Source organism: Streptomyces sp. NPDC050147 (genome assembly GCF_040660195.1).
Classification (GTDB): Bacteria; Actinomycetota; Actinomycetes; order Streptomycetales; family Streptomycetaceae; genus Streptomyces.
In genome coordinates, this window is sequence record NZ_JBFALJ010000013.1 from 54,228 (window position 1) to 168,527 (window position 114,300).

General features: G+C 69.1%; 109 protein-coding genes, 1 tRNA gene and 2 pseudogenes (1 of these 112 cut by a window edge). 46 read left to right on the top strand and 66 right to left on the bottom strand.

Going from position 1 to position 114,300, the window contains the following annotated elements:
* Positions 1-116 precede the first annotated feature (116 nt).
* Positions 117-494, top strand: coding sequence for a nuclear transport factor 2 family protein (locus AB0I94_RS20955; RefSeq protein WP_363311072.1), 378 nt, complete (start codon positions 117-119; stop codon positions 492-494).
* 49 nt (positions 495-543) lie between these two features.
* Here AB0I94_RS20955 and AB0I94_RS20960 read toward each other — a convergent pair whose 3' ends face one another.
* The gene (locus AB0I94_RS20960) at positions 544-780 is read right to left on the bottom strand and encodes a hypothetical protein (protein ID WP_363311073.1); all 237 of its coding nucleotides are present in this window, start codon (positions 778-780) and stop codon (positions 544-546) included.
* Between the two features lie 221 nt (positions 781-1,001).
* Complete coding sequence (locus AB0I94_RS20965; protein WP_363311074.1) at positions 1,002-1,472, bottom strand: hypothetical protein; 471 nt, start codon at positions 1,470-1,472, stop codon at positions 1,002-1,004.
* Between the two features lie 242 nt (positions 1,473-1,714).
* On the opposite strand from AB0I94_RS20965, the gene AB0I94_RS20970 reads away from it, so the two are divergent.
* Positions 1,715-2,488: an NUDIX domain-containing protein gene (locus AB0I94_RS20970; RefSeq protein WP_363311075.1), complete on the top strand. Its 774-nt coding sequence runs from the start codon at positions 1,715-1,717 to the stop codon at positions 2,486-2,488.
* 4 nt (positions 2,489-2,492) lie between these two features.
* On the opposite strand, the gene AB0I94_RS20975 is transcribed toward AB0I94_RS20970, so the two are convergent.
* Complete coding sequence (locus AB0I94_RS20975) at positions 2,493-3,500, bottom strand: XRE family transcriptional regulator (protein ID WP_363311076.1); 1,008 nt, start codon at positions 3,498-3,500, stop codon at positions 2,493-2,495.
* A 688-nt stretch (positions 3,501-4,188) separates the two neighbouring features.
* Between AB0I94_RS20975 and AB0I94_RS20980 the strand changes: the two genes are divergently transcribed.
* From AB0I94_RS20980 to AB0I94_RS21045, 14 genes are all read left to right on the top strand, one after another.
* On the top strand, positions 4,189-4,452 hold the full coding sequence (locus tag AB0I94_RS20980; protein ID WP_363311077.1) for a DUF6284 family protein: 264 nt from the start codon (positions 4,189-4,191) through the stop codon (positions 4,450-4,452).
* The gene (locus AB0I94_RS20985) at positions 4,449-4,901 is read left to right on the top strand and encodes a Pycsar system effector family protein (protein WP_363311078.1); all 453 of its coding nucleotides are present in this window, start codon (positions 4,449-4,451) and stop codon (positions 4,899-4,901) included. The genes AB0I94_RS20980 and AB0I94_RS20985 overlap by 4 nt, the downstream gene beginning before the upstream one ends.
* Positions 4,898-5,782, top strand: coding sequence for a DUF2637 domain-containing protein (locus tag AB0I94_RS20990; protein WP_363311079.1), 885 nt, complete (start codon positions 4,898-4,900; stop codon positions 5,780-5,782). Before AB0I94_RS20985 ends, AB0I94_RS20990 begins: the two co-directional genes overlap by 4 nt.
* The gene (locus AB0I94_RS20995; protein WP_363311080.1) at positions 5,782-6,180 is read left to right on the top strand and encodes an RRQRL motif-containing zinc-binding protein; all 399 of its coding nucleotides are present in this window, start codon (positions 5,782-5,784) and stop codon (positions 6,178-6,180) included. The genes AB0I94_RS20990 and AB0I94_RS20995 overlap by 1 nt, the downstream gene beginning before the upstream one ends.
* Positions 6,181-6,190: 10 nt before the next feature.
* Positions 6,191-6,517: a hypothetical protein gene (locus AB0I94_RS21000; protein WP_363311081.1), complete on the top strand. Its 327-nt coding sequence runs from the start codon at positions 6,191-6,193 to the stop codon at positions 6,515-6,517.
* A 2-nt stretch (positions 6,518-6,519) separates the two neighbouring features.
* A complete protein-coding gene (locus AB0I94_RS21005) occupies positions 6,520-6,690 on the top strand; it encodes a pRL2-8 (protein ID WP_363311082.1) in 171 nt (56 codons plus the stop codon).
* The gene (locus AB0I94_RS21010) at positions 6,687-6,992 is read left to right on the top strand and encodes a hypothetical protein (protein WP_363311083.1); all 306 of its coding nucleotides are present in this window, start codon (positions 6,687-6,689) and stop codon (positions 6,990-6,992) included. The genes AB0I94_RS21005 and AB0I94_RS21010 overlap by 4 nt, the downstream gene beginning before the upstream one ends.
* Before the next feature lie 94 nt (positions 6,993-7,086).
* On the top strand, positions 7,087-9,216 hold the full coding sequence (locus AB0I94_RS21015; protein WP_363311084.1) for an FtsK/SpoIIIE domain-containing protein: 2,130 nt from the start codon (positions 7,087-7,089) through the stop codon (positions 9,214-9,216).
* Positions 9,217-9,418: 202 nt separating this feature from the next.
* On the top strand, positions 9,419-9,898 hold the full coding sequence (locus tag AB0I94_RS21020; protein WP_363311085.1) for a hypothetical protein: 480 nt from the start codon (positions 9,419-9,421) through the stop codon (positions 9,896-9,898).
* Position 9,899: 1 nt separating this feature from the next.
* Positions 9,900-10,694, top strand: a complete 795-nt coding sequence (locus tag AB0I94_RS21025; RefSeq protein ID WP_363311086.1) for a hypothetical protein — start codon at positions 9,900-9,902, stop codon at positions 10,692-10,694.
* Positions 10,695-10,782: 88 nt separating this feature from the next.
* Positions 10,783-11,664, top strand: a complete 882-nt coding sequence (locus AB0I94_RS21030; RefSeq protein ID WP_363311087.1) for a bifunctional DNA primase/polymerase — start codon at positions 10,783-10,785, stop codon at positions 11,662-11,664.
* Positions 11,665-11,667: 3 nt separating this feature from the next.
* A complete protein-coding gene (locus AB0I94_RS21035) occupies positions 11,668-13,143 on the top strand; it encodes an ATP-binding protein (protein WP_363311088.1) in 1,476 nt (491 codons plus the stop codon).
* 487 nt (positions 13,144-13,630) lie between these two features.
* Entirely contained in the window at positions 13,631-13,819 is a 189-nt protein-coding gene (locus AB0I94_RS21040) for a helix-turn-helix domain-containing protein (RefSeq protein ID WP_363311089.1), read from the top strand.
* Positions 13,820-13,882: 63 nt separating this feature from the next.
* Positions 13,883-15,244 (top strand): site-specific integrase, encoded by a 1,362-nt coding sequence (locus tag AB0I94_RS21045; protein WP_363311090.1) that lies wholly within the window; start codon positions 13,883-13,885, stop codon positions 15,242-15,244.
* 159 nt (positions 15,245-15,403) lie between these two features.
* On the opposite strand, the gene AB0I94_RS21050 is transcribed toward AB0I94_RS21045, so the two are convergent.
* A tRNA-Tyr gene (locus AB0I94_RS21050) sits at positions 15,404-15,485 on the bottom strand.
* A gap of 202 nt (positions 15,486-15,687) precedes the next feature.
* On the opposite strand from AB0I94_RS21050, the gene AB0I94_RS21055 reads away from it, so the two are divergent.
* Positions 15,688-16,176 (top strand): YajQ family cyclic di-GMP-binding protein, encoded by a 489-nt coding sequence (locus AB0I94_RS21055; protein WP_363311091.1) that lies wholly within the window; start codon positions 15,688-15,690, stop codon positions 16,174-16,176.
* A 158-nt stretch (positions 16,177-16,334) separates the two neighbouring features.
* On the opposite strand, the gene AB0I94_RS21060 is transcribed toward AB0I94_RS21055, so the two are convergent.
* The gene (locus tag AB0I94_RS21060) at positions 16,335-16,601 is read right to left on the bottom strand and encodes a GlsB/YeaQ/YmgE family stress response membrane protein (protein WP_363311092.1); all 267 of its coding nucleotides are present in this window, start codon (positions 16,599-16,601) and stop codon (positions 16,335-16,337) included.
* Between the two features lie 142 nt (positions 16,602-16,743).
* A pseudogene (locus AB0I94_RS21065) lies at positions 16,744-17,034 on the bottom strand (YccF domain-containing protein); the annotation flags it as partial.
* Positions 17,035-17,151: 117 nt separating this feature from the next.
* On the opposite strand from AB0I94_RS21065, the gene AB0I94_RS21070 reads away from it, so the two are divergent.
* Positions 17,152-17,553 (top strand): YccF domain-containing protein, encoded by a 402-nt coding sequence (locus AB0I94_RS21070; RefSeq protein ID WP_363311093.1) that lies wholly within the window; start codon positions 17,152-17,154, stop codon positions 17,551-17,553.
* Positions 17,554-17,642: 89 nt separating this feature from the next.
* Here the strand turns inward: AB0I94_RS21070 and AB0I94_RS21075 are convergent, their stop codons facing one another.
* The gene (locus AB0I94_RS21075) at positions 17,643-18,935 is read right to left on the bottom strand and encodes a tetratricopeptide repeat protein (RefSeq protein ID WP_363311094.1); all 1,293 of its coding nucleotides are present in this window, start codon (positions 18,933-18,935) and stop codon (positions 17,643-17,645) included.
* Between the two features lie 297 nt (positions 18,936-19,232).
* Between AB0I94_RS21075 and AB0I94_RS21080 the strand changes: the two genes are divergently transcribed.
* Positions 19,233-19,730, top strand: coding sequence for an ATP-binding protein (locus tag AB0I94_RS21080; RefSeq protein WP_363311224.1), 498 nt, complete (start codon positions 19,233-19,235; stop codon positions 19,728-19,730).
* A gap of 188 nt (positions 19,731-19,918) precedes the next feature.
* Positions 19,919-20,215, top strand: a complete 297-nt coding sequence (locus AB0I94_RS21085; protein WP_363311095.1) for a hypothetical protein — start codon at positions 19,919-19,921, stop codon at positions 20,213-20,215.
* Between the two features lie 407 nt (positions 20,216-20,622).
* Here AB0I94_RS21085 and AB0I94_RS21090 read toward each other — a convergent pair whose 3' ends face one another.
* On the bottom strand, positions 20,623-21,459 hold the full coding sequence (locus AB0I94_RS21090; protein ID WP_363311096.1) for a GntR family transcriptional regulator: 837 nt from the start codon (positions 21,457-21,459) through the stop codon (positions 20,623-20,625).
* A gap of 163 nt (positions 21,460-21,622) precedes the next feature.
* Here AB0I94_RS21090 and AB0I94_RS21095 point away from each other — a divergent pair, with 163 nt between their 5' ends.
* The 5 genes from AB0I94_RS21095 (at position 21,623) to AB0I94_RS21115 (ending at position 27,304) form a co-directional block, all read left to right on the top strand.
* Positions 21,623-21,979, top strand: a complete 357-nt coding sequence (locus AB0I94_RS21095) for a hypothetical protein (protein WP_363311097.1) — start codon at positions 21,623-21,625, stop codon at positions 21,977-21,979.
* Positions 21,979-23,280, top strand: a complete 1,302-nt coding sequence (locus AB0I94_RS21100; RefSeq protein WP_363311225.1) for an FtsK/SpoIIIE domain-containing protein — start codon at positions 21,979-21,981, stop codon at positions 23,278-23,280. Before AB0I94_RS21095 ends, AB0I94_RS21100 begins: the two co-directional genes overlap by 1 nt.
* A complete protein-coding gene (locus AB0I94_RS21105) occupies positions 23,277-23,474 on the top strand; it encodes a hypothetical protein (protein ID WP_363311098.1) in 198 nt (65 codons plus the stop codon). The genes AB0I94_RS21100 and AB0I94_RS21105 overlap by 4 nt, the downstream gene beginning before the upstream one ends.
* A 295-nt stretch (positions 23,475-23,769) precedes the next feature.
* Positions 23,770-25,131, top strand: coding sequence for a replication initiator (locus tag AB0I94_RS21110; protein WP_363311226.1), 1,362 nt, complete (start codon positions 23,770-23,772; stop codon positions 25,129-25,131).
* A 208-nt stretch (positions 25,132-25,339) separates the two neighbouring features.
* The gene (locus AB0I94_RS21115; RefSeq protein ID WP_363311099.1) at positions 25,340-27,304 is read left to right on the top strand and encodes a recombinase family protein; all 1,965 of its coding nucleotides are present in this window, start codon (positions 25,340-25,342) and stop codon (positions 27,302-27,304) included.
* Here AB0I94_RS21115 and AB0I94_RS21120 read toward each other — a convergent pair.
* From AB0I94_RS21120 to AB0I94_RS21175, 12 genes and pseudogenes are all read right to left on the bottom strand, one after another.
* Positions 27,282-27,398: pseudogene (locus tag AB0I94_RS21120) on the bottom strand (YccF domain-containing protein); the annotation flags it as partial. The gene AB0I94_RS21115 and the pseudogene AB0I94_RS21120 sit on opposite strands and share 23 nt — an antisense overlap.
* Complete coding sequence (gene htpX, locus AB0I94_RS21125) at positions 27,395-28,258, bottom strand: zinc metalloprotease HtpX (protein ID WP_363311100.1); 864 nt, start codon at positions 28,256-28,258, stop codon at positions 27,395-27,397. The gene htpX and the pseudogene AB0I94_RS21120, both read right to left, overlap by 4 nt.
* A gap of 209 nt (positions 28,259-28,467) precedes the next feature.
* Positions 28,468-30,006: an NADH-quinone oxidoreductase subunit N gene (locus tag AB0I94_RS21130; protein ID WP_363311101.1), complete on the bottom strand. Its 1,539-nt coding sequence runs from the start codon at positions 30,004-30,006 to the stop codon at positions 28,468-28,470.
* Positions 30,003-31,601, bottom strand: a complete 1,599-nt coding sequence (locus AB0I94_RS21135) for an NADH-quinone oxidoreductase subunit M (RefSeq protein WP_363311102.1) — start codon at positions 31,599-31,601, stop codon at positions 30,003-30,005. Before AB0I94_RS21135 ends, AB0I94_RS21130 begins: the two co-directional genes overlap by 4 nt.
* Before the next feature lie 6 nt (positions 31,602-31,607).
* Positions 31,608-33,602 carry an NADH-quinone oxidoreductase subunit L gene (locus tag AB0I94_RS21140; RefSeq protein ID WP_363311103.1) on the bottom strand — a complete coding sequence of 665 codons (1,995 nt, stop codon included), beginning with the start codon at positions 33,600-33,602 and terminating at the stop codon, positions 31,608-31,610.
* A complete protein-coding gene (nuoK, locus tag AB0I94_RS21145; RefSeq protein WP_363311104.1) occupies positions 33,599-34,030 on the bottom strand; it encodes an NADH-quinone oxidoreductase subunit NuoK in 432 nt (143 codons plus the stop codon). The genes AB0I94_RS21140 and nuoK (AB0I94_RS21145) overlap by 4 nt, the downstream gene beginning before the upstream one ends.
* The gene (locus tag AB0I94_RS21150) at positions 34,030-34,692 is read right to left on the bottom strand and encodes an NADH-quinone oxidoreductase subunit J (protein WP_363311105.1); all 663 of its coding nucleotides are present in this window, start codon (positions 34,690-34,692) and stop codon (positions 34,030-34,032) included. The genes nuoK (AB0I94_RS21145) and AB0I94_RS21150 overlap by 1 nt, the downstream gene beginning before the upstream one ends.
* Positions 34,689-35,354: an NADH-quinone oxidoreductase subunit I gene (locus AB0I94_RS21155; protein WP_363311106.1), complete on the bottom strand. Its 666-nt coding sequence runs from the start codon at positions 35,352-35,354 to the stop codon at positions 34,689-34,691. The genes AB0I94_RS21150 and AB0I94_RS21155 overlap by 4 nt, the downstream gene beginning before the upstream one ends.
* Positions 35,354-36,322, bottom strand: a complete 969-nt coding sequence (locus AB0I94_RS21160) for a complex I subunit 1 family protein (protein WP_363311107.1) — start codon at positions 36,320-36,322, stop codon at positions 35,354-35,356. Before AB0I94_RS21160 ends, AB0I94_RS21155 begins: the two co-directional genes overlap by 1 nt.
* The gene (locus tag AB0I94_RS21165) at positions 36,319-37,539 is read right to left on the bottom strand and encodes an NADH-quinone oxidoreductase subunit C (RefSeq protein ID WP_363311108.1); all 1,221 of its coding nucleotides are present in this window, start codon (positions 37,537-37,539) and stop codon (positions 36,319-36,321) included. The genes AB0I94_RS21160 and AB0I94_RS21165 overlap by 4 nt, the downstream gene beginning before the upstream one ends.
* A complete protein-coding gene (locus tag AB0I94_RS21170; RefSeq protein WP_363311109.1) occupies positions 37,536-38,222 on the bottom strand; it encodes an NADH-quinone oxidoreductase subunit B family protein in 687 nt (228 codons plus the stop codon). The genes AB0I94_RS21165 and AB0I94_RS21170 overlap by 4 nt, the downstream gene beginning before the upstream one ends.
* On the bottom strand, positions 38,213-38,602 hold the full coding sequence (locus AB0I94_RS21175; RefSeq protein WP_266863289.1) for an NADH-quinone oxidoreductase subunit A: 390 nt from the start codon (positions 38,600-38,602) through the stop codon (positions 38,213-38,215). The genes AB0I94_RS21170 and AB0I94_RS21175 overlap by 10 nt, the downstream gene beginning before the upstream one ends.
* Positions 38,603-38,851: 249 nt before the next feature.
* Between AB0I94_RS21175 and AB0I94_RS21180 the strand changes: the two genes are divergently transcribed.
* The 5 genes from AB0I94_RS21180 to AB0I94_RS21200 all read left to right on the top strand — a co-directional run bounded on the left by AB0I94_RS21180 (position 38,852) and on the right by AB0I94_RS21200 (position 45,761).
* Positions 38,852-40,063 carry a sensor domain-containing protein gene (locus AB0I94_RS21180; protein ID WP_363311110.1) on the top strand — a complete coding sequence of 404 codons (1,212 nt, stop codon included), beginning with the start codon at positions 38,852-38,854 and terminating at the stop codon, positions 40,061-40,063.
* Positions 40,064-40,190: 127 nt separating this feature from the next.
* Positions 40,191-41,549, top strand: coding sequence for a sensor domain-containing protein (locus AB0I94_RS21185; RefSeq protein ID WP_363311111.1), 1,359 nt, complete (start codon positions 40,191-40,193; stop codon positions 41,547-41,549).
* 218 nt (positions 41,550-41,767) lie between these two features.
* Positions 41,768-42,427: a response regulator transcription factor gene (locus tag AB0I94_RS21190; RefSeq protein WP_363311227.1), complete on the top strand. Its 660-nt coding sequence runs from the start codon at positions 41,768-41,770 to the stop codon at positions 42,425-42,427.
* 327 nt (positions 42,428-42,754) lie between these two features.
* Complete coding sequence (locus AB0I94_RS21195) at positions 42,755-44,686, top strand: 2-oxoacid:acceptor oxidoreductase subunit alpha (protein WP_363311112.1); 1,932 nt, start codon at positions 42,755-42,757, stop codon at positions 44,684-44,686.
* The gene (locus tag AB0I94_RS21200; RefSeq protein WP_363311113.1) at positions 44,679-45,761 is read left to right on the top strand and encodes a 2-oxoacid:ferredoxin oxidoreductase subunit beta; all 1,083 of its coding nucleotides are present in this window, start codon (positions 44,679-44,681) and stop codon (positions 45,759-45,761) included. The genes AB0I94_RS21195 and AB0I94_RS21200 overlap by 8 nt, the downstream gene beginning before the upstream one ends.
* A gap of 74 nt (positions 45,762-45,835) precedes the next feature.
* Here AB0I94_RS21200 and AB0I94_RS21205 read toward each other — a convergent pair whose 3' ends face one another.
* Positions 45,836-46,207 (bottom strand): helix-turn-helix domain-containing protein, encoded by a 372-nt coding sequence (locus tag AB0I94_RS21205; protein WP_363311114.1) that lies wholly within the window; start codon positions 46,205-46,207, stop codon positions 45,836-45,838.
* Between the two features lie 91 nt (positions 46,208-46,298).
* Here AB0I94_RS21205 and AB0I94_RS21210 point away from each other — a divergent pair, with 91 nt between their 5' ends.
* The 5 genes from AB0I94_RS21210 (at position 46,299) to AB0I94_RS21230 (ending at position 52,324) form a co-directional block, all read left to right on the top strand.
* Positions 46,299-47,159: an SDR family oxidoreductase gene (locus AB0I94_RS21210; RefSeq protein ID WP_363311115.1), complete on the top strand. Its 861-nt coding sequence runs from the start codon at positions 46,299-46,301 to the stop codon at positions 47,157-47,159.
* A 157-nt stretch (positions 47,160-47,316) separates the two neighbouring features.
* Complete coding sequence (rarD, locus tag AB0I94_RS21215) at positions 47,317-48,342, top strand: EamA family transporter RarD (RefSeq protein ID WP_363311116.1); 1,026 nt, start codon at positions 47,317-47,319, stop codon at positions 48,340-48,342.
* Positions 48,343-48,807: 465 nt separating this feature from the next.
* Entirely contained in the window at positions 48,808-50,460 is a 1,653-nt protein-coding gene (locus AB0I94_RS21220; RefSeq protein ID WP_363311118.1) for a hypothetical protein, read from the top strand.
* A gap of 209 nt (positions 50,461-50,669) precedes the next feature.
* Positions 50,670-51,611: a M28 family metallopeptidase gene (locus tag AB0I94_RS21225; protein WP_363311119.1), complete on the top strand. Its 942-nt coding sequence runs from the start codon at positions 50,670-50,672 to the stop codon at positions 51,609-51,611.
* A gap of 119 nt (positions 51,612-51,730) precedes the next feature.
* A complete protein-coding gene (locus AB0I94_RS21230) occupies positions 51,731-52,324 on the top strand; it encodes an NAD(P)H-dependent oxidoreductase (protein WP_363311120.1) in 594 nt (197 codons plus the stop codon).
* A 6-nt stretch (positions 52,325-52,330) separates the two neighbouring features.
* On the opposite strand, the gene AB0I94_RS21235 is transcribed toward AB0I94_RS21230, so the two are convergent.
* The 5 genes from AB0I94_RS21235 to AB0I94_RS21255 form a co-directional block, all read right to left on the bottom strand.
* On the bottom strand, positions 52,331-53,248 hold the full coding sequence (locus AB0I94_RS21235) for an ABC transporter permease (protein ID WP_363311121.1): 918 nt from the start codon (positions 53,246-53,248) through the stop codon (positions 52,331-52,333).
* Entirely contained in the window at positions 53,235-54,206 is a 972-nt protein-coding gene (locus AB0I94_RS21240; RefSeq protein ID WP_363311122.1) for an ABC transporter ATP-binding protein, read from the bottom strand. Before AB0I94_RS21240 ends, AB0I94_RS21235 begins: the two co-directional genes overlap by 14 nt.
* 89 nt (positions 54,207-54,295) lie before the next feature.
* Complete coding sequence (locus tag AB0I94_RS21245) at positions 54,296-55,570, bottom strand: DUF2092 domain-containing protein (RefSeq protein ID WP_363311124.1); 1,275 nt, start codon at positions 55,568-55,570, stop codon at positions 54,296-54,298.
* 309 nt (positions 55,571-55,879) lie between these two features.
* A complete protein-coding gene (locus AB0I94_RS21250) occupies positions 55,880-56,893 on the bottom strand; it encodes a CHRD domain-containing protein (RefSeq protein ID WP_363311125.1) in 1,014 nt (337 codons plus the stop codon).
* A 144-nt stretch (positions 56,894-57,037) separates the two neighbouring features.
* Positions 57,038-58,048: a polyprenyl synthetase family protein gene (locus AB0I94_RS21255; protein WP_363311126.1), complete on the bottom strand. Its 1,011-nt coding sequence runs from the start codon at positions 58,046-58,048 to the stop codon at positions 57,038-57,040.
* 351 nt (positions 58,049-58,399) lie between these two features.
* Here AB0I94_RS21255 and AB0I94_RS21260 point away from each other — a divergent pair, with 351 nt between their 5' ends.
* Together AB0I94_RS21260 and AB0I94_RS21265 are read left to right on the top strand one after the other, a co-directional pair.
* Positions 58,400-59,914 (top strand): oligopeptide:H+ symporter, encoded by a 1,515-nt coding sequence (locus AB0I94_RS21260; RefSeq protein WP_363311127.1) that lies wholly within the window; start codon positions 58,400-58,402, stop codon positions 59,912-59,914.
* 19 nt (positions 59,915-59,933) lie between these two features.
* Positions 59,934-61,922: a CocE/NonD family hydrolase gene (locus AB0I94_RS21265; RefSeq protein WP_363311128.1), complete on the top strand. Its 1,989-nt coding sequence runs from the start codon at positions 59,934-59,936 to the stop codon at positions 61,920-61,922.
* A gap of 56 nt (positions 61,923-61,978) precedes the next feature.
* On the opposite strand, the gene AB0I94_RS21270 is transcribed toward AB0I94_RS21265, so the two are convergent.
* Positions 61,979-62,794 (bottom strand): HAD family hydrolase, encoded by an 816-nt coding sequence (locus AB0I94_RS21270; protein WP_363311129.1) that lies wholly within the window; start codon positions 62,792-62,794, stop codon positions 61,979-61,981.
* Positions 62,795-62,961: 167 nt separating this feature from the next.
* On the opposite strand from AB0I94_RS21270, the gene AB0I94_RS21275 reads away from it, so the two are divergent.
* A complete protein-coding gene (locus AB0I94_RS21275) occupies positions 62,962-63,300 on the top strand; it encodes a hypothetical protein (protein WP_363311130.1) in 339 nt (112 codons plus the stop codon).
* A gap of 58 nt (positions 63,301-63,358) precedes the next feature.
* The gene (locus AB0I94_RS21280) at positions 63,359-63,841 is read left to right on the top strand and encodes a hypothetical protein (RefSeq protein WP_363311131.1); all 483 of its coding nucleotides are present in this window, start codon (positions 63,359-63,361) and stop codon (positions 63,839-63,841) included.
* Between the two features lie 54 nt (positions 63,842-63,895).
* Here the strand turns inward: AB0I94_RS21280 and AB0I94_RS21285 are convergent, their stop codons facing one another.
* Both AB0I94_RS21285 and AB0I94_RS21290 read right to left on the bottom strand, forming a co-directional pair.
* Complete coding sequence (locus tag AB0I94_RS21285; RefSeq protein WP_363311132.1) at positions 63,896-65,098, bottom strand: FAD-dependent oxidoreductase; 1,203 nt, start codon at positions 65,096-65,098, stop codon at positions 63,896-63,898.
* A 69-nt stretch (positions 65,099-65,167) separates the two neighbouring features.
* Positions 65,168-66,424 (bottom strand): ATP-grasp domain-containing protein, encoded by a 1,257-nt coding sequence (locus tag AB0I94_RS21290; protein ID WP_363311133.1) that lies wholly within the window; start codon positions 66,422-66,424, stop codon positions 65,168-65,170.
* Positions 66,425-66,618: 194 nt separating this feature from the next.
* On the opposite strand from AB0I94_RS21290, the gene fahA reads away from it, so the two are divergent.
* Positions 66,619-67,923, top strand: a complete 1,305-nt coding sequence (fahA, locus tag AB0I94_RS21295; protein ID WP_363311134.1) for a fumarylacetoacetase — start codon at positions 66,619-66,621, stop codon at positions 67,921-67,923.
* Between the two features lie 118 nt (positions 67,924-68,041).
* Here the strand turns inward: fahA and recQ are convergent, their stop codons facing one another.
* The 15 genes from recQ to AB0I94_RS21370 form a co-directional block, all read right to left on the bottom strand.
* The gene (gene recQ, locus AB0I94_RS21300) at positions 68,042-70,000 is read right to left on the bottom strand and encodes a DNA helicase RecQ (protein WP_363311135.1); all 1,959 of its coding nucleotides are present in this window, start codon (positions 69,998-70,000) and stop codon (positions 68,042-68,044) included.
* Between the two features lie 195 nt (positions 70,001-70,195).
* Entirely contained in the window at positions 70,196-71,860 is a 1,665-nt protein-coding gene (gene nuoN / locus AB0I94_RS21305; protein ID WP_363311136.1) for an NADH-quinone oxidoreductase subunit NuoN, read from the bottom strand.
* On the bottom strand, positions 71,857-73,428 hold the full coding sequence (locus AB0I94_RS21310) for an NADH-quinone oxidoreductase subunit M (protein WP_363311137.1): 1,572 nt from the start codon (positions 73,426-73,428) through the stop codon (positions 71,857-71,859). Before AB0I94_RS21310 ends, nuoN begins: the two co-directional genes overlap by 4 nt.
* Before the next feature lie 5 nt (positions 73,429-73,433).
* Positions 73,434-75,329 (bottom strand): NADH-quinone oxidoreductase subunit L, encoded by a 1,896-nt coding sequence (nuoL, locus tag AB0I94_RS21315; protein WP_363311138.1) that lies wholly within the window; start codon positions 75,327-75,329, stop codon positions 73,434-73,436.
* Positions 75,330-75,343: 14 nt separating this feature from the next.
* Positions 75,344-75,643 (bottom strand): NADH-quinone oxidoreductase subunit NuoK, encoded by a 300-nt coding sequence (gene nuoK, locus AB0I94_RS21320; protein ID WP_363311139.1) that lies wholly within the window; start codon positions 75,641-75,643, stop codon positions 75,344-75,346.
* Entirely contained in the window at positions 75,640-76,455 is an 816-nt protein-coding gene (locus AB0I94_RS21325; RefSeq protein WP_363311140.1) for an NADH-quinone oxidoreductase subunit J, read from the bottom strand. Before AB0I94_RS21325 ends, nuoK (AB0I94_RS21320) begins: the two co-directional genes overlap by 4 nt.
* Positions 76,452-77,126, bottom strand: a complete 675-nt coding sequence (gene nuoI / locus AB0I94_RS21330; protein WP_363311141.1) for an NADH-quinone oxidoreductase subunit NuoI — start codon at positions 77,124-77,126, stop codon at positions 76,452-76,454. Before nuoI ends, AB0I94_RS21325 begins: the two co-directional genes overlap by 4 nt.
* Complete coding sequence (gene nuoH, locus AB0I94_RS21335; RefSeq protein WP_363311228.1) at positions 77,119-78,483, bottom strand: NADH-quinone oxidoreductase subunit NuoH; 1,365 nt, start codon at positions 78,481-78,483, stop codon at positions 77,119-77,121. The genes nuoI and nuoH overlap by 8 nt, the downstream gene beginning before the upstream one ends.
* A gap of 8 nt (positions 78,484-78,491) precedes the next feature.
* Positions 78,492-81,029, bottom strand: coding sequence for an NADH-quinone oxidoreductase subunit G (locus tag AB0I94_RS21340; protein ID WP_363311142.1), 2,538 nt, complete (start codon positions 81,027-81,029; stop codon positions 78,492-78,494).
* A complete protein-coding gene (gene nuoF / locus AB0I94_RS21345; protein WP_363311143.1) occupies positions 81,026-82,387 on the bottom strand; it encodes an NADH-quinone oxidoreductase subunit NuoF in 1,362 nt (453 codons plus the stop codon). Before nuoF ends, AB0I94_RS21340 begins: the two co-directional genes overlap by 4 nt.
* Positions 82,387-83,250 carry an NADH-quinone oxidoreductase subunit NuoE gene (gene nuoE / locus AB0I94_RS21350; protein ID WP_363311144.1) on the bottom strand — a complete coding sequence of 288 codons (864 nt, stop codon included), beginning with the start codon at positions 83,248-83,250 and terminating at the stop codon, positions 82,387-82,389. The genes nuoF and nuoE overlap by 1 nt, the downstream gene beginning before the upstream one ends.
* On the bottom strand, positions 83,247-84,569 hold the full coding sequence (locus AB0I94_RS21355) for an NADH-quinone oxidoreductase subunit D (RefSeq protein WP_363311145.1): 1,323 nt from the start codon (positions 84,567-84,569) through the stop codon (positions 83,247-83,249). The genes nuoE and AB0I94_RS21355 overlap by 4 nt, the downstream gene beginning before the upstream one ends.
* Positions 84,569-85,279, bottom strand: coding sequence for an NADH-quinone oxidoreductase subunit C (locus AB0I94_RS21360; RefSeq protein WP_363311229.1), 711 nt, complete (start codon positions 85,277-85,279; stop codon positions 84,569-84,571). The genes AB0I94_RS21355 and AB0I94_RS21360 overlap by 1 nt, the downstream gene beginning before the upstream one ends.
* Before the next feature lie 20 nt (positions 85,280-85,299).
* Entirely contained in the window at positions 85,300-85,854 is a 555-nt protein-coding gene (locus tag AB0I94_RS21365; protein ID WP_363311146.1) for an NADH-quinone oxidoreductase subunit B family protein, read from the bottom strand.
* 21 nt (positions 85,855-85,875) lie between these two features.
* A complete protein-coding gene (locus tag AB0I94_RS21370) occupies positions 85,876-86,235 on the bottom strand; it encodes an NADH-quinone oxidoreductase subunit A (protein WP_003992243.1) in 360 nt (119 codons plus the stop codon).
* Between the two features lie 902 nt (positions 86,236-87,137).
* Here AB0I94_RS21370 and AB0I94_RS21375 point away from each other — a divergent pair.
* Positions 87,138-87,968, top strand: a complete 831-nt coding sequence (locus AB0I94_RS21375) for a C40 family peptidase (RefSeq protein WP_363311147.1) — start codon at positions 87,138-87,140, stop codon at positions 87,966-87,968.
* Positions 87,969-88,090: 122 nt separating this feature from the next.
* On the opposite strand, the gene AB0I94_RS21380 is transcribed toward AB0I94_RS21375, so the two are convergent.
* Entirely contained in the window at positions 88,091-88,417 is a 327-nt protein-coding gene (locus AB0I94_RS21380; protein ID WP_363311148.1) for a putative quinol monooxygenase, read from the bottom strand.
* A 49-nt stretch (positions 88,418-88,466) separates the two neighbouring features.
* Positions 88,467-89,756: a geranylgeranyl reductase family protein gene (locus AB0I94_RS21385; protein WP_363311149.1), complete on the bottom strand. Its 1,290-nt coding sequence runs from the start codon at positions 89,754-89,756 to the stop codon at positions 88,467-88,469.
* Between the two features lie 257 nt (positions 89,757-90,013).
* On the opposite strand from AB0I94_RS21385, the gene AB0I94_RS21390 reads away from it, so the two are divergent.
* Positions 90,014-90,304 carry a PASTA domain-containing protein gene (locus tag AB0I94_RS21390; protein WP_363311230.1) on the top strand — a complete coding sequence of 97 codons (291 nt, stop codon included), beginning with the start codon at positions 90,014-90,016 and terminating at the stop codon, positions 90,302-90,304.
* 62 nt (positions 90,305-90,366) lie between these two features.
* Here AB0I94_RS21390 and AB0I94_RS21395 read toward each other — a convergent pair whose 3' ends face one another.
* From AB0I94_RS21395 to AB0I94_RS21420, 6 genes are all read right to left on the bottom strand, one after another.
* Entirely contained in the window at positions 90,367-93,144 is a 2,778-nt protein-coding gene (locus tag AB0I94_RS21395; protein ID WP_363311150.1) for a zinc-ribbon domain-containing protein, read from the bottom strand.
* Positions 93,145-93,365: 221 nt separating this feature from the next.
* Entirely contained in the window at positions 93,366-94,058 is a 693-nt protein-coding gene (locus tag AB0I94_RS21400; protein ID WP_363311151.1) for a demethylmenaquinone methyltransferase, read from the bottom strand.
* A 69-nt stretch (positions 94,059-94,127) separates the two neighbouring features.
* Entirely contained in the window at positions 94,128-94,727 is a 600-nt protein-coding gene (locus tag AB0I94_RS21405; protein WP_363311152.1) for a hypothetical protein, read from the bottom strand.
* Between the two features lie 7 nt (positions 94,728-94,734).
* Positions 94,735-95,934, bottom strand: coding sequence for a cyclic dehypoxanthinyl futalosine synthase (mqnC, locus tag AB0I94_RS21410; protein WP_363311153.1), 1,200 nt, complete (start codon positions 95,932-95,934; stop codon positions 94,735-94,737).
* 71 nt (positions 95,935-96,005) lie between these two features.
* Complete coding sequence (locus AB0I94_RS21415; RefSeq protein WP_363311154.1) at positions 96,006-96,725, bottom strand: A24 family peptidase; 720 nt, start codon at positions 96,723-96,725, stop codon at positions 96,006-96,008.
* Between the two features lie 16 nt (positions 96,726-96,741).
* Positions 96,742-99,741: a BTAD domain-containing putative transcriptional regulator gene (locus AB0I94_RS21420; RefSeq protein WP_363311155.1), complete on the bottom strand. Its 3,000-nt coding sequence runs from the start codon at positions 99,739-99,741 to the stop codon at positions 96,742-96,744.
* 427 nt (positions 99,742-100,168) lie between these two features.
* Here AB0I94_RS21420 and AB0I94_RS21425 point away from each other — a divergent pair, with 427 nt between their 5' ends.
* The 3 genes from AB0I94_RS21425 (at position 100,169) to AB0I94_RS21435 (ending at position 102,325) form a co-directional block, all read left to right on the top strand.
* Positions 100,169-100,816, top strand: a complete 648-nt coding sequence (locus tag AB0I94_RS21425) for a hypothetical protein (protein ID WP_363311156.1) — start codon at positions 100,169-100,171, stop codon at positions 100,814-100,816.
* A complete protein-coding gene (locus AB0I94_RS21430) occupies positions 100,804-101,901 on the top strand; it encodes a hypothetical protein (protein ID WP_363311157.1) in 1,098 nt (365 codons plus the stop codon). Before AB0I94_RS21425 ends, AB0I94_RS21430 begins: the two co-directional genes overlap by 13 nt.
* A 79-nt stretch (positions 101,902-101,980) precedes the next feature.
* Positions 101,981-102,325, top strand: a complete 345-nt coding sequence (locus AB0I94_RS21435) for a hypothetical protein (protein ID WP_363311158.1) — start codon at positions 101,981-101,983, stop codon at positions 102,323-102,325.
* Positions 102,326-102,391: 66 nt separating this feature from the next.
* Here AB0I94_RS21435 and AB0I94_RS21440 read toward each other — a convergent pair whose 3' ends face one another.
* From AB0I94_RS21440 to AB0I94_RS21485, 10 genes are all read right to left on the bottom strand, one after another.
* Positions 102,392-102,856 carry a pilus assembly protein TadG-related protein gene (locus tag AB0I94_RS21440; RefSeq protein ID WP_363311159.1) on the bottom strand — a complete coding sequence of 155 codons (465 nt, stop codon included), beginning with the start codon at positions 102,854-102,856 and terminating at the stop codon, positions 102,392-102,394.
* On the bottom strand, positions 102,853-103,302 hold the full coding sequence (locus AB0I94_RS21445; protein WP_363311160.1) for a TadE/TadG family type IV pilus assembly protein: 450 nt from the start codon (positions 103,300-103,302) through the stop codon (positions 102,853-102,855). Before AB0I94_RS21445 ends, AB0I94_RS21440 begins: the two co-directional genes overlap by 4 nt.
* Complete coding sequence (locus AB0I94_RS21450; protein ID WP_363311161.1) at positions 103,302-103,754, bottom strand: TadE family protein; 453 nt, start codon at positions 103,752-103,754, stop codon at positions 103,302-103,304. The genes AB0I94_RS21445 and AB0I94_RS21450 overlap by 1 nt, the downstream gene beginning before the upstream one ends.
* A gap of 34 nt (positions 103,755-103,788) precedes the next feature.
* Positions 103,789-104,040 (bottom strand): hypothetical protein, encoded by a 252-nt coding sequence (locus tag AB0I94_RS21455; protein ID WP_363311162.1) that lies wholly within the window; start codon positions 104,038-104,040, stop codon positions 103,789-103,791.
* A 79-nt stretch (positions 104,041-104,119) separates the two neighbouring features.
* Positions 104,120-105,058: a type II secretion system F family protein gene (locus AB0I94_RS21460; RefSeq protein WP_363311163.1), complete on the bottom strand. Its 939-nt coding sequence runs from the start codon at positions 105,056-105,058 to the stop codon at positions 104,120-104,122.
* Complete coding sequence (locus tag AB0I94_RS21465) at positions 105,055-106,131, bottom strand: type II secretion system F family protein (RefSeq protein ID WP_363311164.1); 1,077 nt, start codon at positions 106,129-106,131, stop codon at positions 105,055-105,057. The genes AB0I94_RS21460 and AB0I94_RS21465 overlap by 4 nt, the downstream gene beginning before the upstream one ends.
* A 7-nt stretch (positions 106,132-106,138) precedes the next feature.
* Entirely contained in the window at positions 106,139-107,449 is a 1,311-nt protein-coding gene (locus tag AB0I94_RS21470) for an ATPase, T2SS/T4P/T4SS family (protein ID WP_363311165.1), read from the bottom strand.
* Entirely contained in the window at positions 107,446-108,333 is an 888-nt protein-coding gene (locus AB0I94_RS21475; RefSeq protein WP_363311166.1) for a hypothetical protein, read from the bottom strand. The genes AB0I94_RS21470 and AB0I94_RS21475 overlap by 4 nt, the downstream gene beginning before the upstream one ends.
* Before the next feature lie 17 nt (positions 108,334-108,350).
* On the bottom strand, positions 108,351-109,085 hold the full coding sequence (locus AB0I94_RS21480; RefSeq protein ID WP_363311167.1) for an RcpC/CpaB family pilus assembly protein: 735 nt from the start codon (positions 109,083-109,085) through the stop codon (positions 108,351-108,353).
* A gap of 466 nt (positions 109,086-109,551) precedes the next feature.
* Positions 109,552-110,112 carry a hypothetical protein gene (locus tag AB0I94_RS21485; protein WP_363311168.1) on the bottom strand — a complete coding sequence of 187 codons (561 nt, stop codon included), beginning with the start codon at positions 110,110-110,112 and terminating at the stop codon, positions 109,552-109,554.
* Between the two features lie 200 nt (positions 110,113-110,312).
* Here AB0I94_RS21485 and AB0I94_RS21490 point away from each other — a divergent pair, with 200 nt between their 5' ends.
* On the top strand, positions 110,313-111,218 hold the full coding sequence (locus AB0I94_RS21490; protein ID WP_363311169.1) for a serine protease: 906 nt from the start codon (positions 110,313-110,315) through the stop codon (positions 111,216-111,218).
* A 49-nt stretch (positions 111,219-111,267) separates the two neighbouring features.
* On the opposite strand, the gene AB0I94_RS21495 is transcribed toward AB0I94_RS21490, so the two are convergent.
* The 4 genes from AB0I94_RS21495 to AB0I94_RS21510 form a co-directional block, all read right to left on the bottom strand.
* Complete coding sequence (locus AB0I94_RS21495; protein WP_363311170.1) at positions 111,268-112,002, bottom strand: hypothetical protein; 735 nt, start codon at positions 112,000-112,002, stop codon at positions 111,268-111,270.
* A gap of 99 nt (positions 112,003-112,101) precedes the next feature.
* A complete protein-coding gene (locus tag AB0I94_RS21500) occupies positions 112,102-112,686 on the bottom strand; it encodes a hypothetical protein (protein ID WP_363311171.1) in 585 nt (194 codons plus the stop codon).
* Between the two features lie 34 nt (positions 112,687-112,720).
* Complete coding sequence (locus AB0I94_RS21505) at positions 112,721-113,344, bottom strand: hypothetical protein (protein WP_363311172.1); 624 nt, start codon at positions 113,342-113,344, stop codon at positions 112,721-112,723.
* A 21-nt stretch (positions 113,345-113,365) separates the two neighbouring features.
* Positions 113,366-114,300, bottom strand: partial view of a DUF6531 domain-containing protein gene (locus tag AB0I94_RS21510; protein WP_363311173.1) — the end only. Its footprint extends 3,637 nt past the window's final position; 935 of the gene's 4,572 nt are visible here — the last part of the coding sequence; its start codon lies beyond the right edge, outside the window — the gene reads right to left on this strand; its stop codon occupies positions 113,366-113,368.

Sequence of the window (114,300 nt, forward strand, 5' to 3'; positions counted from 1 at the left end):
CCGCTCCTTTACGGGGAGCTGACGCCCGTACGGCGAAGTCGGTCTTCTGAGGGATGTCCCGCGTGCGGGGCGGTGGTTGGCTTGAACTGCCGCCTACGCCCTACGTGAGGAACGCCATGCCCGCTTCCGATGTGCCCGCCGCGCACGAAGCCCTCTTGCGGCAGATGTACGCCGTCTTCAGTACCGAAGAGCGCGATGCGTTCATCTCCCGCTCCCTGGCCCCCGACGTGGACTGGCCGAACCTCTTGGACAACACCCGGGCCCGCGGCATCGCGGCGGTCCGCGCGTACTGGGCACGGCAGTTCGCGGTGATGCACCCGCTGGTGCACCTGGAGCGGCTACGGCTCGACGACGACGGGCGGCGGGTCGTGGCGACCGTGCGGCCCGGGCTGCGGGACGAGACGGGCGACCACTGGGCCCCGACGACGGTCGAACACGTCTACACGTTCCGGGACGACGGTCTGGTGAGCCGGATGGACGTCCGGCAGCCGTGACACCGACCACAGCCCTGCGTCAGACGCCCTGTAGGGCCGTGAGAGCGCCTCAGAAGAGGGGGAGCTGGCCGGGGAAGTCCGGGACCGCGTAGCCGTCCAGAGCGGGCTGTGCGGCGCCCAGCAGCGCCTGCCTGCGCGAGCCGGGGCAGGAGACGAGATCGCCGCTGCCGTGCCGGCCCGGCGGATCATGGCGCGCGAACCGCCCTCCGACGACCGCGATCTCACGGCGGCACTCGGGGCAGTTCCTGCGGCGCGACGGGGAGGGCGCGGGTGGCATCGACGACATGTCCTCAGCGTACGAAAAGACCCCCTCCGGCTTGCGTTTCCGCAAGACCGGAGAGGGTCTCCTTCGTGTGGCGGCGCCAGGATTCGAACCTGGGAAGGCTGAGCCGGCAGATTTACAGTCCCCTCGGCTTGAGCCGCCTGACCTGCGGCTTGCCGCTGCTGCTGAGCCTGTGCCCCACAGGGGCCCCACTGGGCCGAATTTCAGTCGTCCCGGACGCCCCGTCAGACGCTGCGCTCCAGGACGGGACGTGGGCGTCGACCGGGCGGGGGTGGCCGGTAGCCGGGTGGCGAGGCGAGATGCTCGCAGACCCCGGCGTACTCGGGAAACGCGACGCCTAGTTCCATCTCCATGGCAGGGAAGAACTGCTTGGCCTCTGGCGACTGGCCCGTTGTCTGCCATCTGTAGCCGGGGCCGTCAGCGAGCGCCCGGCGGATCAAGCGCCGACCAAGACCCTGCCGGTGGTGGTCGATGTCGATGGAGATCTTGTTAATGCTGCCGATGCGGCACTCATCGCACACCACCCACACCAGCCGACCTATGTCGTACCCATCGCGGTCGAACATCCGAAGGTCCCGGTGTCCAGTCGGGCGTTGCGGCGCCCAGTACAGGAACCGCACTTCCTTGTGCTGCGTGGTCAGCAGGATCCATCGCCACCGGAGTGACGAGAGGTACTCGGGTACGGGCGGTGTCACCGGCTTCTCCTCGGATCTGGACTCGAGAGCAACGGAACTGCGTTGACGCAGAGACAGTGCTCCCATCCGAGCCATGGCACACATGGTGCCCACGTCATCGACAGCGGGTAGGCGAAAACCGACCACGCCTCACCCCGACCTTGAGAACCTCAGGAGGTTCGCTCATAGACGCAACCGGAAGCAGCGCGGCCCTTGCCCGTTACGCTGGTACGCACCACCTGAGAACGGAGAGTGCTCCACGGATGGGACCGAAGTCGACCAAGGCGTACAACTTGATTCGTGCTCGGATCGCCTCTGGCGAGTACGCCGCCGGTAAAAAGATCCCTTCGGAGCGAACACTCGAAGAGGACAAGGAACTCGACATCCGCCGTACGGCGCTGCGCCAAGTGCTGGCCCGGCTCGTATTCGAGGGTGTCCTAGAGGTCCACGGCCGGAGTTCGTACCGGGTCCCCGGGGGCGTGAGTGTCGAGACTCCCGAAGGGCTGGAGCCCTGGATCATCCACGGCGAGCGGGACCTCTACGACAACCGCTGGGTCAAGCTCCAACTCTGGGACGTGGAACCGCCCGGCATGAAGCGCTTTGAGCATCACGTGGTGAAGCTCCACCACGTAGCTGTCACTGCGGTTCTGGACGACCAAGACCGAGTGCTGATGATGTGGCGATACCGCTTCGTCCCGCAGCAGTGGGGATGGGAGCTCCCGGGCGGCATCGTGGACGAGGGTGAGGATCCTGCAGCCACGGCACTCCGAGAAGTCGAGGAAGAGACCGGGTGGCGCCCGAAGTCTGTGGACCACGTCGTCACCTATCAGCCCATGGTCGGCATGGTCGACTCGCCACACGAGATCTTCGTTGGCCACGGTGCAGAGCAGATTGGCGCTCCGACTGACCTCGAAGAGGCGGGCCACATCGAGTGGGTACCACTGGCCGACATTCCGGGGCTCATGGCCCGCGGTGAACTCATGGGCTCTGGAACCCTCGTGGCCTTGCTCCACATCCTCGCGAGTCGGCGGAAGTAGGGGGTCACAGCCGCTCGCTGAGCCGGTCGACACGGCGGCGCTGCCGCACCGAACCGGTGCGGCTCGCCAGTAGTCGCGCCTTCCTCAGATTGGTCCTCGCGTCGTCGTACTCGGCTCGTGCCAAGTGAGCTTGAGCGAGGTCCGTGTGGAGTCCGGCCTGTGCACGGACAAAGGTCGGATCCACCACCTCTAAAGCTCCGTACAGGCTGGTCACCGCGTCGGCATCACCCATCAGGCCAAGGACGTTTCCTCGCCATCGGGCGAGGTGACCGCCGTTCAAAAAGATGCTCAGCATGTCCGGGTCTCTGTCCTCAGAGCCCGACGGGATACTCGCCGCCGCCGCATCGAGCGCGCGTCGGCAGTCGTCAGGCATACCGGCATGGGCGCACAACTCTGCTTCAGCGGCGTACAGCCACGCCCACAGTCGGGGCGATCCGCCCTGACCAAGCACGCGTTGGGCGTCACGGACCAGCTCCAGACCGAGCGACGGCCGTCCCGCCTCGCAGAGTACGTACGCCTGCTCACCCATCGCATGCGCGAGATACATCGGAGCCTCAGCGTCACGTGCTGCCCGCTTGGCGAGTTCGTAGTGCTTCCAAGCCCGTTCGACTGCCCCTGAGTCGATCGCCTGCCATGCGGCCAACGTCGACGCCCCGGCGAGGGCCAGCGCCACCGGTCGGCGCGCACTCGGGAGCACCGCGAAGTTCAGCGCGTCCTCAAGAGCTGCGAGATGCCCCGTCATCTGGTCCACGAGACCAGCGGCGCCCATCTGACGATCCATGGTGCGCAGAAGCTCGGTCTGATCATTGAAGGTCTTCACCATGGATTCCCCGACCCCGTGGGCAGAGTCGATCCGGCTCAGCAAGTCGTCGTACCCATCGGCCATCGACGGAGCGATAGCAGGCGGGCCGCCCCTCAACTCCGTGTCTGTGATCCCGAGAAGTTGCCGCAGGATCGCCGCGTAACGGTCTGAGATGGTGCGCTTGCCGTTCTCCCACTCGGACACGTACACACGCAGACTCGCGGTCGAGGCGACGTCGGTGAGGTGACGTCGCGCGTATCCCTCGATCTCGCGAATCAGTTGCTCCTGAGACCAGCGTCGCGCCGTTCGTGCGCTCCGAAGTCCTGCACTCACAGGCCACCGCCCGGCGATAGGTCCACTCACTGACCTTCCCAGCATGCCTCACATCGCCGCAGGTCAACAGGGGTTAACAGCACAGGAGTTAAGTCCTGTTGGCTACCGGAACCCCTTCCCGAACCGGTCTTCTGTAGATGCACCGCAGGGGGCAATCGCCACTCGAACCGGCGAAGCCCCTTGACTCTGGTGCGCACCAGTTGCATGCTTCTGGTGCGCACCAGATGACGGACCTCGCGTCCGTCGGTGGTGCACAACCAGGAGCCCCGCATTGGACGGGGGGAGGCGACCCGGCGCCTTGTCATTAACCGGAGGGCTTAGACCGAAAGGTCACGTCTCCATACGCCTACAACGGGAGCTCACGCTCCCAAAGGAGACATGCACTTCCGCCCCGGGATCCAGCCGCGAGGGCGCGAGATCGAATCTCGCCCGGGGCACTGCGGTCGCACTCGCTGACCGCATCGCCGCTCTCTGAGCGGCTTCCTCCTAACGGCGCGCACCCCCGGAGCTGTCACTCCGGGGGTGCTGTTTGGGCCGTTGCTACCTGCTAGGGAGAACACGACCCATGGATCACATCGTCACTGTTCAGGACGCTGTTACCGCCTTCGAGCCGTGGATGGAGCCCACGGCCGCTGAGCTGGACGCCATCGAACTGGAGATGCCCGTCATTCTGGCGGACGTCGACCTGTTGGACGCGCAGATCATCACGTTGGACCGCACGCCGAACGAGCTGGACGCACGGCGCCTGCGCCGCGCCCGCCGCAAGGCCCTCGCCGCCCGCGTCACGCTCGCCAACACCGCCACGGTGCTGCCGGGGGTGGGCGCGTGAGTGCCATCGAGTCGAAGCTGACGGCCGCGCACGCTGAAGTAAAGGCCGAGATCGCCCGGACCGACACCAAGACCAGTCTGCTGCTCGCCTTCGTCGGCGCGCTGCTCGCCGGAACCTGGACCGTCGCCAAGGACGCGCCCCTGACCGCCCCCGCCTACGCGGTGGGCGGACTCGGTACGGCGCTGCTGCTCGCCGCGGCGGGCCTGCTGCTGGCATCAGTCCGCCCGAACCTGGGTGGCCGTCACGGATTCCCGCTGTGGGCGACGCTGAGCGCCGAGGAGATCACCACCCATTTGGCCGAGGACCGGCGTGCACGGGACATCGCCGGACTGTCCCGTATCGCGGTGGCCAAGTTCACCACGCTGAAGCGGGCGGTCGACCTGACCCGCGCGGGCGGGGCCCTGCTCATCCTGGCGGCCCTGATCGCGGTCGGGGGTGGGCTGGCATGAACCGCACCGGAAAGATCCTCCTGATCACCGCGCTGGTCGCAGTGGTCGGCATGGCGTTTCGCGTCTCGTGGAACGCGCTGCGGGACATCGCGAACGCGGTCGGCGCGGACGCCACGGCCGCGACGCTCTACCCGTTCGTGGTCGACGGCCTGATGGCGCTCGCCCTGGTCGCCACGCTCGTCCTCGCCGGGCAGGATCGGACGTTCGCGCTGCGCGTGCTTGGCACCTACACGCTCGCCTCGCTGGTCCTCAACTACGTGCACGGCCTCGTTCCCGAGTTGCACGGCCGCACGGTCGACTGGGGTCGGCTCGCCGACTGGGACCCCGCCAACTGGGCGCTCGTGCTGCTGGCGACGTCGCTGCCGGTCGGGTCGATCTACTTCGGATCGGATCTGGTCGCCAAGGTTCTCCACCACCGCCCGGCTCCGATCGTCCCTCCGAGTATGAATGCGGAGGAATCGACTGAGATCGTGAGTAATCGGTCTACCGCTGACCTCGCCGAATCCACTCGGGAGCCGGTGGCGGTGAACCGGGTCGCGATGCCGACCCCGGTACCTGTCGGGTTCCTCAAGTCGGCCATGCCGCTCAAGCCCGTCCGGACGATCGAGCCGACGCCGGTGGCATCGGTCGAGCCGCGTGCGGTGGCCGCTGAGTCGACCCGACCGCGTCGGGCAACCGGCCGCGTTCCCGACGTCGCCCGATCGCCCCGCCCCAAGCGCACCCCCGACGAGCTGCTCGATGAGGCGCGCACCGCGACGGCCGATTGGCCGGACACGAAGCTGACGGCCGAAGGTATCCGGCTGGCGGTGCACACGTCACCGAAGAACGCCCGGACGTTGCGCGAGGCCCTGCGGGCGGAGCGCGCTGAGGCGGTGGCCTGATGGGCGCCCGCTCGCTGGCCCGGTACTTCGACCCCGACGGCGAGAAGTACGGCATCCCCACCTACCCGATCAAGTGCGCGCCCGAAGGGCTGGCGACCCGCTCCCAGCTCCGTGCGCGAGGGCTGCGGCCCGGCGGGCAGGACGTCGCGGCCCAAATGCTGTGGCGCTACCCGCGCGGCGTCGGCGTCGCCTACCTCTACCGCCTCGACCAGGCCAAGCCTGTACGCCCGATGACCCCCGCCCGGTGGCGTGCGCATGAGGCGATGATGCGGCCCCGCCGCATCTGCCCGCGCTGCGGCATCGACGCCGGATACGTCATCCGCACCTCCCATGGCGCCTGCGAAGCCTGCATCTACCTGGAAGAACACTCCGCCGCGCTCTCCATCTACCAGTCCTAGGAGTTTGGACATGGGCAAGCCCGATACCCGCCGCATCGACCGTGAGATCCGGCAGACGACTCGCAAGCTCGAAGCCGCGCAGGGGCGCCAGATGTGGCCGCTGACGGGCCGCGAGCGGCGTGCCATCCTCGCCGCCGCCACGAGTGGCTCGTACGAGGTTGCGCGCCACCGCAGCGGAGCCCGCAGCGAGGAGAAGGCCGACACCGCCTGGAACGCGGCCACGACCCGCCTTCAGGCGGAGATCGCCGCCTTGCAGGTCGAGCGGCAGCGCATCGTGAACGAGGCCGCCACCGCCAAGGCCGCCAAGACCTCGAAGAAGTCGTCGGGGTGGTGGTGAGCATGGCCGCCAAACCGGCGCCTCCCGGTGAGTGCCCGCAGTGCTGGCAGCACGCCCACGACAAGAGCATCCACCGCCGCTTGGGGCCGCGTGAGGACTGCCCGCAGTGCATCGCCCACCTGGTCGGCGGCTGCCCCTCTCTCGTGCCTAAGAAGAAGTCGAGTTGGCGGTGAGCAGGGACCAGCGTTGCCCCGCCGCGCATCCGGAAGACCCCACGCTCTGCGTCGGCCCGGTCGTGGTGACGGTCCTGGACGCGGTCAACGCAGGGGCCGACGGGTGTGAGCACCACGGCGCCCGGTTGCTGGCCTCCCTCGATGGTGGACGCGTCTACGCCCTGCCCGACGCCCCGTCCGGCGCCGCGATTCGCGTCTTCACGGCCGCTGCCGGGACCCGCCCGTTCTGCTGGGTTGAGGGTCCGCGCACCGAGCCGTCGCAGCTCAGCGACATCGAGAACCGGGCCCGTCGGGCCCGCTGACCTGTGCCGGGGTGGCCGCCCCTGCCACGGACCCGGCCACCCCGGCACTCCCTCAACTCCCGCCCCGATCGGGGCAGTCAGGAGAACCCTCAGCATGTCCGAGAACGTCGTTCACCTGCACAAGACCCCCGAACCGCCCACAGCCGACGCCACCCCCAACCTCACCCTGGTTCCCGAGCCCACCGCCGCGCCGGTCGTGCCGCTGTGGGTGCGCTCCGGGCGGGCCATACGGCAGGTGTCCACTCACGAACGGACCAAGGGCGCGGGCCGGTTGGCGGTCCGCCACACCATGTACGTGGCAGGCGGCACGCGGATCGTGTCCCGCCGTGCCTGGGATGGCCGCACGGCCTCCCGCTACGAGCGCATGCTCCGGGCGGCCGAAGCTGCCGGGAACTACGAGGTGGCGGCCGAGTGGGAGGAGCGCGGGCGTCAGTTCCGCGCTGCCCGCCACCAGCGGCGTATGGACCTGCTGCGCTCGCCGGTGGATGCGGCCAAGGGCGTCGCGGTCGGCACCGGCATGGGCATCGGCGGTCTGGTCGCGCTCGGGGTGGCGCTGGCGATCGCCAACGAGGACGTGACCGACGTCGTCACGCCGCTCATGGCCGTGATCGGGCTTATCAAGCTGCTGATCACGATCGTCACCGTTGTGTGGGGGCCGCTGGTCACGCTCGGCCCGTTCGTGGCGCTGCTCGCGCTGTGGGGCGTGGGACGGCATCAGCAGGCCGCCCCGAACTGGGCGCTGCCCGAGCGGGTCCGCAACGGCGACGGGGAGCCCATCACTCCGTCGATCGTGGTCAAGGCCCTGCGGGATCTGGGCGTGCCCGCGCTGCGCAACGCCATCAAGGAGATGGGCGATGCCGGCGCCTCCATGCTCGGCCCGATCACGATCGCCGGATGCGGGGTGGAAGTCGACGTCACGCTTCCCTCCGGGGTCTCCACGAACGAGGTTCAGCAAAAGCGCCGCAAGCTGGCGGAGAACCTGACCCGGCACAAGCACGAGGTCTTCATCACCATCCCGGAAGCGGCCCGCACGGTCCGTCTGTGGATCGCCGACTCCGGGGCGCTGGATGAGCCGATCGGCCCGTCTCCTCTGGTCACCGACGACACGGCGACCTCGAACTACAAGACCGGCAAGGCGCCGTGGGGGCAGGATCTGCGCGGGGATGCGGGCCTGCTGAGCTTGTATCAGCGCCATGTGCTGGTCACGGGTCGATCGAACCAGGGCAAGACCGCCGCCCTGCGGGCCCTCGCCCTGTGGCTGGCGCTGGACAAGTCGGTGCAGTTCTGGCTTGCCGACCTCAAGGGCATCGGCGACTGGAAGTGGCTGGACGGCATCGCCGGGGTCATGATCGAGGGGCCGACCGACGACCACGTCATCCAGGCCACCGAGATGGTCGAGGACGCGGTGGACGAGATGAACCGCCGTGTCGAGGCCCGCCGCACCGATCCCGACGTGGTCTTTCCGCCGCTCATCGTGATCGTGGACGAGGCGCAGGTAGCGTTCATGTGCCCCGCCATCGGCGAGGACAAGCGCCCCTACGGCGGCTCCAAGGCCACCTCCCGCTACTTCATGGCCGTCCGCAAGATTCACAACCAGGGCCGTGCCGTTGACGTCCTGATGTGGCAGGGCACCCAGGACCCCACCGACCAGAACCTGCCCAAGCTGGTCCGCGAGGGCGCCCACACGCGCGCCTCGCTCGTGCTGGGCACCGAGTCGCAATCCCGCATGGCGCTGGGAGACAAGGCCGTGGACGACGGAGCTGCCCCGCACGAGCTGCGCCAGGGCCTGGACAAAGGGACGTTGGTCGTCGCCTCCGACGGCATCGACATCCCCCAGGGCCAGTCGTCCATCACGGTGCGCACGCACTACATCGACGACCAGGCCGCCGACGCCATCGGCGCCCGCGCCAAGATGCTCCGTGACGGAGTCACCACCCTGCACGTCGTCGAACGCGGCGAGAAGCGCGACCCGCTCACCGACATCGCCGACGTGCTCGGCACCGCCCCGCGGCTGCTCACCCAAGACGTCCTCAAGCGCCTCGCCGCGCTCGACGAAGACGCCTACGGCGCCTGGTCGTTCAGCGACCTCACGCGCGTGCTGGACGGCACCGGCGCCGAGCCCTACAAGTCCGACGGCCGCATGGCCATCGCCGCCGACCGCCTCACCCGCGCCCTCGCCAACCGCGACGGAGACGGTTCCGCTTCCGCTTCCGCCGCGAAGTAGAGGGAGGCGGACCCCGTCGGGGCAGGGAGGCAGGGAGAACTCCCTAACCGCCTCCCTGACTCGCCTCCCTGGCCCTGACCTGCACAAATGATCGTTCAGGGAGGCAGGGAGGCCCGCAGGTCAGGCCCCTGAAACCCCCTCCACACGCCGCAGGGCAGGGGGTGCCTCCGCCTCCCTGCCCCCACCCCGGAAGGGATTCCGCATGCACTCCGACACCACCCCTGAAACGGTCCCCGTGGGCCCCGGTCTGAGTGAGGTTCAGGCCGAGACCGAAGCGCGACGGATCATCGCCGACGCCTACCGGCCCACCGCCTACCGCGACACCACCCCCGTGCCCGCCCACGGCGACGCACCGGCCGTCGCCCAGCCCGGACGGCCCCCGATGAGCCAGGGCGCCACCGACGCCAGCGTGCTCATGCTCGCCGGAGGCACCACCACCGCCATGGTCGGCGGCACAGCCGCCGTACTCATGTACGTGTCCCAGTTCGCCGACCCGATCGTCTGCGGCCTCGTGTTCGGCGCACCGACCGCGCTCGTGCTCGCCCTCGCCCGGCTCGCCAAGCGCGCCAAGCCCGCCCCGGACATCCACCACCACTACCAGGGCCCCGTCTACCAGGACCGGCGCAACGTCCACAGCCGCACCAACGGCGTGTGGGCCAAGACCAACAACCGGGAGATCTAGCGTGCGGTTCTACCTGACCACTCACAAACGCCACTGGGTCCGCCTCACCGGGGTGCCGCTGTTCTTGAAGTCCGCGCACTTTGTGGAGGCGGTGAAGCTGCCGCAGGCTCTTGGCCGGTACGCGGTCGACTCCGGCGGCTTCTCGGAGCTCCAGCAGCACGGCCGCTGGACCCGCACCCCGCGCCAGTACATCAACGACCTCTACCGCATCTGGGAGGGCGTTGGCCCCTTCGACTGGGCTGCACCTCAGGACTGGATGTGTGAGCCGCTCATCATCCGCGGCGGACAGGCAGGCCCCCTCGTGTTCGCCGGTACTCACCTGAGCGTGGCTGAGCACCAGCGCCGAACTGTCGCCAACTACCTGGGATTGCGCTCCATGGCCCCCGAACTGCCGATCATCCCGGTGCTTCAGGGCTGGGAGATGGCCGACTACGAGCGCTGCGTGGCGCTCTACGAGCGCGCCGGTATCGACCTCACGCGGGAACCGACGGTCGGACTCGGCTCCGTCTGCCGACGCCAGTCCACCCGCGAGGGCGCCGCCATAGTCACCGCCCTGGCCGCTCACGGCCTGCGGCTGCACGGCTTCGGCTTCAAGACGCTGGGCCTTGCGCGAGTGGGCCACCTGATGGCCTCCGCGGATTCCCTCGCCTGGAGCTCCCACGCGCGCCGCCGCCCGGCCATGGACGGCCACACCCACAAGAACTGCGCCAACTGCATCGACTACGCGCTGGGGTGGCGCACCCGCGTCCTTGCGGCCCTGCCGTCCTGGCAACAGCCCCTTCTCGACGCAGCCTAGCTACGCCAAGGGCGGCCCCCGCATCTCGCCAAAGAACGGGGCCGCCCTTGCCAACCAGCATCCACCGACGGAACTGGAGACCTCCAGCATGACGCAACCCATCGACGTCCGGCGAGCCCCCGCCCGCGCGGACGGCGTGAACGAGCACCTGCGCACCGCCCTGAGCCTCGCGGTATCCGGCCTCCCCGTGCTGCCGCTACGGGTCGGCAAGGTGCCCTTTGGCAACTGCCGCACCTGCGCGCGCAACGCGTGCGGCGGGCGGCCGAACATGAAGACGCCCGGCCCCTGCACCTGCCCGGCGCCCTGCCACGGCTGGGCCGCCGCCACCACCGACCCCCGGGCCATCAACTCGCCTGCCTGGGTGCGGGCGTGGCGGGAAGCGGCAGCGGTGGCCTATCACCCCGGCGGCGCTGGCCTCACCGTCGTCGACCTCGACAGCGCGGAAGCCATCGCGTGGGCGCGTGCGAGCCTGCCCGCCACGCGCACGGTGCCGACGACCCGTGGCGAGCACTGGCTCTACCAGGGCGCCATGCAGTCCGCCAACGCCGTGCGGCCCGGCGTCGACATCAAGTCGTCCATGCAGTACGCCCGGTGGCTCGGTCCGGGCACCGGCACCATCACGGCACTCCCGGACGTCGTGCGCGCGCTGACCGTGAAGGAACCTGCCACAGTCCGACCGGTGGCCGTCACGGTGCCCGCACGGGGTGGGAACGGGCAGTGCCCTCACCGCACGCCGACCTATCTGGAGCGTGGCCTCGCCATGGCCGAGCAGCGCATCACCCAGGCCCGCAGCGCGGTGCACGCCACCGTCTACCGCACGTTCCTCGCGGTGCTGTCCGTCCATGGCCGGTGCGGCTGCCTCACCGACGCCCACGCCGCGCGGCTGTTCACCGCCGCGCAGGCCAAGGGCGAATCCGTCCGGCACTGCACCGACGCGTGGACCAACGCCCGCACCGCACTGGGGATGTGAGCCATGGCCGAGGACGAGAAGAATCCCGCCCGCGAGGTCATCACGGACTACGCACAAGCCCACTTCCGGTACTTCCGCACCGCTGACGGCACCGTGTACGCGCAGAAGAACGGCCACCCCGTGGCTCGCCCGATCCGCTCCCAGGGCACCACCGGCAGCCACCGCCAGGAACTCATGGTCGGCCTGTTCAAGGACGGACGCGGCGTGTTCAACGGGACCGCGCTGAAGGAGGCGTTGGACTTGATCGAAGCGCTCGCGCTGGACGAGGACGTGCAGCCCGTGCACATCCGCGTCGCGCCCGGATTCGACGGGGCGACGTGGCTGGACCTGGGCCGCAATGACGGACAGTCCATCCGCATCCATCCCACCGGCTGGGACATCCTCACCCCCGACCCGCAGGAAGTCTGCTGGCGGCGTACCCAGCTCACCGGGGAACTGCCCCTGCCCGTCAAGGACACCGACGGCAAGGGCATCGATCTCCTGCTGCGGCTGTGCAACTTCGCCACCGCGGAGACCGAGTGCCTGGCCATCGCCTGGCTCATCGGCTGCCTGGGACCGTCGGTGCCTGTCCCTGCCCCGTTCCTCACCGGCCCTCAAGGGGCGGGCAAGTCCACCGCCGGGCGGATGTTCGTGCGGATCATCGAGGGCATGAGCGGCGACCTTCGGCGCGCGCCGAAGGATGAGGAGAACCTGATCGCGGCGGTCGCGGCTGGGTGGGTCACTGCCCTGGACAACCTCTCCCACATGACGCCGGACCTGTCCGACGCCATGTGCTGCATCGTCACCGGAGCCGAGAGCGTCAAGCGCGCCCTGTTCACCGATGGGGACGTGGTGCGTGCCCGCTACCGCCGCCCGCTGCTGCTGACCGGAATCGACGTGGGCGTCATCCGGCCCGACCTCGCCGAACGGCTCCTGCCACTACGCCTGGAACGCCCCCGCGTGAGGCGTACCGAGGCGGAACTGTGGGCGGAATACGCGGAGGTCCTGCCGGTCGTTCTCGGCTCGCTCCTGGACCTCGCGGTCAAGGTCCGCGCGGCCGACGCGGAGACCCCTACCGATCTGCGGATGGCCGACTTCGCGCACCTGTGCGCGCAGTTCGACGCCGCGACCGGCCTTGGGGCGCTCCCCGCGTACCGGGCCAGCCTGGACGACCTCAACGACGACGTCATCGAGGGCGATCTGCTCGCACAGACCGTCCTCAGGCACGCCGACACCCTCGCTCCGGGCGCAGAGCAGCGCATGACGTCCACCGAGTGGCTGCACCTCCTCAGCGGCCTCTACAGCAGCGACGAAGTACGGCCCCTGCCCAAGGGGTGGCCGACCACCGGCAAGGTCCTCTCCGACCGCCTCAAGCGCCTCCAGCCCACCCTCGCCGCCCGTGGTGTCCTCATCGACTCGGGACGCACCAGCACGGGCCGCTACCTCGAAATGACCCGCCTGCCCGCCCCTCCCCCGCCCGAGCAGAAGCGGGTGTTCTGACCCGCACCCCCGCGCTCGGACAAGCAAGAGGAGCACCCGCGGCACGGGGTGCTCCTCTTGCTGTTCGGCGGACGCCGCCCAAAGGTCGCGCCGCGAAGCGGCTCCTTCTTCACGCTTGAAGCGGCACCGCACCACAACAGACACCCTCTTCTTTTGTCCTAAGAGGGAAGACGCTGCGTCATCTGCGTCACGCGGACGGAAAAACGCCCCCTGACCTGCGGCACAAGCCATGACGCAGACACCGGGCGCTCCGTCATCCTGCGTCATCTACGTCATGGGCTGCGTCACGGATGACGCGGCCCATGCCGCACAGATGACGCACCCCCTGACTGTGGCGTCAAGCAAAACCGCAGGTCAGAAGCTCGAATGTCGCTGATGACGCAATGACGCAGAAATCCGCACCTCGGACACACACCGGCTCTCGACAACGCCTGCGACCAACCTTCGCAGGCCCCACCACCCCGCTCTCACATAGAGGAGTCGCACCGTGGCCCGCCCCCAGATGCTCAAACTCCCCGAAGTCCTCAACGAGATCGACATGAGCCGCGCCGCCTTCTACCGCATGCGCGCACGCGGCAACGCCCCTCGCCTCCAGAAGCTCCCCAACGGGCACCTACGCGTCAGCCGTGCCGACCTCGACGCCTGGTGGCAGACCTGCGAGCAACGCGCAGCCTGACGCCGCTTCGCCTTCTGGCCCGCCCCGGGCCTCCGGGGCGGGCCCCATTCATCTTGGAGAAACATGCTCACGTACGACGTTCGGATCTGGGCCGTGCGGCAGCGCAAGGACCGTAAGCAAGCCTCAGCAGAGCTTCGTTGGAAGACGGGCGACACTCCGCACTCTCAGACGTTCCAGACCAAGACGCTGGCCGACGGCCGCCGCGCCGAACTTCTCCGCGCGGTGCACGCGGGCGAGCCGTTCGACGAGGAGACAGGCGCACCGGCCAAGGAACTCCGGGACCGCAACGACGTGAGCTGGTATCAGCACGCCCTCGACTACATGACGATGAAGTGGCCCCACTCCCCCGGCTCGACTCGCCGCACGCTCGCCGAAGCCATGGCCACTGTCGCCCCCGCTCTGGTGAAGGACACCAAGGGCATGGCCGATGCCAGGACGGTCCGCGCAGCGCTGTACGGCTGGGCGTTCAACATGAACCGCCGAGACGAGGAGCCCCCCGCCGACGTGGCGAAGGTGCTCGAATGGTTCGAGCGGAAGTCGCTCCCCACGTCGGCGTTGTCCGACCGGATGCGCGTACGGGCGGCACTGGATGCACTCACCAAGAAGCTGGACGGTACGACGGCCGCCGCGAGCACCATTCGCCGGAAGCGGGCCATCTTCCACAACGCTCTCGGCTACGCGGTCGACGCCGAGCGCCTCCCAGCCAACCCGCTACCCCAGGTGCAGTGGAAGGCACCCGAGCAGGTGGCAGATGAGGTAGACCCTGCCTGTGTGCCGGGACCGCGCCAGGCTGCGGCCCTGCTCGGTGCCGTGCGGGCGCAGGGTCCCCGCGGGCGCCGCATGGTCGCGTTCTTCGGATGCATGTACTTCGCGGCGGCACGACCGGCTGAGGTGATCGGACTCCGCTCGGGTGACTGCGACCTCCCACACCGCGGGTGGGGCACGCTGCGGCTTCGCGAGACGCGCCCTCGCTCGGGGTCCGCCTGGACCGACACGGGCGAGTCGCACGACAGGCGGGGCCTGAAGCACAGGCCACGCAAGGCGGTCCGGGTAGTCCCCATCCCGCCCGACCTGGTCGCGCTACTCCGGTGGCACGTCACGGCGTATGGGGTGGCACCCGACGGTCGCGTGTTCCGAACCCTGCGGGGCGGCATCGTCCAAGACACCGGCTATGGCGAGGTGTGGGCCGAGGCCCGTCGGCGCGCTCTGTCTCCGGTGCAGTACGCGTCGCCGCTCGCCAAGCGCCCCTATGACCTTCGTCACGCCGCTGTGTCGACATGGCTGAGTTCTGGCGTCGAGCCACAGGCGGTCGCGCAGAGAGCGGGACACAGCGTGGCCGTCCTGTTTCGCGTCTACGCGAAGTGCCTGGACGGTGCGGCGGCCACGGCCAACGCTCGGATCGAGGCCGCGTTGAAGGGCCATTAGCCGTGGGGCGCCCCACGGCTGCCCCACACACACTGGTCAGCACGCGAAACAGGGTGAGACACACTGGGGCATTACGCCTAAAGCGGCTCTGTCGACCGATGAAACGACGAGAGGGCCCGTTCCCAGCGTATTCGCTGGTCACGGACCCTCTCGGTCGTGTGGCGGCGCCAGGATTCGAACCTGGGAAGGCTGAGCCGGCAGATTTACAGTCTGCTCCCTTTGGCCGCTCGGGCACACCGCCTGGGATGTTGTTTGGGATCGTCCGCTTTGCGGCGGCGCTCCGTGGCAACGACGTAAACGATACCTGATGGACAGGGGTGCTTCGCCACCCGATTGATCAGCGCCCGGCACGGAGGCGGTGGCTAGGCTTTGCGGATGCGGCCAGGGACCGAAGGCCGTGCACCAGCTGAGTACGCAGACCCCGATACAAGGAGCCACAGGACATGGCCGACTCCAGTTTCGACATCGTCTCGAAGGTCGAGCGGCAGGAGGTCGACAACGCCCTCAACCAGGCCGCCAAGGAGATCTCGCAGCGCTACGACTTCAAGGGCACGGGCGCCTCGATCGCCTGGTCCGGCGAGAAGATCCTGATGGAGGCGAACGGCGAGGAGCGGGTCAAGGCGATCCTCGACATCTTCCAGTCCAAGCTGATCAAGCGCGGCATCTCGCTGAAGTCGCTGGACGCGGGCGAGCCGCAGCTGTCCGGCAAGGAGTACAAGATCTTCGCCTCGATCGAGGAGGGCATCTCCCAGGAGAACGCGAAGAAGGTCGCCAAGATCATCCGTGATGAGGGCCCCAAGGGCGTCAAGGCGCAGGTCCAGGGCGACGAGCTGCGGGTGAGCTCGAAGAGCCGTGACGACCTGCAGACCGTACAGGCGCTGCTCAAGGGGCAGGACTTCGACTTCGCGGTGCAGTTCGTCAACTACCGGTGACTGTCGGCAAGTACGTCGGTAAGTACTGCTGATCGGTAAGTACTGCTGACCGCTCGTCGCTCCTCGCACGAAGCCGTAGGGCGGGCACCCTGTTCGGGTGCCCGCCCTTGCTGCTGGCCGCAGATCGGGGGATCGACGCCTCAGGAGGCGTGGATGGCTCAGCGGCGTGAGTGGCCGAAGAGGATGCGGTAGGCGATGAGCAGGACGAGAGAACCGCCGATGGCCGCCGCCCAGGTCGCGCCGTCGTAGACGTCGGTGGCTATGGGGCGGTCGAGATAGCGGGCGGAGATCCAGCCGCCGATGAAGGCGCCCGCGATGCCGATGACGGTCGTGCCGATGAAGCCACCCGGGTCGCGGCCGGGCAGCAGGACTTTGGCGACGACACCGGCGATCAGCCCAAGAACGATCCAGCTGATGATGCCCATGCGGTGTACCTGCCCCTCTTTGTGCTGTTGCCCTGAAGGACGTCACGGGAGCGGGGCGCGGTTGCGGTCGTAGTGATCAGACTGATGCGGCGTATGCCACACAGGGGCCGCGCCGCGGGCGCGGCACGGCCCGGCAGGTGCGCTAGCGCGTCGCGAACGGCTGGTCCGTACGCACGATGTCGCGGCCGAGCGGCATCAACGACACCGGGATCAGCTTGAAGTTGGCGATGCCCAGCGGGATGCCGATGATCGTGACGCACAGGAGGAAGCCCGTCACGATGTGACCGAGCGCGAGCCACCAGCCCGCCAGGATCAGCCACAGGACGTTCACGATGCAGGACGGCGCGCCCGCGTCGCGACGCTCAACTGTCGTGTATCCGAAGGGCCACAGGGCATAGCGGCCTATACGGAAGCTGGCGACTCCAAAGGGGACTGTCCCTCCACTCTCCGGATACGCACACACGGCCACTGCGTTTCCGTTTCGACGCCTGACCTCCCGATACTGGGTAAGGAGGACCGTGGCGGCCAAGCAACTGGAAAGGCACCGATCATGAAGCTGTTCAGCTTTCTACTCAACCTACTGTGGTTGATCTTCTGCGGGATCTGGATGGCGATCGCGTACACGATTGCCGCGCTGATCTGCTTCGTTTTGATCGTCACCATCCCGTTCGGCATCGCGTCGCTGCGCATCGCGGGCTACGTCCTGTGGCCCTTCGGCCGAACCACGGTGGAGCGACCGGGCGCTGGCGCGCCTTCGTTCATCGGCAACGTGATCTGGGTGATCTTCGCGGGCTGGTGGCTGGCCCTGGGGCACCTGATCACCAGCATCCCTCTGTTCGTGTCCATCGTCGGCATCCCATTCGGCTGGGCGAACCTGAAGCTGATCCCGATCTCGCTCATGCCGCTGGGTCGTGAGGTTGTTCCGACTGATCAGCAGTTCGGCCGCGCCTGAACACGACCGCACCTGGTCTATGGGCCCCTCCTTCTGAGGGGCCCATAGTCGTCATGGTCTGCTGTCGCATGCGCTTGAGAGTCATCGGTTCAGAACGGAAGCTCCGGCGTAGCGGTGCCTCGCGTGATGCTCAAGATCCGTTCGTGGAAGTCGCGCGTGGCTGCCTCGCGGGGGTAGCGGGAGCGGAGTTCCTTGTCTAGCTCGTTGGCCACCAGGAGCAGAGACGGGAGCGACTTCCGATCGGCCTGGAGTGCTGCGGTGCCCATACCTACGGCCTCTTCTATGTCTCCCGTCCGGGCTGCCGAGACTCCCAGGGTGAGGCGCGCTTCCGCCGCTCGCATCGGTGAGATCTCGGTCCCGCTGGGCCCTGTGCTGATGCGGATCACTGACCGGGCGTGGGTGGCGGCGCGCTCGTCATCGCCCAGTAGGCGATAGGCGTCCATCTCGTAGAAGTCCCACTTATCGGGGTCGATGATGAAGTGGTGCTCAGGGTGGTCCGGACGCGGTAGGCGGTCGAGCCTCGCGCGTCCGGCGTCCAGAGAGTCGCGGACCAAGCGGGCGTTGCCCATGCGCGCGGCGGCACGTGCCTTGTGCGCGTAAAGCTGCACGCCGACGGAATGTGTCTGATCTGCGGCATGCCCGGCTTCAACCGCGCTGACCATGTCTTCCCAGCGGCTCTGTGTGAGCGCGAACCACGCTTCGATCTCCCATGCCCACGCCTTGATCTCTCCGTGCCCGGCCTCGTCGCCGATCCGGAGGGCGGCGGCCTTGCTGAGGTTGGCGGCCTCCCGCTGGCCCCGGTCGTATTGGACGCAGGCATTCAGCAGGAAGAGCCATCCGGCGTCAACGAGCAGTTCACGGTGCTGGCGCAGGGTCATCCGGCTTTCGAGCTGCTGGGTGACGTACTGCAAGCCGTTCCGGGTGCGCTGGTGCAGGTAGTCGGCATCGGCGTACGGGTAGGCGCGGGCCAGTTGGTCGATGCCTTGCTCGATCGACTCCAGGGCTGCGCTGTTGATGCTGGACATCTCCGTTCGCCGGAGAAGCTCGGCGACGTCCCACAGGCCTGCGCCGCCTTGCTCCAGCAGCGTGCTCGGGTCCTCGGAGGGGGAGGCGTCAGCCCTCTGTTCCAGCTCCCATGGGCGCGCGGCAAGCCCTGCCAGATGCCCTGGGATGCGCAGTCCGTCCACCACTTCGAGGATCTTGAAGTGCTGCGTGATCCGGGGGCGCACTCCTCTGCCCTCGGTCTCGGGTCTGGCCATCTTGCCGATGTGCTCGCGCTTGTAACCGACGGCCTCTGCGATCTTGGCGTAGCTGATGTTCCCGTGCAGCCTGGCGAGTCTGAAGACCTCACCGAAATCGTGGTTGCCGATCGCTGAGCGCACGTCGGCACGTTCCAGAACATGCGGCGGCAATGCCGCTGGTGTCGGAGCTACTCCGGCCATCTCACTTCCCCATCGTGATTGACCTGACGTTTCTTCGTGTGCCCGTTTCGCGAGTGTACCCACGAGGGGGGTCCCCGAGAGGGGGGAGCGACAGTCGGTACAGGGGGCGCATCCTCGGTCACCCTGCCGAGACCGACTCGGCGGATCTGACCGGGGACGGTGGGCTGCGCGATGAATGCGAGAAGCGTCCAGCGGCGCGAGCAGTTGGCGGAAGGACTCGACGAGATCACTCCGCAGATGGAGGCGGCGCCCGCGAGCGCCGGTCATTTCCGTGCGTTGACGCTCTTCGCCGAGTCCACAGACACGGTGCGCGTCGCACGCGACATGGTGCGGTCCTGTCTTCAGGACTGGGGACTCGGCCACGTGGTTGAGGACGTTCGGCTCGTCGTCTCGGAGCTGGTCGGCAACGTCGTGCATCACGCGGTGCCGGACAGCTGCCTTGCGCGGCCCGGCGGTGATCGACGCGTGGACGTACTCGTGAAGATGTGGCCCAACTGGTTGTTCATCGGCGTCGTTGATGAGGACTCGTCACCGCCGGATCTCCCAGCGGGTGAGTTCCTCTCGCCGGAGCTGGCGGGTGACTTCGCTGAGGCGTTATTGCCGGACCGTGGACGCGGGCTGCTGATCGCTCAGCGGCTGGCTGACGCGGTGTGGTGGTCGCCTGAGGAACTGGGCGGCAAGACGGTGTGGTGTCGCTTCGACCTCGACCGCGTGGCAGACGAGCGGCCGGTGTAGAGCCTCCGCACTCTAAAACTCAAGACCGAGACCGGACCACCCCTGCGCCTGGAAGCTACCGGGGTGGTCCGGCTGAGGGACACGGCGGTCCCCAGTGCCTGATGGTACTGGGGCCGCCGTGCTGCATTTCTGCCCTGTGCCAAGGAAGTTGACGATCCGTTACCTAGGACAGGGCAGAGGTGGGCAAGGTGGCTGGCACGGGTGAGGACGGGCTGAGCGACGGTCTGGACGCCGCGGGCGCAGACAGCGGTCTGTGGGTGTCAGGCGTCGACTACGTGGCGGGCTGGCGCGATTCTCGGGAGGCGGCCGACCGACTCAACCGGGCACTTCTCGGTGCGGGCTTTGAGCTGTCGGAGGCCCGCGCTGTGGCCTCGACGAATGAGGAAGGGAACGGGGTCGTCCGAGTTGCGGTTTGGCCGGACGCTGCAAATCGGCTTGCCGCCCTCTTTGAGGCAGTCGCGGACGGCGACGGAGGTGCGGCATGAGTCGCGTCCTGCCTGGTGAGCGGCGCGTGTGGGCACGTCGCCGGCCGCAGAGACTTTGGGCGGTAGCTGCCATGGGGCGAGTGAACAGGGGGCCTTACGCTCGCCTGGCGAATCGGGCAGGTACTGGACCTGCCCGCTGGTGTGCCCGATGGGCCCCCTGTTCTTCGAGGCTCGCCCCATGGGAGCTGCCTAAAGTTTCGGAGGCCGTCGACCCCCAGCCCCGCGGGCCCCGAACTTGGCCGACCGGTCGACGTCGCTCGACCTCTGACGCGCTGCGGTTCAGGGCGCCGGGCGACCGGCCGGGATCGGCGGCCACGCCGCACGCCCGGCCGGGGCGGCCGGGCTGCCCGGCGCGCCGCAGGCGCGCCCTTGAGGAAGTGAAGAAGGGTTCGACCGATCTGCGGCTCTCAGGCTCGGGTGCGCCGCGCGGGCCCCTTGTCGGCGGTGATCCGGTAGGCGAGTTCGGCACGGTCCGCACCGGTGCGGAGTTCTTCGAGGATCAAGGGGCGGTCGTCGGTGCCGTGCGTGACGCGGGCGATATCCAGGATCGGGGTCGCATCCGGGAGGCGCAGGGTGGTCCGCTCGTCGGGGTGCGGCATGCGGGCGCGGACCGTCTCGGACCACCACAACTTGTGTCCGGCTTGCGCAAGGATCGAGTACGTCTCGGCCGGAGACACCTCGGAAGCTTCAGTCAGAGGCGGCACAGTGTCGGCAACCTCGAACGGGATCAGTGTCCGGTGCATGGCGTGAGCGCCGCTGGTGGGGTCGAACAGCACCCGGTCCCAGCAGACGAGGGCTTCCTCTTCGGCCAGGCCGAGCAGCAGGCCCGTGACCTTCGTGGTGCGAGAGCGAAATTTCTTGACCTCTACGCCCCAGACCACCCCGTCAGACGTCGTGACTACGGCATCGATGCCCCTGTCAGCGCCAGCGGGTGCCGTGACCGCGGCATCGGGCGTCGTGAATTGCCCGTCACGGGCGCGGCTCACCGAGCGTTCGAAGGTGATCACAGGCTGACCCTCGGAGCGCACGAAACTGCCCTTGCCATGCCGAACGGTAACGAGTCCCTCTGCCCTCAAGGCGGCGATGGCATTGCGGACGGTCGGGCGCGAGACCTGATAGCGCTCGATGAGCTGGGCCTCGGAAGGGAGCGGAGCACCGGGCTCGAACTCGCCGGACAGGATCGCCTCTCGAACCGCTGCGGCGACCTGCTGGTAGAGCGCTCCGGGGCGTTGGATCTCCGTCATCTCAGCACCTTCGCGTTGAGGTCGTAGGCACGTCGCACGCGCGACATCACTCGTCAGCATAAGTACTTGACCCCTCGTCGTACAGCGCTCCATAGTCATAACTCGTCAGGACAAGTGACGTCAGGGTGAGACCGACGTCTAGATGGCCAAGGAGGCCGAAGCAATGCAGTCCATTCCTGTGGACACGGCGCGACTGGGCGTACTGCGGTGCGCCATCCCGCCCGAAGCGAAGATCAGCAACCCCGAGACCAAGGAGGTCAAGAGAGACCGCGACGGCAACACGATCTACACCGTGGCCGTCACGGTGCGGCAGGACCGGCGGCGTATCTCCGTGATCGAGATCGCTGTAACCGGCGAGCCGAAGGGCATTGAGGAAGGTCAGATCGTCAAGGTCACCGGCCTGATGGCGTTCGCTTGGGCGATGGGCGACCGGCACGGAATCAGCTTCCGGGCCGACGCGGTCACCCCCGTGCACGGTCCTCCGGCATCGGGCCCGGCCAAGGTTGGGGGCGGTGCGTGATGGGTGCGATCCTGCTCGCCTTCGCGCTGGCCGTGCTGGCGTGGGTGTTCGTCGTCGGTGATCTGCTGCGGCGTAACCGCCCGGCCTGGCACTGGTACGTCACTGGATACCCGGTCACCACGTTCCGGGTGCTGGCGACCTGGCGCAAGGTCGCGATGCTCAACGACCTTGCGATCTCCCGCCGTCCCCCGCGCGGGCTCGTCGGAGACCTGGTGGTCAAGGGTGATCCGCTGCGGCCGGTGGCTCCGCGTATCTCATTTCCGCGTGCTACCCGCATGGGCCTGACCGTGGCTGTGCGGCTGCATGCGGGGCAGACCCCGGCGACGTACATGAAGGCGGCCGACGCGCTCACCCACGCGTGGAAGGTCCACGCGGTGCGGGTCACCTCGCCCGAACGCGGTCTCGTGCTGCTGACCGCTACGGCGAGCGATCCGCTGGCCCGGCCGGGTCTGGCCTCGGCTCCTGCTGCGCTGCTGTCTGCGCTCATCGGCGCACTGGAGAGCGGCGGGGCCTGGGTGATGGACCTGCGGATGGTGCCGCACTGGCTCATTGCCGGGGCCACCCGTTCGGGCAAGTCCACGCTGCTGGCCCGGCTGATCACTCAGCTCGCGCCGCAACCCGTTGCCCTGGTCGGCATCGACTGCAAGGGCGGCATGGAACTGGGCCTGTTCGGCAAGCGGTTGAGCGCGCTCACCACATGCAGGCGGGAGGCGGTCGCCGTGCTGGCGGCGCTCGTCGTCGACATGCAGCAGCGCATGGCCGCTTGCCGGTCGGCTGGGGTCCGCTCGATCTGGGAGCTCCCCGACCTGCTGCGGCCCGTACCAGTCGTGGTGATCGTCGACGAGCTGGCAGAGCTGTACCTCTCCGACGGCACCCGTGAGGGCAAGGCGGAAGCGGACCAGTGCTCGACCCTGCTCCTGCGCCTGGCTCAACTCGGTGCCGCGCTCGGCATGCACCTAGTGGTCGCTGGCCAGCGCGTCGGCTCCGATCTCGGCCCCGGAGTCACCGCACTGCGTGCCCAGCTTGGCGGCCGTATCTGCCACCGGGTCAACGACCCCGGCACGGCAGAGATGACGCTCGGCGATCTCAACAAGGAGGCCGTGGCCGTCGCCCAGTCGATCACTGCGCAGGAACAGGGTGTCGCGGTCTGCACCGGACCGGACGGCGGATGGGGCCGCGCTCGCTCTCATCTCACGCCGACCGAAGAGGCGGTCACGACGGCCATGAAGTACGCGGCCATGACGCCCGAACTGCCCGCCATAGACCGCGCGCTCGCGGCGCTGGAAGGAGACGGCAAGTGATCAGCGAAGGTACAGCGTTCACGTTCTCGGTGATCTTCGGGATCATCACCGTTCTCCTCGTCCGCTCCCGCGACGTACGCGCCTGGGAAGCGGTCTGCGTCGGCCTCTTCGGGATCTACCTCGGGCAGACACCGGTGATCTTCACCATCCACGGCCTCGTCACCTGGCTCATCAACGGCTTCTCCCACCCCTGAGCAGAAAGGACCGAGACATGCCCATGAGCCGCGTGAGGTGCCCGAACTGCAAGGGCGAAGGCGCCCGTAGGACCTGGACCGGAATGCGCCACCGCTGCCGCCTCTGCCGGGGCGCCGGAACCATCCGCTGAGCACGATCCACACCACCTGACCGAGCAAGGAGCGAACCCATGGACGACAGCGCGCCACCACCCATCAACCGTGCCGCTGCGGCGGCCCACCCCGGAAGGTCCCCACCATCACCCCGGAATTCACCCCGGCTGACAGGCGCGCCGCCCTCGACCGCGCGGCGCGCCTGCGTCAGCTCTCCGAAGCAGACCGCGACGCGATACGCATCGCTCAAGATTCCAAGTTCGCCCGCTGGTTAGACCAGATCACCGCCACGGGCGGCTGTGCCCACCCGATCCACCTCTCCGGCTCGACCACCACCCTGGACGCGTCCACTGGCGAGATCCTGCACCACTACGACACCCGAGACGAACCCGGCGAACGGCTCTCCGTACGCTGCCGCAACCGACGCGCAACCGTCTGCGCACCGTGCTCCCGCCTCCATGCCGGAGACACCTTCCACCTCGTGCGCGCGGGCCTCCTCGGCGGGAAGAACGTCCCGGCCACGGTTCGCGACCGCCCCCGGCTCTTCATCACCCTCACCGCCCCGTCCTTCGGGCCTGTGCACCGGACCGGGGAACGCTGCCGCCCTCGCCGCGCCGGAGGAGAGTGCGAGCACGGACGCCCCCTCGGCTGTGGCGCTGCCCATGACGCGGACGACCGATTCGTTGGCCAACCCCTGTGCGCCAACTGCTACGACTACCCGGCACACGCTCTCTGGCACGCACACGCGGGCAAGCTCTGGGACCGGTTCGTCATCGGTGTACGCCGACACCTCGCCTCCGCGGCGGGCCTTGTGCAGTCATGCTTCCCGGATCACGCGCGGCTGTCCTTCGCCCGTGTTGCCGAGTATCAGAAGCGTGCCGCAGTCCACGTCCATGCGGTCGTGCGCCTCGACGGCCCGGCCGGCCCCGACGACGAACCCCCGGTCTGGGGCACGGCCGATCGTCTGGCCGACGCTGTGCGCGCCTCCGCGAGTCGGGTCCTGGTCCGCACCCCCTACAGCCCCGCCATCGGTGAACTCGCCCTGCACTGGGGCATCCAGGTCGACACCCGCCCGCTGCACTCCGACGGCACCGGACCGGATGACGACGCTGTAGCCGCCTACGTCGCGAAGTACGTAACCAAGGGAGCCAGTGAGACGGGAGCTGGTACCGATCACCGCATCTCAGCGTGGGACGACATAGGCATGGTCCCGGTGACAAACCACGTCCGGACTCTCATGCTGACCTGCTGGCGCCTCGGCGGTCTCTCCGAGTACGAGTCTCTACGCCTGCGAGCCTGGGCCCACACCCTGGGCTACCGGGGCCACATCCTTACCAAGTCCCGTGCCTACTCGACCACTTACGCGGCACTGCGCGCCGACCGGGCCGAACACGTGGGCAACAAAACAATGCCGGGCGTGGTCGCCGACGCCCGCTGGCGTTACGTCGGCTCCGGCCACACTCCAGGAGCCGCGCTCATCGCGGCAGGAATCGCAGAGGATCTAAAGACAATCTGTGAGAGCGCGCGCGAGGCATTGGCAGATCGAGGTGGACGTGATGGCTGAGACCAAAGTCATCTGGACCCCCGACAAGAGGCTGTCACCCGCAGAGCGCACGAGACTTCTGAGAATCCTGTTCGGATCACACTCACATCGCAAATCTCACGGAAGAACCGACGCAGGGTCAAATAGCGACGATACAATCAGAATTGACAAAAACGCCCCGGCAGCGGCTGCAACCGCCCCGGGGCTGGCCGACTGACTAGGAGTCGACATGTCCAAGGGAAGCACATCCCTGCCGTCAGTTAGTACCCCGACCGGCAACAAGACGGCCTTACGCACGCTGCGTGCGGTGTCCTACCTGCGCGTTTCCACAGAGGAACAGAAGCGGGGGTACGGCGTAGCCAGGCAGGCCACCAAGACCAACCGTCACATCGCATGCAAGGAATGGGAGCACGTCGACACCTACAAGGACGAAGGAGTATCCGGGTCCTTGGAGGCGGGCGAGCGAGGCGACCTGAAGAGGTTGATGGCCGACGCGCTGAAGGAACCTCGCCCCTTCGACATCGTCGTCGTGACGGACGGTCGCGCGATCGGGCGCAAGGGGCGCGCCTTCTGGCGCTGGGTCTGGGCGTTGGAAGACATCGGGGTCTTCGTCGCGGTGGTGGCCGATGACTACGACAACACCACTGCGGAGGGGCGCAAGAAGATGCGCCGCGATGCCGACTATGCCGAGACTGAGTGGGAAACCATCAGAGACCGCACTCAGGGCGGCTTGCAGGAGAAGGCAGAACTGATCGAGTCTGCGCACATCGGCGGTCCTCCCCCGTTCGGCTATTACGTCGAAGGCAAAGGAACTCCTGAGTCTCACCTCGCGGTCAACGAGGTCGAAGCGAAGGTCATTCGCCATGTGTATAGCCTGGTGGTCGGCGAAGGCCTGAACCTTCGAAAGGCGGCAATCCGCCTGAACTCTGAAGGGACCAAGACACGCAAGGGGCGTGCATGGAATATCGCCAACCTGCGTGACCGAGTCCTTTCGACCGCTGTCCTGGATAGCGAGACGGTATTTCGGGGTGCTCATGCACAGACCGACGAAAACGGTGACCCCGTGTGGGGCGAGACGGTGAGGATCAAGCTCCCTCGCATTCTGACACCCGAAGAGAGCACCGAACTACGGCGCAAGGCTGCGGAGAGAGGCCGTCACAGCGGCGCTAGGCGAGAGTTCTATCCGCTGAGTGCACGAATCACCGGCCTCTGCCAGAAGCCGTATACGGGAATCAGCTATGCGTCACAGCAAGGTGCGCGGTACTACCGATGCAGCGGCAAGGCGCCCCGAAACCTTGGCGACGATCTGTGCGAGTGCTCAGCCATCGACGCTGACGCGATCGAAGCCCACGTCTGGGAAGAGGTCACGAAGATGGCCAGTGACAGCGAGAAGCTCGAACAGCTCGCTGCCGAATGGATCGGTCTCAAGGAGGCAGACACCGTTGCCCTGATGGACCGGATCGAGGGCCTCGACCGACAGATCGATGAGGTGAACGCGTCGATCACGGCTGTGACGTTGGCAGCCGCGAAACGGACCAAGTCTGCCGATGCCATCACGGCCGCTACAGCAACCCTGGACACGGAACTCGAACAACTCCAGGAACTACGCGAAGAGGCCTCTCTGTGGCTCGCAGAGATCGAAGAGTCGAACCAGCGCGCACGTGCGCTTCGCGCTCTCGCCAAGAACGCTCAGGAAACCTTCCCCGGCATGGGGCCAGTGGAGCAAGCAGACGTCCTGTCGATGCTTGAGCTGAAGGTAACGATCACGGGGCCGGTGCCTGAGCGCCGTCACTGCGGCGTGCCCTGCCCTGTCCGCGCTTGGTACAAGGGTGCCGAACTCGGCGTGCCTGCTCGCCCTCTCTCCGATGGCGAGTGGGCCAGGGTCGCAGCGCTGCTGCCGAAGGGACGTAGTGGCGCCACCAGGCGGTCTGTGAACGCCATCATCCAAAAGGCGCGTACGGGCAAGTCGTGGGTCATGGTCCGTGAGGAAACCGGCGCGTCGGCCATGGCATCGCGCCACTTCGGGACATGGGTGGCCGATGGCACGTGGGCGCGAGTGGAAGCGGCTCTGAGGGACGTGGATCGCCTTCCTCTACCCGAGCCCAATCTCTTGCCCTCGATGACTATCGAAGGGCGGATCGACCCGAGTGCAATGCGGAGCGCAGAAGAACTATCCCGAAGGGGATTCCGATGACCGTGATGCACAAGAGCACCCCGGCCAGGAGATAGCCGAGGAACATCCAGAAGCCGCACAGGACGAGCCAAATGACGTTCAGGATTGTCTTCACTGTTGGCGACCTGCCATCTGCTCGAGCCGGGCAATGCGCTCCGCCATCGGCGGATGCGTGGAGAACATCTTGGACATGCCCTGCCCCGGACGGAAAGGGTTCGCAATCATCATGTGACTCGCCGTCTCAAGGCGTGGCTCGGGCGGCAGCGGAAGCTGCTTCGTCCCCGCGTCGAGCTTGCGCAGGGCGCTCGCGAGGGCCAGTGGGTCACCGGTGAGCTGCGCGCCGGACGCGTCCGCCTCGTACTCCCTGGAGCGGCTGATCGCGAGCTGGATGACGGAGGCGGCCAGCGGGCCCAGGAGCATGATCAGGAGCATGCCGAAGATGCCGGGGCCTTCGTTGTCGTTCGACCTGCCGATCGGGATCAGCCAGGCGAAGTTGACGAGGAACATGATCACCGAGGCGAGCGCGCCGGCGACCGAGGAGATCAAGATGTCGCGGTTGTAGACGTGGCTGAGTTCGTGGCCGATGACGCCCCGCAGCTCGCGCTGGTCCAGGAGGCGCAGGATGCCGTCGGTGCAGCACACCGCCGCGTTGCGCGGGTTGCGGCCGGTCGCGAAGGCGTTCGGGGCCTCGGTGGGCGAGATGTAGAGCCGGGGCATGGGCTGGCGGGCCTGGGTGGAGAGCTCGCGGACCATGCGGTACAGCTCGGGGGCCTCGAACTCGCTCACCGGGCGCGCGCGCATGGCGCGCAGGGCGAGCTTGTCGCTGTTCCAGTAGGCGTACGCGTTGGTGCCGAGCGCCACGAAGAGCGCGACGATCAAGCCCGTACGTCCGAAGAAACTGCCGATGACGAGGATGAGAGCGGACAGTCCCCCGAGGAGTACGGCGGTCTTCAGCCCGTTGTGCCGGCGGTGCACGGTACGCCCTCCTGTGGTGCGTGGGGGAACCCTCTGTCTGCTGGTGCTTCCACTCTTCAGTGGACCCTCCCGTACTGGTCAACGCCAGGCGGGGAGCACTAGTTCCCTTGTGCGCGCCGGAGCGGCGCAGGAGCGGCGTGGGCCGCTCGGGTGATGGCCGAGCGGCCCACGGAGATGGGGGCGTGTCAGAAAAGGGAGAAGGACGCCTGTCAGAAGAGGCCGGTGTCGGAGAACCTCAGGACGAGTTGCGGCGCTCCGGAGAGCGCGATGCCGAGGATCGCGGTGAGGGCGATGGCCGCCGTCAGGGGGGCCGGGACGCGGTGCTTGACCGGCTCGCCCTCGGGGGCGCGGAACAGCAGCGCGGTCCACTGGAGGTAGTAGAAGAGCGCGATCACCACGTTCACGGCCATCACCACGGCGAGCCAGCCGAGGCCCGCGTCGACCGCCGCCGAGAAGACGGTGACCTTCGCGAAGAGGCCGATGATGCCCGGCGGCAGGCCCGCGAGGCAGAGCAGGAAGAAGCCGAGCACCAGGGCCGCGAGGGGACTCCTGGCGTACAGGCCCCGGTAGTCGCTGACGCGGTTCAGGCGCTGCGTGCGGCCTACGAGCGCGGCGACGGCGAAGGCCCCGAGGTTCACGGCCGCGTACATCAGGGCGTACGCGATGGTGGAGCCGACGGCCTTCTCGGCCTCGGCGGGGTTGTCGGCGTATCCGGCGGCGGCGATCGGCACCAGGAGGTATCCCGCCTGGCCGACCGAGGACCAGGCGAGCAGGCGTACCGCGCTGTACGCGCGCGTGGCCTGCTGCCGCAGCGCGGCCACGTTGCCCGCGGTCATGGTGAGGGCGGCGAGCACGGCCAGGGCCGGGCCCCACACGTCCGCGTACGAGGGGAAGGCGACGACGGTGACGAGGATCAGGCCGGTGAAGCCGACCGCCTTGCCGACGACGGAGAGGTACGCGGCGACCGGCAGCGGCGCGCCCACGTAGGTGTCGGGCACCCAGAAGTGGAAGGGCACGGCGGCCACCTTGAAGGCGAAGCCGACGAGGGTGAGGGCGACGCCGGTCTGGGCGAGTGTGTCCAGCTGCCCGTCGACGTGCTGGAGCTCTTCGGCGATCTCCGTGAGGTGCAGGGTGCCGGTCGCGGCGTACACGAAGCTGACGCCCATCAGCGTCACGGCGGTCGCGGTGACGGAGGAGAGGAAGAACTTCAGGGCCGCTTCGGAGGACCGTCTGTCGCCGTGCCTGAGGCCGACGAGCGCGAAGGCGGGAAGGGAGGCCACTTCCAGGGCGACGATGAGCGTGGCGAGGTCGCGCGAGGCGGGCAGCAGCGCGGCCCCCGCGGCGGAGGAGAGCAGCAGGAACCAGAACTCCCCTTCGGGGAGTTCCTTGTCGGTGCCGTTCGCGTCCTTGAGCGCGCTCATCGAGAGCAGAGCGGCCAGCAAGGCGCCGCCGATGACGAGCAGTTGGATGACGAGCGTGAAGCGGTCGGCGGTGTAGCTGCAGGCCTCGGCGCCGCCGGTCAGGCAGAAGGTCGACCGGTCGTCGTTCAGGATCGGCAGGAGGGAGAGCCCGGCGACGGCGAGTCCCGCCACGGAGATCCAGCCGAGCAGCGCCTTCTTCTTGTCGCCCACGAAGAGGTCGGCGACGAGCACGAGGAGACCGACGACCGCCGCGATGGTGGGCGGAGCGATCGCGAGCCAGTCGACGGACTGGACGACGCCGGCGGCGCTTTCGGCGGCCACGGTCACGACTTGCCTCCTGAGAGGAGCTGCTGCACGGCCGGGTCGGTGAGGCCGAGCAGAGCGGCGGGCCAGAGTCCGGCGAGGACGGTGAGGACGACGAGCGGGGTCCAGGCGGCGAACTCATAGCCCTGGACGTCGGCGAACACCGGGGATTCGGTCTTGTCGGCGCCCTGGGGCCCCTGAGCCACCGGGCCCATGCAGACGCGGCGTACGACGATGAGCATGTACGCGGCGGTGAGCAGGGTGCCGAACGCGGCGATCGCCATGAAGGTGAGGAAGGCCGGGCGGCTGAGGCCGTCGGCGGGCTTGAACGCGCCGAACAGGGCGAGCATTTCGCCCCAGAATCCGGCGAGGCCCGGAAGTCCGAGCGAGGCGACGGCGCCGAAGGCGAGGAGACCGCCGAGGCGGGGCGCCTTGCCGTAGAGCGCGGCGCCCGACTCCTGGGCGAGTGTGTCGAGGTCGCTGGTGCCGGTGCGGTCCTTCAGCGCGCCGACGAGGAAGAACAGCAGGCCGGTGATGAGGCCGTGCGCGATGTTGGCGAACAGCGCGCCGTTCACGCCGGTCGGGCTCATCGTCGAGATGCCGAGGAGCACGAAGCCCATGTGGCCCACGGACGAGTACGCGATGAGGCGCTTGAGGTCGCCCTTCGCGCCCTGCTTGGCGAGGGCGAGGCAGGCCAGCGATCCGTAGATGATCCCGACGACGGCGAAGGCCGCGAGGTACGGCGCGAAGGTCTGCATTCCGTCGGGCGTGATCGGCAGCAGGATCCGGACGAATCCGTACGTGCCCATCTTCAGCAGCACGCCGGCCAGCAGGACCGAGCCGACGGTGGGCGCGGCGGTGTGCGCGTCCGGCAGCCAGCTGTGCAGCGGCCACATCGGCGTCTTGACCGCGAGCCCGATCCCGATCGCCAGAACGGCGATGACCTGCACGGATGTGCTCAGCGCCGGGTCGTTGTCAGTGGCGAGTGCCACCATGTCGAATGTGCCGGACTTGAGGCCGATGAGGAGGAGGCCGAGCAGCATCACGACGGAGCCGAGCAGCGTGTAGAGGATGAACTTCCAGGCCGCTTGCGTACGCCCGGCGCCGCCCCAGCGGGCGATGAGGAAGTACATCGGGATGAGGACCATCTCGAACGCGAGGAAGAACAGCAGCAGATCGAGGACGGCGAAGGTCGCGAGGGTGCCGGACTCGAGCACGAGGATCAGTGCGACGAATGCCTTGGGAGACGGGCCCGTCGGCATTTTGAAGTAGGAGTACAGCGCGCAGAGGAAGGTCAGCAGCGCGGTCAGGACCAGGAGGGGGAGCGAGATGCCGTCGATGCCGAGGTGGATGCGCACGTCGAGTGCGGGGATCCAGCTGATATCGGTCGTGGCCTGCATCTTTGACGGGTGGTCATGGTCGAAGGCGAGCGCGAGGACGATCGCTGCGATGAGGACCGCGCCGGTCACGACCATGCCGTGGCGGAGCACCGCCTGGTCGGGCGACTTCCCTTTCAGTCCGGGCGGGGCCGGGAGCAGGGCTGCCACGGCGCCGATGAGCGGGCCGACCACGATCAACGCGAGAAGAAGCTGCATCACGGATTCACTGATATCGATCACGGCTGCTCACGCTCCGGCGGTGGCGACGAGGACGGCGGCGACAGCCAGGACGACGGTGCCTGCGAGCAGCGCGCTCAGGTAGGTCTGCACGTTGCCGGTCTGCGCGCGGCGGACGGCCGCGCCGAGCCAGCGGGGCGCCGTGCCCGCGCCGCGTACGTACGTGTCGACGACCTCGCGGTCGAGGAACCGGACGAGGCGTGCGGCGGCTTGGACGGGGCGCACGAACAGGGCGGCGTAGACGGCGTCGAGGTGGAAGCCGACGGCGGCGTGCCGGTGCAGCGGGCCGAGCAGGAGGCGGCCGGGGTCGGCCGGATCGTGGGCGGCGGCCACGTCTCCGTAGGCGGGGGCGTGCGAGGCGATGGCCTCGGCTTCGACCAGGCCTCCGTCCGCCCCCGTGTCCGCGGCGACCGCGCCCATCGGGTGCCGGGCAGCGAGCACCGTGGTGTGGCGCCATGCCCCGTACGTGACGAGTCCGCCGACGAGGGCGAGTCCCGTGCCGAGGACGGAGGTGGTGAGGGTCGGGGTGAGCGAGTGGCCGTCGAACCAGTCCGGCAGGACGCCGACGGTGAGGCCGAAGGCGAGTGAGGGCACGGCGAGCACCCAGAGCACGGCGGTCATCGTGATGGGCTGGCTTCCGTGATCCGGGGCTTCGGGGCCCTTGCCGTTGAAGGCGAGCAGCCACAGACGCGTCGCGTAGGCGGCGGTGAGGAGGGCGGTCAGCAGACCGGCGACGAGGACGATCCAGCCCGCCGCGGTGGGTGCGGTCTCGGAGTGGCCAGTGGCCGCGTGCTCGGCGGCGCCCAGGACGGCTTCCTTGGAGAAGAAGCCGCTGAAGGGCGGGATCGCGGCGAGCGCGAGGAGCGCCACGGTCATCGTCCAGAAGGCGTCGGGGACCCGGTCGCGCAGGCCCTTCATGCGGGACATCGCGGCGAGCGAGTTGGTGCCCGCGGCGTGGATGATCACGCCGGCGCCGAGGAAGAGGAGCGCCTTGAAGGCGCCGTGCGAGAGGAGGTGGAAGACGGCGGCACCGCGGTCGCCGACGGCGAGGGCGCCGGTGAGATAGCCGAGCTGGCCGATCGTCGAGTACGCGAGGACGCGCTTGATGTCGTCCTGGGCGAGCGCGGCGATGGCCGAGCCGGCCATCGTGACGGCGGCCATGACGGCGAGGGCGACCAAGGCAGCCGACGAGGCAGCGAAGACCGGGAGGAGCCGGGCGACGAAGTAGACACCGGCGGCGACCATCGTCGCGGCGTGGATGAGCGCGGAGACGGGGGTGGGCCCCGCCATCGCGTCGGGCAGCCAGGTGTGCAGGGGGAACTGCGCGGACTTGCCCGCCACACCGGCGACGAGCAGCAGGGCGATCAGCGTCGGGTGGTCGAGGCCGCCGCCCGCGGCCGTCGCGACGACGGTCGTGATGCGGAAGGACCCGGCGTCGACGGCGAGCGCGAACAGGCCGATGAGGAAGGGGACGTCGCCGAGCTTGGTGACCAGGAAGGCCTTGAGGGAGGCGGCGCGGGCTTCGGGCGTCTCCCAGTAGTGGCCGACGAGGAAGTACGAGCAGATGCCCATGATCTCCCAGCCGACCAGGAGCACCATCAGGTCGCCGGAGTAGACGACGAGCAGCATCGCGGAGGTGAAGAGGGAGACGAGAGCGGCGTACGAGGGGTAGCGCGGGTCGTCGCGCAGGTAGCCCGTCGAGTAGATCTGCACGCAGGAGGCGACGACGCCGACCAGGACGGCGACGAGGGCGGCGAAGCCGTCGATGTGCAGGGCGAGTTCGATGGGGACCGAGCCGGTCGGGGTGAGCTCGGTGGCGGAGTCGATGTCGGCGCCGCCGCCGTGGCGGGCGGCGACCAGGACGGCGATGACCAGCGCCGCCAGGGTGGGCAGCACCGCCAGGGGGCGCACCAGACCCGGGACGGTGCGGCCGAGCAGCAGACCGGCGATCGCGCCGAGGAACGGCAGGAGGGGGATGAGTACGGCGAGGGTGGTCGTGGTCACGCGGTGGCCTCAGCCTTCTGCGACTTCTGCGACTTCTGTGCCGAGGCGGGCTCTTCGTTGCCGGGCTCTTCGGTGGCCGCGCCCCCGGTGTCGTCGCCGTCGTCGTCATCGGGGTCGTCGGGGCCCTCGGCGGTGTCGCGGAGGTCGTCGACGGCGGAGGAACCGCGGTTGCGGTAGACCGCCAGGACGATCGCGAGGCCGATGCCGATCTCCGCGGCGGCGATGGCGATGGTGAAGAGGGTGAGGGCCTGGCCGGAGTGGAGGGCGTCGCGGAGCCAGACGTCGAAGGCGACCAGGTTGAGGTTGACGGCGTTGAGCATGAGCTCGACGGACATCAGGACCAGGATCGCGTTGCGGCGGGCGAGCACCCCGTACAGGCCCACGCAGAAGAGGAGGACGGCCAGGACGGCGGGATAGGCGAGGTGCATCAGCGCTGCTCCTTGTCGCTGGGGGCACCGGTCGTGCGGGTGTCGCCGGGGGCATCGTTCAGGCGGGTCATGCGGGCGTTCCGGCGGGAGAGGACGATCGCGCCGACCAGGGCGGCGAGGAGCAGGACCGAGAGGGCCTCGAAAGGCAACACCCAGTGCTGGAAGAGGAACTTTCCGGTCACGGCGGTGGAGCCCTGGGTCTCGTCGGCGGCGCGGTCGAGTTCGATCCAGGTCGTCCGGAAGGCGTCGACGACGACCCAGACCAGGGCCGCCGCGGCGAGGACGGCCACCGCCAGCGCGACCGGGCGGTTGCCCGAATCGGCGTCCGGGGAGCGGCCGATGGGGGCCCTGGTGAGCATCAGTCCGAACAGGAGGAGTACGACGACGGAGCCGACATAGATCAGGACCTGTACCCAGGCGATGAACTCGGCGGTGAGCAGGAGGTACTCGACGGCCAGGCCGCCGAGCGTCGCCACGAGCCACAGGGCGGCGTGCACCAGCTGCTTCGTGGTGACGGTGACGATCGCCGAGCCGAGGGTCACGAGGCCGACCAGGAGGAAGGCGATCTCCACGCCCGTCGGGGAGAGGAAGCCCTGGGGGGCGTCGGCCGCCAGAGGCAGAGGGGCGTGGGCTGCTGTCGCCGCAGCGGCTGCGAGGATCACGCGTCTTCCTCCGGTCCGGACGGCGCTTCCCGTGAAGCCTCAGCGGCCTCGGGCGCCCGGGTTGCCCCAGTGGCCTGGGCTGCCTCGGCCGCTCGGGCTGCCTCTGCCGCTCGGGCTGCTTCGGCTGCTTCCGCTTCCTGGGCCGCGGCCAGCTTCTCCGCCGTCTTACGGGCGGTGGCGACTTCCTTGGGCTCCTCTGCCGCGGAGTCCAGGGCGGGCGGGGCCGGGACCGTCCACATCCAGTCGCGCAGCTTGTCGCGCTCGTGGGTGAGTTCGTGGATGTCGGTCTCGGCGTACTCGAACTCCGGGGACCAGAACAGTGCGTCGAAGGGGCAGACCTCGATGCAGATGCCGCAGTACATGCAGAGGGAGAAGTCGATGGCGAAGCGGTCGAGGACGTTGCGGCTGCGCTCGCGGCCGCCCTCGACGGCCGGCGGGACCGTCTCCTTGTGGGAGTCGATGTAGATGCACCAGTCCGGGCACTCGCGGGCGCAGAGCATGCAGACCGTGCAGTTCTCCTCGAAGAGCCCGATGACACCCCGGCTGCGGGGCGGGAGTTCGGGCTGGTGCTCGGGGTACTGCTCGGTGACGGTCTTCTTCGTCATCGTGCGGAGGGTGACGGCGAGGCCCTTGGCCAGGCCGGACCCGGGGATCGGAGCCATCAGTTGATCGCCACCTTCACGATTCCGGTGAGCGCGATCTGCGCGAGAGCGAGCGGGACGAGGAAGGTCCAGGAAAGCTTCTGGAGCTGGTCCTCACGGAGACGGGGGTAACTGACGCGCAGCCAGATCACGACGAAGGCGAGCAGCCCGGTCTTCAGGAGGGTCCACACCCAGCCGAGGCCGTCGGCGCCCCACGGCCCGTGCCAGCCGCCGAGGAAGAGGACGGTGGTGAGGCCGCAGAGGACGACGATCCCGGCGTACTCGGCGAGGAGGAAGAGGGCGAAACGCAGGCCCGTGTACTCGGTGTACGCGCCGAAGATGATCTCGGAGTCGGCGACCGGCATGTCGAAGGGCGGGCGCTGGAGTTCGGCGAGGCCCGCGACGAAGAAGACGAGGGCGCCGACGATCTGCCAGGGCAGCCACCACCACTCGAAGGCGTTGAGGATGCCGGGGAGCGAGACCGTCCCGGCCGCCATCGCGACCGAGGCCGCGGCGAGCAGCATCGGGAGTTCGTACGCCAGGAGCTGGGCGGCGGTGCGCAGGCCGCCGAGGAGGGAGAACTTGTTGGCGCTGGCCCAGCCCGCCATGAGCGAGCCGAGTACGCCGACGCCCATGACCGCGAGCACGAAGAAGATGCCCGCGTCGACGAGTTGACCGACGGCGCCTTCGCTCGGGCCGATGGGGATGGCGATCAGGACGAGGAGGTACGGCAGCAGGGCGACGGCGGGGGCGAGCTGGAAGATACGGCGGTCGGCCGCGGCCGGTACGACGTCTTCCTTCTGCGCGAACTTGACTCCGTCGGCGACGAGCTGGGCCCAGCCGTGGAAGCCACCCGCGTACATGGGGCCGAGGCGGCCCTGCATGTGGGCCATCACCTTGTGCTCGGTCTGGCCGATGACCAGGGGCAGGACGAGGAAGACGGCGAAGACGATGAGGAGACGCAGGGCGACGTCGAGCACGTCGGTCACTCCGAGCCTCCTGGGCGGTCGTCGCCGGTCTCGGCAGTTCCGTTGTCGGTGTTCGCGGATGTCTCGGGCGTCTCGGGCGTCCCGGGGGGCTCCGGTGTCTCGACGGTCTCGGGCGTCTCAGCCACCCCGGGCGTCTCGGGGGCGCCCGAAGCCGGTTCCTCCGCAGGTTCGAACGCCGGGCGCGCCTGGTGCCATGGGGCGTCGGAACCTGCCGCGGGCGCCTCGGGCTTCGCCTTGGGCGCGGGGGCCTCCGGCTTCGACTCCGGGGTCACCTCCGGCTTCGACTCCGGGGTCACCTCCGGCTTCGGCTCCGAGGACGCCTCCGGCTTCGCCACCGGCGGTGTGTCCGGCTTCGGCTCCGGCGGTGTGTCCCCCGCCGTTCGCTGTGACGCCGAGCCCTGGCTCACGCTCCGCGCCCGGCGCGGGGTCGGCGCCGGAGCCTCCGGCTGAGCACCCGCGGCCTGGTCGGCAGCGGCCTGATCGGCAGCGGCCGGACCGCCCGCCGCCTGGCTCGCCGAGCCCTCCCCCACCGTGCGTGTCCGGCGGGCGGGGCGGTCGCCTGCCGCGCGGGCGGCGCCGCGGGCCGGGCGGGCCGGGGCGGCGGGGAGTTGGCCCTTGAGGGGGCCCCATTCGTTCGGGTCGGGTACGCCGGGGGGCAGCATCTGGCGGCGCTTGGGCCCGCCGTGCTCCGACTCCCCCGGCTCCTTCGCGCCGGGCCACGCCTTCGCGACCCGGGCGGCCAGGACGAAGTCCTTGCGCAGGGGGTGTCCTTCGAAGGTGTCCGGGAGGAGCAGCGGAACCAGGTGCGGATGGCCCTCGAAAACGACGCCGAACATCTCGTGCGTCTCGCGCTCGTGCCATGCGGCGCCCGCGTAGACGTCGATCGCGGTCGGCAGGACCGGGGCGTCATGCGGAACGGTCGTACGGACGAGGAGGCGGCGTACGGGAGAAAGGGCGACGACGTGGGCCGAGACGTGGAAACCCTTGCCCGGCCCCGAGCCCGGCCCCGAGCCCGGTGCCGCGCCCGGTCCTGTGCCCGGTTCGTCGACGGCGCTCAGCCAGTCGAAATAGGTGCAGCTCAGGGTCGTGCGCGCGGTTTCGAGCGCCGCGATCCACGAGGTCGGCGGGACGTCGACCGTCAAGAGGTCGTACGACTCCTCCGCCGTGGCCTCCGCGCCGAAGAGATCCTCGACGGGGCTCGGCAGCCAGCCGGTCATGCCTTCCCCTCCCCGGTCTCGGAGGTCGGCATCGACTCGGAATCCGGCGCAGGCGGCTTCACCAGGCCGCTCCGGAGAGCCGCCGTCGAAGGACGGTTGCCGTTGCCCTTCCCATGGCCGTATCGCTCGCCGAGCGACTCCGCCGCGATCTTCTCCTGGAGCTTGAGGATGCCCTGGAGCAGCGCCTCGGGCCGGGGCGGGCAACCGGGTACGTACACGTCGACCGGGATGATCTGGTCGACGCCCTTGGTCACGGCGTACGAATCCCAGTAGGGGCCGCCGCAGTTGGAGCAGGCGCCGAAGGAGATGACGTACTTGGGCTCGGGCATCTGCTCGTACAGGCGCTTCACGGCCGGGGCCATCTTGTCCGTGACCGTGCCGGACACGACCATCAGGTCGGCCTGGCGCGGACCGGGCGCGAACGGGATCACGCCGAGCCGGATGAAGTCGTGCCGGGCCATGGAGGCGGCGATGAACTCGATGGCGCAGCAGGCGAGGCCGAAGTTGAAGACCCACAACGAATACCGGCGGCCCCAGTTGAGGACCACCTTCATGGGCTCGGGTGCCAGGCGCGAGAGCACACCGAGCTTCTGCGGTTCGGGCGTGGGGAGCAGTGTCGGCTCGGGCAGGAGCACGGGCTCCGGGGTGACGTCCGTGCGAGGACGCTCCGGGGTCACGTCCATGTGAGGACGCCCTTCTTGTATGCGTACAGAAGGCCCACGGTCAGGAAGCCGAGGAAGATGAACATCTCCACCAGCGTCGTCGCACCGTAGCCGGGCGCGGCGAAGACCGTCGCCCATGGGAAGAGGAAGATCGAGTCGACGGCGAAGATGACGTAGAGGAAGGCGTAGACGTAGTAGCGGACCTGGGTGTGGGCCCAGCCTTCGCCGACCGGGTCGACGCCGCACTCGTACGTCAGGAGTTTCTCGGGTGTCGGTACGACGGGCCTGAGCAGTCGTCCCGCGCCGAAGGCGACAGCGACGAACAGCACGCCGACGACGGCGAGCAGTCCGACGACGGAGTACGACTGGTAGTAGCTCGCCGCGACGTTTGTCACGTGCACGTCAGCCCCTCACTCCCTGACCGCCTCTGACACTCATCACTGTTCGACGATCTGTACGCACGGGAGTCTAGGGCCTGCTAAAGGTGAGGTAAGCAGAGCGTCACGCATCGGCAAGGACTGATCGCCCGGGATGAGGCCGGGATGAGGACTGATCGCCCGGGATGAGGCGCGGCGGGTGGGGTTATCCCCCGGGAGTCCTGGCGGCCCTCCTCATGGCATCGCGGCGCCGAGCCGTGCACTCTGACGCTTATGACCGCACGCGCCATGTCCTCGACCACGTCCCCGGCGTACCCGCCGTCCTCGCCACCGCCGCCCGCGCGCTTCGCGGCGTACGACCCGCAGACCTGGAAGGAGATCGCGCACCTTCTCGCCAACCTGCCGATCGGCGTGGCCGGATTCGTCTACGTGGTCGTGACGCTCGCGGCCGGCGGGGGCCTCGCCGTGACGGTCGTCGGCCTGCCGCTGCTCGCGGGCGCGCTGCTCGGCGCGCGGCTCATCGGCAGGGCGGAACGGGCGCGGACGCGGAAACTGCTCGGGCTGCGGATCGACGAGCCGAGCCCGATGCCGAGGCACCGGGGGCACGGCTTCTTCAGCTGGCTGTGGTCGAGCCTGAAGGATCCGGTCGGCTGGCGCACGATGCTGTACGCGTTCATGCGGCTGCCCTGGGGCGTGGTGACCTTCGCCGTCACGCTGGTCGGGCTCTTCGTGCTCTGGCCGGTGCTCCCCTACATCGTGCGCGGCCTGACCAACGCGGACCGGGCGATGGTGCGCGGGTTGCTCTCGCCCTCCGACGAACTGGAGCGGCGCATCTCCGAGTTGGAGTCGGACCGCGGTGTCGTCGTCGACACGGCCGCGGCCGACCTGCGCCGCATCGAGCGCGACCTGCACGACGGGGCGCAGGCCCGCCTGGTGGCACTCGCCATGGGGCTCGGTCTGGCCAAGGAGAAGCTCCTGGAGGGCCAGGCCGACGACACTGTGGCGGCGATGGTCGACGAGGCGCACGGCGAGGTGAAGCTCGCCCTCCAGGAGCTGCGCGACCTGGCCCGAGGCATCCACCCGGCGGTCCTGACCGACCGGGGCCTGGACGCCGCGCTGTCCTCGGTGGCCTCGCGGTGCACGGTCCCGGTGAAGGTGACCGCCGATCTGCCGGCGCGCCCGGCTGCCGCGATCGAGGGCATCGCGTACTTCACGGTCTCGGAGTTGCTGCAGAACGTCAGCAAGCACAGCGGTGCGCGTACGGCGTCCGTGGAGGTGTGGCGTGCCGACCAGCGGCTGCTCATCCAGGTGTGGGACGACGGCAGGGGCGGCGCGCGTCTGGACGGGGGTTCGGGCATGGCGGGCCTCGCGGACCGGCTCGGCGCGGTCGACGGCCTGTTCGTCATCGATTCCCCGGAGGGCGGCCCCACGACGATCACGGCGGAGCTGCCGTGGCGGGACAGGGACCTCGACGCGCGAGGGTGATGACGAGGGTGGGGAAAACCCCCGGTCGAAGACACCTACGCACCACATGGTCCCGATCAGCCGCGGCCAGCACTCTTGAGATACGACGCCCGACCAGAGCACGACCGAGCAGAAACGGACGACACCGATGGCCACGGAGTACGGACAGGAGTACGGGCGCATGAATCGTTCGGAGTTCCGGGGATCCGACCTCGATGAGCGACGGCGTCGTATTCCCGCCGGGCTGCGGGCGCCGATCGAGGCACGCGCCTGGAAGGAGTTCGGCTATGTGCTGCTGAGCCTGCCGATCAGCATCATCACGTTCACGTTCGCGGTCACGATGCTGTCGGTCGGCGCCGGCCTGCTGATCACGTTCATCGGCATCCCGGTGCTCGCCGCGGGGCTCGCCGCCTGCCGCGGCATCGGCACCCTCGAGCGGGTGCGGGCTCGGGCGCTTCTGGGCGTCGAGGTGGCCAACCCGCAGCCGCTGCGGCCCAAGAACGGCGGCGGGCTCATGGCGTGGATGGGCGCCGTGCTCAAGAGCGGCGCCTCCTGGCGGCACGTCCTCTACGCCATCCTCCACATGCCCTGGGCCGTCTTCTCCTTCGCCGTGTCGGTGGTCTTCTGGTCGTACGGCTGGGCGATGCTCACGTACCCGCTGTGGCAGTGGCTCTTCCCGCTCTACGGCGGCCAGGGCGGCATCCAGCTCTACGGCGACGACAACCACCGCGTCTATCTGGACAACCCCTTCGAGATCGGCGTCACCGCCCTCACCGGGCTGCTGATCACGCTCGCCACGCCCTGGATCATCCGCGCCCTGACCACCGTCGACCGTGTGATGGTGGCCGGTCTGCTCGGCCCGTCGAGCCTGGCCACGCGCGTCGTCGAGCTGGAGTCGGACCGCGGTGTCGTCGTCGACACGGCCGCGGCCGACCTGCGCCGCATCGAGCGCGACCTGCACGACGGCGCACAGGCCCGCCTGGTGGCGCTCGCCATGGATCTGGGCCTGGCCAAGGAGAAGCTGACCGAGGACCCGGAGGCCGCGGCGCGCATGGTGGGCGAGGCGCACGGTGAGGTGAAGGTGGCCCTCCAGGAGCTGCGCGACCTGGCCCGCGGCATCCACCCGGCGGTCCTGACCGACCGCGGCCTGGACGCGGCGCTGTCCTCGCTCGCCGCGCGGTGCACGGTTCCGGTCCAGGTCGAGGTGGACCTGCCCGCGCGCCCGGCTGCCGCGATCGAGGGCATCGCGTACTTCACGGTCTCCGAGCTCCTGCAGAACATCAGCAAGCACGCGCGGGCGTCCCGTGGCTCGGTCGACGTGTGGCAGGTCGAGGACCGGCTGATGCTTCAGGTCTCCGACGACGGCTCCGGCGGCGCTGACGTGACCGGCGGCTCCGGCCTCGCCGGGCTCGCCGAGCGGCTCGACGCGGTGGACGGCATCCTGGTCGTGGATTCGCCGGTGGGCGGACCCACGACGGTGACCGCCGAGTTGCCCTGGCGGGCGTAGCGCGGACATCTCTCCGCTCACCCACCCGATCGCCCCGCAGCACGGGGAGGCCGGGTGGGTATTGCCGTGCCCCCCCGTGCCCGCCGTGAGCGAATACGAGCAAGCGGTCGTCCGCGAACGCAGTAACGCCCCTTGTACGCGTTCGTAGGCGCGATACTGAGGTGCCGGGGGACAACCAGAATCGAAAGTGCCGGGGGGCCTTGAACGTGGAGGACAAAGTGCGGGTCGTCATCGCCGAGGATTCGGTGCTGCTCAGAGAGGGCCTGACCCGGTTGCTGACCGACCGCGGGCACGACGTCGTCGCGGGGGTGGGCGACGCGGAAGCACTGATCAAGACGATCAACGAACTCTCCTCGGAGGGCGCGCTGCCCGACGTGGTGGTCGCCGACGTGCGGATGCCGCCGACGCACACCGACGAGGGAGTGCGGGCCGCGGTGCACCTGCGCCAGCAGTTCCCGGGGCTCGGGGTGCTCGTCCTCTCCCAGTACGTCGAGGAGCGGTACGCGACGGAGCTGCTCGCCGGGTCCAGCCGGGGAGTGGGCTATCTGCTCAAGGACCGTGTCGCCGAGGTGCGCGAGTTCGTGGACGCGGTGGTGCGGGTGGCGCAGGGCGGCACGGCGCTCGACCCGGAGGTCGTGGCGCAGCTGCTCGGCCGCAGCCGCAAGCAGGACGTCCTGGCGGGGCTTACTCCGCGCGAGCGCGAGGTACTCGGTCTGATGGCCGAGGGGCGGACGAACTCGGCGGTGGCACGGCAGTTGGTGGTGAGTGACGGCGCGGTGGAGAAGCACGTCAGCAACATCTTCCTGAAGCTGGGGCTCTCCCAGAGCGACGGGGACCACCGGCGCGTGCTGGCGGTTCTCACCTACCTCAACTCCTAGCGATCTGACGCCCTGTCAGCTATCTGATATCCGCGGAAACAATTGCACACCGGCAGAGCACCGGCACGAGCACGAGTTCCGGCATCAGTACGAGTTCCAGCATCAGTACGGAGAACAGTCCTAGAACCAAAGGATGAGTGGGGGCGTCTTCCATGACGGGCCGGGGGGCCAGGCAGACCACGACAAAACGGGGCATTAAAGCGTCTCAAAAGTGTGTCCGTCATGCGATCAACCCCAGGAAGGCGACCCTTACAGACGTAGGGTGGGCCTTGGGAAGGCCGGTCGCCCAGCCTTTCCCGCTCAGCCGCCCGAGGGAGGTTCAGTTCAGTGACCAGCCAGGTCAGTAGCCCAGCCGAGCAGGCCGATGGGGCAGTCGTCGGAGAACAGCGCAAGCACGCTGGTGAGAAGGATGTACGCCGTCTGGACAGGGTGATCATCCGCTTCGCGGGTGACTCCGGTGACGGTATGCAGCTCACCGGTGACCGGTTCACCTCAGAGACGGCGTCCTTCGGGAACGACTTGTCGACACTGCCGAACTTTCCCGCCGAGATCCGTGCTCCTGCCGGGACGCTGCCGGGTGTCTCCTCCTTTCAGCTGCACTTCGCCGACCACGACATCCTCACGCCCGGTGACGCGCCCAACGTCCTGGTCGCGATGAACCCGGCCGCGCTGAAGGCGAACATCGCCGATGTGCCGCGCGGCGCGGAGATCATCGTCAACACGGACGAGTTCACGAAGCGGGCGATGGCGAAGGTCGGCTACGAGGCCTCACCGCTGGAAGACGGTTCGCTGGACGGCTACAGCGTCCACCCGGTGCCGCTGACGACGCTGACGGTGGAGGCGCTCAAGGAGTTCGACCTCTCGCGCAAGGACGCGGGCCGCAGCAAGAACATGTTCGCGCTCGGGTTGCTGTCGTGGATGTATCACCGGCCGACCGAGGGCACGGAGAAGTTCCTGCGGGCGAAGTTCGCCAAGAAGCCGGACATCGCCGAGGCCAACATCGCGGCCTTCCACGCCGGTTGGAACTTCGGCGAGACGACCGAGGACTTCGCGGTCTCCTACGAGGTGGCTCCGGCCGCCCATGCCTTCCCGGCCGGCACCTACCGCAACATCTCGGGGAATCTGGCCCTCTCGTACGGGCTGATCGCCGCGGGGCGGCAGGCGGATCTGCCGCTGTATCTGGGTTCGTACCCGATCACTCCGGCCTCGGACATCCTGCACGAGCTGTCCAAGCACAAGAACTTCGGCGTGCGTACCTTCCAGGCCGAGGACGAGATCGCGGGCATCGGGGCGGCGCTGGGGGCCGCCTTCGGCGGTTCGCTGGCGGTGACGACGACCTCGGGGCCCGGCGTGGCGCTGAAGTCGGAGACCATCGGGCTCGCGGTGTCGCTGGAGCTGCCGCTGCTGGTGGTGGACATTCAGCGGGGTGGGCCTTCCACCGGTCTGCCGACCAAGACGGAGCAGGCGGATCTGCTGCAGGCAATGTTCGGGCGCAATGGTGAGGCGCCGGTGCCGATCGTGGCGCCCCGGACGCCGGCGGACTGTTTCGACGCGGCGATCGAGGCGGCGCGGATCGCGGTCACCTACCGCACCCCGGTCTTCCTGCTGAGCGACGGCTACCTGGCCAACGGCTCCGAGCCCTGGCGCATCCCGGACACCGACGAACTCCCCGACCTGCGCGTGCAGTTCGCCTCGGGCACCAATCACACCGAGGACGACGGCACCGAAGTCTTCTGGCCCTACAAGCGCGACCCGCAGACCCTCGCCCGTCCGTGGGCGATCCCGGGCACGCCCGGCCTCGAACACCGCATCGGCGGGATCGAGAAGCAGGACGGCACCGGCAACATCTCCTACGACCCCGCCAACCACGACTTCATGGTCCGCACCCGCCAGGCCAAGATCGACGGCATCGAGGTGCCCGACATCGAAGTCGACGACGAGAATGGCGACGCCACGCTGCTCGTTCTCGGCTGGGGTTCGACGTACGGGCCCATCACCGCGGCGGTACGGCGCCTGCGGGCGGCCGGCGAAAGCGTGGCCCAGGCCCATCTGCGCCACCTCAACCCCTTCCCGCGGAATCTGGGCGAGGTCCTCAAGCGTTACGACAAGGTGGTGATCCCCGAGATGAACCTCGGCCAGCTCGCCACACTGCTGCGCGCCAAGTACCTCGTGGACGCGGTCTCGTACAACCAGGTCAACGGCATGCCGTTCAAGGCCGAGCAGCTCGCCACGGCTCTCAAGGAGGCCAGCAATGGCTGATACGAAGACCGAAGGCACCGGGAGCACGATCGAAGCGCTTTCGCTGGTGCCCAAGGCCGAGGCCAAGCAATCCATGAAGGACTTCAAGTCCGATCAGGAGGTGCGCTGGTGCCCCGGCTGCGGGGACTACGCCGTCCTGGCCGCCGTGCAGGGCTTCATGCCCGAGCTCGGTCTGGCCAAGGAGAACATCGTCTTCGTCTCCGGTATCGGCTGTTCCTCGCGCTTCCCGTACTACATGAACACCTACGGGATGCACTCCATCCACGGCCGCGCCCCCGCCATCGCCACCGGACTCGCCTCCTCGCGACGGGACTTGAGCGTGTGGGTGGTCACCGGAGACGGCGACGCGCTGTCCATCGGCGGCAACCACCTCATCCACGCCCTGCGCCGCAACGTCAACCTCAAGATCCTGCTCTTCAACAACCGGATCTACGGCCTGACCAAGGGCCAGTACTCCCCGACCTCCGAGGTCGGCAAGATCACCAAGTCGACGCCGATGGGGTCGCTGGACGCCCCCTTCAACCCGGTGTCCCTGGCGATCGGGGCGGAGGCGTCGTTCGTGGCGCGGACGGTGGACTCCGACCGCAAGCACCTCACCTCCGTGCTGCGCCAGGCCGCCGAACATCCCGGCACCGCACTGGTGGAGATCTACCAGAACTGCAACATTTTCAACGACGGCGCCTTCGAGGTGCTCAAGGACAAGCAGCAGGCCGAGGAGGCGGTGATCCGTCTGGAGCATGGCCAGCCGATCCGCTTCGGGGCCGAAGGCGCCAAGGGCGTCGTACGCGACCCGGCCACCGGCGACCTCAAAGTCGTCCCGGTCACCCCTGAGACCGAGTCTCAGATTCTGGTCCACGACGCGCACTCCACCTCACCCACCCAGGCCTTCGCGCTGTCCCGCCTCGCGGACCCCGACACCCTGCACCACACCCCCATCGGCGTCTTCCGCAACACCGAGCGACCGGTCTACGACACCCTCATGTCCGACCAGCTCGACACCGCCATAGAGCAGAACGGCAAGGGCGACCTGGCCGCGCTGCTCGCGGGCGGCGACACCTGGACCGTCGTCGGATAGTCGGGGAGTCGGATAGCTCGGCCCTTGGCCCAACTCGCTTGTGCCGAAGCCCGGTTCTGGAGTCGCACCGACTCTCAGGACCGGGCTTCGTCGTACGCCTGACGTGCTTCCTGTACGGCCCCCAGACGTCGCTCGGTCCACTCGGCGAGCTCCCGGACCTGCGCGCCGACCTCGCGCCCCAGGTCGGTGAGCGAGTAGTCGACGCGCGGCGGAATGACCGGCTTGGCGTCGCGACGCACGAGACCGTCGCGCTCCAGGGTCTGCAAAGTCTGCGCCAGCATCTTCTCGCTGACCCGGCCGAGTGCTCGGCGCAGCTCGCTGAAGCGGTACGAGCGTTCCTCCAGGGCGATCAGGACGAGCACCCCCCAGCGGCTCGTGACGTGTTCCAGGACGAGGCGCTGCGGGCACATTCCCTCGTCCCCGAGGTTCCAGTTACTTACTGCCATGCCAGTACCTTACTTCAAAGTGGGTACTTTCCAATAGTTAGCGCCCGACGTAGGCTCATCGTCAGAACCGCACCAAAGGGAGATTCCAGACATGAGCATCGTCGTCACCGGAGCCACCGGACACCTCGGCCGTCTCGTCATCGACGGACTGCTCGACGCGCGGGTGCCCGCCGGGCAGATAGCCGCCGTCGTGCGCGACAAGGAGAAGGCCGCCGACATCGCCGCACGCGGCGTCGAGCTGCGCGTCGCGGACTACAGCGCGCCCGAGACCCTCTCCGGCGCCTTCGCCGCGGGCGACAGGGTCCTGCTGATCTCCGGCAGCGAGGTCGGGCAGCGCGTGCCGCAGCACACGGCGGTGATCGACGCGGCCCGTGCGGCGGGCGTCGAACTGCTCGCGTACACCGGCGTCCTCGGCGGACCCGACGCCGACTTCGACCTCGCGGCCGAGCACAAGGAGACTGAGCGGCTCATCCTGGAATCCGGCCTTCCGCACACGTTCCTGCGCAACGGCTGGTACCACGAGAACTACACGGCGAACCTCGCCCCCGTCCTGGAGCACGGCGCCGTCGTCGCCTCCGCGGGCGAGGGCAGGGTCGCCTCCGCCTCGCGCGCCGACTACGCGGCGGCCGCCGTCGCCGTGCTGACCGGCGAGGGCCACGAGGGCAAGGCGTACGAGCTCAGCGGCGATGTCGCGTGGAGCTTCGCCGAGTACGCCGCCGAGGTCGCCCGGCAGAGCGGCAAGGACATCTCGTACGCGAACGTTCCCGCCGAGCAGAACCTCGCGATCCTGACCGGCGCCGGTCTTCCCGAGCCGCTCGCCGCGATCCTCGTCGACGTGGACTCGGCGATCGAGCGAGGGCTGCTCGCCGGTACGAGCGGCGATCTGGCCCGGCTCATCGGGCGTCCCACGACGCCTGTCGCCGACGCGATCTCGGCCGCGCTCAAGGGTTGAGGGCGGGCTCAGGCCGAGCGGGGTGTGGGGCAAAAGCCCGGCAGGACCGGCGAGACGGACGTCATGACCGTTTTCGTGAGACGGGCATGACACGGGGGTGTCCGGGCCGCTACCTTTTTCGGGGCAGCGTGGGGCTGCCTCGCACCAAGGAGGGGCCGTGGACGCCGCCGCAGCTGAGAAGTCGAAGAGCGAGCAGCGCATAGGACTGCTGAACGGCTTCGCGGCCTACGGGATGTGGGGCCTCGTGCCCCTCTTCTGGCCCCTCCTCAAGCCGGCCGGGGCGGGCGAGATCCTCGCGCACCGGATGGCGTGGTCGCTCGTCGTGGTCGGCATCGCCCTGCTGCTCGTGCGGCGCTGGGCGTGGGCGGGCGAGCTCATCCGGCAGCCTCGCAAGCTGGGTCTCGTGACGATCGCCGCGGCGGTCATCACGATCAACTGGGGTGTCTACATCTGGGCCGTGAACTCCGGCCACGTCGTGGAGGCGTCCCTCGGCTACTTCATCAACCCCTTGGTCACCATCGCGATGGGCGTCCTGCTCCTCGGTGAACGGCTGCGTACCGTGCAGTGGGTGGCCGTCGCCGTCGGCCTCGCGGCGGTCCTCGTGCTCGCCTTCGGGTACGGGCAGCCGCCGTGGATCTCGCTCTGCCTCGCCTTCTCCTTCGCCACGTACGGCCTGGTGAAGAAGAAGGTCGGCCTCAGCGGGCTCGAGTCGCTGACCGCCGAGACCGCGATCCAGTTCCTGCCCGCGGTCGGGTTCCTGGTGTGGCTCGGGGCGCGGGGCGACGCCACGTTCGGCGCGGAGGGCTTCGGGCACGCGGCGCTCCTTGCGGCGACCGGTCTTGTCACCGCCATACCCCTGGTCTGCTTCGGGGCCGCCGCGATCCGGGTGCCGCTGGCGACGCTGGGGATGCTGCAGTACCTCGCGCCCGTCTTCCAGTTCCTGCTCGGCATCCTGTACTTCCACGAGGCGATGCCGCCTGAGCGGTGGGCCGGGTTCGGTCTTGTGTGGCTGGCGCTGACTCTGCTGACCTGGGACGCGTTGCGCACCGCGCGGCGTAATGCGGTTCGGTTGGCTGCCGCGCGGCAAAATTCCGCCGTGCCTGTGCCTGTGCCTGTGCCCGTCGCCGGGCGGGGGACAGAGCCGATGACTCCCGCCGCGGGGCGGGAGGAGTCCGCGGTCTGAGCCGCCCGCCCTGTCGGCTGCCGTTCGCTTCTCTGCGGCTGCCGTTCGCTCTTCTGCGGGTTCGTCTTGCTCCCGCGGTTTCGTCGTACTTCTGCGGGCGCGTCGTGGCTGGTCGCGCAGTTCCCCGCGCCCCTTTCGGGCGCCTCGCCGTTGCCTTCCGCGGGTGCGTTCTGGCTGAGCGCGCCGTTCCTCGCGCCCCTTCGGGGCCCCCGCCGCCCCACTTCCGCGGGAGCGTCGTGGCCGAATCGCGCCGTTCCCCGGCTTCGGCTTCAGCGATGCCTTCAAACGGATCCGCGGCATCGCCCCCCAGCACCTACCGCGCCTCCCTGACGCCCGACCGGGCGAAATACGTCGGCCCCACCTCCTGCGATTTGGGCAGCATCGTCGCTACCTTCACCCATAAGGGATCAGAAGTGATCGAAAGCGACATGACCTGACCGAAAACGGCGGGAGGTCGAGACCCTCGTGCCCAAGATCGCGCCCGAGCCCGTGCCCGAGGCCTCGGGCGAGCCGCCGGCCGGAGCCCCGCGTTCGACCTGCCGCCGCCCCGCTCCCCGGCTCTCCCGCCGCGGCGACTTCCCCCTTCTCGTCGCCTGCGTCGCCTTCGCCGCCCTCTCCCTCGCTCTCGTCCCGCTCACCCTGTCCCTCGGCTGGGACGAGATCGTCTACGCGAGCCGATTCCCCCCGTACGCCCCCGCCACCCCGTTCAGCGCTCCCCGCACCCGTGGCGTCCCGCTGCTCATCTCCCCCGTCGCGGCCTGGAGCGACTCGACCGTCCTGCTCAGGATCTGGCTGACGCTGCTCTCGACCGTCGCCCTCTACCTGGGCTTCAGCCCCTGGCTGCGCGTCATCGCACGGCGTCCCGCCGTGGTCGGCGTCGCTGCCGGGCTCTACGGAAGCCTCTGGTTCACGCTGTTCTACGCGAACGCCGCGATGCCGAACCACTACACCGCCATGGGCGTCACGGCCGCGGTCGGACTGTTCCTCGCGGCCCGCCCCGGGCGCCTCGCCCACGCGGGGATCGCGGCGGGGCTCGCTCTGGCCGCCTTGATGCGGCCGAACGACGGTGCCGCCGTCGCCGTGCCGCTGCTCGCCGCCGCCCTGCTCGTGCCCGCCTGGCGGACGAAGGGGCGTGTCGTCGCCGTGGCGGGCGGCGTCCTGGCCGGTCTGCTGCCGTGGGCCGTCGAGGCGTACGTGCGCTTCGGCGGCGTACGCGAACGGCTCAACGCCGCGAGCGAGGTGCAGGGCGGCCTGCGCCCCCTGGCCGCCATCGAGGCCCAGTTCACCGCCCTGGACGGCCCTCTGCTCTGCCGCCCGTGCACCGCCGACCAGCTCAGGATCGTGGCCGCGGGGTGGTGGCTCCTCCTTCCCCTGCTCGTGGCCGCGGGGCTGTGGGCCACGGGGAGGTCGCGAGGCCGGAGGGAGAAAGCCGGCGACGCACCGCAAGACGCCCGGAACGGCGCCCCGGGCCGCCCCACGGACGGCACCGCGGAAAAGACCGTCGGCGCCCCGCAAGGCGCCGCCCCTCACGCCACCCCCCGCGCCACCGCCCCGCAAGCAATCCGCCCCGCCCTCCAACTGGCCGTCGTCGTCGCCGTATCCGTCGCTCTGCCCTACCTCCTCCTCGTCCCCTACGGCGCCCCCCGCTTCCTCCTCCCCGCCCACGCCCTCCTCGCCGTCCCCGCGGCCCTCGGCCTCCTCGCCCTCGTCGACCGGGGGCAACGCGCCGTCACCGTCGCTGTCGCCGTCGCCCTCGTCGCCCACCTCGGGGTCCAGCTCCCGCTCGCCCTCGGCAACGCCCGTATCCAGGCCGGTGCCCGCGGCGACTGGGTTCGCGTCACCGGTGTCCTGTACGAGCAGGGGGTCCGCGCCCCGTGTCTCCTGAAGGGCAGCACTTCGGTGATCCCCATCGCGTACGTCTCCGGATGCTCGGCCGCCCGGCAGGACGACCCGCGACAGCCCGCCGCCCTGGTCCTGCGGGAGAAACAGCCCCCGCGCTGGGCCCGCGACTGGCGGCGGCACCCCGTGCCGGACACCTACGCCCCCGGCTGGACCGTGCTCGTGCCGCCGACGACGACGGCCGCCGCACGGAACGCCTCGCCCGATATGCGCTCTTGACGCCCGGTCAACCTCGCCCGCACCATCAGGCACGCCAATTACGTGGCCACCGAACGGAATTGGCGCGCCCCGCGTACTCCTACGTATGCCCCGTCCCGCCGACCCCCGTACCTCCCGACCCTCGCACCCCCCGCACCCCCCGCACCCCCCGCACCCCCCGCACCCCCCATACCCCCACGCAACGACCCAACAGAAGACGGAGCCCCCACATGAAGCTCTCCGTTCCCAGGCGCGCCACAGCAGCCGCCGTCATAGCCGTCACCGGACTCCTCACCACCAACGCGATGTCCTCCGCCGCCCCCGCCCCCACGGCGGCCGCCCCCGACATCTCCGTGGCCAACGTGCAGGCCCACCTCTCGCAGCTGCAGAACATCGCCGCGTCCAACGGCGGAAACCGCGCCCATGGCAGCGCGGGCCACAAAGCGTCCGTCGACTACGTGAAGGGCAAGCTGGACGAGGCCGGATTCACCACCTCGCTCCAGGAGTTCACCTCCAACGGCAAGACCGGCTACAACCTGATCGCCGACTGGCCCGGCGGCGACGCCGACCAGGTCGTCATGGCGGGCTCGCACCTCGACAGCGTCGGTTCCGGTCCCGGCATCAACGACAACGGCTCCGGTTCGGCCGCGATCCTGGAGACGGCTCTCACCGTGGCGCGCGAGCAGTACAAGCCCACCAAGCACCTGCGGTTCGCGTGGTGGGGCGCCGAGGAGCTGGGGCTCGTCGGCTCCTCGCACTACGTCGACAAGCTGCCCGCCGGCGAGCGCTCGAAGATCAAGGGCTACCTGAACTTCGACATGATCGGCTCCCCGAACCCGGGCTACTTCGTCTACGACGACGACCCCACCATCGAGAAGACCTTCAAGGACTTCTACGGCGGCCTCGACCTCACCACGGAGCCCGACGAGGAGGGCGACGGCCGCTCGGACCACGCGCCGTTCAAGGACGCGGGCGTCCCGGTCGGCGGGCTGTTCAGCGGCGCCGACTACGAGAAGACCGCCGAGCAGGCCCAGAACTGGGGCGGCACGGCCGGTGAGCCGTTCGACAAGTGCTACCACTCCGCGTGCGACACGGAGGCGAACATCGACGGGACCGCCCTCGACCACAACAGCGACGCCGTGGCGTACGCGGTGTGGGGGCTGTCCTCGTAGGGCCCACATCGGAAACCCCCTGGACGCAATTACCTGCGCGTGCATATAGTGCAAGCGCAGGTAATTGCACGGCTCTCCGCGGTCGTGCACCGCCACGCCACACATCCAGGGGGCCCACCATGACCCGCAAGTTCCTCTTCGTTCTCGGCAGCGCCCGGCCCGAGGGCAACACGGAGACGCTGGCCCGCAAGGCCGCCGAACAGCTTCCGGCAGACGTGGAGCAGCGCTGGCTGAACCTCGCCGACCACCCGCTGCCCGACTTCGAGGACCGGCGCCACGACAGCAGCGGCCCTCGCGCCCGCCCCCGCCCCACCGGCGACAACGAGGCACTGCTCCTGGACGCCACGCTCGACGCCACGGACATCGTCATCGTGTCGCCGCTGTACTGGTACTCGCTGTCGGCCACCACCAAGCGCTACCTCGACTACTGGGACGCGTGGCTGGAGATCCCGGAGATCGACTTCAAGACCACCCTGAAGGACCGCGCCCTGTGGGGCGTGACGGTGCTCGCGCACCGCGAGGAGGAGGTCGCGGATCCACTGATCAGCACCCTGAGCCACACCGCCGCCTTCTTCCCCATGCGCTTCGGCGGCGTCCTGCTCGGCAACGGCTCAAGGCCGGGCAACGTACTCGACGACACCGAGGCCCTGACCCGCGCCAAGACGTTCTTCGCTCAGGAGCCGCCGCTCGCCCGCTACCCGTACGAGAGCTGACGGCGGCTACGCGGAGATGTCCTTCGCGCCGAACCTCGCCCACGCCGCCGAGCCGAACAGGACCGCGTACAGGCCCTGGAGGCCGAGGTTCTTGACCAGCTCGTCCCAGTAGACGGGCTCGCGCATCAGGTCCGCGAAGGACAGCCAGTAGTGCGAGAAGAAGTACGGCTGGATGGCGTGCAGTTGGGGGATCTGGTCGAGGATCTGGATGGTGATCAGCAGACCGACCGTCGTCGCCATCGCCGCGATGCCGCTGCTGGTCAGCGTCGACACGAAGAGACCGAGCGCGGCCATCCCGATCAGTGACGCGGCCACCACGAGGGCGATGAGCAGGGCACGCAGCAGCCCTTCGCCGAAGCCGATCCGGGTGCCGGAGATCGTGGTGACCTCGCCGACCGGGAAGAGGAGCGCCCCGACGGCGAGCGCGGAGACAGCCACGACGAGGGTGGCGACCAGGCAGAACGTCATCACCGTCGCGTACTTGACGAGCAGCAGGCGCGTCCGCCCCGCCGGGGCGACCAGGAGGTAGCGCAGCGTCCCCGCGCTGGACTCGCCCGCGATGGAGTCGCCCGCGACGACTCCGACCGCCATGGGCAGGAAGAAGGGAAGCGTCGCGGCGAGCGCGGTGAAGACGAGGAACAGACCGTTGTTGGTCACCTGCGCGATGAACGCCGGGCCTCCCGCCTCACCGCCGCCCCCGCCGAGCGTCGAGCCGTCACTTGTCTCGATCCTGACGGCGACACCCACGAGAATCGGCACGGCGGCGAGCACGCCGAGCAGGGCGAGGGTGCGCCATCGGCGGAAGGCGATGCCCAGCTCACTGCGGAAGAGCCCGAGGGTCCAGATCCGCCGCACCTCGCGTACGTCGCCGCTCTCTCGTACGTCGCTGACTTCCGTTACGTCGACGCCCTCAGCCCGCGACATCGAAGCCCTCCCCCGTCAGCGCCACGAACGCGTCCTCCAGCGAGGCCCGTTCGACGCCGAAGCCCCGTACCCGTACGCCCGCTCCGACCAGCGCCGCGTTCAGATCCGCGAGGTCGGTGCCCGCCTGTGCGCCCGGTGGTTCGCCCGTCACGCGGTCCTCCGTCACGACGAGATCCGTCACGCCGAGCTCCTTCAGGACGCGCACCGCGTCACTCGTGTCCGGCGTCGTCACGACGAGACGCCCCCGCGCACCGGCGGCGAGTTCGGCGACCGGGCCCTGGGTGATCAGGCGGCCCTGGGCCATCACCGCGGCATGCGTGCAGACCTGCTCGATCTCGTCCAGGAGGTGCGAGGAGAGAAAGACGGTCGTACCCTCCGACGCCAGCTCCCTGACCAGCGCCCGGATCTCGCGCATGCCCTGCGGATCGAGGCCGTTGGTCGGCTCGTCGAGCACGAGGAGCCTGCGCGGCTGGAGCAGTGCGGCAGCCAGCCCGAGGCGCTGCTTCATGCCGAGCGAGTACGCCTTCGCCTTCTTGCCCGCGGCGGCCGTCAACCCCACCCGGTCAAGCGCCGATTCGGCGCGGGCACGGCGGGTGCGCGGGTCGGCGGTCGGATCGGCGGCGTCGTACCGCAGGAGGTTGTCGCGGCCGGAGAGGAAGCCGTAGAGAGCGGGGCCCTCGATGAGCGCGCCCACCTGCGGGAGCACCCTGCGCGTCTGACGCGGCATGGGGTGGCCGAGGACCCTGGCCCGGCCGGAGGTCGGCTCGATCAGGCCCATCAGCATCCGGATGGTGGTCGTCTTGCCGGAGCCGTTGGGCCCGAGGAACCCGAAGACGCTGCCCGCGGGCACGGTGAGACTCAGGCCGTCCACGGCCAGTTGCCTGCCGTACCGCTTGGTGAGCGCGGAGGTCTCGATGACACTTTCCGCCGCCCCGCCGCCGGTGCTGGTGTCCGGCACCGTGTCCTCCCCGCTCGAAGTCGTGACGGCGGGCCCGACGTGCCTGTCCGGCACCTCGGACCCGCCGATCAATCAGCCGGCCGCGACGGTCACTTCGCCGCGTCGGCCGCCTTCACGAGGGCGTCCTTGGTGACCGCGCCCGCGTAGACCTTGCCGTCCTCGGTGATGAGGGCGTTGATCAGACGCGTCTTGAAGACCGTGCCCGAGCCGAACTCGCCCGACACCTTGTCGCCGAGCGAGTCGAGGAGCCGCTGCGCGTCCGGCGGGACATCTCCGGAGCCGCCCGTGGGGATGCCCTGGCCGCCGGGCAGTTCGAGCTCGGCGATGGACGTCCAGCCCTCACCGATGACGTTCAGGTCGTTCAGACCCTCCATGTCCTTGTCGCCCTTGAACTCCTTGCCGCCGTCCTTGAAGCCGTGCTCCTCGGCCTTGGCGTCGTCCCCTTCCGTGACCTTCGCGCCCTTGGGCGGCGTGAAGTCGAAGGTCGACGCGGCCGGCTTGCCGAAGTCGACCTTGGTGAAGCCCGCGTCGACGACCGCGCTGCCCCCGCCGGACGGGGTGAGCGTGAACTTCAGCGGCGTACCGGTCTCGGAGTCGACCGCGACCGTGATCTGGCCGACCGTCGAGCCGGACTGCTTGGGCTTGATGACCAGGCGGTAGGCGTCGCGGCCCGCGACCTGCGCGGTGCCGTCCACCTTCACCGACGTCGTGTCGTCGACCGCCTTCAGCGCTTCGTCGGCCAGCTCCTTGGGCGTCGACGGGACGCCCTTGGGGAGGTCCTTCTCGCCGGACCCCTTGCCGGACCCCTTGCCGGAGTCCCCGGCCTTGCCCGCCGACTTGGAGTGATACGCCTCGTTCGACTTGCTGTCGTACGCCCACACGTCGTCGCCGTTGTGGATCAGGCTGTACTCGGCGGCGTCGTCAAGGACGGACAGCTTCTGCTTGTCGGGGCCGTCGGCGGCGACGCGCAGCGTGTGCGTGCCGGTCGCCAGCTCCATCAGCTTGGACCGCGGGTCCGCGGCCGAGCCCTCGCCGCCCTCGCCGTCCTCGCCGCCCGAGCCGCCGCCCGGAGCGAAGCCGCCGGCCATGTCACCGCCGAAGGACGGGAGGCCGAGGTCGGTGCTGATCTTCACGGTGCCCGAGAGCCGCTCCGTGTCCGACGCGGCGATCTTCTCGATGAGTTCCTGTGCGGTGACGTCGGGCAGCTTGGGGTCGCCCGACGTGGCGAGCGCCGGGACGAGCCCGATGGTCGCCGCCGCCACCCCCGCCACCGCGACGGGGACCACGTAACGCGCCGCCTTGCGGCGGCCCGCGCGCAGCTCCCCGGTCTCGCTGGTGTTCTGCTCCGGTTCGTACGGTGCCATTGTGTGCCCTACCTCCGTGGTCGGCGGCGGCCTTCCCAGTACGTGCGTGCGTCCACCCCGCGCCGCCATTCTCACCCGAATAGGTCAGGAGTGGTTGTTCTTGCTGGACCTTGCTTGTCTCCATACGACCAAATCGGCCAACGAGAAGCGTCAGACCCCGGGATCAACTCCACGTACTGCTGTGGGATGACACGGAGCGGCGGCGCCTCCCCCGTCCCGTAGGGGAGACACCGCCCGACCAGGTCCGGAGTCAGATCCGGAGGCAGATCCGCAGGAAGGTCCGCAGGAAGGTCAGGCGGTGGCCCCGGGTCAGCGCCGTACGAACACGTAGTCCGCCTTGTACGGCACTTCCGCGATGGCGCCCCGCTCGCAGTCGCCCGCCGGTGCGACCCCGCCCACCGTGTTCAGGCGCAGGATCTCCGCGGTTCCGGCGAGCAGCCCGCGCGGCTTGCCCGTCTGCGTGGCGGCCAGGTCGAGTTCGGGGATGTTCTTCTCGCCGTTCGGAGTCCTGGAGATCAGCTTGCCGGTGACCTGGCTGCGGTCGGGGGCGGTCCAGCGCGGGGTGCCCGAGCCGGGGGCGACGAAGTCGTGCGCGATGCCGCCGCCGAGCCTCGCGCGCACGTCACGCTGCGCGAAGGCGAACTTGCCCGAGCCGTCCTCCGCCTTCTCGCACTCGTAGATCTGCTTGCCCCGGATCACGGAGGCCTGGAAGTGGGCCGCCGCGTCACGGAAGTCGAAGTCCGTGGTCACCTTGTGGAGCTGGCCGCGGACCGCGCCGCCGGGGAACTCGGCGGTGTGCAGGTTGGCGTAGAAGCTGCCCGGGTCGGCCTTCAACTGCCCCAGCAGCGCCGCGTCGTCGACCTTGACCGTGCCGGTGAGGAGACGGCTCTTGCCCTTGCCCTTGCCCTTGCCCTTGCTCTCGCTCTCGCTCTCGCTCTTGCCGAGCAGCTCGGTGAAGTCGACCTTGACGCCGCCGTTGGTTCCCTTGGCGCCCTGGTGGATGTGGAGGGCGGTCGGCTTGCCGGTGCCGCGCCACTTGACGCTGACGGACACCTTGTCGCCCTCGACCTTGATGAATTCGAGCGCCCGGCCGTCCTTGTCGCCCACCGCGGGGCCGCCCGGCGCCGGCACCTCGTTCGCGCCGTTCATGCTCACCGCGAAGAGAGACCCTCCACTGCCGGTGCCGCCTCCGCCGTGTGCGGTCGCGGGCGGTGTCGCGACCGCCACGCCCCCCGCGGCCGCGACGGCCACACCGGCGGCGAGCAGAGCCCGGCGGCGGCGTACGAAGGCCCCAGATGTACCAGGTATGCCAAAAGTACCCATGGTCAGAAAATCTCCCCGTACCTGAGCCGACGCCCCACTGCGTCAGCTTCCGGGCATAGGTACGGATTGGATCCGATCCCGGACTCAACCCAGGACCGGACGGGAGTGTGACCTACGTCACGTCCACCGCGTGGGCCGGAGACCTCAGCCCGCCCGGTGCACCACCAGGTCGCAGAGCTCGACGAGCGACGTCTTCGCGTCGCAGTCCCGCAGCGGCGCGAGGGTGTCCCGCGCCTCCTCCGCGTACCGCACGGTGTCCTTGCGCGCCTGCTCCAGGGCCGGGTGGACCCGCAGCCGGGCCAGCGCCTCGGCATGCCGCGCGTCGTCCGTGAGGTCGGAGTCCAGGAGCTCGGACAGGGCGATGTCCTCGGGAAGACCCAGCTTCTCCACCCGCTCGCGCAGGCGCAGCACCGGCAGCGTCGGGATGCCCTCGCGCAGGTCGGTGCCCGGCGTCTTGCCGGACTCGTGCGAGTCGGACGCGATGTCCAGTACGTCGTCGGCGAGCTGGAAGGCGACGCCGAGCCGCTCGCCGTACTGGGTCAGGACGTCCACGACGGTCTCGTCGGCGCCCGACATCATCGCGCCGAAACGGCACGCCACGGCCACCAGCGAGCCGGTCTTGCCGCCGAGCACGTCGAGGTAGTGGTCGATCGGGTCGCGGCCCTCGGTGGGCCCCGCCGTCTCCAGGATCTGCCCGGTGACCAGGCGTTCGAAGGCCTCCGCCTGGATGCGGACGGCGTCCGGGCCGAGGTCGGCCAGGATGTACGAGGCGCGGGCGAAGAGAAAGTCACCCGTGAGGACGGCGACGGAGTTGCCCCAGCGCTGGTTGGCGCTCTCGACGCCGCGGCGCACGTCCGCCTCGTCCATCACGTCGTCGTGGTAGAGCGTCGCGAGGTGCGTGAGCTCGACGACGACGGCGGAGGGCACGACACCCGGCGCGTACGGATCGCCGAACTGCGCGGAGAGCATCACGAGGAGCGGCCTGAACCGCTTGCCGCCCGCGCGCACCAGATGCTGAGCGGCCTCCGTGATGAAGGGGACCCCGCTCTTGGTGGCGTCGAGCAGGCCTTCCTCGACGGCCGCCAATCCGGCCTGGACATCGGCTTCGAGAGCCTGGTCCCGCACGCTGAGGCCGAAGGGCCCGACGACGGTCACGAGGGGTTCTCCTGTCTGCTGACGATCACAAGTCGGTACTCGGTCGATCATCACTCGGTCGATCTTTGCGTGATGGCGGGGTCGATGACACGGTTTGTCGATGTGTCGCTGCCATCACACAAGTCAGCGTATCCGGTCGCCTTTCGATCACAGTGGGCACCCGCCTGTGCAATGCCGCCCAGGCGACGTGCGATCACCACCGGTATGTTCTTGATCAGCCGATACGACCCACAAGACCCGATCACCCCGTAATCCCCGTAATCCCAGAAGGCCCCGTAAGCCCCGTAAGCCCTGTAAGCCCTGTAAGCCCTGTAAGCCCCATGATCGACGGAACTACCCGGAGCAGAACCTTTGTCCCGCACTGAGGCCGACACCGAACCGCCCGCGGAGCCGCCGTCGGAGCCGCCGCCCGGCGACGACCACGCCTTCTTCGGGCAGCCCCGTGGTCTGCTCACCCTGTCCGGCCTGGAGGTATGGGAGCGTTTCTCGTTCCTCGGCATGCAGGCCATCCTCGTCCTGTACTTCGCGGACTCCGTCGCGAACGACGGCATGGGCATGGATTCCGGAACCGCCGCCTCGGTGTCGGCGGCCTACGGAACACTCGTCTATCTCGTCTCGGTGGCGGGCGGCTGGCTCGCCGACCGCATCCTCGGTTCGTACCGCGCGGTCCTGTGGGGCGGCATCCTCATCGCCTGCGGCCACTACTCGATGGCCGTACCGACGGCGACGATGACCTGGGCCGGGCTCGGCCTGATCAGCGCGGGCACCGGCCTGCTCAAGCCGAACGTCGCCTCGATGGTCGGCAAGCTCTACCGCACCGACGACGACCGGCGTGACGCGGGCTTCGCGCTGTACTACATGGGCATCAACATCGGAGCCTTCGCGGGCCCGCTGATCACCGGCTGGCTCGGCGACCACAAGGGCTGGCACTGGGGCTTCTCGGCGGCCGCGATCGGCATGACCTTCGGCCTGGTCCAGTACGTCCTGGGCCGCCGCCACCTCGCCGGACGCAAGGCAGCGGCCGAATTCGCGCTGCCCAAGGACGCGATGCGCCGCGCGGTCGTCCTGATCGTCGCGGGCGGCCTGGTGTTCGCCGCCCTCGCGGGTGTACTCGCCGGCGTCGGCTGGCTGACGATGGACCGCTTCGTCGACCTGCTCACCCTGATCTCGGTGATCGCGCCGATCGTCTACTTCGCGGTCATGTTCCGCAGCCCGCGGGTGACGTCCGAGGAGCGCGGCCGGCTCAGGCCGTACGTGGTCCTCTTCCTCGCCTCGGTCGTCTTCAACTTCATCCTCTTCCAGGCCTACTCGACGATGATCCTGCTCGCGTCGACGAACGCCGAGACATCGATCCTCGGCTTCACCTTCCCCGCCAGTTGGTACGCCTCCGCGCTCGGCGCCTTCGAGGTCGCGCTCGCCCCCGTCGTCGCCGCGCTCTGGGCCCGGATGGGCCACCGCCAGCCGCACGCGTCCAACAAGATCGCGTTCGGTGTGATCCTGGGCGGCCTCTCGTTCCTCCTGATGGTCCTGCCGACCTCCGGGCACGGCGACGACACGTACAAGATGGCGGTCTGGTGGATCGTCGGTTCGTACCTGCTGCTCGGCCTCGGCGACATCCTCGTGGAGACGTCCGGCATGTCGGCCACGACGAAGCTCGCCCCGAAGGCCTTCGCCAGCCAGACCATGGCCCTCTGGTTCCTCTCGCTCGCCCTCGCCAACGGCATCCAGGCGCAGGTCGTGAAGTTGTACGGAGAGGTCTCCACCCCGGCCTACTTCGGCGTCAACGGCGTGATCGCGGTGGCCGCCGGTGTAGCCGTCATCCTGCTCGCCCCGTGGCTCCGCCGCACCATGCACCCCGTCCACTGAGGACACTGAGGTTCCCGCCATGCAGATTCGCCAGTCCTTCCCGTACGAGACCACCCACGAGGACGTCCAAGTACCCCTCCCGGACGGGACCAAGCTGTACGCGCGCATCTGGCGCCCGGTGACGGACGAACCCGTCCCAGCCCTCCTGGAGTACCTCCCCTACCGGCTGAGCGACTGGACGGCGCCGCGCGACTGGCAGCGCCACCCCTGGTACGCGGGCCACGGCTACGCCTCCGTGCGCGTGGATGTGCGGGGGCACGGCAACTCGGAGGGCATGCCGGGCGACGAGTACGACGCCGTCGAGCTGGCCGACGGGGTGGAGGTCGTCAACTGGCTCGCCGCGCAGCCCTGGTGCTCGGGCAAGGTCGGCATGTTCGGCATCTCCTGGGGCGGCTTCAACTCCCTCCAGATCGCGGCTCTCGCGCCCGAGCCGCTCAAGGCGATCATCACGGTCTGCTCCGCGGACGACCGCTATGACAACGACGTGCACTACATGGGTGGTTCCGTCCTGGCCGTGGACATGCACGCGTGGGCGGCCACGATGCTGGCCTTCGTGTCGCGCCCGCCGGACCCGCTGTTCGTCGGCGACCGCTGGCGCCAGATGTGGGTGGACCGCCTCGAAGCCGTCGACCCCTTCATCCACACCTGGCTGGACCACCAGACCCGGGACGCCTACTGGCAGCACGGCAGCGTCTGCGAGGACTACTCGGCGATCGGCGCCGCGGTCCTCGCGGTGGGCGGCTTCCACGACCCCTACCGGGACACGGTCCTGCGCCTGGTCGAACATCTGCCGGGCGACGTACGCGGGTTGATCGGCCCGTGGTCGCACCAGTACCCGGACCGTGGCCTTCCGCCCGGCCCCGCGATCGGCTTCCTCCAGGAGACCCTGCGCTGGTGGGACCACCATCTCAAGGGCATCGACACCGGCATCATGGCGGAGCCGAAGCTCCGCTCCTGGATCAGCGACTCCCACCCGCCGGCGACGGTGTACGCCGAACTGCCGGGCGGCTGGGTCGGCGACCCCTCCTGGCCGTCGCCGAACGTCACCCCGACCCCGTACGCCCTCCAGGGCGCCCCGGTGATCGTCGACTCCCCCCACCACACGGGCCTGGACGCGGGCCGCTACTTCCCGTTCGGCAACGACGCGGACCTGCCGCCGGACCAGCGGGACGAGGACGCGAAGTCGGCGTGCTTCGAGTTCGAGGTCCCCTCTGCCGTACGCGTCCTGGGCCGCCCCAGGGTGACGCTGCGCCTGACGGTGAACTCCCCCTCCGGCCAGGCGATCGCGCGGGTGTGTGACGTCGCCCCGGACGGTTCGTCGACCCTGGTCACGCGGGGCGTACTGAACCTCTCATCACGTAACGGCCGGGACCGCGTGGATCCGTGGCCGGTCGGCGGGACGGAGGACGTGACCTTCGACCTCAACGCGATCGGCCACACCTTCCCGCCCGGCCACAAGATCCGGCTCGCGGTGTCGTCGGCGTACTGGCCGTGGATCTGGCCGCAGGCGCAATCGGCGGGCTTCGTCCTGGACCCGGCGGGCAGTGCGCTGGAACTCCCGGTGCGTTCGGGCGACTTGGATCCCTCCATCGTCTTCGCCGCTCCCGAGCAGTCGGAGCCGCTGGAGGTCGTCCATCCGGCCACGCTCGACGAGCCGCGCCCCGAACGCCTGGTCGTACGCGATGTGGCGAAGGGCGAGTGGCGTCTGGAGGTGGACCCGCGCTACGGCGGCACGCGGGTCTACCCGGACGGCCTCGAATTCACCGAGGACGCGGTGGAGACGTACACGATCAACGAGTCCGACCCGCTCTCCGCCCGCACCCGCTCCGACTGGCTGATCCGCCTGCACCGCCCCGAGCTCGGCTGGGACGCGACGATCGAGTCGCGCTCAGAAATCACCTGTGACGCGGCGGACTTCATCACGTCGAACGAGGTGGTGTGCAAGGACAGCGGTGAGGTGGTGTTCCACAGGACGTGGGAGAAGCGCATTCCCCGTACTGCGGGATAGGCCGCTCCCCCCGTACGGCGGGAAAGGCCGCCATCCCCGCACGGCGGGATAGGCCGCTACTCCCGTGCCCTCAGCAGCCGTTCGAGGACCACGGCCACCCCGTCGTCCTCGTTCGACGCGGTCACCTCGTCGGCGGCCGACTTGAGGTCGGGGTGGGCGTTGGCCATGGCGACACCACGGGCCGCCCAGACGAACATCGGCACGTCATTGGGCATGTCCCCGAAGGCAATGGTGTCTTCCGCCGCCATCCCGAGCCGCTCGGCGGCGAGGGCGAGCCCGGTCGCCTTGGTCACGCCGCGCGGCTGGAGCTCGACGGTGCCGGGCCCCGACATGGTGACGGAGGCGAGGGAGCCGACGGCATCGCGGGCGACGGCGGCCAGCTCGTCGTCGGTCAATTCGGGATGGCGCAGGAGCACCTTGGTGATGGGCTCGGCCCAGAGCGCCGCACGCCCCTGCACGCGCACGGCGGGCAGGGTGGGGTGCGGCATCAAATACCCGGGCTCGATGAGAGTGAGCCCGTCCACGCCGTCCTGGTCCACGGCGGCGTAGACCTGCCCCACCTCCGCCTCGATCTTCCCGAGCGCGGCCTCGGCGAGCTCACGGTCGAGCGTCACGGACCAGATCATGCGGTCGGCTCCCGAGTCGTACAACTGCGCCCCCTGCCCACAGACGGCGAGGCCGCCGCCGCCCAGATCACCCAGGAGCGGCTTCACGCGCGGCGCGGGGCGCCCGGTCACCACCAGGTGGTGCGCCCCCGCCGCGGACGTCGCCGTCAGCGCGGCCAACGACCGGTCGGAGACGGTGTCGTCGCCGCGCAGCAGCGTTCCGTCCAGGTCAGTGGCGATGAGCGAATATGCGATGGGGGCAGCCATGATCCAGAGAATACGGATCCCAGGCGATGCCGAAAGCAACGTCACAGGAGCTGTGACGAGCGCAGTGCGCTGGTCGCACAACCGGCGCTCGCGGGATTCACTGGGACGGGTTGCGGCGAACCGGCCTTACGGTAGTGCTCGCTCCGAGAACCTCACCGGAAGACCCCATGACGCACGAGTTCCTCGTACCCCTGAGCGACACCATGCTGGAGTACTACCGCAAGATGGCGGACGTCATGGTGGAGCTGTTCGCGATGGACCGGGCGGAGGCCGTCGCGAGGATCAATGAGCGGTACGCGAGAGCGGACACGGAGGCGTCGGAACACGAGATTACGGGCCACGAGTTCCCCGAGTTCTGGGCTTATGGCCTCTACTACAAGCACGACGTCAATCTCCGCCTCCCCACGGGAGACGAGGAAGCCGACGCGGCCATCGACATCCCCTCCCTGGAACGCTGGCCGGCTCCACCGGAGGACTCCCCGGCCTGGACGCTGGGCCGGGCATGACCCACCTCGGGCTGGAAGGCCTGATCGGCACCGAAGCGGGCCGCGAGGCAAGGAACTCATGGAAATCACAGGCCACTCAAGCGACTTCATCGTCGACGCCGGCTTCCCCGCGGCGATGAAGAAGTTCGTCATGCGCCAGCACCGACACTGGCCCGGTCTCTTCCTATACGGAGAGCCGGTCCTTGCGGAAACCCTGGCCGACTGGGATCTCCCGCAAGCCGACGACGACGCATACTCCGGCATCGTCACCTGCTCGGCGGGCCAGGAGATGGAGGACTTCTGGGAGGAGTACGGCTACGCCCTCGACGGCGACGGCGAAGGCCCCTTCTCGGTGTTCTACGGGCTCCATACACAGGCGCTGCGCGCCGCCCAGGTGACAGGGGTCCGTGGTGCGGACCCCGCGGTTGTGGCCGCCGTCGAAGGAACGGGACTGCTCCTGAGTGAATACTTCGTCGTAAGTCTCGTCACGCCGGAGGACCCGGCGACCGATCCCTTCTCGGCGCGCGTCCTTCGTGACTTCCTGGAGTCATTCGGAGCCTGACCCGAGCAGGGGCTTCCGCCAGCAAAAACCCCTGCTCCCTTCCCTCCCTGTCCCTCACCCGTGCCCCCGCGCCAAATGCCCCACCAACCGAGGCGAAGCGAACTCCGTCCCGCACACGAACCGCATCACCGGTCCGTACGACGCCGCCGCCGGGAGCCCCGTGAAGTACAGGCCCGGGACCGACGAGACATACCCCGCGCCCAGCTTCGGTGTGCCCCGGTCGACCGCCAGGCGGGCGCGGAGAGCGGGACTCAGGAAGTCCATCGCCGCGAGGTCGACCCGATAGCCCGTCGCCGCGATGACGTGGTCGGCGGAGAGTTCCCGGACGCGGCCGCCCAGGGTCTCCACCCGCACGACGGGGCTGCCGTCCCGGACGTCCGACGACATGACACGGCGGACCTCGCGCGTCTCGACCTTGCCCTCGAAGCGGTCACGCAGCCACCACGCGCCCAGCGGCCCGAGGATGCGGCGGACCAGGTAATGGCGGGCCTGCGGAGGGAGGTAGCGGTAAGGGTGGGGGTAGTAACTGATCGCGTAGAGCGACCAGGCGCGGCCGAACGGCGACTCGGGGCGCAGCTTCGGCTGCTCCCACGGCGGCGACCCGAAGGCCACCGATCCCTTGCCGCGCGCCACCACCTTCACGTTCGCGCCGGCTTCGGCGGCGAGCGCGGCCGTCTCCAGGGCCGACTGCCCCGCGCCCACCACGATCAGCTCACGCCCCGCGAACCGTGACAGGTCACTGTGCTGCGAGCTGTGCGAGACGGGCCCTGTGGGGGTCGGCCCGTCCGGTACCGCCGCGGCGAGCGCGGGCGGCAGTTGCGCGAGACCCGAGAGGCCGGTGGCGACCACGACCGCGCGGGCCGTGAACTGCTCGCCGGAGTCCAGCTTCAGGTCGAACCCTGCCGTGCCCCTGCGGTCCACCGACACCACCCGCACCTGCTCCAGGTCGGGCACCAGCTTCTCCTTGAACCACTCCCCGTAGGCGACGAAGGTCTCGATCGGGATGATGTCCTCGTCGGTGACCAGCCGCCGTATGCCCGCCGCGTCGCAGTAGTCGACGAGGTTGTGGCCTCGCTGCGGCGCGTCGATGTTCGAGGCCACGGGGGTCGATTTCAGGAGCATGCCCGCGGGCATGCTCGCGCGCCAACTCACCATCGGGTCGCCGAAGACCCGCACCGGAATGCCCCGAGCTCTCAGATGGGCCGCCGTCGAGAGGCCGTACGGGCCGGCCCCGATCACTGCTACCGGATGAATCACGAAGTCCCTCCCCAGGACGTCACTTACCGCGTGTGCCTACTTCGTGTGGTGGCGGGCCGTCCCGACGGTTCAACTCGTCGTGCTGCCCCGTTTGTTGGTCCGCCAGAGCTGATACAGGTGCTTGACCCCCGGTCGTACGAACCGCGCGAGCATCATGAAGAACGGCTTCATGTCGTCCGCCGCGAGCCACGCCAGTTCCGTGCCGCTCGCGTGCGGGGGCGCGTGCGGGGTCGTATAGCCGCTGCGGCGGTAGGCGAGGAGCGCGGGCAGGTCGATGTTCTCCACGACGTACCGGTGCCCGGCGCGCTGTTCCCCCTTGGGAACCGGGCGCCCCGTCAGGTGCAGATGCATCGCGCGGACCACATCGATCCCGGACTCGCTCTCGAAGAGCCGGAATTGCGCACCCATGCGGGGGTTGAAGTCGAGCAGTTTGTACTGACCGTCGCGCCGGTCGAAGCGCAGGTCGAGGTCGATGACGCCGGTGAAGCCGATCTGTTTGATGAAACGTGCGGCGAGGTCGGCGAGTTCCGGGTTGTCGACGACATACGCGTTCGCCGTCATCCCCGCGTGCGGCGGCCAGGAGCGCACCTTGACGCCCGTGAACATCGCCCGCGGTGCCGAGTCCGCGTCGAAGTACGCGTGCACGATCCAGTCCTCGGCCTGCTCCCTCGGCAGATACTCCTGAAGTATCACCCCGGGCCGCTCGCCCCAGCCACGGGCGAGGCGGAGCAGGCCCTGCGGGGTCTCTATGCGCGTCGTCCCGTTGACCGCGGGACGCAGGCGACGCGTGAACGCCTCGCGGTTCTTGGCGACCACCGGGAAGACGGCCGCGGCGGCGAACTCCTCTATGTCCCCGTAGCTTTCGGGAAAGGACGCGGCGGGCGAGGCGATGCCGTGCTCCACGCACAGCTCGTGCAGACCCTGCTTGCTGGCGAGGCGGCGGGGCAACCACGGCTCCACGCGCGGGAAGAGGAACCCCGCCGCGCACAGCTGCTCCTGGTGCTCGGCGATGAGGACGGCCGCTTCCTCATCGGTGGGGATCAGGACCGTGGGTCTGCCGATCCGGCGGGCGATGCGCAGCATTCCGTCGATGAGCCGCCGCGGCTCCTCCACCCCGGTGGTCGGCCAGGGGAAGGCGCCGGTCAGATGGCGGGAGGCCGCCGCCGGTGTGTAACGGTCCTCCGTGATCGCATACATGGGCACGCCGAGCCGCCCGAGGCTGCGGATCGCGCCCACCCCGCCGTGGTGCAACGGATAGTTTCCGAACTTCACGATCAGGCCGGGCACCTCACGGTCCACCGCGAAGGGCACGCTGTCGTTGCTCATGGCCACGGGTCCCCCCACGTGTCCCTCCGTATGACCCGGACCCACCCCGTCCGCGTCCCCCGCAAGGACGCTAAGCCGGAACTGACCACTCCAGCAAGATTTATTCGGACATTGCGAACTCTTTAGACACTGCCCCAGCCGGGGGTTCCCACGTAACGTGTGGCACACCCATATGGAAAGCGAGGCAGGTACGCATGTCCGAGCACACCCCGCTCGATCCGACCGGGAGCGACCCTTCCGTCCGCTCCAAAGGCGACCCCTTCGCTCTCGCGGAGGGTGACCCCTTCGGGCCGCACAATCTCCCGTACGGCGTGTTCTCCCTGACCACAGGCGACGAGGACTCGTCCGGAGGCGGAGAGCGCCGCGTCGGCGTACGGCTCGGTGATCACGTCCTCGACGCGGGCGCCGCGGCCGCCGCACTCGGCTCGCCCTATGTCTCGCTGCTCGCCAGGCCCACGCTCAACCCGCTGCTCGCCGCGGGCCGCACGGCTTGGTCCGATGTGCGACGAGCGCTCACGGCATGGGTGACGATCCCGGCGCACCGCGAGGTCGTGCGCCCCCTGCTGTACCCCCTGTCCGAGGTCAGGCTGCACCTCCCCTTCGAGGTCGCCGACTACGTGGACTTCTACGCCTCCGAACACCACGCGACGCACCTGGGCCAGATCTTCCGTCCGGACGCACCGGCCCCGCTGACCCCCAACTGGAAGCACCTCCCCATCGGTTACCACGGCCGGTCCGGCACCGTTGTGGTCTCCGGCACCGAGGTGGTACGTCCGACGGGACAGCGCAAGGCTCCGGCGGAGACGGCCCCGGTCTTCGGGCCCTCGGCCCGCCTCGACATCGAGGCCGAGGTCGGCTTCGTCGTGGGTACGCCGTCGGACCTCGGCACTCCGGTGCCGCTCGCCGACTTCCGGGAGCACGTCTTCGGCCTGACCCTCCTCAACGACTGGTCGGCGCGTGACATCCAGGCCTGGGAGTACGTTCCGCTCGGGCCGTTCCTCGGCAAGTCCTTCTGCACCTCGGTCTCGCCGTGGATCACCCCCCTCGAGGCCCTGGACGCGGCGCGGGTCGCCCCTCCGGAGCGCACGCACGAACTCCTGCCCTACCTGGACGACTCGGCGGAGTCCGTCGCCGACGAGCCCGGCGGCTACGACCTGCGCATCACCGTGACCCTGAACGGCCACGTCATCTCCGAGCCGCCCTTCTCCACCGTCTACTGGACGGCTGCCCAGCAGTTGGCCCACATGACGGCGAACGGCGCGTCCCTGCGCACGGGCGACCTGTACGGCTCGGGCACCGTGAGCGGCCCCTCCGAGGGGCAGTACGGCTCCCTGATCGAGATCACCTGGAACGGCCGCGACCCGCTTGTTCTTCCGGACGGGAAGCGGACTTTCCTCGAGGATGGTGATGAGGTGACCCTCTCGGCGTGGGCCCCTGGCCCGGACGGGACCCGGGTCGGCCTCGGCGAAGTGTCTGGCAGGGTCGCCTCGGCGCGGTGAGGTTTCTGGCCGGGGGTGGGGCCACCCCCGGCTCCCTGCGCTCCGGATTCGTCTGCGGCATCGTCGTGGCTGGTCGCGCAGTTCCCCGCACCCCTAAGGGGCGCTCCCAGCTCGCTGCTCAAAAGTCCTCCGGCGGCTCGGGCCACTCCTCCTCCGGCGGCTCCGCGGCTTGCGGGGGCACCGGAGCCGCCGCCGGTGCCGGAGCAGCCGTTCCTCCCAGCCCCGCCAGCACCTCCAGCACGCCCTCACCGTACGTCGCCAGCTTCTTCTCGCCCAGGCCACTGATGCCGCCCAGCTCCGACAGGGTCGAGGGGCGCAGCGTGGCGATCTCCCGCAACGTGGCGTCGTGGAAGATCACGTACGCCGGCAGGCCCAACTCCTTGGCCTGTGCGCCGCGCCACGCCCGCAGCGCCTCGAACACCGGCACCGCTTCCTGCGGCAGCTCGGCGACGGCCGCCGCTGCCTTCGCCTTCCGCTCCCCCTTCGCGGCCTTCGCCGCGGCCGGCCGCTTCGGCTCCTTGCGCAACCGCACCTCCCGCTCCCGGCCGAGAACGGAACCGCTCTCCTCGGTCAGGACCAGCGTGCCGTACTCCCCCTCGACCGCAAGGAGGCCCTGCGCCAGCAACTGCCGGACCACGCCCCGCCATTCGGCTTCCGCGAGCTCCTCGCCGATGCCGAAGACCGAGAGCTGGTCGTGGTCGAACTGGATGACCTTGGCGGTCTTCTTGCCGAGCAGGATGTCGATGATCTGGCCCGCGCCGAACTTCTGCTTCCGCTCGCGCTGGAGACGCACGATCGTGGAGAGAACCTTCTGGGCCGCGACCGTGCCGTCCCAGGTCTCCGGCGGGACGAGGCACGTGTCGCAGTTGCCGCAGGACGGGGCGTCCGCGTCCTGGCCGAAGTACGTGAGGAGCTGGGCCCTGCGGCATTGGGCCGTCTCGCACAGCGCCAGCATCGAGTCCAGGTGCGAGGCCGCCCGGCGGCGGAACGCCTCGTCCCCCTCGCTGCCCTGGATCATCTTCCGCTGCTGGACGACGTCCTGCAGGCCGTACGCCATCCAGGCCGTGGAGGGGAGTCCGTCCCGCCCTGCGCGGCCCGTCTCCTGGTAGTACCCCTCGACCGACTTCGGCAGGTCGAGGTGGGCGACGAACCGGACGTCCGGCTTGTCGATGCCCATGCCGAAGGCGATCGTGGCGCAGACGACCAGGCCCTCCTCGCGCAGGAAGCGGGACTGGTGGGTGGCGCGCGTCCTGCTGTCCAGACCCGCGTGGTACGGAACGGCCTCGATGCCGTTCTTGCACAGGAACTCGGCGGTCTTCTCGACCGAATTGCGCGAGAGGCAGTAGACGATGCCCGCGTCGCCCGCGTGCTCCTCCTTGAGGAAGGACAGGAGCTGCTTCTTCGGCTCGGCCTTCGGCACGATGCGGTACTGGATGTTGGGCCGGTCGAAGCTCGCCACGAAGTGCTTGGCGTCCGGCATGCCGAGCCGCTCGGTGATCTCCCGGTGCGTGGCGTGCGTCGCCGTCGCCGTCAGCGCGATCCGCGGCACGTCCGGCCAGCGCTCCCCGAGGAGGGAGAGCGCCAGATAGTCCGGGCGGAAGTCGTGGCCCCACTGCGCGACGCAGTGCGCCTCGTCGATCGCGAAGACGGAGATCTTCGCGCGGGAGAGCAGATCGAGCGTCCCCTCCAGACGCAGCCGCTCCGGCGCCAGATACAGCACGTCGAGCTCCCCCGCGAGGAACTCGGCCTCCATCACGCGCCGCTCGTCGAAGTCCTGCGTGGAGTTGATGAAACCGGCCCGCACGCCGAGTGCCCGCAGCGCGTCCACCTGGTCCTGCATGAGCGCGATGAGCGGGGAGATGACCACGCCGGTGCCCGGCCGCACCAGGGCCGGGATCTGATAGCAGAGCGACTTGCCGCCACCGGTGGGCATCAGCACGACGGAGTCCCCGCCCGCGACCACGTGGTCGATGATCGCTTCCTGCTCACCACGGAACGCGTCATACCCGAAGACGCGGTGCAGCGTCCGCAGGGCGTCACTCTCCGCCACCGCGCTCGGTACGGTCACCTCACTCATGCCATCGTTCCCATCCATCGCCCTGCCCCCGTACGTCGCGCTTCGACCACAGACTCCACGATAGGGCTCCGCACCGACACCTCAGGAAGTTATCCACAGGCCGCCGCCCGGCACCCCTGTCGGACGGGGTGCCGGGCGGCGGCGAGTAGAACAGGTGGGCTACCGAAAGGGTGGCTTACCGGACGTGCTCCCGGCTTACCGGACGAAGACCCCCGCCTGGTTCGCCAGATCCAGGAAGTACTGCGGAGCCACACCCAGGACCAGCGTCACCGCGACGCCCACACCGATCGCCGTCATCGTCAGCGGCGAGGGCACGGCGACCGTCGGGCCGTCCGCCTTCGGCTCGCTGAAGAACATGAGGACGATCACGCGGATGTAGAAGAACGCCGCGATCGCGGACGAGATCACACCGACCACGACCAGAGCACCGGCGCCGCCCTCCGCCGCCGCCTTGAACACCGCGAACTTCCCGGAGAACCCGGAGGTCAGCGGAATGCCGGCGAAGGCGAGCAGGAACACCGCGAAGACGGCGGCGACCAGCGGCGAGCGCCGGCCGAGCCCCGCCCACTTCGACAGGTGCGTGGCCTCGCCACCCGCGTCCCGCACCAGCGTGACCACCGCGAACGCGCCGATCGTCACGAAGGAGTAGGCCCCCAGGTAGAAGAGGACCGACGAGATGCCGTCCGGCGTCATGGCGATGACACCGGCGAGGATGAAGCCCGCGTGGGCGATCGAGGAGTAGGCGAGCAGGCGCTTGATGTCGGTCTGTGTGATCGCGACGATCGCGCCGGCCAGCATCGTGAGGATCACCACGCCCCACATCACAGGACGCCAGTCCCAGCGCAGCCCCGGCAGGACCACGTACAGGAGCCGGAGCAGCGCGCCGAAGGCGGCCACCTTCGTCGCCGCGGCCATGAAGCCGGTGACCGGGGTGGGTGCGCCCTCGTACACGTCCGGGGTCCACATGTGGAACGGCACCGCGCCGACCTTGAAGAGCAGACCCATGACGATCATCGCGGCGCCGATCAGGAGCAGCGCGTCGTTGCCCATGGTGTCCGCGAGCGCCGGGTTGACCTCCTGGACGCTGCCGTCGATGACCTTGGCGATCGTGCCGTACGACACCGATCCCGCGTACCCGTAGAGCAGGGCGATCCCGAAGAGCAGGAACGCCGAGGAGAACGAGCCGAGCAGGAAGTACTTGACGGCGGCTTCCTGCGACATCAGGCGCTTGCGGCGGGCGAGCGCACAGAGGAGGTAGAGCGGCAGCGAGAAGACCTCAAGGGCGATGAAGAGCGTCAGAAGGTCGTTCGCCGACGGGAAGACGAGCATCCCGCCGATCGCGAAGAGCGCGAGCGGGAACACCTCGGTGGTGGTGAACCCGGCCTTCGTGGCGGCCTTCTCGCCCTCGCTGCCCGGCACCGCACCGGCCTGCGCGACGAACGAGTCCACGCGGTTGCCGTGCGTCAAAGGGTCGAGCCGCCGCTCCGCGAAGGTGAAGATCGCGACGAGCCCCGCGAGGAGGATCGTGCCCTGGAGGAAGAGCGCGGGTCCGTCGACGGCGATCGCGCCCATCGCCGCGATGTGCGCCTTCGTCGTGCCGTACCCGGTGGCGGCGAGCCCGACGACCGCGGCGAAGGCCGCGGTGAGGGCGACGACCGCCAGGAACACTTGCACGTAATAACGGGATTTGCGCGGAACGAAGGCCTCGATGAGGATCCCGAGAACCGCCGCACCGATCACGATCAAGGTCGGCGACAGCTGCGCGTACTCGATCGTGGGAGTGTCGATCTTGTCGATCTGATCCTGGGGCGCCGCGGCCGACGCCATTGTCCACAGGCTGTGGACGGCTGATGCGCTCACTTGGCCGCCTCCACGTCGGGCTTCGGGTCCTTCTGCTGTACGTCGGACATGGTGTGCTTGACCGCCGGGTTGACCAGGTCGGTGAGCGGCTTCGGGTAGACGCCGAGACCGATCAGGAGCGCGATCAGCGGTGTGACGACCAGGAGTTCACGCACCCGCAGGTCCGGCATGGCCGCGACTTCCGGCTTCACCGGGCCCGTCATCGTCCGCTGGTAGAGGACGAGGGTGTAGAGCGCGGCGAGCACGATGCCGACGGTGGCGATGATCCCGACCACCGGATAGCGCGCGAACGCGCCGACCAGGACGAGGAATTCACTCACGAACGGCGCGAGACCGGGCAGCGAGAGTGTCGCGAGACCGCCGATCAGGAAGGTGCCCGCGAGTACGGGCGCGACCTTCTGCACCCCTCCGTAGTCCGCGATGAGCCGCGAACCGCGCCGCGAGATCAGGAAGCCGGCCACCAGCATCAGGGCGGCGGTCGAGATCCCGTGGTTGACCATGTAGAGCGTGGCGCCGGACTGGCCCTGCGAGGTCATCGCGAAGATGCCGAGAATGATGAACCCGAAGTGCGAGATCGACGCGTACGCCACCAGGCGCTTGATGTCACGCTGGCCGACCGCGAGCAGCGCGCCGTAGATGATGCTGATCAGCGCGAGCACGAGGATGACCGGCGTCGCCCACTTGCTCGCCTCGGGGAAGAGCCCGAGGCAGAAACGCAGCATCGCGAAGGTGCCGACCTTGTCGACGACTGCCGTGATCAGTACGGCGACCGGGGCCGTGGACTCGCCCATCGCGTTCGGCAGCCAGGTGTGCAGCGGCCACAGCGGCGCCTTCACCGCGAAGGCGAAGAAGAACCCGAGGAACAGCCACCGCTCGGTGCTCGTCGCCATCTCCAGCGTGCCGTTGGCCCGCGCCTCGGTGATCTCCTGGAGCGAGAAGTTCCCCGCGACCACATAGAGCCCGATCACGGCGGCCAGCATGATCAGGCCGCCGGCCAGGTTGTAGAGGAGGAACTTCACGGCGGCGTACGAGCGTTGCGCCGACGCCTTCTCGTCGCTGCCCGCGTGGGCACGGTCCCCGAAGCCGCCGATGAGGAAGTACATCGGGATGAGCATGGCTTCGAAGAAGATGTAGAAGAGGAAGACGTCGGTGGCGGCGAAGGAGATGATCACCATCGCCTCGACGGCGAGGATCAGGGCGAAGAAGCCCTGGGTCGGCCGCCAGCGTGAGGATTTCGTCTCCAGAGGATCGGCGTCGTGCCAGCCCGCCAGGATGATGAAGGGCATCAGCAGGGCCGTGAGCGCGATGAGCGCCACGCCGATGCCGTCGACCCCCAGTTCGTACCGCACCCCGAACTCGGCGATCCAGGAACGCGACTCGGTCAGTTGATAGCGGGCCCCGTCGGGGTCGAACCGCACGAGCACGGTCACGGCGAGCGCGAGCGTGGCGAGCGACACGAACAGCGCTAGCCACTTGGCGGCCGTCCGCCGGGCGGCCGGGACGGCTGCCGTGGCGATCGCACCGACCGCGGGGAGCACCGCCGTCGCTGTCAGCAGAGGAAAAGACATCGGTATCAGACCGCCCTCATCAGCAGGGTCGCGGCGATGAGTACCGCAACGCCGCCGAACATCGAGACCGCGTAGGAGCGGGCATAGCCGTTCTGCATCTTGCGCAGCCGTCCGGAGAGCCCGCCGACCGAGGCCGCCGTGCCGTTGACGACCCCGTCGACCAGGGTGTGGTCGACGTAGACCAGGGAGCGGGTGAGGTGCTCTCCGCCGCGGACCAGGACGACGTGGTTGAAGTCGTCCTGGAGCAGGTCGCGCCGGGCCGCCCTGGTGAGCACCGAACCGCGCGGGGCGGTGACCGGGACGGGACGGCGGCCGTACTGGAGGTAGGCGAGGGCCACACCGATGAGCAGGACCACCATGGTGGCGCCTGTGACCGTGGCGGCGCTCAGCGGGGAGTGACCGTGGTCGTGGCGGGTGACCGGCTCCAGCCAGTGCACGAAGCGGTCACCGATGCTGAAGAACCCGCCCGCGAAGACCGACCCGAAGGCCAGCACGATCATCGGGATCGTCATGGACCTGGGTGACTCGTGCGGGTGCGGCTCGTGGCCGTCCGCGTCCGGCTGCCAACGCTTCACACCGAAGAACGTCATGATCATCACGCGCGTCATGTAGAACGCGGTGATCGCGGCCCCGAGCAGCGCGACCGAGCCGAGGATCCAGCCCTCCGTGCCGCCCTTGGCGAACGCCGCCTCGATGATCTTGTCCTTGGAGAAGAAGCCGGACAGACCGGGGAAGCCGATGATCGCCAGATAGCCGAGCCCGAAGGTCACGAAGGTGACCGGCATGTACTTCCTGAGGCCGCCGTACTTCCTCATGTCGACCTCGTCGTTCATGCCGTGCATAACCGAACCGGCCCCGAGGAAGAGCCCGGCCTTGAAGAAGCCGTGCGTCACCAGGTGCATGATCGCGAAGACGTAGCCGATGGGGCCGAGGCCCGCGGCCAGGATCATGTACCCGATCTGGGACATCGTCGACCCCGCGAGGGCCTTCTTGATGTCGTCCTTCGCGCAACCGACGATCGCACCGAACAGGAGCGTGACCGCGCCCACCACGGTGACCACCAGTTGCGCGTCCGGTGCGCCGTTGAAGATCGCTCCGGAGCGGACGATCAAGTACACGCCCGCGGTCACCATCGTCGCCGCGTGGATGAGGGCGGAGACCGGGGTCGGGCCCTCCATCGCGTCGCCGAGCCAGGACTGCAGCGGCACCTGGGCCGACTTGCCGCACGCCGCGAGCAGCAGCATCAGGCCGATGGCCGTCAGCTTGCCCTCCGACGTCTCACCCGCCGCGTCCAGGACCGGCCCGAAGGCGAACGTCCCGAAGGTGGTGAACATCAGCATGATGGCGATCGAGAGGCCCATGTCGCCGACGCGGTTGACCAGGAAGGCTTTCTTCGCGGCGGTCGCCGCGCTGGGCTTGTGCTGCCAGAAGCCGATCAGGAGGTACGAGGCGAGGCCGACGCCCTCCCAGCCGACGTACAGGAGCAGGTAGTTGTCGGCGAGTACGAGGATGAGCATCGCCGCGAGGAACAGGTTCAGATAGCCGAAGAAGCGGCGTCGCCGCTCGTCGTGCTCCATGTACCCGATGGAGTAGATGTGGATCAGGGTGCCCACACCGGTGATCAGCAGGACGAACGTCATCGACAGCTGGTCGAGCTGGAAGGCGACGTCCGCCTGGAAACCCTCCACGGGGATCCAGCTGAACACGTGCTGCGACAGGGAGCGCTCATCGGCGCCCTTGCCCAGCATGTCGGCGAAGAGCACCACACCGACGACGAAGGAGACGGCCGCGAGCAGCGTGCCGAGCCAGTGGCCCACACGGTCCAACCGCCGCCCGCCGCACAGCAGTACGGCCGCTCCGAGCAGAGGCGCCGCTACGAGCAGCGCGATCAGGTTCTCCACTTTTCAGCGACCCCTTACAGCTTCATCAGGCTGGCGTCGTCGACCGAGGCCGAGTGACGGGAGCGGAACAGCGACACGATGATCGCGAGGCCGACCACGACTTCCGCCGCGGCGACGACCATCGTGAAGAAGGCGATGATCTGGCCGTCGAGATTGCCGTGCAGCCGGGAGAAGGCGACGAAGGCGAGGTTGCACGCGTTGAGCATGAGCTCGATACACATGAAGACCACGATCGCGTTCCGCCTGATCAGCACGCCGGTGGCGCCGATCGAGAACAACAGCGCCGCGAGATACAGGTAGTTGACGGGACTCACGTCGACGCCTCCTCGGACTTGGGCGACCGCTCGAGACGCTCCTGGGAGCGCTGTTCGAGGGCCCGCAGGTCGTCAAGCGCCTCGTCCGACACATCGCGGATCTGGCCGCGCTCACGCAGCGTCTTGTTGACCGTGAGCTCCGACGGGGTGCCGTCGGGGAGCAGTCCCGCGACGTCCACGGCGTTGTGCCGGGCGTAGACACCGGGGGCGGGCAGCGGCGGCAGGTGCTTGCCGCGCACACGCTCCTCGGACATCTCGCGCTGCGTCTTGGCGCGCTCCGTGCGCTCGCGGTGGGTGAGCACCATCGCGCCGACGGTGGCGGTGATGAGCAGCGCGCCGGTGATCTCGAAGGCGAAGACGTACTTCGTGAAGATGGCCTCGGCGAGGCCCTCCACGTTGCCGCCCGCGTTCGCCTTGCCGAGTCCGGTGAAGTCGTTGACCGAAGCGTTCCCGATCCCCGCGAAGAGCAGGATCGCGAAGCCGAAGCCACAGAGACCGGCCAGCCAGCGCTGCCCCTTGATGGTCTCCTTCAGGGAGTCGGCGGCGGTGACACCGACGAGCATGACCACGAAGAGGAAGAGCATCATGATCGCGCCCGTATAGACGACGACCTGGACGATGCCCAGGAAGTACGCCCCGTTGGCGAGGTAGAAGACCGCCAGGATGATCATGGTTCCGGCGAGGCAGAGCGCGCTGTGCACGGCCTTCTTCATGAGGATCGTGCACAGGGCGCCGATCACGGCGACCGTGCCGAGCACCCAGAACTGGACGGCCTCACCGGTGGACGTGGTGTAGGCGGCGAGCTGCGTCATCGGTTGATCACCTCCCCCGACGCGGGCTCGGAGTCCCCGAAGGTGGAAGCGGCCTCCTGGGGCGTCTCCCCCTTGGAGAGGGCCACTTGGGGCACCGTGCCCGGTGCGGCCTCGGTGACCAGACCGCGGTAGTAGTCCTGCTCGTCCGTGCCGGGGAAGATCGAGTGCGGTGACTCGACCATGCCTTCCTCCAGGCCGGCGAGCAGCTGCTCCTTGGTGAAGATGAGCTTCTCGCGGCTGCTGTCGGCCAGCTCGAACTCGTTCGTCATCGTCAACGCGCGCGTGGGGCACGCCTCGATGCACAGGCCGCACAGGATGCAGCGGGCGTAATTGATCTGGTAGACGCGGCCGTACCGCTCGCCGGGGGAGTAGCGCTCCTCCTCGGTGTTGTCCGCGCCCTCCACGTAGATCGCGTCCGCGGGGCAGGCCCAGGCGCAGAGCTCACAGCCGATGCACTTCTCCAGGCCGTCCGGATGGCGATTGAGCTGGTGCCTGCCGTGGAAGCGGGGAGCGGTGGTCTTCTCCTGCTCCGGATACTGCTCGGTCAGCCGCTTCTTGAACATGGCCTTGAAGGTCACGCCGAAGCCCGCGACGGGGTTCTGGAACCCCTGCTTCGATTGGTTCGACTCGTGGTGGGGCTCGTGCTGGGGCTCTTTCTTCGACTCAGCCATCGGACGCCTCCTTTCCGTCACTTCGGGTTCCGTCACTTTGAGTATCCGGCCCACCACTGACAATCAACTCGCGCTCATCGCGCGGGCGTCGTCGCGGTACGGGCGGCAGGCTCTGTCCCGGCAGCGGCGGGACGGGGAATCCGCCCGCCATCGGGTCGAAGGCGACCGGCTCCTCCTCGACCGCCGCTTCCTTCTCGCGCTTGTCGCGGAAGATGTCGACGACCACGGAGAGCAGCAGGAGCGCGATGACTCCGCCGCCCCCATAGAGCGCGATCGAGGTGAAGTCGTACTCCTCGTTCCGCATCGCCCTGACCGTCGCCACGAGCATCAGCCAGACGACCGAGACCGGGATCAGGACCTTCCAGCCGAGCTTCATCAGCTGGTCGTAGCGGACGCGTGGCAGGGTGCCGCGCAGCCAGATGAAGAAGAACAGCAGTAGCTGAACCTTGATCACGAACCAGAGCATCGGCCACCAGCCGTGGTTCGCGCCCTCCCAGAAGGTGCTGATGGGATACGGGGCCCGCCAGCCGCCCAGGAAGAGGGTGACCGAGACCGCCGAGACGGTGACCATGTTGACGTACTCGGCGAGCATGAACAGCGCGAACTTGATCGACGAGTACTCGGTGTTGAAGCCACCGACGAGGTCGCCCTCGGACTCCGGCATGTCGAACGGGGCGCGGTTGGTCTCACCGATCATCGTCACGATGTAGATCAGGAACGAGACGGGAAGCAGCAGGATGTACCAGCGGTCCGCCTGCGCCTCCACGATCGCCGAGGTCGACATCGACCCGGAGTAGAGGAACACCGAGGCGAACGCGGCGCCCATCGCAATCTCGTACGAGATCATCTGCGCGCAGGAGCGCAAGCCACCGAGGAGCGGATAGGTGGACCCGGAACTCCAGCCCGCGAGCACGATGCCGTAGATGCCGACCGAGGCGACCGCGAGGATGTAGAGCATCGCGATCGGCAGGTCCGTGAGCTGCATCGTCGTGCGCTGGCCGAAGATGGAGACTTCGTTGCCCGCGGGGCCGAAGGGGATCACCGCGATCGCCATGAAGGCCGGGATCGCCGCGATGATCGGCGCGAGGACGTACACCACCTTGTCCGCGCGCTTGACGATCACGTCCTCCTTGAGCATCAGCTTGATGCCGTCCGCGAGGGACTGCAGCATGCCCCAGGGGCCGTGCCGGTTGGGCCCGATGCGCAGCTGCATCCAGGCGACGACCTTGCGCTCCCACACGATGGAGAAGAGCACCGTCACCATCAGGAACGCGAAGCAGAACACCGCCTTGACGGCGACGAGCCACCACGGGTCACGGCCGAACATGGACAGGTCTTCCGCCGCAAGCGGCACCATGTGGTGCATCACGACGTCACCTCCGGGGCCTCAGAGGGCTCCGGCAGGAGCGCCGGGCCGATACGGACGAGGTCGCCGGGGCGCGCGCCGGTGTCGGAAGTGACGCCTCCCCCGGTCGAGTTCAGCGGCAGCCACACCACGCGGTCGGGCATCTCGGTGACCACGAGCGGCAGTTCGGTCGCTCCCGCGGAGCCCGAGACGGCCAGGATGTCGCCGTCCTTGACGCCAACCTCGGCCGCGGTGGCCGCCGAGAGCCGGGCGACCGCGGCGTGCCGCGTGCCGGCGAGCGCCTCGTCGCCCTCCTGGAGGCGCCCTTGGTCGAGCAGCAGCCGGTGGCCCGCGAGAACGGCCTCTCCGGAGGCGGGCCTCGGCGGCTGAGCAGCGCTCTCCAGCGGCTCCGTGGCATGCGGGCCGTCCCACCCGCCGAGCCGGTCCAGCTCGCGCCGGGCGGTCTCCAGGTCGGGAAGTCCCAGGTGTACGTCCCCGGCGTCGGCCAGCATGTGCAGCACACGCGCGTCCGTCGGGGCCAGCGTGCGCGTCATGTGGTCCGGCTTGAGCGCGGCGCCGAACATGCGCGCTCTGCCCTCCCAGTTGAGGAAGGTGCCGGGCTTCTCCGCGACCGCGGCCACGGGGAGGACGACGTCCGCGCGCTCGGTGACCTCACTGGGCCGCAGCTCAAGCGAGACCAGGAACCCGACCTCGGAGAGTGCTTCACGCGCGCGTGCAGGATCGGGAAGGTCGGCGACCTCCACGCCCGCCACCAGGAGCGCGCCCAGTTCGCCGGTCGCCGCCGCTTCGATGATCTGGCCGGTGTCACGGCCGTAGCGGTGCGGGAGTTCCGCGACGCGCCAGGCGTCCGCGACCTCGTCCCGCGCGCGCGGGTCGGTGGACGGGCGCCCGCCGGGGAGCAGCGAGGGCAGCGCACCCGCCTCGATGGCGCCGCGCTCCCCCGCCCGGCGCGGAACCCACACCAGCTTGGCGCCGGTCGCGGAAGCGGCCCGTACGGCGGCGGTGAGCCCGCCCGGCACGGCGGCGAGGCGCTCGCCGACCACGATCACCGCGCCGGAAGCGCGCAGCGCCTCGGCCGCCCTGGCGCCGTCGCCCTCGAGGCCGACCTCCCCGCAGAGAGCGTCGAGCCACTCCGTCTCGGTACCGGGAGCGGCGGGCAGCAGCGTGCCGCCCGCCTTCTTCAGGCCCGGGGTCTGATGCGTGGCCAGGGAGAACGTCCGCTGTCCGTGCTTGCGCCAGGCCTTGCGAAGGCGCAGGAAGATCCCGGGCGCCTCCTCCTCGGCCTCGAAACCGACGAGCAGGACCGCAGGCGCCTTCTCCACGTCGGCGTACGTGACTCCGGCGCCGTCGAGGTCCCGGCCCCGGCCCGCGACACGGGCGGCGAGGAAGTCGGCCTCCTCACTGCTGTGCACGCGCGCGCGGAAGTCGATGTCGTTCGTGTCGAGCGCCACGCGCGCGTACTTGCTGTACGCGTAGGCGTCCTCCACCGTGAGGCGCCCGCCGGTCAGTACACCGGCCCGGCCGCGCGCGGCGGCGAGCCCGGTGGCGGCGGCTTCGAGGGCCTCGGGCCAACTGGCGGCCTCCAGCTCACCCGTCTGAGGGTTGCGCACCAGCGGTGTGGTCAGCCGGTCCGGCCTCTGCGCGTAACGGAAGCCGAAGCGCCCCTTGTCGCACATCCACTCCTCGTTGACCTCGGGGTCGTCCGCGGCGAGCCGACGCATGACCTTGCCGCGCCGGTGGTCGGTGCGGGTCGCGCAGCCGCCCGCGCAGTGCTCGCAGATCGACGGCGACGACACCAGGTCGAAGGGCCGTGAGCGGAAGCGATACGCCGCCGAGGTCAGCGCGCCGACCGGGCAGATCTGGATGGTGTTCCCGGAGAAGTACGACTCGAAGGGGTCGCCCTCGCCCGTGCCGACCTGCTGGAGGGCGCCGCGCTCGAGGAGTTCGATCATCGGGTCACCGGCGATTTGATTGCTGAACCGGGTGCAGCGCGCGCACAGCACGCACCGCTCGCGGTCGAGAAGCACCTGCGTGGAGATCGGCACGGGCTTCTCGAACGTCCGCTTCTTGCCATCGAAGCGGCTGTCCGGGTCGCCGACCTGCATCGCCTGGTTCTGCAGCGGGCATTCGCCGCCCTTGTCGCAGACCGGGCAGTCCAGCGGGTGGTTGATGAGGAGCAGCTCCATCACGCCGCGCTGAGCCTTCTCCGCGACCGGCGATGACAGCTGCGACTTCACGACCATGCCGTCGGTGCAGGTGATGGTGCAGGAGGCCATCGGCTTGCGCTGGCCCTCCACCTCGACGATGCACTGGCGGCAGGCGCCCGCCGGATCGAGCAGCGGGTGGTCGCAGAACCTCGGGATCTCGATGCCGAGGAGCTCGGCGGCCCGGATGACCAGCGTTCCCTTCGGGACGCTGATCTCGACGCCGTCGATCGTCAGCGACACGAGGTCTTCCGGCGGAACCGCTACCTCGCCTCCTCCGGAGGAAGCGCTCTGGCCCGCGGCGGAGCCGCTGCTTGAATTCAGTACTGTCATGCGTTCACCTCCGAAGGTGCGGCGGGCCGGTCGGCCCAGAGAGTCGACTTCGCCGGGTCGAAGGGGCAGCCCTTGCCGGTGATGTGCTGCTCGTACTCCTCGCGGAAGTACTTGAGCGAGGAGAAGATCGGCGACGCGGCACCGTCACCCAGCGCGCAGAACGACTTGCCGTTGATGTTGTCGGCGATGTCGTTGAGCTTGTCGAGGTCGGACATGACGCCTTTGCCGGCCTCGATGTCGCGGAGCAACTGCACCAGCCAGTACGTCCCCTCGCGGCAGGGCGTGCACTTGCCGCAGGACTCGTGGGCGTAGAACTCGGTCCAGCGGGTGACCGCCCGCACCACGCACGTCGTCTCGTCGAAGCACTGCAGGGCCTTGGTGCCGAGCATCGAGCCGGCGGCGCCCACTCCCTCGTAGTCCAGCGGGACGTCGAGGTGCTCGTCGGTGAACATCGGCGTCGAAGAGCCGCCAGGCGTCCAGAACTTGAGCCGGTGGCCCGCGCGCATCCCGCCGCTCATGTCGAGGAGCTGGCGCAGAGTGATGCCGAGCGGGGCCTCGTACTGGCCGGGGCTCGTGACGTGGCCGCTCAGCGAATAGAGCGTGAAGCCGGGGGACTTCTCGCTCCCCATCGACTTGAACCAGTCTTTTCCGCGATTCAGGATCGCGGGAACCGACGCGATGGACTCGACGTTATTGACAACAGTGGGGCATGCGTAGAGGCCCGCGACGGCCGGGAAAGGGGGACGCAGTCGCGGCTGGCCACGGCGGCCTTCGAGCGAGTCGAGCAGCGCGGTCTCCTCACCACAGATGTACGCGCCCGCGCCCGCGTGCACGGTGAGTTCGAGATCGAGACCGCTGCCCAGGATGTTCTCGCCCAGGAATCCCGCCTCTTTCGCCTCACGCACGGCCTCGTGCAACCGCCTGAGCACGGGGACGACTTCACCGCGCAGGTAGATGAAGGCATGCGAAGAACGGATCGCGTAACACGCGATCACGATCCCCTCGATGAGGGAATGCGGGTTCGCGAAGAGGAGCGGGATGTCCTTGCAGGTCCCCGGCTCCGATTCGTCGGCGTTGACAACTAGATAGTGCGGTTTCCCGTCTCCCTGCGGAATGAACTGCCATTTCATTCCGGTGGGGAACCCCGCGCCGCCCCGGCCGCGCAGACCGGAGTCCTTCACGTACGCGATGAGGTCGTCCGGCGCCATGGCCAGGGCCTTGCGCAGGCCCTCGTACCCCTCGTGCCGCCGGTAGGTGTCCAGCGTCCAGGACTTCTCCTCGTCCCAGAACGCCGAAAGCACCGGCGCGAGCAGCTTCTCGGGGCTGGTCTCGTTGTCGATCTCGGCTGCCAAGGTCATCACTCCCCCTCCTCGGCGGTCGGTCCGGCCGGGTGGGCCGGGTCGGATGCCGAGGTCTCCTGCGGTGCGTCGTGCGAGCTGAGGTGCTCGGCGGGCGCCTCGTCCTGCGGACCGCCCGCGCGTGGTTGGACCACGCGCGGCTGCGGCAACTCGCCCTTGGCCAGGCGAAGACCGATCAGCGAGGCGGGTCCTGCGCCGCCGCTCGCCTCGACGGCGCCGGCGCGCTCGTCCGGGAAGCCCGCCAGGATCCGGGCCGTCTCCTTGTACGTGCACAAGGGGGCGCCGCGGGTCGGCTCGACCTGCACGCCCGCGCGCAGGTCATCGACGAGCCGCTTGGCGGTCTCGGGAGTCTGGTTGTCGAAGAACTCCCAGTTGACCATCACGACGGGAGCGAAGTCGCAGGCCGCGTTGCACTCGATGTGCTCCAGCGTGACCTTGCCGTCCTCTGTGGTCCCTTCGTTGCCGACACCCAGGTGCTCCTGCAGCGACTCGAAGATCGCGTCGCCGCCCATGACGGCGCACAACGTGTTGGTGCAGACGCCGACCTGGTAGTCACCCGAGGGCTTGCGGCGGTACATCGTGTAGAAGGTCGCGACCGCGGTGACCTCGGCGGTGGTCAGGCCGAGCACCTCCGCGCAGAAGGCCATACCCGTACGCGTGACGTGGCCCTCCTCCGACTGCACCAGATGCAGCAACGGAAGGAGCGCGGACCGGGAGTCCGGGTAGCGGGAGATGATCTCCTTGGCGTCCGCGTCGAGCCTGGCCCGTACGTCGGCCGGGTAGTCGGGGGCGGGGAGTTGGGGCATGCCCAGGCTGACGCCCGTGCCCTGCCCCGCACCCTGCTGGGAAGAAGTGGTGGTCACCGGTCGACGCCTCCCATCACGGGGTCGATGGACGCGACGGCGACGATGACGTCGGCGACCTGGCCGCCCTCGCACATCGCCGCCATGGCCTGCAGGTTGGTGAAGGACGGGTCGCGGAAGTGGACCCGGTAGGGGCGGGTGCCGCCGTCGGAGACGACATGCACCCCGAGCTCGCCCTTGGGCGATTCGACCGCGGTGTACGCCTGCCCGGCCGGGACTCGGAAGCCCTCGGTCACCAGCTTGAAGTGGTGGATCAGGGCCTCCATGGAGGTGCCCATGATCTTCTTGATGTGGTCGAGCGAGTTGCCGAGGCCGTCCGGGCCGAGCGCCAACTGAGCCGGCCAGGCGATCTTCTTGTCGGCGACCATGACCGGACCCGGCGCGAGTCGGTCGAGGCACTGCTCGACGATGCGCAGCGACTGACGCATCTCCTCCAGGCGGATCAGGAAGCGTCCGTAGGAGTCGCAGGTGTCGGCGGTCGGCACGTCGAACTCGTAGTTCTCGTAGCCGCAGTAGGGGTCCGACTTGCGCAGGTCGTGCGGCAGGCCCGCCGAGCGGAGGACCGGTCCGGTGGCGCCGAGCGCCATGCAGCCCGCGAGGTCGAGATAGCCGACGTCCTGCATACGTGCCTTGAAGATGGGGTTACCGGTGGCGAGCTTGTCGTACTCGCCGAGGTTCTTCCGCATCTTCTTCACGAACTCACGGATCTGGTCCACCGCGCCCGGGGGCAGGTCCTGGGCGAGCCCGCCGGGCCGGATGTACGCGTGGTTCATGCGCAGGCCGGTGATCAGCTCGAAGATGTCGAGAACGAGTTCACGATCTCGGAAGCCGTAGATCATGATCGTCGTCGCGCCCAGCTCCATGCCGCCGGTGGCGACGCACACCAGGTGCGAGGAGAGGCGGTTGAGCTCCATCAGGAGCACGCGGATGACGGTGGCGCGGTCCGGGATCTGGTCCTCGATGCCGAGGAGCTTCTCGACCCCCAGGCAGTACGCCGCCTCGTTGAAGAACGGCGTCAGGTAGTCCATGCGCGTGACGAACGTCGTGCCCTGCGTCCACGTGCGGTACTCGAGGTTCTTCTCGATACCCGTGTGCAGATAGCCGATGCCGCAGCGGGCCTCGGAGACGGTCTCGCCCTCGATCTCCAGGATGAGCCGGAGCACGCCATGGGTGGAGGGGTGCTGCGGACCCATGTTGACGATGATGCGCTCGTCGTCGGACCGGGCCGCGGACTGGACTACCTCGTCCCAGTCACCGCCGGTGACTGTATAGACAGTCCCCTCGGTCGTTTCCCGAGCAGAAGCATGAGAAGTGGACATCAGCTGTACGACCTCCGCTGGTCCGGAGCCGGGATCTGGGCGCCCTTGTACTCGACGGGGATGCCGCCGAGGGGATAGTCCTTGCGCTGCGGGAAGCCCTGCCAGTCGTCCGGCATCATGATCCGCGTCAACGCCGGGTGACCGTCGAAGATCAGGCCGAAGAAGTCGTACGTCTCGCGCTCGTGCCAGTCGTTCGTCGGATAGACGGAGACCAGCGAGGGGACGTGCGGATCGGCGTCAGGGGCGCTGACTTCGAGCCGGATCAGGCGGTTGTGGGTGATCGAGCGCAGGTGGTAGACGGCGTGCAGCTCGCGGCCCTTGTCCTCCAGGAAGTGCACCCCGGAGACGCCCGTGCAGAGCTCGAAGCGCAGGGCCGGGTCGTCACGGAGGGTCTGAGCGACCCGGACGAGGTGTTCGCGCGCGATGTGGAAGGTGAGCTCGTCGCGGTCGACGACCGTCTTCTCGATCGCGCTCGTAGGAAGCAGCCCCTGTTCTTCCAGGGCCCCCTCCAGCTCGTCCGCGACTTCGTCGAACCAGCCACCGTACGGGCGCGCGGAGGCGCCCGGCATGGTGATGGTCCGCACGAGTCCGCCGTAACCGGTCGTGTCGCCGCCGTTGTTGGCGCCGAACATGCCCTTGCGGACGCCGATGACCTTGCCGGCCTCGTCGCGGGGGGCGGGAACTCCGTTCCCGTTCGCATCCCCGTTCAGGTGTTCGTCGTGCGCGTCGCTCACCGCAGCAGCCCCTTCATCTCGATGGTGGGGAGCGCCTTGAGGGCCGCCTCCTCCGCCTCGCGGGCCGCTTCCTCCGCGTTGACCCCGAGCTTGCCGCCCTGGATCTTCTGGTGGAGCTTGAGGATCGCGTCGATCAACATCTCGGGCCGCGGCGGACAGCCGGGCAAATAGATGTCAACAGGGACAATGTGGTCCACGCCCTGCACAATCGCGTAATTGTTGAACATCCCGCCCGACGAAGCGCAAACCCCCATGGAAATGACCCACTTGGGGTTGGGCATCTGGTCATAGACCTGCCGCAGAACCGGCGCCATCTTCTGACTCACACGCCCGGCCACGATCATCAGATCGGCCTGGCGCGGTGAACCGCGGAAGACCTCCATGCCGAAGCGAGCCAGGTCGTAGCGCCCGGCTCCCGTCGTCATCATCTCGATGGCGCAGCACGCGAGGCCGAAGGTCGCGGGGAAGACGGATGACTTGCGCACCCAGCCCGCGGCTTGTTCGACGGTGGTCAGCAGAAAACCGCTCGGCAGTTTCTCTTCGAGTCCCATGCTCTTTGGCCCCTCAGACCTTTAGTCCCATTCCAGGCCGCCACGCCGCCATACGTACGCGTACGCGACGAAGACGGTGAGCACGAAGAGCAGCATCTCCACGAGCCCGAAAATCCCCAGCGCGTCGAAGGTGACGGCCCAGGGGTAAAGGAAGACGATCTCGATGTCGAAGACGATGAAGAGCATCGCCGTCAGGTAGTACTTGATGGGAAATCGCCCGCCGCCGGCCGGAGTCGGCGTCGGCTCGATACCGCACTCATACGCCTCGAGCTTGGCGCGGTTGTACCGCTTTGGACCGATAAGCGTGGCCATGACCACGGAGAAGATCGCAAAGCCTGCCCCGAGGGCTCCCAGCACGAGGATGGGCGCATAGGCGTTCACGCTCCTCGCTCCTCTCAGTCGGCACTGACTGTTGGCGGTTGCATCGGACCGCAGCCCGCCCCACGAAGATCGCGTTCATGTGAAGCAGGTCACAAGCCCAACTGCCTCGCATCTTATGCCCGCCGGTCTGTGATCTGCGACACGGGGTGCGACAACGGCTTTGTGATCTCCACCACCTGACGAAGGATCATGAAGTCGGATGAGCGGTGATCTTCATACGCGAAGCGCCTGAGTGATCACCAGAGGTGACATCTCAGTGAGTTACCCCTGGTCGGGAGGGGGGAGCCCTATCAAGCGATGGCCGCCGCAGGCAAATTGGTGCTGGACGCGGCGGCTTGATAGTGGCGGCTCATTCACACTTTGGCGGGAGGGGTGCGGACGGAGGTGGACAGCAGCGGCCGCGTGCACAGATTCACGAGCCATCGAAGCGGCGTCTTCATGACGATCAGAACAGCGTCCGCGCGTGGGCGGTTCGGCAGCCGCCGACACTCACCCGTCGTCGGGGTCCGGCACCCCGCCGACACTCACCCACCGTCGATCCATCGTCGATCCGTCACCGATCCCCCATACGGGCAACACCCCTGATTTCTTCGGGAGATCTCAGAAAGGTCTCGGCAGGATCTCAGGGAGATCCCCTAGGGCTACTCCTGTGACCTGCGCCACATGAGCACCCACGGCAGAACAACCGGGCTTGGCCAACCGGCTCAACCGGTGGTAGTCCGCGGGCAATTCGGGCGTATCGCAGAAAACCCATGATCACAGGCGTGATCACCACTGTCCGCATTGCCCGTTACGGCGTCAATAAGAAGTGACACGCCCGGGATTCAGGGCCGTCGGGAGCAACTGTGGCGCAGACCACGTTTCTTGATGGGAACCCTGACTCCCTGATAGCGGTTGTTCTCATGTCCCACACCGCTCACATACCCAGCCACCGGAAGCCCCGTCGCAGCGCCTCGAAGATGGCCCTGCGCGCCGGAGTTGCCGGTGGCGTCCTCAGCACCCTGGCAGTGGCCGCGGCCGCTGGCACGGCGAACGCCGCCGAGCCGGTGACCGAGACCATCGAAATGCCCACGCTCACCGCAGATCTCTCCACGCAGATCGCGCAGTCCGCTGAAGCCACCCAGCAGACCGCCGACAGCTACGAGCTCCGTGCCGAGCAGGAAGCGGCCGCCGTGAAGGCGGCCAAGCAGGCCAAGGCAGACCAGGCCGCCGCCGAGAAGAAGGCGGAGGCCAAGGCGAAGGCCGAGGCCGCCGCCAAGAAGAAGGCGGAAGAGGAGCGCGCCTCGCGTGCCGCGGAGCGCACGACGCTCAGCGCCTCCGCGGACTCGGGCTCCGGCTCCGGCTCCAGCGCTTCCGCCGATGTGGCCGCCCCGGCCAGCGGCAGCGTCGGCACGGTCATCAGCTTCCTCAAGGCCCAGCTCGGCGACGCGTACGTCATGGGTGCCTCCGGACCCAACGCCTGGGACTGCTCCAGCCTCGTCCAGGCCGCGTTCAAGCAGGCGGGCGTGGACCTTCCGCGCGTCTCGCAGGACCAGTCGGTCTCCGGTACGCCGGTCTCGCTCTCCAACGTCCAGGTGGGCGACATCCTTTACTGGGGTGGCGCGGGCTCCGCGTACCACGTGGGTGTGTACATCGGTAACGGCCAGTACCTCGACGCCGCCAACCCCAGCAAGGGCGTTGTCATCCAGGACCTGTCGGGCTACCCCGCTGACGGCGCCGTGCGCGTCCTCTGAGGGCCCTCACAGCCACGCAGAAGGGCCGGGAACCCCGCTGGGGGTTCCCGGCCCTTCCGTGCGCCTCAGGTGAAGAGGCGGGCTTCAGGTGACGAGGAGCGCTTCAGGTGAAGAGGTGCGCCTCAGCCCTTCGGCGAGAGCTCGCCCATCTCCGACCAGCTGCTGCCCGGAATCTCCGTGTGGATGATTTCCGGGGTCGAGGCGATCAACCCGGACATCGTCTCCATGGCGGCCTTGAAGTGGTCGGAGTCCACGTGCGCCGCCCCCGCCTCCTGGGAGGCGAAGCCCTCCAGGAGGACGTACTGGTTGGGGTCGTCGACGCTGCGGGACCAGTCGTAGAAGAGGTTGCCCTCCTCCGCGCGCGTGGCCCGCGTGAACTCGGCGGTCCGCTCCAGCCAGCTGTCGGCGTACTCGGGGCGGACGGTGAACTTGACGGCGATGAAAATCATGCGACCACCCTCGTACTACCCACGGGGTGAGGGCAAATCGGACAGACCCTCACGCCTTCGGCGCCACCTTGCTCAGGCCGTTGATGATGCGGTCCATCGCGTCGCCGCCCGTGGGGTCGGTGAGGTTCGCCAGCATCTTCAGCGTGAAGCGCATCAGCATCGGGTGCGTCAGACCGCGCTGCGTGGCGATCTTCATGACCTTCGGGTTCCCGATGAGCTTCACGAAGGCGCGGCCCAGCGTGTAGTAGCCGCCGTACGTGTCCTTGAGGACCTTCGGGTAGCGCTGCAGCGCCAACTCCCGCTGGGCGGGGGTCTGACGGGCGTGCGCCTGGACGATGACGTCCGCCGCGATCTGCCCGGACTCCATGGCGTACGCGATGCCCTCGCCGTTGAAGGGGTTCACCATGCCGCCCGCGTCACCCACCAGGAGCAGCCCCTTGGTGTAGTGCGGCTGGCGGTTGAACGCCATCGGCAGGGCGGCGCCGCGGATCGGCATCGTCATGTTGTCCGGGGTGTAGCCCCACTCTTCGGGCATCGAGGCGCACCAGGCCTTCAACACCTCGCGCCAGTCCAGCTCCTTGTAGGCGGAGGAGGAGTCGAGGATGCCGAGCCCGACGTTCGACGTGCCGTCGCCCATGCCGAAGACCCAGCCGTAGCCGGGCAGGAGCCGGTCCTCGGCGCCGCGGCGGTCCCACAGCTCGAGCCAGGACTCCAGGTAGTCGTCGTCGTGGCGCGGTGACGTGAAGTACGTACGGACCGCGACACCCATCGGGCGGTCGTCGCGGCGGTGCAGGCCCATCGCGAGGGAGAGCCGGGTCGAGTTGCCGTCCGCGGCGACCACCAGCGGCGCGTGGAAGGTGACCGGCGTCTTCTCCTCACCGAGCTTGGCGTGCACGCCGGTGATGCGGCCCGTGCGGTCGTCGACGATCGGGGCGCCGACGTTGCAGCGCTGGTGCAGGCGCGCGCCCGCCTTCTGGGCCTGGTTGGCGAGCTGCTCGTCGAAGTCGTCGCGCTTACGGACCAGGCCGTAGTTCGGATAGGCGGCGAGTTCCGGCCAGTCGAGCTGGAGCCGTACGCCGCCCCCGATGATGCGCAGGCCCTTGTTGCGCAGCCAGCCCGCCTCCTCGGAGATGTCGATCCCCATGGACACGAGCTGTTTGGTGGCGCGCGGCGTCAGGCCGTCGCCACAGACCTTCTCCCTGGGGAACGCGGTCTTCTCCAGGAGCAGTACGTCGAGTCCGGCCTTCGCCAGGTAGTAGGCGGTCGTGGAACCGGCTGGCCCGGCCCCGACGACGATCACATCAGCGGTGTGTTCGGTGAGGGGCTGGGGCTCGGTCACGGCGGGTTCTCCCCAAGGCTCGAAATCTGTGTGCCGACGGGCACGGGTTATGGGCAGTCTATGCAGCGGTACCGATCAGCCGGCCGAAGGGCCACCCATGACAAAGCAGGCACGGCCGACGAACCGCGGCACACCGCTTCCGGCCCGCGCTGTAGCGGAACTACCCTGCCGGTACCGCCCGGGGGGTGACATCCGTGCCGAAGGCGCCCAGGACAGACGAGACGGACGAAGTGCTCGTGCCGCGGCTGATCGGTCTCATGGCCGTGGACGCGCGCGAAGCGGCGGCGAAACACGGCGTGGAGCTCGCGGCGCCGGACCGCTCCGGCTTCCACCTGGTCGTCCTCGATCATGTGGTCCGGCAGTACCCTCCGCCCGGCACGTGGGTTCCGCGCGACGCCGTCGTCACCGTCTGGTTCGACTTCGGCTCCGGCGAGGGCGAGGGCGAGGGCGGCGCGGGCGTACGCGAACCCCGCCACCCGGGGCCTCCGCGCGGCGGGCTCCGGCGGGAACTGGACGAGCCGGGGAACGAGGTCGGCGCCGTGCTGTAGCGCCGATCCCTGTGGACCGGCCGGCCTCTGTGGCGCCGGCCTCCGTGGCGCCGACCGCCGCCTCAGCCGTTGAGCCGCCAGTGTTCGAGGGCGATCCGGTGGTTCTTCTCGCCCTCGCCCGCGGGCCAGAAGTCCGCGCGCCAGGAGAGCAGGATGGCGTACTCGGTGCCGTTGTCCGCGACGTAACTCTGGTTCAGCGCATGGATCTCGCGGCCCGCCGTGTCGGTGTAGGTGTACTCCCAGATCGCGCCGCCGCGCCCCTGGAAGGTGTTCGGCTCCAGCCGCAGCCGCTGGTAGTCCGACTTCTTCGGGTCCTTCTTGGCGTCCTTCTCGATGTTCGTGAAGTTCTCGTACGAGGTGTAGGGGGCGTTCGGAACGACGCCGACGATGAACTGCTCAGGGCCGGTCGACCCGGCGTACACGATCTGGCCGGGACGCTCCTCGCCCTGCCGGGACCAGCCTTCGGGCACGGCGAACTCGAAGCCGCTCACGTCGGACACCAGGTCGGAGCCCGCGGGCAGTTCGGGGGCGGCGTCCACGGTGTCCGGGCTCGCGCTCGGCTCGTCCGTCGGGGTCTCGTCCGTGGGGCTCCCGTCCGTGGGCGCGTCCGAGGGGGACGGCGGGGGCGGCGTCGGGTCCTGGCTCCCGCTGACGGCCGGCTTGTCGTCCTTGCCTCCCGCCTTGTCGGCAGAGCCGTCGTTGTTGTCCTGCCAGAGCAGGACGCCGGCCGCGATGCCGCTGCCGATGAGGAAGGCGGCGGCGAGGGTGCCGACCCAGACCGCGGTGCGGCGGGAGTCGGGCGAGGTGGGGGGCTGCTGGTGCGGCTGGAAGGTGTGCGGGTCGTAGGCGGCGGGGGCGTAGGCGATGTTCGCGGCCGGGTCGTACGCGGGCTGCGACGCGGGGGGTGTGGGGGCGAGCCCCGGCGTGGGTACGCCCGTCGAGGCCGGTCCCACGATGCCGACCGCACCCTCGGTGGGCGCGTCGGCCAAGGAACCGGGAGCCAAGGAACCGGGAGCCGCAGTACCGGGAGCCGCGAAACCGGAAGCCGCGGACGCGTCGGGTGCACCCGCGGGGCCGCCCGGCATCGGCGGAACCTGCGGCATCGGCGCCGCGCCGGCCCCCGGCCGCTGCCCCGCCAGTTGCAGCAGGAACGGCGCGACGAGTGCGGCGACGAACACCCAGAGCAGCCCGAACAGCAGCGCGTCCGGCACGCTCACGCCCGTCTCGAAGCTGCCGTTGCCCGAGCCGCTCCCGCCTACGCCGCCGCCGAACTGCGACGAGGCGCTGCCGGTCGCGTCGACGCTGAGTCCGCCGACCCCGGCGAGGAGCAGGAAGAGACCGAAGAAGATCCCGGCGGCGAGGAGTTGCTCGCCCCGGTGCGCGGAGCGGCGTGCGGCGAGCAGGCCGAGGACGAGCGCGCACACCAGGCCGAGCGCCAACGCCCCCACGACCGCCCAGTCGTTGGTGACGTCCCCGAGCTCGGAGAGCCCGAAGGATTCGCTCTCGTAACCGCCGCCGTACGACGAACTGCTTCCCTCCACCGATGCGCCCAGTGGTGCTCCCCAGCCGAGGCCGAGGGCGGCGACACCGAGGTTCGGCAGCAGGAGCAGGGCGATGAGCAGGGGGGACACGTCCGTGTCGTCGAGGTCGGTGAGACCTTCGAGGTCGTCGATCTGCGCGAGGCTGATGAACGCGACGAGCGAGCACAGGACGAGCACGACGGCGAGCGCGCGCAGCGCGGTGCCGGTGGCGCGGAACGCCGCCTGCCAGCCGGGCCGTCGGGCAAGCCACTGGCCCAGGTCATGGCGGTGCAGCACACCGCAGGAGACGGCAAGGCCGAGTACGAGCGCGCCGAGCGCGGCAAGCACCGGCGACGAGGAGAGCTCGACACCCTCGATCTCGGGCTGGGCGAAGAGGCTGAGCACGAGCGTGCCCACGGTCACCAACAGCGTGACCCGCACGGCCGCTTCGAGCCCTGCCGTGCCGCCGCCGAAGCCTCCGGCGCGCAGGAGGACACGGGTACGCAGGACGCGTACGCCGATGAAGAGGGCCCCGATCCACAGGGCGGTGGCGGTGAGGGGAATGAGGTGCAGCGTGGCGCTGCCGTCGAAGGCGACGTCGACGCTTGTGCTCTCACCGCCGAAGAGGGACGACCGCTGCCGTTCGCTCCCCGAGATCTCGAAGCCGCCGCCCACGGCCTGGAGCAGCGTCGCGAGGGCGATACGGAGCCGGTCGCCGAATCCGACGACGACTTCGCCGTCATCTTGACCGTAGGAGGGAATGGCCAGCGCCACAGCCGCGACGAGCACCAACCCGACCGGCCACAGGGCGGCTTGCGCGGCCCCGGCCCAGTCCCCACGAAACGCCCGCCCGAGGAAGGCGCCGAGCGGGGAGGGCGCGGCGGGTGCCCCCGGGACGTACGCGGGCGGGGGCGGGGACGCGGGGGCGGCGAGCGCAGGCGCGGGCGGGAGCGCGGGCGCGGGAAGGGAGACCGCGGTGAACCCGGGCCCTTCGGGCGTGACTTCGGGCGTGCTGTCGGCCTTGCCTTCAGGCGTGCTGTCGGCCTTGCTCCCGGGCGTACCGTCCTCCGCGCCTTCGGGCGTACCGTCATCCACCCCTTCGGGCGTACCTCCGGACGCTGACGACGCACCGGCAGGCACATCAGCCTCAGCCTTCACCGGCGCCGCGTCCGCGGAGGTCAGCACACCGAGCTCCGCCTCGGGCAGTTCCGCGGGCCCCGCGTCCACCGTCGTGTCACGCGGACGCTCGCGCCCGCATTTCATGCAGAAGCGGGCCTCGTCAGGGGTGGGTGCCCCGCAGTGAGGGCAGTGCGACGCCATGGGAACGCTCCGTCATTGGGGAGATGACCAGAAAGACCGACCCGTGCCGAACGGTCCCGCGGCGGCCGACGCGAAAGAGCGGATTCGCATCGACACCGCCGCGTCGGCGGAGTCGTATCACAACGGACACATCTTGCCCGGCGGCTGGTTCCCGTCAACTCGGTTCACAGTGCGCGAATTCCGCGCTCTCCCGGTTCAGTCGGAGATCCGCCAGAAGGGCCCTAGGCCTTGAACCCCCGGTGCAGGGCCACGACCCCACCCGTCAGGTTGCGCCACGCCACCTTCGACCAGCCCGCTTCCTGCAACCGCGCGGCCAGCGTCGGCTGGTCCGGCCAGGAGCGGATGGACTCCGCGAGGTAGACGTACGCGTCGGGGTTGGAGGAGACCGTGCGCGCCACCGGCGGCAGCGCCCGCATCAGGTACTCCTCGTAGACCGTGCGGAACGGCGCCCACGTCGCGTGCGAGAACTCGCAGATGACGACCCGGCCGCCCGGCTTCGTCACGCGGTACATCTCCCGCAGCGCCTGGACCGTCTCCTGGACGTTGCGCAGGCCGAAGGAGATCGTGACGGCGTCGAACGTGTCGTCCTTGAACGGCAGCTTCGTCGCGTCCCCCGCCGTGAACGGCATCCAGGGGTGGCGTGCCTTGCCGACCTGCAGCATGCCGAGCGAGAAGTCGCAGGGCACGACGTACGCGCCCGCTCGGGCGAACGGCTGGGACGAGGTGGCCGTCCCCGCGGCGAGGTCCAGCACCTTTTGCGCGGGGCGCGCGTCTACGGCCTTCGCGACCTCCTTGCGCCACAGGCGTGCCTGGCCGAGCGACAGGACGTCGTTCGTGAGGTCGTACCGTTCCGCGACGTCGTCGAACATGGAGGCGACTTCGTGCGGCTGCTTTTCCAGGGTGGCTCGGGTCACCCGGCCATTGTGGCAGGCCGCTGATCGCGCAGTTCCCCGCGCCCCTGAGGGCGCCCTGCGGGGCTCCCCTCAGCGCGCTCGGTACACCAAGCGGCCGCCGATCACCGTAGCCACGCACGTCTCCGGCCCCCGCACCACCAGCTCCGCACGGTCGGCGACGTCGAAGATCGCGAAGCGGGCCGGGGCGCCCTCCCCCAGGGGTGGCAGGAGGACCAGAGGGGTCGGTGACAGGGACGCCGGGCCCGGCAGCTGTGGTGGGCGTTGGCCGACCGCCAGGCCCGCCCTGCGGACGGTGTCGACGACGGGCCGGGCCCGCAGTTCGCCCGCGATGGCCACCGTGCCGTACGCGAAGAGCCGCTGTACGCCCCGGCGGGCGCTGGCGCCCACCCGGGACGGGTTGACGCGGAAGAGGGCCCGCGCCCGCTCCCCGCCGATGGGCTCGGTGCCGAGCCAGTCGGCCTCGCGCGGGTCGGGGTGGTAGGTGGCCTCGAGGAGTTCGGGACCGTACGGGTTGAGCAGGCCCGGCGTGAGGATGCCGGGCCAGCGCCTGACGCGGGCGGCGGGATCAGCGGCCACCAGCTCCTCGTACGGGCCGACGGCGGCGACGCTCGCCCCGTCGACCAGGACCGCCGCCTCCGGTGTGCCGTCGGCGACGTGAAGTGTGCGCACCGCGGCCTCAGTTGGCGGCGAGGAGCTTCAGCTCGGGGTGAGCCGTGCCACCCTCGATCGCCGTGGACGAGATGTGCGAGGCGACGCGGTCGTCGGTCGGGTCGTTCGCCGGGTCGTCGTGCACGACGAGGTGCTCGTACGTCGTGGCGCGCTGGGCCGGGACCCGGTCCGCGGTGCGGATCATGTCGATCATGTCGCGCAGGTTGTTGCGGTGCTTGGCACCCGCGGAGGAGACGACGTTCTCCTCCAGCATCACCGAGCCGAGGTCGTCGGCGCCGTAGTGCAGGGTGAGCTGGCCGGCCTCCTTGCCGGTGGTCAGCCAGGAACCCTGGATGTGGGCGACGTTGTCGAGGAAGATCCGCGAGATCGCGATCATGCGGATGTACTCGAAGATGCTGGCCTGCGTCCGGCCCTTGAGGTGGTTGTTCTCGGGCTGGTACGTGTACGGGATGAAGGCCCGGAAGCCGCCGGTCCGGTCCTGTACGTCGCGGATCATCCGCAGGTGTTCGATGCGCTCGGCGTTGGTCTCGCCCGTACCCATGAGCATCGTGGACGTCGACTCGACGCCGAGGTTGTGGGCGATCTCCATGATCTCCAGCCAGCGCTCGCCGCTCTCCTTGAGCGGGGCGATGGCCTTGCGCGGGCGGGCCGGGAGCAGCTCGGCGCCGGCACCGGCGAAGGAGTCGAGCCCGGCGGCGTGGATCCGCTGGATCGCCTCATCGGCGGAGACCTTCGAGATGCGGGCCATGTGCTCGATCTCGGAGGCGCCGAGGGAGTGGATGACCAGCTGCGGGAAGTTCTTCTTGATCGCCGCGAAGTGCTCTTCGTAGTACTCGACGCCGAAGTCGGGGTGGTGCCCGCCCTGGAACATGACCTGCGTGCCGCCGAGCTCGACGGTCTCGGCACAGCGCCGCAGGATGTCGTCGAGGTCGCGCGTCCAGCCCTTCTTGGTGTCCTTCGGCGGGGCGTAGAAGGCGCAGAACTTGCAGGCGGTCACACACACGTTGGTGTAGTTGATGTTCCGCTCGATGATGTACGTCGCGATGTGCTCCGTACCCGCGTACCGGCGGCGGCGAATCGCGTCGGCGGCGGCGCCGAGCGCGTGCAGCGGGGCATCGCGGTAGAGGTCGAGCGCCTCTTCGGCGCTGATCCGCCCACCTGCGGCGGCACGGTCGAGGACGGACTGAAGGTCGGCCTTCTCGGTCACCGGGAGGTCCCTTTCATAAGGGTTGCGGACGGACTGATCCAGCGTACGCCAGCCGATTCCGCCGCCCGACGTCAGGCGGCGTACGCCCCGACGAGCAACCCCACGAACGCGCCACCGATCAGGAAAGGACCGAACGGGATCGCCGTCCGGCGTCCGGCGCGGCGGGCGACGACGAGCCCCGCCCCGTACAGGGCGGCCAGCAGGAACCCGGCGAAGGCCCCGAGCAGCACCACCCCCCACCCGTACCAGCCGAGGGCGGCCCCCAGGCTCAGCGTCAGCTTCACGTCACCGAAGCCCATGCCGTTCGGGCTGATGAGGAAGAGCACGAAGTACGCACCCCCGAGCGCGAGCGCCCCGTACAGGGCGTGCGGCCAGGAGCCGCCGTGCTCGGGCAGCAGCGCGGCGCCCGCGAGCAGTACCAGCGCGGCCACGGCGAGCGGCAGGGTCAGCACGTCGGGCAGCCGGTGCACCCCGAAGTCCACGACGGCGAGCAGCACCCCGAAGGGCGCGAGCAGCAGCCAGACGGCGAGCTCTGGCCGCGGGCCCGTGGCGGCGGCGAGGGCGGCGCAGACGAGGGCGGTGGCGAGGGCGACACTGAGGCCGCGGGGCCCGAAGCGATCTCCTCGCGGGCACCGCGCGAGCCCGGCCCAGCCGCCGAGGGGATGCCCGTCGGGGCATTCGGCGCGCCAGGCCTCGCCGGGCGCCACGGACAGCCGGTAGGCGGCGCGGGGCACGAAGAGCCCGGCGATCGCGCCCCAGAGGGCGCCACCGACGACCGTGATCAGCAACAAGGGGGTCGACTCCCCGTCAGCTGACCGCGGTCAGGCCGCTGCGCCAGGTGGGCAGCAGCTCGTCCAGCAGGGCCTCGGTCCGGGGCGGCACGCCCCGCGCCCCGCTGCGGGCGACGAGGTCGGTGGCCACCTGCTGAAGACGGCCCGGGTCCCCCAGCGTGTGGGTGGCCCGCAGCAGCTCGTTCCAGAGCCGCTCGTCCCCCGGCGCGGAATTCAGCGAGGCGTTCAGCGCCTCGATGGCCTTCTCGGCGCGCCCCTTCTCCAGGTGGAACTCGCACAGGGCGAGCCCGATGTCGGCGACGAGCAGCGGCAGCTGCGCGTCGATGATCTCGTGGGTGAGCCACGCGTACCGGCCCTGCGGCCGGTCCGAGAGCAACGGCCCGCGTACGAGCACCAGAGCGTCGGTGAGCATCCGCCCGCGTACGGCCCGGCTGTTGGCCCCGCGCCCCTGGGTCGCCTCGTGGTACAGCGACCGCAGAACATCCAGATCGGAGACGACGGACTTGGCGAGCGTGAGTCGGCCGTTCCCGTCGGCGCGCAGCCGGGGCGTCCCGTCCGGCTCGGTGCCGAGCCACTCCCGCAGCCGTTCGATGAGCGCGTCCCGTACGTCCTCGGTGACACCGCGCGGCCACAGCGCGGAGGAGAGCACCCGCGGGTGCACGCCCTCGCGGTGCATCAGGAGCAGCGCGAGCGCCTCGTGCATCAGCGGGCTGCGCTCGCCGTCCGGCGTGTCGAGGCCGATGATCTCGTACGTACCGACGAGGCGCGCGTAGACCGCGGGCCGCCCCTGCTCGGTGACGTCGACGAGGAAGGGAGGCGTGGCGGCCGTACGCCCGGTACCGGCACCGCCCCGGCCCTCCTCCTCGCCCGGGTCGGCGTCACGGAACAGTTCCACGACGGCCCGCTGCTGGGCCTCGGGCAGCGCCTGCGCCTCCAGCTCAAGGCCGAGCAGCGGGGCGAGCAGCTTGCCCTCGGGGGTGATCTCCATCTCCCAGGCGGCGCCCGGCAGGTCGCCGGACTCGGTGCCGACGAGGTACCCGATGCCCAAACGGCTCGCGTCGGCGGCCAGTTCGGCGAGCTTCACGGCGTCGTCCCCTTCGGGCTCGGCGGCGAGCAGCACGAGGTGCGGCGCCCAGCGCGTGTGCTGGGCGGGGCCGGTACGACCGGTGAGCACGGAGTCGTGCCCGGCCGCCCCCAGGGCCCCGCGCCGCTGCCGCGTCTCGGCCTCCATCGTCTCGATGAGCGCCTCGATGCCGTCGAGGTGCCGCAGGCGGTTGGGCGCGAGCGGCGTCAGGTCCTGCCCGAAGCCGACGAGGGTGATGGTCATGCGGTCGGACCACCCGTTGGTGGCCAGCTCGGCGGCGACGGAGGCGAAGACGGCGGCGCGGTCGGCCTCGGTCCCGCTCAGCGAAACGACACCGGGCACGGCTTCGAGGTTGAGCAGCAGCCGCGAGTCGTCGAGCGTTCCCAGGCTGACGAGCCCCGGGTAGGGAGCGGCGGTGTCCATGTCCTCGTACCGCTCGGCATCGGTCCGCGCCAGCATCCAGAACGTCTGGTCCTGCCCCAACTGCCAAGGCGCGGGCGGCCGTCCGGCGGGCTGGGCGAGCTGGAGATGCAGATCGCCGTTGCTGAGCCAGGCGGCGTAGACGGTGGGCAGCGCCCGGGACTCCTCGGCGAGGGCGGCGGCGAGCCCCCTCAACGACAGATCAAGCAGGCGTACGCCCTCGGGGTCGGCCCCCACGAGCAGCGCGTCCTGCGCATCGGCCGCGCCCCCGGTCGGCGTCGGCGGCTCCATGCCGCGACGCCCGCCGACGGCGCCCATGGCCGACTGCCACAGCGCGTGACGGCGACGGCGTCCGAGCGCGCCGAGCAGCCCGGCGGCGAGAAGCGGAGCACCGATGAGCGCCTCGGGCAGTCCGAAGGAGGAGCCCTCGGACTGGCCGGCGGTGGCGGTGGCTTCCTGCTGTCCCTGCCCCTGCCCCTGTTCCTGCCCCTGTCCCTGCCCCTTGCCGGCGCCGGAGGGCCGCTGCTCGGGGATGGTGATGTGGGCGGTGTCGCGGTCGACGGAGCCGCCGCCTTGCTGACCGCCGCCTTGCTCGCTTCCCTTCTGCCCCGACTTGGCGTAGTCGGAGATCTGCTCCTTCACGTCCTGCGAGACCTTGGGCGCCTCATCTGGCATCTCGACGAGCTCGCCGCCGTGCGCGTCCGCGGGCATCTCCATGATCCAGCCGGGCCGGATGAGGCTGGCCTCGGACAGACGGGATCCGTCGGGCTGCTCCCGGTCCTTGTTGAGCTGGTAGATCTCCTTGTACCGCCGCCCGTCCCCGAGATGCCGCTCGGCGATCTCCCACATGGAGTCGTGGTGACGGCCTTCGGGCGGCTGGATCCGGTAGTACTTGGTGTCTCCGCTCTTGCTGCCATCGGCATGGGCGGCCACCTGCTCGGCCTGCTCGGCGACGGCGCTCGCGGCGCTGCCTGCCTGCTCCTGCCCGAAGAGACCGCCGGGGGTCTGCTGGGCGGAAGCGGCGGAAGCGGGCTTCTGATTACCTTCCAGGGACTGCCCGAACTGCGAGAGCCCCGGCGCGAAGCTGGCCGCGGTGGCACCCACCAGGAGCAGGGCGGCGACGAGTTGACGGGCGAGGAGCTGACTGCCGCCGGCGCCGGGAACGCGCCCCGGCATGCCGACACCGGAGAGCGCCGCCTTCACCTCGACCAGTACGCAGGCGGTGAACTGGGCCCAGGCCAGCCAGACCACGACGGTCAGTACATTGACGAACGTCCCGACCGTGATCTCCTGCTGCAACCAGTCCAGCGAGGGCGCGCCTCCCGGGAGCGGCCACCCCACGGCGATCGCAAGAGCCCCGGGCACGCCGAAGACGAGCGCGGCCAACGCGACAAAGGCGAGGAACGCCTTGACGAAGTCCCCGAACGTACGACGACGCCGGGGCAGCGGCTGCGGCGTCCGATTCCGTGGAGCCGACGGGCCGCCTGTCGAACTTGAAGTGGTGCGCGCCATGGCGGGTGTCCTGTTGTCCTCTGAGAGGGAGCGGATAGAGATCTGGGTCAGCGGTCGGTCTATGCGCTGAGCGTACTGAGGCGATGGTACGGAAGGGGCCGGAGGTCATACAGGGGCAACGGCTTCAGCGGGCTTCCGTGGTTGCCCGTTTACGCCCGAGTTGCGCGGTAAGCCCAACTCTCCTTGCGCGAATGACCCCTTCCCTGAGTCCTTCCAGGGGCAGGGGCGCACCGGTCACTCTCCCCGCGCGTCACAGTTTCGGCACGGGTTCACTGCACCCACGTACCACTTGAGGACCCTTCGCTTCCGTCACCGCACAGAACGCGAGAGCCTTCACAGGGCCCACCAGTACTGGTAACCCACGCCTGATAACTTCGTCCGGCTCCATTCTCTCCTGCACACAGTCGATCTCTGGGGGACTGCAATCGTGGCCCGTCGCTCTCTGCCCGCCCTCGCCGCCTTGGCGGCGAGCACGACCCTGCTGCTGACTGCCTGTGGGGGCGGGAGCGACGACTCCTCGGACAAGATCGAGGGCGCGGGGCAGGGGTCGGGCAAGCCGTCGGCTTCTGCGTCTACGGACGACGGGAGCCCGGACGTAAGCGTGCCCAAGGACCTGAAGCTGGTCTTCGACTTCAGCAAGCCGTCGGACCCGAAGCAGGCGGCGGCGGTCGACAACGCGGCCAACTACATCCGCGCCCTGAAGCACGGCATCGTGCAGCAGGACGAGAACGACCCCGCCTACAAGCACTACTCGGCCGCACAGGCGGCCCAGTACGCGAAGACTCAGATCAAGACGTGGGTCAAGGGCGGCTGGGTGCCCACCGGTACGGACCGCTACTTCAAATCCGAGGCGACCGAGCTCGGCGAGGGGAAGGCCGTCCTCGTCACGTTCTGCCGGAACCAGGCGAAGTCGTTCAGCAAGGACATCAAGGGCGGCAAGATCCACTACGGCAAGGAATCGCTCGACAGCTACCAGAAGTTCAGCGTGCTCATGAGCCGACCGCAAGGCGACGCCAAGGTGTGGAAAGCGCAGACGGTCGAAGTCCAGGGGAGGGTCAAGGAATGCCGCGGATGACCAGGAACCTTCGCGCACGGCAGTGGCTCGCGGTGGCCGGAGTGGCGGCCCTGGCGCTGGGTTCGGCAGGAACGGCGCAGGCCGACGACATTCCCGGCGGCACCACGCAGCCACCACCGGCGCCCGTGGAGGGCGGTGCGGACAACAACGGGAACCTGTCGGCCAAGACATCCCAGATAAAGATCAAGTACGTGAGCGGTGGGGGCGGCGACGGTAAGAAGGGCAACCTCGCGCCCATCGACCCCAACTGGGAGCCTCCGGCCTGTTGGTACGAGCCGGCCTTCACGCCCGCGCAGCTCAAGGACTTCGCGGAGAATGACGGCGGCGGCGATGTCGGCATCCACCAGTCGTGGTTCGGCAAGGGCCTCTGGACCGACCACTACAGGGACGGAAAGCCGGAGAACAACTTCGACCTCCACTCCCCCAAGGACAGCGTCGCCGAGGGCTACAAGGACTACAACGAGGGCAAGAAGGGGTACTTCTGGCGCGGCGTCGCGCCAGACCCCTCCGACCCCAAGTCCTGGGACTGCGGCCGCATCATGTTCTGGGTGGACGCGGGCGAGATCCCGGACGACCCGAACGCCCCGACCCCGGAGATGCTCGCCGAGTACGCCTACGACAAGGTGAAGGTGCCCGACACCGAAGTTGAGCTGAAGCCCGAGGCCAAGTCGACCGTGAACCTGCCCACGTGGGCCTGGCTGGACAAGGGCACCTTCAAGGACGTCAAGGTCCGCGCGGAGCTGCCGAACACCCCTCTGTGGGCGGAGACGACGGCGACGCCGAAGAGCCTGCACCTGGAGCCGGGCACGAAGGACGCCGAAACCTTCCCCGCATCGGGCGAGTGCGAGATCAACGAAGACGGCAGCATCGGCACCCCCTACACCCAGGGCAAGTCGAAGCAGGACCCGCCGTGCGGCATCAAGTACCTGCGTGCCACGGACGGGAAGCCGTTCCAGCTGAAGGCTTCCATCACCTGGGAAATCTCCTGGGAAGGCACGGGCGGCGCAGGCGGCACCATGCCTGACGGCACCTTCGAGACGACCCAGGACATGAACGTCCAGGAAATCCAGTCGATCAACCGCTGAGGGACCAGCTGACCGGACCACGCGATATCGTCGCTGACCGTCGGCGGGACGCGGAAAGCTGCACAAGGGGGACAAGACCATGGGTGGTAAGGGCAAGAGCGACCTCGCGCTCCCGCTCAGCGACCTGGAGGACTACGGAAGCCGGTTGCGGTCCGTCAAGGACCGCATGAACCGTACGAAGAAGACCTTCGAGTCCTACAAGGACGACATCGGCGACGGCGGTGTGTACGACGCGCTCGAGGACTTCGAGTCCAACTGGGAAGACGGCCGCGAGGACATCACCCAGCAGCTGACCGCGCTGGCGGACATGTCCGACGCCGTCGTACGCGAATTCAAGAAGCTGGACGACAAGTTGGCGAAGGACGTCTCGGAGGGCGTGAAGGAAAAGGGCGGCAAGGGGAAGAGCAAGGGAGAGGGCGACTAGCAAGCAGCCTCCTCCGCACGCACTCCCGTGCCCGGGTCAGCCCGCAGCCCCCTCAGCCGGAGGCCCTCAGCCGACCTCGTTCTCCGCGATCGCGCTCCCCCGTACCGTTACGTCCCCGCCGTAGAACAGGCCGGTGAACACCGGGCTGTACGTCAGTTGGACCTCGACCTCCACCTGGTCCGCGTTGGCCGTCACGCAGTGGGTCGCCGCGACGTCCGCCGCGGTCATGTCCGTCGAGCGGGCGTACGCCTGGGCTCTGGCGCCGCAGTTCTCGTAGTTGATGGGGGCACCCTTGGCGCCCTCGTAGATGCCCTCGCGGTCGACGTCCTGCGCCGCGTACCGCGCTGCCTGCTCCGCGATGTCGGCGGCCCGCTCCCGCTTGGAGATCGAGAGGCCGCCGTCGATGACGAAGGCCGAGAGCGAGAGGAAGACGAGCGCGAAGATGATGACGGCACCCGCGCCCGAGCCACGGTCGTCGAGGCGTCCGCGACGAATGGCCACCCAGTCCCGTACGAGAGGAGCGAGGCTCACACCGACCTCCGGTACGGGTCGAGCGAGGAGCTGAAGCTGGCCGTCAGCGTGGTCGGCACGTCGAGGCCGATCATGTCCAAGCCCCGCACTTTGCAGCTCACTTCCACCGTGAAGAAGGGGTCGACCTCGGCCTGGAAGCCGTCGCTGGTCTTGTTGACGTCGACCGGGCCCGAGCAGACGTCCGCGAGGTCCGCTTCCGCGGCCGCCTTCGCCTCCGCCATCGCCGTGCCCAGATCCTTCTGGATCGATCCCGCACGCGCCGCGTCCCGCGCCGCTCCGTCGATGGCCCCCCGGCCGTCGACGAGCTGGCCGAAGGCCACCAGGACCAGGATGAAGAGGATCATCACCGGAGCGAGGATGACCACCTCGATGGTCGAGAGCCCCCGGTCGGACCGCGGGTCGAACGCGTCGCTTCGACGAACGGCTCGTGCCCATGCGTTCCTCATCAGCCGCCCTCCCCCTCTTCCACGAACCGCTCCACCGGCCCTGACGACTGCGCGTGCACCGTCAGGTCGAGGCCCGGGAAGACCGAGGGCACGTTCGCGGTGATCTCCACCCCGACCGTGTTCGCCTTCGGCTCCATCGTCTTCACGTCGGGGCTGATCACCAACTGCGGTCCCAGCTGCTGGATGTAGGCGTCGACCACGTCGCGCGCATCGCCCCGCCAGCCGCCCGGGTTCTCGTCAGCCGTCGCACGGGCCTTGCGCGCTCCCGCCTGGGCCGCGGCCTGGGCGACATGATCCGCGAAGAAGTACAGCGCGAACTGCACCGTCGCGAAGATCATGAAGAACAGCACCGGGGTGAGCAGTACGAACTCGATCGCGGTCATGCCGGATTCACCGCGGGTGGAGGCTGACTCCACCCTGCGGCGTACCCATCGCTTCACGCACCCGCGCACTCGTCCCCGCCTTCGCTCCCCGGTATCCGATTGATCAGCAGGTGCTGCCGGCGTCCGCGCCCTTGATGCAGTCGCCGACCTTCTTGGCCCCCGAGCCGAGCGCCTCGTTGATGATCGCGGCGACCACGCCCACGATCGCCACGACAACCGCCGAGATGATGACCCACTCGACCGCGGACGCACCCCGGTCGAGCTCGCCGGACCGGGCGCGCTGCACGCGGCCCTGCAAGAAGGTGATCACGAGGTCCAGACCGGGGTTGCCGGTGCTGAAGTTCCGTCCGTTCATGGTGAGTTGTCCTTTCAGGAGTGGGGGGAAGGTTCCCGGGCGGCCGCCGTCGGCCGACCCGTCCGTCGCCGTAAGATCGCTAGACCTGGAACACGCGCATCGCCGCCGGGAAGATGAGAAAGACCAGGAAACCTGCGCAGAGGAGCAGCTGGGCGACGAGCATCGACTGGGACTTCTCGCCCGCGCTGCCCTCGATCTCGGCCATCTCGCGGTGCCGCATCGTCTCGGCGCGGGAGGCCAGCGACTCGCGCACCTTCGCGCCGTCGTCCGCCACCAGCGCCAGGGACGCCGACAGGTCTTTCAGCTCCTCGACGCCCAGCTCCTCGCCGAGTGTGCCCAGCGCCTGCCACTGGCTGATGCCGGTGATCCGGGCGTCGGCCAGCGCGCTGCGGATACGCCGCGCCGCCCAGCCGTCGGAGACCTCCGCCGCCGCCATCAGGGCCTCGGGGAGGCCGCGGCCGCCTGCCAGGCTCATCGACACCAGGTCCAGGTAGGCACCGATGACGCGGCGCAGGTCGCGCCGCTTGCTCGCGGCGTCCCGCCGCACTTCGAGGTCGGGAAGGAAGAAGAAGAGGGCGCCGAACATCAAGGCCAGCCAGACCGGGATGATCGGGCTCCTGCCGACACCCAGCGTCCAGATGATGGCGAACAGGAACGGCCCGAAGAAGACACCCGTGGCCGCGAGCAGCGTCTTCGTCGCCAGGAACTTCTCCCAGCTGCGTTCGAGCACCGCCAAGTCGGCACGCAGCGAACGCTGTTCCCAGCCCTGCTGGAGATAGAAGTCCGCGACTCGCGTACCCACGCGGGAGCGCACCGTCCCGAGCCGGCCGGAGTCGCCCTTGCCTTCACCGGAGGTGGCGCGATGCGATGTCTCGTACGCCGCCCCCCGAGCCCGCATCGCGTCGATCCGCGCGACGGTCGCGACCGCACTCCGCTTTGAGGGCATCAGGGCACGTACGAGGGCGTAGATGCCCAGGCCCATGATGGCGCCGATCACTATCGGCATCGTCAGGCTCATCGTCGTACCCCCTCAGGATTCGAATAGCCGGGCTGACCGGACTGACCAGGCTGCCCGGATTGACCAGGCTGACCGTACGGTCCGGACGGCCCCGCCAGCGGCGCCTGAGCACCCGTGCCAGGGGCGGAACCCGGCCCCCGAGGCCGCACGAACTGCACCCCCGGCTCGTCCCGGACCAGGAAGCGGTCCGGCGTCTCCACCGTCGACAGCTTGCGCAGCCACCAGAAGCCGAGCGCGAACAGGCCGCAGACGCAGGCGAGTACGAGTTGGCCGACCGCCGTGCCGTAGGGCTCGACGAACTCGCGGTTGAAGATTGAAAGGCCGAGCACGAACGAGACTGACACCGCGACCACGATCTGCACCGACCGCCGCGTCGACGCCCGCTGCGCCATCACGCGCTGGCGCATGTCGACCTCTTCGCGCGCCGACTTGGCCAGGGCGCCAAGGACCTGCCTCAGACCCGGACCGCGCAGCTTCGCGTTGAGGATCAGTGCCGCCACGATGATGTCCGCCGACGCGTCGTCGATCTCGTCGGCCAGGACCTGAAGGGCCTCGGGAAGCGGCGTACGGGCACGCAGTCGGTCCACCAAGGCGTCCAAGTGAGGACGGAGGACAGGAGCCGCCGCCCGCGCCGAGGCGGGAATCGCCTGCTCCAGGCCCACCGCGCCCGCGATCGTGTCGCGCAGGGACTCCGTCCAAGCGGCGAGGGCCTCCACGCGCTTCATCTGCGCGCGCTCCTCCGCCGCGCCGCCGAACAGCTTGTCCCAGAAGAAGACGAGGATGCCGGACGCGATGCCCGCCACCGCCCAGCGAGTCAGGAGAAGCACCACAAGGCCCACGCCGATCGCGAGCGACCCGCGCCGGCCCGCGAACCGGATCAGCTCGCTCATCCGCTCGCTGGCCTTCTGCTTCTCGTGCTCGGGCTTCACCGGCAGACCGCGCAGCGCGATCGCGAGGACCGCGATGCCACCGCCGACCGCGACGCCGCAGCCCAGTGCGTACAGGACGGGCAGCGAGAAGAGGCCGCCCATCGAGCCGAGTTCGCCCAGAGCCGCAAGCTCGGTTGAGTTCATGTCGTGCTCACCCCCATTGCCCGGCGGGGCGGTAGCCGAACTGGGCCAGGTCGTCCATACAGGCGATCGGCGCGTGCGCGACGACCTGCCCGTTCGAGGCCTCCGCGAAGACCTCGCTGGACAGGACGCGGCCGTCGACGCCGTTGACCTCGCGGACCGAGGTCACCATGCGCTGGAGCTTGCCGCCGGTCTGGTAGTTGTTGCGCCGCTGGATGAAGACGACGAAGTTGACGGCTCCGGCCACGAGCATCTGGCTCGCCTCGATGGGCAAGCGCTCGGCGGCCTGGAGGGCGTACGTCGAGATGCGGTTGAAGACCTCACTCGAACTGTTGGCGTGGATCGTGGAGAGCGAGCCGTCGTTGCCCTGGGACATCGCGTTCAGCATCGTCACGATCTCGTCACCGAGGACCTCACCGACGATGACGCGGGACGGGTTCATGCGCAGTGACCGGCGCACCAGCTCCGCCATCGAGATCGTGCCCTGGCCCTCGGAGTTGGGCAGGCGTTCCTCGAAGGCGACGACGTTCGGGTGCAGGTCGGCGAACTGGTCGAGGCCGAGCTCAAGGGCTCGCTCGACGGTCACCAGACGCTCGTGCGGCGGGATCTCGTTGGCGAGCGCCCTCAGCAGAGTGGTCTTCCCGGCGTTCGTCGCGCCCGCGATCATGATGTTCTTGCGGGCCCGCACCGCGCACGCCAGGAAGTGCGCGACCTCGGGGGTCACCGTGCCGTTGCCCACCAGGTCCGACATGAAGACCTTGCCCATGCGGGCACGTCGGATGGAGAGCGCGGGGCGCCGCGTGACGTCCATGACGGCCGACAGACGCGAGCCGTCGGGGAGCCGGAGGTCGAGCTGCGGGTTGGCGGAGTCGAAGGGGCGCGAGGAGAGGCCGGAGTACGCGCCGAGGATCTGGATGAGCTCGATGAGCTCCTCGTCGGTCTCGGCGACCGGATCGGCCTTGGTCTCGCGTCCGTCGGCGTATCCGACGAAGACCTGGTCGCACCCGTTGATGTCTATGTTCTCGACCTCGGGGTCGTCGAGCAGCGGCTGGAGCCGTCCGACGCCGAAGAGCGCCGCGTGCACGGCGGCCGCGTACTTCTCCTCGGTCTCGGCGTCCAGCGGGGTGCGCCCGGCGTTGATCTCTATCCGGGCGTACTCCTCCAGGATCTGGGCGATGACCGCGCGGGCGTACTGCCGCTCGTCCTCGCCCGACATGGGGGTGACGCCGGAGACCTGGTCCAGGCGGCGCTGCTCGGCGATGCGGTCACCGGCGTCCTGCCGGAACCGCTTGACGAGCGAGTGATCGACGGGGACGCTCATCGGCCGGCTCCGGGCGCGCCTGCTCCGTGGGCGCCATGAGTTCCATGGGTGCCATGAGTGCCGTGCGTGCCCGCGGTCGGGTTGGCCCAGGCGGCGCCGTACTGCTGGTAGAGATCGACGGTCACCTTGCGGGCCGAGCGGATCAGCATCGACTTGTCGAGACGGCCACGCTTGCGGCCGGCCAACTGCTCGGCGCCCGCGGGGTCCTCGGCCAGCGTGCCGACGACGCGGGCGCCGGTCTGCGCGGCCATCAGCATGTCGTTGACCTGGTGGACGAGCTTGGCGGATGTGGAGGGGTCGGCGATCAGGAGTACGCCGATGAGCGGGGTGGCCAGCGAGGCGGCCCCACGCGATCCGCCGTGCAGCTTGGCGGCGAGGGCGGCGGCACGGTCGCGGACGCGGGCGATGGCCTCGGGCTCGGTCCGCGAGACGAGCAGCACGAGAGCCGCCTGCGGGAAGAGCTCGACGGCAGGAGTGTCCCCACTGATGCGACCACAGTCGGCGATGACATCGGCGGGAGCGTGCGGGGAGTCGGCGAGCTGCGAGAAGGCGCGGCCGAGGGTCGGCCACAGGCCCGCGAGTCCGGCGGCCTGCTCGGCGATGCCGAGCCCGACGAGCACCTCGAGACCACCGCTCAACGGCTGCGTGTGGTCCCAGAGTTGGTCCGGCACGAGGCCGCGCCGGGCGGTGGCCGCGATGCTGAGCATCCCGGTGTTGGGGTTGAGCGGCCCGCCGTGCGCGGCGGCACTGCGGTAGACCAGGTCGCCGCCGGCGGGGTCGGTCTCCGCGACGAGCACGCGCCGCGGCCAGACGGCTGCGAGCGCGACGGCCGCGGTGGTGACTCCGGGAGACCCCTTGTCGGCGGCGAGAGCAATGAGCGCCATGTCTCTTCTACTCGCCTCTAGTTGCCGTTGGGAGACACTTGGACGAGCGAGACGGCACCGGCGGACGCGGCCCTGGTGACGGCGGCGGCATCGGCGCTGTCGACCATGAGCGTGACGCCGAGGGCGCCGGTGCTCACGGTGGCGTCGCTCTTGTCCGCGACGGAGCTGACTCGGGCGGCCGAGACGATCGGCGCGTCACTGGCGCTCGACCCGGCGGAGCCGCCGGTCTCCTTGTCGCTGCTGCCGGACGACGCGGAGTCGCCGACCTGGTAGACGTCCACGCTGTCGCCGGCCTTCAGGCCGTCCGCGGGGTACTGCCCCTCCTTGAGGGAGACGCCGACGGCCGACTTGCCCGCGGGCAGCCCGCTCTTGCTGGAGAACATCTCGCCTACGGCGATAGCACCCTTGGGGATGGTGTTGGTGGCCTTGAGCTTCTTCAATCCGTCGACCTGCGACCACTTGACGTAGTTGATGCTCGCGTCGTCGGCGACCATGACGGAGGTGATGTTGTCGCCGCTCACCGACTCGCCCGCCGGGATCTCCGCCGTGACCTTCACGACCTCTACTCGCTCTCCCGCGCGCAGCACGAGAACGGTGGCGCCGAGCGCGCCGATGAGGATGAGCAGAACGGCCAGGGCGGCGAGTGCCGGTTTGCGCTCGCGAGGCGGCGCGGGAAGGCGCTCACCGACCGCTGGCTGAACCGGCGCGGCGGAACGGCTGTTGCCCGCCCCCGTACGCTCTTGGATCTTCACGCAACTGCTCCCCGCACGCCCAAGAAGATTCGGTCATTTTCAGACACTTGTGACACTCGCGACTCTCTTCGCCCGCCTTGGGGCGGGCTATTCAGCCCCAGGCGCAGTGTCAAGTCATCGCACCGTATCAGCAGCACATAAGCCCCTCAAGACACGTTAAGACTGCTGCGGGCCACACCCCTCATCGTTATCCACGCGCAATCCGTACTCCATGGTTCCCACGCATTCCGGGCGTCGCGGGAGGGGTCGAGGATGTGCGTACGCGAATAACCACCCTTTGCGCAACGGGCGGCGCGAGGGGCGGCGATGAGGCGGTGACGAGGAACACCGGCCCGGTGGCTGCCTGATGTTCAGCTGATCCATCAGCCGCACGGATGACGCCGGGAGGGGTGGGAGTGGTTCCGGGTTGGGCGGAGTTCGGCCATGTCGGGGGTTGAGGGGGGGTACGTTCCGCCTCAGCTGACCCTCAGGCCCGCCGCAACTCGTCCTCGACGTACGTGAGGAAGCCCAGCAAGTTCTCGGCGAGGACCTGGGGCTTCGCGGCGCAGTGATAGACGCCACGCTCAACTCGCCCCGGCGGAAGGCGGTAGACGGTGGCGCCGTCCGCGCGGCTGAGGGCGAAGAGCGAGCCGCCTCCGTCGGAGCCGAAGACGACGACGGGTTCGTCAACAGCGGGCGCACGGCCGCCGCCGACAACCCGCGTGGGCAGCTCCCCGCGAAGCCCCGCGACGGTCACTTGCGCGGAATGCGCGAAAAGCCCGACTCCTACGTCCGGCAGGCTGACGTCGCGGACATGACGGTGAAGAAGGGCGAGGTCGACGGGGAGGGCGGGGCCGGGGCCGGCGGAGGTTTCGTCGTATCCGGCGGCACCGAACCCCTCCTCGGCCTCAAGGGAGTTGGAGTCCGGTGGATACCCGAACCGGGACTCGAACGCCGAGATGTAGACGTCCAGCGACCCCTGTACGCGGGATATCCAGGCGTCGATCCAGGCACTGCTCAGAGAAGACCGGCACGACGAACTCGACATGGCCCCCACCCCTCCCCTCTCCTCACTCTCTGCGCACCTCTCACTCACTCAATCAATCACCCGGCGTCGATGAACCCCCGCCCACACTCCCCCGTCTCACAGTCCGGCACGCCGGGACCCGCAGCGACGGCGAGCCGAGCGGTGAAGTACCGCACCAGAAATCCCTGCTGTGCTCGACACGGAAGAGAAATTCAACCCCCATGAGATTTTCCTTTCCCTCGCAAGTACGCCGCACCTCCTCACGGGCGGCATCCTCACGCAAGGCCATGGCGGCGACCGGCGTAGCCACGGCGGCGCTGGCCCTGCTGGCCACCAGCACCCCGGCCGCGCACGCCATCATCGGCGGCACCGAAGTCTCCAACGACGCCTATCCGTTCATGGCGGCCGTCATGGACAAGGGGGCCGGCAGCGCGCTGGACCGCCAGTTCTGCGGCGGCAGCCTGGTCACGTCAGACACCGTCATGACGGCGGCGCACTGCCTGGTGGACGACGCGGGCAAGCCCCTGAAGCCGAAGAAGCTCCAGGTGGCGGTGGGCCGCACGGTGCTCTCCAAGTCCGGCCAGGGACAGATACGCAACGTGGCCAAGGGAGGAGTGGTGGTACATCCCCGCTACCTCAAGGGCCAGGAGGCGTACGACGTAGCGTTCATCCAACTCAGCAAGCCGGTGCGGGGCATCTCCCCGATCGCACTCCCCACCCAGGGCACGGACGCCCTGATCCGCCCGGGTCAGAAGGCCACGGTCGCGGGCTGGGGAAACACGGACACGGAACTCCCGAACACCCCGGACCGCCTCCGCGAGGTGAAGGTCCCGATCCTCTCGCACGCGGAATGCGGCACGAGCTACGCGGAGTACAACTCAAAGGTCAACTTCTGCGCGGGAGTAGAGACCAAGGACTCCTGCCAGGGCGACAGCGGAGGCCCCATCTTCCGCAACGTGCCCGGCCGCAGGGCCCCGATCCAGATCGGCGTCGTCTCGTACGGCGACGGCTGCGGGGCGCAGGGCGCTCCGGGGGTCTACACGTCGGTGAGCTCTTCGAAGCTGTGGAAGACGTTGGATGAGTCGGCGGCGGGGAAGAAGGTGAAGCGGGGGATGAACCGCCGCTAGCCGACTGCGGGCTCGGCCCGGCGGTGTTGCCGCCGGGCCGAGCTCCGACTCACCGGCCCTCCGTCGGCTGCCGCCCGCCGCCCCCGGCGAGCACGGCATCCAGCGCGACCCGCTGCACGCGGGGCAAGTGATCCCCGAGAGGTACTTGCCGCGGGCTGTGCTCGCCGTCGCAGATCCAGCTCCGCTCATCGACGTCGTACGTCCACGTCGCAGCACCCCACATGGGATGCCCTTCCAACAGGCGCCGGGCCAGCAGCTCGCTCTCGGGCGGGGCGCCCTGCGAGACGAGCGCTTCGACAACCGCACCCACGGCTTCGGGCGGGGCGTCCGCGTCACCCAGTACGGGGAGAAGGAGCAGCAACCGGTGGTGAGGGTCGGTGACTCCGGCGACTCCTGTGGGGGCTGTGAGGAGATCGGCCAGCTCCGGCCAGCACAGTCCAGGCCCTATACGGTCCTGATCGTCGCTGGCGAGGACGAGGGCGCGGGAGTCCGGCCAGTCCTGGTGCGTGAGGAAGTAGTCGGTGGTCGTGAACTCTTCCCCGCTGTTGTAGTGCACGAGAATCGCGAAGCCACCGGGCAGCGGCACGGTGAACTCCGGCCAGGCCGACCTGTCGTGCAGCCGCTCCAGGGCGGCACCGGCATCCGCCGCATCACTGCCGAACGCCTCCGCCGGGAAGCCTTCGCTGAGATCCACGAGGCGGGCAGCCCAGAATCCCGGTTCGTCCAACAGCGGAATGCCGTCCACGACGGGGGCCGATGCGTACCAGTGCCGTGCCGTCACCACGTTGGTCTCCCGTAGTACGTGTCGTAGAAGCAGTGCTGCGTCAGGAGGTAAGTGCCCTGAGAACGCCGTGTGCGCCATCGCGCGAGCAGTCGTTAGGTCTCACAACTCATTGACGTGGTCCACGAAATCAGCGATCAGGCCGGGCGGATTCGCCCGTTCTGTCGCCTCGACCTCCCAGCCGGGTTGGTCCATGTCGAAGACGACAATCGGCACCTCCCTGCCGAGGGCCGCAGCGAGTCGGCCGTCGGCGTGCAAAGAGCAGGCGACATCGATGCACTCCTCAGCGAAATCCAGCACGAGCCGCTCGTACAGGGTGCCCGGCTCTCCCTCTCCCGCGCCCTCGGCCGGCATCAGCTCCAGAGGGTCGGCCTCACCCTCGTACCAAATTCCCTTCCTCATCGCATGCTCCGCAAAGAGCTCACTGCCGACCGGATCAGAGGGAATGCACCCGATCGCCTCGAAGCCATCCAGAATCCAGTAGGCGTATTCCCACCGGGCGGCCCCCTCGTACGAGCACTCGCTCTCCATTACGCGGCGGACCTGGCTCTCGGTGTTGTAGCCGATGTCCACGTACGGGCGTCGGGGGTCGTAGTCGACGCGCCAGATACTGAACGAGACCACATAGATCTCAGACTTGAGGGCCTCGGGAAACCTCTCCACGATCCGCTCGGCGCCGCGTCGCATGTGGTCCTGGAAGATGCTGCTGCGGGGCGGCACGTCAGAAGCCCCAGGGGGCGTGGTGCGGGGTGAGCGTGGGGTCTTCCGACCAGACCAGGCGGGCCTCCAGCTGATCACCGAGAACATGCGTCAGACGCTCGACCATCCAGCCGTTCCAGCAGACGGCAGTGGGAAACTGCTTCGCCCGGAAAGCCGGGAGTTCCGCGGGAACCGCATCCGGACGGAATACTGCTCTCTGGATGCGCTCGAGATGATCCGGTGGCGAAGATTGTGCCGAGTCAATGCAGTCGGCCACATGCTCGACGAGGTAGAGCAGGTACTCATCCTCCGTCGGGCGCTTGGGCCTTGAGTTATTGTCGGGTCCTTCGATGTGCACCGGCAGGAGGCGGCCGGCTGCGGCGAAATCGACTTCTTGAAGAGCGTCGACAATGCGGCGGCTGAGAACCGGTGAAGCCGGATCCCCGTTGGGGAAGTCACTCTTGGGCCACTTCTCATGACCTCCCCATTCTGCGTTGAAACGAGTGGGATGATCTCCGGTGGATCCATTGAACTGCCAGCGCACGACCTCGACCAGCGAGTTGTCGAAATACAGAAGCTGAAACTCACTCATGCTCGGCAGCAGGCGGTACACAGAAAGGGGCTTCGATTGCCCGTTGTTCGTCATGACGCCTTCATTCTTCCACGATCAGAAGGTCAATCTCGTCCAGGTTGCCGTCGGCGACGGCAGTCCATTCACCATTTGGCTGGGTGAAAGCTCGTGCTCGACCTGCCTCCCGATGCTCCTGAGCTCCTGTCGGATCGAGTCGCCGATCTGCGTGGCACTGTGGCCCAGCCCCAGGCCACGCTGCTCCGTGGCCACCAGATGCTGATTGAGCCTCAGGAGGAACGGATTACGATGTGTAAAGTTGTGTGGCCGGTGATGGCCCAAGGGTATGCCGTTCGCTGCCTCATTGATGTCGACTCCGTACCGGCTCAGTATGGCGCGACTGTCAGCAGTTCGCCCTACCACCCGATTCAGCGAAGAAGGCACGATATGTGCCGCCGCCTGACCGGGACCTACAGGGCGCCCGTCCGCAGCCAGATTCCTTCTGAGGATCGCAGCGTCGCACACCAAGCCCAAGTAGTCGGTCCAACGCAAGGGGTTGGTGACATAGGCGTGCGCGTTCGGCCCCGCGTCAAGGCCAAGTGGGTCCGGGCTGATATAGATGGCCGAGGCCGGGTCGTAGTGACGAAGATTGTTGTAATGCAGCTCGGTCTCGGGGTCGAAATATTGGCCTGGAAATCGGAGAGGGATATTGACCTCTCCATTCGCACTCCAAGTGGTAAGACCCCAAAGTGTGGCTCTGGCCCGCCAGACGATACCGCCGGACTCGTCGACGAGTTCGGTCGGAGCCCCGACGAGATCGGTGATGATCGCGAAGAAGCGCTCGTCGACGTCTTGGGACGCTCCGGCCAGAGTTGTTCGTTCCGTCTGAGCAACCGGGACCAAACCGTCTCGGTCCCAGGTGACCGTCGTCTCCTCGGCACTGCTCATGAGGCAGGTCGTCTGCTCCACCAGATGTGGACCGTCCCAGGCAAAGCGGATCTCCTCGACGGTCGTCCGCCCGTCTGCGGCCAGAC

Coding starts and splice junctions, on each gene's coding strand:
- AB0I94_RS20955 (WP_363311072.1), top strand. CDS start 117: ATGCCCGCTTCCGATGTGCCCGCCGCGCACGAAGCCCTCTTGCGGCAG.
- AB0I94_RS20960 (WP_363311073.1), bottom strand. CDS start 780: ATGTCGTCGATGCCACCCGCGCCCTCCCCGTCGCGCCGCAGGAACTGC.
- AB0I94_RS20970 (WP_363311075.1), top strand. CDS start 1,715: ATGGGACCGAAGTCGACCAAGGCGTACAACTTGATTCGTGCTCGGATC.
- AB0I94_RS20980 (WP_363311077.1), top strand. CDS start 4,189: ATGGATCACATCGTCACTGTTCAGGACGCTGTTACCGCCTTCGAGCCG.
- AB0I94_RS20990 (WP_363311079.1), top strand. CDS start 4,898: ATGAACCGCACCGGAAAGATCCTCCTGATCACCGCGCTGGTCGCAGTG.
- AB0I94_RS20995 (WP_363311080.1), top strand. CDS start 5,782: ATGGGCGCCCGCTCGCTGGCCCGGTACTTCGACCCCGACGGCGAGAAG.
- AB0I94_RS21000 (WP_363311081.1), top strand. CDS start 6,191: ATGGGCAAGCCCGATACCCGCCGCATCGACCGTGAGATCCGGCAGACG.
- AB0I94_RS21005 (WP_363311082.1), top strand. CDS start 6,520: ATGGCCGCCAAACCGGCGCCTCCCGGTGAGTGCCCGCAGTGCTGGCAG.
- AB0I94_RS21015 (WP_363311084.1), top strand. CDS start 7,087: ATGTCCGAGAACGTCGTTCACCTGCACAAGACCCCCGAACCGCCCACA.
- AB0I94_RS21020 (WP_363311085.1), top strand. CDS start 9,419: ATGCACTCCGACACCACCCCTGAAACGGTCCCCGTGGGCCCCGGTCTG.
- AB0I94_RS21030 (WP_363311087.1), top strand. CDS start 10,783: ATGACGCAACCCATCGACGTCCGGCGAGCCCCCGCCCGCGCGGACGGC.
- AB0I94_RS21035 (WP_363311088.1), top strand. CDS start 11,668: ATGGCCGAGGACGAGAAGAATCCCGCCCGCGAGGTCATCACGGACTAC.
- AB0I94_RS21045 (WP_363311090.1), top strand. CDS start 13,883: ATGCTCACGTACGACGTTCGGATCTGGGCCGTGCGGCAGCGCAAGGAC.
- AB0I94_RS21055 (WP_363311091.1), top strand. CDS start 15,688: ATGGCCGACTCCAGTTTCGACATCGTCTCGAAGGTCGAGCGGCAGGAG.
- AB0I94_RS21060 (WP_363311092.1), bottom strand. CDS start 16,601: ATGGGCATCATCAGCTGGATCGTTCTTGGGCTGATCGCCGGTGTCGTC.
- AB0I94_RS21070 (WP_363311093.1), top strand. CDS start 17,152: ATGAAGCTGTTCAGCTTTCTACTCAACCTACTGTGGTTGATCTTCTGC.
- AB0I94_RS21080 (WP_363311224.1), top strand. CDS start 19,233: ATGGAGGCGGCGCCCGCGAGCGCCGGTCATTTCCGTGCGTTGACGCTC.
- AB0I94_RS21090 (WP_363311096.1), bottom strand. CDS start 21,459: ATGACGGAGATCCAACGCCCCGGAGCGCTCTACCAGCAGGTCGCCGCA.
- AB0I94_RS21095 (WP_363311097.1), top strand. CDS start 21,623: ATGCAGTCCATTCCTGTGGACACGGCGCGACTGGGCGTACTGCGGTGC.
- AB0I94_RS21100 (WP_363311225.1), top strand. CDS start 21,979: ATGGGTGCGATCCTGCTCGCCTTCGCGCTGGCCGTGCTGGCGTGGGTG.
- AB0I94_RS21115 (WP_363311099.1), top strand. CDS start 25,340: ATGTCCAAGGGAAGCACATCCCTGCCGTCAGTTAGTACCCCGACCGGC.
- nuoK (WP_363311104.1), bottom strand. CDS start 34,030: ATGCACCTCGCCTATCCCGCCGTCCTGGCCGTCCTCCTCTTCTGCGTG.
- AB0I94_RS21155 (WP_363311106.1), bottom strand. CDS start 35,354: ATGGCTCCGATCCCCGGGTCCGGCCTGGCCAAGGGCCTCGCCGTCACC.
- AB0I94_RS21165 (WP_363311108.1), bottom strand. CDS start 37,539: ATGACCGGCTGGCTGCCGAGCCCCGTCGAGGATCTCTTCGGCGCGGAG.
- AB0I94_RS21170 (WP_363311109.1), bottom strand. CDS start 38,222: ATGGACGTGACCCCGGAGCGTCCTCGCACGGACGTCACCCCGGAGCCC.
- AB0I94_RS21180 (WP_363311110.1), top strand. CDS start 38,852: ATGACCGCACGCGCCATGTCCTCGACCACGTCCCCGGCGTACCCGCCG.
- AB0I94_RS21185 (WP_363311111.1), top strand. CDS start 40,191: ATGGCCACGGAGTACGGACAGGAGTACGGGCGCATGAATCGTTCGGAG.
- AB0I94_RS21200 (WP_363311113.1), top strand. CDS start 44,679: ATGGCTGATACGAAGACCGAAGGCACCGGGAGCACGATCGAAGCGCTT.
- AB0I94_RS21205 (WP_363311114.1), bottom strand. CDS start 46,207: ATGGCAGTAAGTAACTGGAACCTCGGGGACGAGGGAATGTGCCCGCAG.
- AB0I94_RS21210 (WP_363311115.1), top strand. CDS start 46,299: ATGAGCATCGTCGTCACCGGAGCCACCGGACACCTCGGCCGTCTCGTC.
- AB0I94_RS21225 (WP_363311119.1), top strand. CDS start 50,670: ATGAAGCTCTCCGTTCCCAGGCGCGCCACAGCAGCCGCCGTCATAGCC.
- AB0I94_RS21230 (WP_363311120.1), top strand. CDS start 51,731: ATGACCCGCAAGTTCCTCTTCGTTCTCGGCAGCGCCCGGCCCGAGGGC.
- AB0I94_RS21235 (WP_363311121.1), bottom strand. CDS start 53,248: ATGTCGCGGGCTGAGGGCGTCGACGTAACGGAAGTCAGCGACGTACGA.
- AB0I94_RS21245 (WP_363311124.1), bottom strand. CDS start 55,570: ATGGCACCGTACGAACCGGAGCAGAACACCAGCGAGACCGGGGAGCTG.
- AB0I94_RS21250 (WP_363311125.1), bottom strand. CDS start 56,893: ATGGGTACTTTTGGCATACCTGGTACATCTGGGGCCTTCGTACGCCGC.
- AB0I94_RS21265 (WP_363311128.1), top strand. CDS start 59,934: ATGCAGATTCGCCAGTCCTTCCCGTACGAGACCACCCACGAGGACGTC.
- AB0I94_RS21270 (WP_363311129.1), bottom strand. CDS start 62,794: ATGGCTGCCCCCATCGCATATTCGCTCATCGCCACTGACCTGGACGGA.
- AB0I94_RS21275 (WP_363311130.1), top strand. CDS start 62,962: ATGACGCACGAGTTCCTCGTACCCCTGAGCGACACCATGCTGGAGTAC.
- AB0I94_RS21280 (WP_363311131.1), top strand. CDS start 63,359: ATGGAAATCACAGGCCACTCAAGCGACTTCATCGTCGACGCCGGCTTC.
- AB0I94_RS21290 (WP_363311133.1), bottom strand. CDS start 66,424: ATGAGCAACGACAGCGTGCCCTTCGCGGTGGACCGTGAGGTGCCCGGC.
- fahA (WP_363311134.1), top strand. CDS start 66,619: ATGTCCGAGCACACCCCGCTCGATCCGACCGGGAGCGACCCTTCCGTC.
- recQ (WP_363311135.1), bottom strand. CDS start 70,000: ATGAGTGAGGTGACCGTACCGAGCGCGGTGGCGGAGAGTGACGCCCTG.
- AB0I94_RS21310 (WP_363311137.1), bottom strand. CDS start 73,428: ATGTCTTTTCCTCTGCTGACAGCGACGGCGGTGCTCCCCGCGGTCGGT.
- AB0I94_RS21325 (WP_363311140.1), bottom strand. CDS start 76,455: ATGACGCAGCTCGCCGCCTACACCACGTCCACCGGTGAGGCCGTCCAG.
- nuoI (WP_363311141.1), bottom strand. CDS start 77,126: ATGGCTGAGTCGAAGAAAGAGCCCCAGCACGAGCCCCACCACGAGTCG.
- nuoH (WP_363311228.1), bottom strand. CDS start 78,483: ATGGTGCCGCTTGCGGCGGAAGACCTGTCCATGTTCGGCCGTGACCCG.
- AB0I94_RS21340 (WP_363311142.1), bottom strand. CDS start 81,029: ATGACAGTACTGAATTCAAGCAGCGGCTCCGCCGCGGGCCAGAGCGCT.
- nuoF (WP_363311143.1), bottom strand. CDS start 82,387: ATGACCTTGGCAGCCGAGATCGACAACGAGACCAGCCCCGAGAAGCTG.
- AB0I94_RS21355 (WP_363311145.1), bottom strand. CDS start 84,569: ATGTCCACTTCTCATGCTTCTGCTCGGGAAACGACCGAGGGGACTGTC.
- AB0I94_RS21365 (WP_363311146.1), bottom strand. CDS start 85,854: ATGGGACTCGAAGAGAAACTGCCGAGCGGTTTTCTGCTGACCACCGTC.
- AB0I94_RS21375 (WP_363311147.1), top strand. CDS start 87,138: ATGTCCCACACCGCTCACATACCCAGCCACCGGAAGCCCCGTCGCAGC.
- AB0I94_RS21380 (WP_363311148.1), bottom strand. CDS start 88,417: ATGATTTTCATCGCCGTCAAGTTCACCGTCCGCCCCGAGTACGCCGAC.
- AB0I94_RS21390 (WP_363311230.1), top strand. CDS start 90,014: ATGGCCGTGGACGCGCGCGAAGCGGCGGCGAAACACGGCGTGGAGCTC.
- AB0I94_RS21395 (WP_363311150.1), bottom strand. CDS start 93,144: ATGGCGTCGCACTGCCCTCACTGCGGGGCACCCACCCCTGACGAGGCC.
- AB0I94_RS21420 (WP_363311155.1), bottom strand. CDS start 99,741: ATGGCGCGCACCACTTCAAGTTCGACAGGCGGCCCGTCGGCTCCACGG.
- AB0I94_RS21430 (WP_363311157.1), top strand. CDS start 100,804: ATGCCGCGGATGACCAGGAACCTTCGCGCACGGCAGTGGCTCGCGGTG.
- AB0I94_RS21435 (WP_363311158.1), top strand. CDS start 101,981: ATGGGTGGTAAGGGCAAGAGCGACCTCGCGCTCCCGCTCAGCGACCTG.
- AB0I94_RS21445 (WP_363311160.1), bottom strand. CDS start 103,302: ATGAGGAACGCATGGGCACGAGCCGTTCGTCGAAGCGACGCGTTCGAC.
- AB0I94_RS21455 (WP_363311162.1), bottom strand. CDS start 104,040: ATGAACGGACGGAACTTCAGCACCGGCAACCCCGGTCTGGACCTCGTG.
- AB0I94_RS21460 (WP_363311163.1), bottom strand. CDS start 105,058: ATGAGCCTGACGATGCCGATAGTGATCGGCGCCATCATGGGCCTGGGC.
- AB0I94_RS21465 (WP_363311164.1), bottom strand. CDS start 106,131: ATGAACTCAACCGAGCTTGCGGCTCTGGGCGAACTCGGCTCGATGGGC.
- AB0I94_RS21470 (WP_363311165.1), bottom strand. CDS start 107,449: ATGAGCGTCCCCGTCGATCACTCGCTCGTCAAGCGGTTCCGGCAGGAC.
- AB0I94_RS21475 (WP_363311166.1), bottom strand. CDS start 108,333: ATGGCGCTCATTGCTCTCGCCGCCGACAAGGGGTCTCCCGGAGTCACC.
- AB0I94_RS21485 (WP_363311168.1), bottom strand. CDS start 110,112: ATGTCGAGTTCGTCGTGCCGGTCTTCTCTGAGCAGTGCCTGGATCGAC.
- AB0I94_RS21490 (WP_363311169.1), top strand. CDS start 110,313: ATGAGATTTTCCTTTCCCTCGCAAGTACGCCGCACCTCCTCACGGGCG.
- AB0I94_RS21500 (WP_363311171.1), bottom strand. CDS start 112,686: ATGCGACGCGGCGCCGAGCGGATCGTGGAGAGGTTTCCCGAGGCCCTC.
- AB0I94_RS21505 (WP_363311172.1), bottom strand. CDS start 113,344: ATGACGAACAACGGGCAATCGAAGCCCCTTTCTGTGTACCGCCTGCTG.